Below are 115,343 nucleotides of genomic sequence, written 5' to 3' on the forward strand. Positions count from 1 at the left end.
TTCTTCACCGACCTCGCCGGCTACGCCCGCACTCATCCGGATGCTCGGTTGGGGGAGTGGTTGTCGGAGGCGGCGTGCCTGCGGTCGGGGGTGTTCACCAGGCCGGGGGATCCGGCTCTGGTGCGCGCCTACCAGCCCCGGGTCCGCCCAGACGGCTACGGCCTGTGGGTTACCGGCGGCAGGGTGGTGCCGTTCTTCGTGGAGTACGACACCGGTGGCGAGCCGCTGTCGGTGCTGGTCCACAAGCTGGTCGGCTACCGGGAGTGGTTCGCGGCGATGGGGCGGGCGTGGCCGGTGTTGTTCTGGCTGCACTCCGCCACTCGGGAGCGCAACCTACGCCGGATGTGGGCCGAGACGCCGCCGCTGGTGCCGGTGGCTACCGGTGCCCGCGACCACGCCACCTTGGCGGGCCTGTGTCCCGCTGAGGCGGTGTGGGCGGTGGCCGGTGGTGACGGGCGACGGTCGACGCTGGCTGACCTGTCGGTCTGGGTCCTCGACGACCGTGACCCGACCGGGGAGGCGGCATGACCGACCACGCTTCACCGGCCCCCTTGATCGTGCGGCCGGCGTGCGAGGCGACAGCCACGGGGTCGTTCTGTCACTGGTCTGTCAGCGTCTCACCGGAGGCTGCTGACAGACCGGTGACAGCATCGGGCAGCCCTGACAGCGAGCGGACGGAGGTATCGCCCCGGCGCCCGCGTGGCCGGTCTGCGGACCGGCCACGGACCGAGCCATCCACGCCCCTGGTCCGGCGGGACCGGCTCGCCCGTCCGCTGGACCGGTCCGCACACACGGGTGGACCGGGCGTGCTGGTGGTCCGGTCCGGGGAGGTGGTCGGCCACGAGCTCACCCCGTGACTCGGACGCTGGTCCGGGACGGAACCCGGTGGAGGGTTTCGTTCAGGTCGTGATCATGTTGGCGATTGGTGGGGCGGCGGGTGCGGCCAGCTTCACCCACGTCCACAACGTGGCTGCTGCTCACGGGCAGCCGGGGTGGTTGGCGTGGGCGGACGCGATCGTGCTGGAGCTGATGTCCATCGCCTCCGGCCTGGAACTGCGCCGCCGTAAGCGGGCACAGGTGTCGGCGGTGTTCCCGGCGGCGGTGTTGGCCTGCGCGGTGGCCTTGTCGCTCGCGGCGCAGGTCGTGGAGGCCGAGCCGTCCCCGATCGGCTGGACCGCCGCAGCCGTGCCCGCGCTCGGCTTCCTGGTCATGGTCAAGATCGCCCTCGGCTACACCAACACCCCACCCCAACCCACACCAGCCGGAACGGATCCGTCCACTGTTCGACGGGCGGACCAGTCCATCGTCACCGCGAGCCGGCTTCCGGCGGACCGCTACGAAGACCGGTCCGCCCCTACCGCCGATCGACGTCTGCCTGCGCGGACCGTCCACGACACCAGCAACGACCACTCGCACACCGGACCGGACCACCCCCGGACCGGAAGACCGGTCCGCCAGCGTCGGCCGTCGCGGCGCGGACCGCCCACCCACCCCACCGACACCGAAGCCCTACTCCTGGTCGCCAGACGCGCCCAGGAAGACCTCGCCGCCGAAGGCCGGCCGCTCACCCGCGCCGCCCTGGCCACCGCGCTGCGCGCCACCGGCCACACCGTGTCCAACACCCGCGCATCCCAGCTACTGAAGATCCTCAAAGCCGACCAACCCCCACCAGCCCCAGCCACCGGCCAGCAGACTCCCGAACCCGCCGACCACAGCACCCCGCCGACAGCACCGGAACCCGCCACGCCTACCACCTCGCGTACCTCTGCACCGCATCCACCGCAGTCAGGAGACCCCGCCCCATGAACGCCCACACCACCCCGAACCATGACACCCAACCGGCCAGCCCACCCCCGTCTACCAACGTGCCGTGGACCGTCGAGCGGATCCGCGCGCTCGGCGTTGCCACCACCTTGCCCACCGCGGCCGCGGTACTCGGGATCAGCCGGTCCCAGGCCTACCGCCTCGCCGCCACCGACACCTTCCCCACACCACTGATCCGCGCCGGCACCCGCATCATCGTCCCCGTCACCGGCCTCCTCCGACTCCTCCTCCTCGACCACCCCACCCCGAACCCCCACGTCAGCCGGCGACTTGATCCCGTGACGGTGTCGAGCGTGGATGCAACGACCCCGCCACCAGCGGACTACACCCACCACCGCTGGCGGCACCACGTCGAGCACCCAGGAGACGACCAGTGAAAGGCTCCATCTTCAAACGCTGCGGCTGCCGCGACCAGGCAACGGGCCGCCGGCTGGGACGCTCCTGCCCTGACCTGCGCCGGCCCGGCGGCGGCTGGTCCCGCAACCACGGCCAATGGCACTGGCAGATCGAAATTCCCGCCCGCGCCAACGGCACCCGCCGCACACTGCGCCACGGCCCCTACCCCACCCAAACCGACGCCGACACCATCCTCGACCGCATCCGCGCCGCCCTCGCCGTCCCCGACCCCACCGACCCCCACGCCACGACCAAGACCGGCGACCTCATCGAAACCGCCGTCAAGACCGGCGCACCCGTACCCACCCCCGACCAGGTCCGCCGCACCCTGCACCTCGACATCACCCCCACCGAACTACCAACGATGAGGGAGTACCTGACCGACTGGCTCGCCGGACGGAAGAACATCAAGAAAGGCACCCTGCGCTCCTACGAAGGACACATCCGCCTCTACCTCATCCCGCACCTCGGGCACCTGCGCATCGACCGGCTCCGCCCCGGTCACATCGACGCCATGTACGAGGCCATCGCCGAACGCAACACCACCATTACCACCCTGCGCGCCAGCCGCGACCAAGCGAAACGCGACCAGGTCAAGAATCAGCGGGTCGTCGGACCGAGGACGATGCACGTCATCCACGCCACCCTCCGCAAGGCCCTCAACGACGCGATGCGCCGCCACCGCTACCTCGACATCAACCCCGCCCTCCTGATCGAACTACCCCGCGCCCGAGCACCCAAGCCCACCATCTGGACCGACCAACGCATCCGCACCTGGCGCGACACCGGCACAACCCCCAGCCCGGTCATGATCTGGACCCCCGAACACACCGGACGATTCCTCGACCACACCCACGACGCCGGCGACCGCCTCTACGCCCTCTACCACCTCATCACCTTCACCGGCCTCCGCCGAGGCGAAGCCTGCGGCCTGCACTGGGACGACCTCGACCTCGACGCCAAAACCCTCACCGTCCGCTGGCAACTCGTCCAACAAGGCTGGGCCACCACCATCGACACCCCCAAAACCACCGACAGCGAAGCCACCATCGCCCTCGACACCGAAACCATCACCGTCCTCCGCACCCACCGCGCCCAACACAACCGCGAACGCCTCGCCGCCGGCACCACCTGGACCAAGACCGGACTCGTCTTCACCACCCCCACCGGCGAGCGGCTCCACCCCGCCGACGTCACCGACCACTTCCACCACCTCGCCACCCAAGCCGGACTCCCACCCATCCGACTTCACGACCTCCGCCACGGCGCCGCCACCATGGGACTCGCCGCCGGAGTCCAGATGAAAGTCATCTCCAACCGACTCCGCCACTCCAGCCCACACTTCACCGCCACCTTCTACGGCGCCGTCCTCCCCGAACTCTCACACGCCGCCGCCGAAGCAACCGCCGCCATCGTCCCCCGACGCGGTAGCACCGCAAGGCCGGCATAGCTCGAAGTTTCGCCTCCACCAGTCGCGTAGGGCCGGCCGACGACGCTGTCGGCCGGCCCTACGCGGTTTTCGTCAGCGCAGCGTCTGCCGGCCTGCTCTGGCTGATCCGGTTCCGCAACGTCTTGTGATGGAGACCGAGTTGTCGTGCTGACGGATCATCGACTGGCGTCCAGTCCGGCGGTCGGTCTGGGGTGAGGGCGACCTGCAGGTCGCGAGGTGTGATACCCCTGGGAAGCCAACCCGTCGAGCGCTTCGTGACCGTGTGCTTGGTCGACGCCCCTGTCAGCTCAGCAGCGTCCGGGCTCGTTGACTCGGCTTGAGGGTCGTGACTTTGAATGGACAGTTCTTGTCCGTGAGCAGGGCATACGCGTCGATGGCCCGGGTGGCGGCGTCTTGAGCCTGGTCGGCAGCCTTCACGCCGCGTCCGCGGTTGCGGAACAGTGCGCCGTAGAAGGCGGAGCTGAACACGCCGCTCTCGTGCCAGCCGATGAGGGAAGAGGTACCCACATAGGTGACCTCGCCCTGGAGGCAGTCTCGTACCGCCTTCTGCCACGCGCCGGTGCCGGTCTTGCAGCCGTCCGCGATGATGGCGCCGGTCGAGATGCCTTTGCCCCTGCCTGCCGCGACTTCCCCGAGCTGCTCGAAGGACACGGTGAACTCGCCGTCCGTGCTGGTGAACGACGGCGTGACGCTGTGGTCGCCATGGGCCATGACGTGTAGGACGTCGCATGACGAAGTGAACGCGGACAGCACGGTGTCGGGATCACGGGATCGGACGAAGTCGATGTCCACGATCGGAGCTTCACAGCCGGCGTTGATGTTCTGCAGTGTCGACTGGACGAACGTCATCGCAGCATCGAACGACGAGTCCAGTCCGATGTCGAGCAAGGTCACTCTTCTCGGCCTCATTACGACCCTCCCTGGCGCTTGCATGGTCGACATGTCCTGGAAAGGGGTATGCGGGAACGACCGTAGTGACCGTCACCCACGCTGCTTCACCGACTCGTTTCGGCCGCCCCGATCTCCCATCTGACATCGGGTGCGGCTTCCTTCCCAGGCCTCCTACTCGGCTGTCAGCTTCGTTGCACCACTATCAGCTGATCGCGTGCCCGGGTCGCCGCGACGTAGGTCAACGACCGGGCCCGAAGCTCCGCGTCCGCGCGCTCGGCAGGGTCCAGCAAGGCGAGGCGTTCCATCTCTGTCGGCGATGGTTTACCTGCGGCCAGCAGGACCTTGGAGAACTCGGTGCCCTTGGCACGGTGCATCGTGAGTACTGGTACCCGGCCTGCCGGTGGGCGGTCACGGTCCACGGCGCGGGCGTCGATGCCGGCGTCGGTGAGAGCGGTGACGACGCGGTCGCGGTGGTACCGGTCGGGGACCAGGACGGCGACGTTCTCGAGCGGATCTCCGGCGTCGAGCCAGGTGCGCACGTGCCGGACGACCGCTGCTGTCTCTTCGGCAAGGGAGTCGACGAGTTCGATGATGGGCATCGGGCCGGTGCGGGCCGATCGGTAGCCGGTGCCTTCCGGCTCGTCCTGCAGGTCGACGTACTGGCCGCCTCCAAGGATCGTCATGGCGTAGTGCAGGTTCTGCGCCGTGGTCCGGTAGTTCAGGGTGAGCCGCTGGGAACGGCCGACGATGGCGACGCCGTACCGCCCGAGCACGACGCGGGTGCCGTAGATGCGCTGGTGGGAGTCCTCGGCGATGAACAGGTCGTCGGCGTGCTCCCCGACGACGGCACGGAGCAGGAGCCAGTGGGTGGGTGAGAGGTCCTGCCCTTCGTCGACGAGCACGTGATCGGCTGGACGCGGGTCGGTGACCGTCAGGTGCGCTGCGGCGACTGCGGCGGCCTCGGCGAAGTCGAGGCCGCCGTCGGCCCGACAGCGGGCCCGGTATGCCTCGACGAGTGCCCAGACGGCTCGGCGTTTGGCCCGGTCCAGCGCGACGCCTCGACCTGGTCGGCGTACCCGTAGATAGCCGACCTCGTCGTGCACCTTGTTGGGTAGGACGACGTGCGCGTACTCCGAGGCGAGGAACGTCTCGTTGGCCAGCTCGTACGGCAGCATGGTGCCGGTCGATTCGACGACCTCCCGCCAACGATTCGGTGCAATGCGGGCCAGCGGCGTCGACCGCTCCTCGCCGAGGATCTCCCGCATCGCGGGGGCCAGGCCGCGACCAGCGGTCCGTAGCACTGCGGAGGCGAGCGCGTCCACACCCGTCACGTACACGCCGGGCTGGTCGAGGGCCTTGGCCTGTGGCACACGCGGGTCGAGCTGGCCGAGACTGTCGCCCAAGGCGTCCGCGAGGTTGGTGGTGAAGGTGGTCAGGATGATCCGGGCGTCGGGGTTGCGGCGGGCGAGTGCGCGGGCCCGATGGACGAGCACGACGGTCTTGCCGGTGCCGGCTCCGCCCGAGAGCCGGAACGGGCCACTGTACGAGCGGTCGACGTAGCGACGCTGCTCGGGGTGCAGGAAGATCCGCCAAGCACCAAAGTCGCCGCCTTCGATGACCCGCCGCAGTTCCTCCTGGTCGTCGATGAACGCGTACTGCAGCGCGGCGGCCGGATGTTTGAGTGACTGCAACACGTCGGCATCGTCGTCACCGGACGAGGAGGCCTTCTCCAACTGCATCCGTCGGACGATCGCGTCGATGTCGTCCCCTGCGGCCAGGTCGACCAGGATGGTGCCGATCCAGCCCTCGTACCGCTGTGCGAGGTCGAGGATGCCGTCCTCGTCGGAGGCTGCCACGGCCTGGGTGACGACGTCTTCAGGGAGGCCGAGCCGCTCGACGAGTTCGCTGCGTTCGTGGCCGAGTCGGACGAACAACGGCTTCGTGGACCTCGTCGTGGTTTCGTCGGGAGGTGAAGTCGGGGCTGGGGAAGGCTCGATCTCTTCGATCTGGGGCAGGCCGTTGATCGGGTTGACCCTCAGCCGTACGCGTCGAGCGATGCCGATGGCGTCGTCGTGTGGCCAGATGCCGTGGATGACGTAGTGGGTTTCATCGTCGCCGTCGAGGCGGAACATGACGGCCCGCCAGAAGTCGTCGACCCGCCCGGTGCGAACCCGTGGGTCGATGCTGTGCTGGATGGGTTCGACGTGCAGGCCTGGGGTGGCGTCGTCGACTCCGAGCTTCTGCAGGAAGGTCATCGCCTTTCCACGGACCGAGCCATCGATCTTGCTGGCGAGCTTTCCCATGATGATGGTCGGCATCAGTGTCCTTCGTCCGTCTCGACGGCAGCGTGGGCCAGGGCAGCGACGACCTCGGCGGGCGTGGGCGCCACCAACCGCCAGCCGTGGCGGGCCAGGTCGGTGCGGTCCTCCGGCGTCATGTGGGGAAAGGCCACGGCGACGCGCAGCGTAGGCCAGCAGATGTCGAGTGGGATGCCGTCGGGGCCCTCCGCGCCGATGGTCGGTGGTGTGACGTCGTGGTTGGCAAGGGAGCTGATCAGTTCTTTCTCGTCCTGGGAGAACGCGGCCGCGTACACGTCGGCCCAGGCACCCACCGGCCGTAGCGGCTCGGCCGTGTCCGGACTGCCGGCGATCGGCTCGACGAGGCTGGTCGTCGTCACGGCGGTCGGCCAGTCTCGTGGACCGAGCGCGTTCGCGAGCCGCAACCAGGCTCGCCACGATTCGGCATGTCTCTCGTCGAGCATCTCGGACCGATCGTCGAGCACGACTGCGATCTCGACGCCGGTGGTGTGCCTCATCTCGACGACAGCTGCGAGGGAACCGCTGCGATGCAGGTGGACTCTCCGCTCGCCGACGGGCGACTCCTCACCGAGCAGAACCGTCCGGCCCACCTGGGCGAGGGTGACGTCCGAGGCGACCTGGAGCGGTTGCGCCCCGGCGGACAGGAACATCGGCACGGCGCGTGCGGCAGCCCGCGCCGCAGCCGGGTTCGGGTCGAGAACCCAGCCGACCAGCCAGTCGACCATCCCTCGACTGAGTGCCTTGTACGCCTCCGGCGGTGCCTGGAAACCCGGTACGTTCATCAGGCTGCCGGCCAGGGCGGCATTCCACCACTGCGGCGCGGTGTGGGTGCCGGTTTCGGCAGCGGCGATGTCGGCGCTGGTGAGGGCGACCACCACCATGCCCAGGTCACGCAGGTGGGCACGCTTGGCGGCATCGTCCGCGAGTCGGTTCACCGTGGCGGTGGCGTGGTAGGCCCGGCCATCGGTGAAGACCGCGACGTCGGGCACGTTCGTGTCGTTGGCCTTGAGCAGGAAGTCCGGCCGCGAGTTGGCGACGTTCACCTGTGGCGTCAGGGTCCAGTGCCGGGGTGTGCCGGGCAGGGTGAACCGGGCGATGTTGCCGACCGGGGAGGGTGTTTCGGCGACCGCCGCGCCGCTACGGCGCAGCCGGCCCAGGAACACCCGGTGGAACGCACGCTCCAGATGGGACTCCGGTTCCTCGTTCGGGGCCACCTTGGTCACCGTCCAAGTTGTGTCCTCGGCTGTGTGCACGTCGGGAGCCAACCCGAGCAGGGTGTGCAGGTGTCGTTCGGCAGAGGCCCGCGAAACCCGGCGGACGACTCCCGGTGGAGGGAACGGTAGCAGGCAGCGATGGCAGGCTAACCGCTCCTCGAGGCGGCACTCGCAGTCCCGCACCCGGTTCCAGGCAAGGACCAGCAGCTTCCTGAAGTCGTCCGGATCGGCGATGCCGGCCAGATACCCTGTGCCGCCCGGAACGATGTCGTGCAGCAGGATCGCGTCGTGGTTGTCGCTTCCGTCGGACAACGTCGGATCGACGACCTGCTCGACCCGGATGTGGTCGGGGTGACCGCCCATCTGCTCCCGCAGGCCCAGCAGCAGAGCTGCGGACAGACTCGGTACGGCGAAGTCGTCGCCGAGGGTGACCGTATGGGGCAACCGGACCAGCAGACCCTGGGTGCGCAGGGTCCGGGACAGCGCGACGGTGCTGGTCACCTCGCTCACCGAAGTCCGGTGCGGGCACCAGGGGCGGTGCTCGTGCGGCCGGTTGCGGCCGGTGTCGGTGTCGCGTTTCCCGCAGCCGGAGCAGACCCGGAACAACGTTCCCTGCCGTTCGGCCCCGGCGATGGTACGGGTCGGACCGTGCCCGGCCGGGCCGAGATTGAGCCAGCGGATGTCGACCGAGCGAAGGAGGCTGCAACCCAGCCCGATGCCCTCGGCGAACCACCGGTCCACCACGTCGTCCGGGTTCACGTCTACGGTGGTCACGATCTGGAAGGCGACCCGGCCCCGCTCGTCGCGGCGGTCGGAGATGGCCACCTCGTCACGCCGCAGTTCGGCGGAGACGCGGGTGAGTTCGACCACGTCGAGGCGTTGCCCGGTGTCGTGGATTCCCCGGCTGCCGCAGCGCGGGCAGGTGACCGGGACGACTTCCCTCCCGGTCAGAGCCAGATCCGCGGCGTACCCACATTCCGGGCAGAACGCCCAGGTGCGGACCGACGCCCCGTCCAGGCCGAGATCGACAGCGTCGATCTCGATCTCCCAGCCACGGGCGTAGAAGGTGGCTCCGGGCGCGAACTCCCGCAGGGCGTGTGCCGAACCCCGCTGGAACTGCGCACTGTCGTAGCGGTACTTGGCGTCGTCCGGGTCGATCCACGACAGACCGACGTCCAGGGTGACGGTGTCGTCGAGCAGTGTGTAGTTGGGCAGTAGCCCGTACTCCTCCAGGACACCGATCCAGTAGCTGCTACGCAGATGAGCCAGCTGACCACTGGTCATCTGCCGGGTCGCCTGCGCGGACCGCAGCGCCTGCCGGTCGTCCTCGGTCACCGCAGGTGACTGCGCCCGCGCCTCGAGTTCCGGAAGCAGTTCGGTGATCTTCGCTCGGCGCTGTTCGAGCACCGCGACCGTCTGCTGCCAGCGCCCGCTCGCCTCCTGCAGGTGCCGGGCGAATCCGCTGCTGCGTGGGCCGGCCTTCGGCACCAGCCAGTCCCGCAGCCCGTCCACCACCTCGTCGGGTAGGTCGGCCAGCGTCGCGACGAAGCGGGCCAGATCCTGCTCCCACGACTGCTCGGCCCGCAGGACCAAGTCACCGAGGAAGGTGCCCGGCGCGCAGGACCCGATGGCCCCGGCCGCCCTGCTCGGATGCCGGCGGCCCTGGTCCCGAGCCGAAGCGTCGATCAGGTAGGCCGTGTACTGACGGCGCAGGATCTCCTCGGCGGCCAGGTAGGTCGCCGGTGGTCGCACCTCGCCGTCGATCACCGACAGCGGGTCGCCGAGCTTCGGCAGGTGCTCGCCGCGACCGGTGACGAACGAAAGGTCGAAAGCGTTTCCGGTGAGACGCCCAGCCCGCCCGACCCGCTGCAGATAGGAAGCCACCGTACGGGGCAGCGAGGCGAGGAACACCGCCGACAGGTCGCCGATGTCGATGCCCATCTCCAGGGTGGGCGTCGCGACCAGCACGTTCGGCGCCTGCGGGCTGGTCGCTGCACCCCGGAAACCGTCCTCGTACGCCAGACGCGTCGCGTCGTCGAGCAAGCTGGTGTGCTCCCGGGCGACGACCCGCCGCATGTCCGGCGAGGCATAGAGGCGGCGGTAGAAATTGTCGGCCGGCAGCGGCTGAGGCTGCAGGCGTCCACGGCACCGTACGTTCAGGCAAGGTGCCCCGGACAGCTGGACGACGGTGGCGACGCCGCCGGGCATGCTGCCCCGGCAGGTGTCGCAGACCAGCAGGTGTCGCCCGGAGGCCAGGTCGGCCTCGTCCGTCGGGGCCACCACCACCCCGGAGGCGGGCAAGGCGTAGACGGTGGCCCCGGACTGGCTGGTCGTCGTGGTCAGCACACCGTCACGGGCGAGCCGCTCGAACAGCATCCGGGCGAGCCGGCCACCGTCGAGGGGCGAGACGTCGAGCACCCGCGACGTCCAGCGGGCGTACCAGGACTGAGAGGCGGTCACCGGGTCCAGGTGGGAGTAGTTGGTCGGCCCCGGCGAGCCACCCACCTTCGGGAACGCCGGTCGCGGCCGGTCGCGGGGAAACGCCGGCATGCCGTCCCCGCGGGGCCGGCCACCCCAGATCGACCAGTCGCGGCCGTCCTCGGCGCGGTAACGGTCGAACCACGGATGCTCGATCGCGCCCTGTACCCGCATCCGGTCCAGCACACCGCGTACCCACTGCACCAGGACGTCGTCGCCGACGCCGGCCGATCCCAGACGCTCCTGCCAGGTGGTGCCGTCGAGAGCGGCCCGGGCCAGGCCTGCGATGCGCGCCGGAAGACCCGCCTCGACCTCGACCGCCACGGACCCGGTCAGCTCCAGCGTCCGGCCGATACGGGAGTTCAGCCCGAACTCCAGGGAGGCATCCAGGGCCAGCCGCTTGCGTACCCGCGAGTGCACCGACGTCTTGACGGCCCGTTGACGCGGCGCTTGCCAGAACGGCGTGAACGACTCCCGGTCGGCGCAGTCCGGTGCCAGGACCCGGTAGCGCCGGACCGGATCGTCACCCGCCTTCGTCAGCACCTCCTCCACCAACCGGTCGAGCGTCAGCGCCCCCTCCGCGACAGCCTCGTGCAGCACCGAACGCATGGTCAGCGTGTGCGACCGGGCCTGCACGAAGCCGGCCCGGTGCGCCGCGTCCTGCACCGAGTCGGTGAAGACCAGCGCCTTTTTCTCCTCGGATGCCAGCTTCGGCGCACCGAAGAGGGTGGACAGCGACACCGACAGCAGGGTGGCGATGGCGCTGCCCAGGAACCGGATGCCGTCCTCCTGCCCGCACGACGGGCACGTGTCCTTGCGGCTGAGCTCGTCGGCGGCGTCCCCGACGTTCGTCAGCACCGGCAGGACCCAACCGTCACGCAGATCCGGATCGTCCACGTCGACCGTGCCCAGCAACTCTCGGCTGCGCACCGCGAACCACACCAGGCCCTCGACCGGCGACTCGTCGTCGGACCGGACGGCGGCCTCGGCCGGTGCGTACAGCAGGGGCCGGAACCGGCCCTCCCGGGCGGCATGCTGCCGACGGATGCCCTCGTCGTCCGGGCCCAGGCTGTCGCCCACCGGGGCGAGCCCAACCCCCCACCCGGACCGCCCGCAGTGCCGGCAGAAGATCGCCGGGAACGACGGGCGAGCCTCCTCGGCCTCGTCGCCCGCGACCACCGGCCCGTCGTCACTCCACCGGAACCGCGCCGTGGCGGCCGCAGCCCGATCGATGCGGGTCAGCTCCCGCACCCACAGGTGCACGTCAACCGAGAGCGCACCACCACCGACGACCTTACGTACGTGCCCGAGCATCGCCAGGACCTGCGACAACGACGCCTCGGCCTGCTCCGGCTCGGCCTGCGGACCGAACACCTGCAGGGCGAGGTCGCTGAGCGCGACGGCCTGACCGGCCGACCGCGCCAGCTCGATCACGAGCGGATGCGCCCGGCACAGCGCCGACAACGTCTCCGGCGCCGCACCGGCAAGCTGGTCGCTGGTCACCCCGTACAGCAGCCCGAGTACGGCGTACGCGGCCTCCGCGCCGGAGGCGTCCAGGCTCACCTCCGGTAGCGGCCGGATCCCGGCGGCGCGCAACTCGTCGAGGCTCTTCGGTGTGAACCCCGCCGTGGCAACCGCCTCGGCCGCGCCGTCGGCCCAGTCCGCCAGGCCCAGCCGCGTCTCGGTGACCACCGACGTGGAGTCGAAGCGTTCCCCGAAGACGGTGTGGGCGAACTCCCGCATCACCGACGGGTCACCCTTGTCACCGAGCGTCGCCGAGGTCGCGACCGGCGTCATCAGGCCCAACGGCCGGGACCGGGCGGCGTCGTCAATCAGCGGATCGTCGTCACGCCAGTGACTCTTCAGCGCCAGCCCCAACCGACGCAGCAGCATCGCCACGTCGGTACCCTGCGCCCCGTCGTAGGTGTGGAACTCGTCCAACACCAGGTAGCGAAGGCTTGTCGCCGACTGCCGCCACAACTCCTGGTCCTCGGCACGCAGCAGCAACTGATCGAGCATCTTGTAGTTGGTGAGCAGCAGGTCCGGAGCGGTGTCCCGGATCGCCACCCGGTCCGTGATCAGCCCATCCGGGGTGACCGTGGTGCGGGTGGCGCCCTCCTGCCCGGTGTAGAGCGCAGCCGTCACCCCGGCCAGCGCCGAGTGCATGGTGAGCAGGCGGGTCAGTCGCGCCGCCTGGTCGTTGGCGAGCGCGTTCATCGGATACAGGATCAGGGCCTTCGTGCCGGTCACCCCGTCCCGCCGGGCCCGGATCACGTGGTCGAGGATCGGATGCAGGAACGCCTCGGTCTTGCCCGAACCCGTACCGGTGGTGACCAAAGTCGGCAACGGCCGACGTGGCTCACCGCCCACTGCCGACGCCAGCCGGGCGAACGCCGCCGCCTGATGGCCGTAAGGCGGGAAACCCTCGTACCACTCCAGGCTGTTCCGCCACCCCTCCTCGGCGGGCCGGAACGGCAGCCGCAGCCGCACGTAGGGGCCCTTGAACATGCCCGTGCCCGGGTCGGAAAGGAACCGGTCCAGGCCGTCGCGTGCGTCGCCGTCGGTCAGCCCGAACGTCGTCGTCAGGTAGTCGACCAGACCTTGCCGAATTCGGGCCGCCTGGAAGGTGGGCAGCAGTTCGGTCACGAACGCTCCCGCAGCCGCTGCTCGAACACGGCGTACGCCTGCCGCATGTCCGCCTCCCGATCGAGGGTGACGAAGGGCAGTTCATAGGTGTAGGTGTAGCCGGACTGGTTGGTCGCGGTCCGCTCCTCTGCGGTGATCCGGTCGCCCTTCCTGCGCCACACGGTGAGCACCGAATTTGGCACGAGCCGCCCGTTGACGTCGTAGAAGTAGACGTTGCGGTCGTAGCCTCGCAACACCGCGAACTGGGTCCGATAGATCGAGCACAGCTCGTCGGCGGTCAGCCCGAGCATCAACGCGACCAACGCATCGATCTCGACCATTGCCTGACGCCGGTCTGCGGCGATCCGCAAGGGCGTTTCGACGGTCCACTCCGGGCCGACCTGCTCCAGCGGCTTCCGCCGCCGATGCGCGAACCCGCCTGCCCAGGAGTCCTCGGCGAATTCTTCCTCATAACCGTCTAGCCACAGGTCCACATAAGCGTTTGTCACACAGTTAAGCCTCAGTGCGCGCAGGATCAGTGAATCACGGAATCGAGTGTCAGTGTCGATCCATGGCAACCTTGTAATGCCGGGACCGCGGATGTCGCCCTTCGGGGCAGTGCGCGTCATGAAGTCGCTAATCAAGGAGCCGAGAATGGCCTGGATCAAGACTGCATTGCCAGCCGACCCGTTTGGATCTCCAGCAGCGAAGACTCCGTCAACGTGAGCGGCTCCAGGCGGGATGATGGCCGGGATTAGGGTGCGCTCACCTTGGTTGGCGGCCATGCGGCGCCAGGCGATGCGGTAGTGGTCGCGGGCGGGGTCGGGATGGTCCTCGTCACCCCAGTCGGTGTAAGCGCAGTCGTATTCGTACCGGTCGCCGATGGGCTGGTAGGCGGTGGCCGGGATCTTGTCGGCCGGCAACTCCTCGAAGTCCGTCACCGACCAGTCCTGATTGTTGAGCATGGTCTTGTTTGGAGTCTTGTAGAGCGGCGTCGCCACGAACAGGTGTGGCCCTTGCAGAATCACGTCGTCCCAAGACGCCGGCACCGCCCACTCCGACTCGAAGTATCCCTTCGTCCGATCGTTCTTCTCGTGCCATCCGGCGGAGAATCGCAGATCCAGCTCACCGATTCGCGGTGACTGAGAGAGCTTCTTCAGTACGGCTGCGCTCGACCGGTTCACCGCATACACCATCCGGGTCTGCTGGACTGGCGCATCGCTGCTTTCCATGGTGGCGTGCCAGGCGCGCAGGGTCTCGTCGGTGACGTGGGTGATGCGCGACCCGTGTGGGCGTAAGTCCCAGTTTCCATTGTCGTCCTTGAGCCCCGGCTCCGACCCGGAACCGTCGTGGACGAGTGATCGCAGCGCAGTGTCGGGGTGGTAGAGCCAACTCGCCTGGGTGAACGCTGTTGCTTCCTGCCGAGAGCCGTGCACAGTGATGCCGTAGTGCTTGTGGTCTTCGATCTCGAAAAGCCTGAGTTCGTTCACGAAATGCCAATGGCGGCGAAGGCGTAGATAAAGCTCGGACCGGAGTGAGCCTGCCTTCTCGTCGGTGAAGTGCGAGTTGAGGTGGATCATGCCGAGCATGCCTCGCACCGAGCCGTGTCGCCACATCACCTCCATGAAGCAGCGGTAGAGGTCGGGTTGCAGGCCGGCAAGGTGCGGGTACTGCTCGGGAGCGCCGACGAAAGCCGCCGTCGACGACACGTCCGCCGTGCCGTCGATGACGAAGTCCGTCATGCCGGGCAGGGCGAGGGTGGTGGACCGTTTCGCGGCGACCTCCGCTTGGGTCGGCTTGAGGGCGAGCTGCCACCAGGGGTCACCTTCGGCGAGCAGCGCATCGACGTCAGAGCGGGGTCGGACCCACGGTGGGTTACCGACCTGGAGGTCGAAGCCGCCGCAGGCGAAGACTGTCGCGAAGTCCAGGTTCCAGTGAAAGAAGCCCTGTCGTTGGGCGATCCGCTCGCAAACCACCAGCCATGGGTGCTTCTGGAGAATCTCATCGATGGATTCCGCGCTGGCGAAACCGATTTCCAGAGACTCGGCTTCGTCCAACTCGGCCCAGCTCATGCCCGCACCGAAGCGCAGCTCGACCGGCTTGCGCTTGTGCACGTCCGGGTTGCGACCGAGTAGCGCCTGCAGGCCGGTGATCCATTGTGCGGCCGTGGGCGGCTCGATCACCTCGCCGTTCACGGTGGCGAGCGAGTCGGTGAGGGGCCAGAACCACAAGGCGGTCCAGGCGTCCATCGCTCGTCGTAGCCGGCGGTAGGCGCCATTCTGGTCGGCGAGTGCCGTCTCGATCTGCTCGCGGGTCACTGCTCCACCGGCCGGCAGCTCACCCGCTCCCCACACCGGGATCGACCGGCGGATCTGCTCCTCGGCGATGGTCAGCCGCCGGTGGGCGATCTGCCACAGGGTCTCGACCCGGTGCGCGAGTTCGGTGTACGCGTCGACCTGGGTCTTGGTGGGTTTGTTCCGTGTGCCGGTCCGCCATCTCTTGAGCTTCTTTGCGGCGTCCGGGGCGAGGGCCGCGGCCTCTTTCGCGTCGGCGGCCGAGCCCCAGCCGTCGGCGGGCAGCAGGAAGTGGTGGATGCCGTCGGTGGCAACCCGGCCGGCGTCGATGTCCTCGACCAGCGAGGTCAACGGCACCTCCTGCGGCACGGCTCCCAGCCAGGACTTGTCGGCGACCTGGCTGCGGCGGTAGACGGCGCGGCGAGCACCGATCAGCGAGTTGCCTCGACGCAGGTGCAGGCCGAACCACGGCGCGGACAGGCCCTCGACCATGGTGTCCAGCCAGAGCGAGATCTCGGCCAGCTCGACGGCGGTCTCGTTGAGGTCGACGCCGTAGACGTTGTGCAGCGCGAGGTATGCCTTGACCTCCTGCAGGCGCTTCGGGTACTCGTCCGGGTCGATGCGCTGGTCGAGTTCCTTCTGCCGGCGCTTGAGGTACTGATCGGCGAGCTGGCGGACCGCTTCGATGGCGAATGCGCCCGAGCCGAGCGCCGGCTCGCAGATCGTCATGCTCAAGATCTGCTCGGCTGGAGTCTCGTCGGTAAGCAGTTCCTCCAGGGCCTGCCCGACGGTGAAGCGGGTCAGCACCTCGGGGGTGTAGTAGGAGGCCGACTGCTGGCGTTCCCGACCGGCGAGGCGGAACACGAACGAACCCTGCTCGTGCACCACCGGGCGGGGCTCGCCGGTCACCGGGTCGATGGTCTTCACGAAGTCGGCGGCAGCGATGCCGTCGGCCCGTTCTACGGGGACGACCCACGATCCCTTCGAGCCGTCGCCGTTCTTGGCCACCTCGTACAGGTCGGTGTCGGCGAAGAAGCCGGTGTAGGACATCAGGCCTTCGTAGACCGCACCGAGCTGGTTGATGCCCAGCTCGGCGTACGAGATGAAGCCTCGGTCCTTGCCGCGCTGCTCCTTGCTGAGCAGCAGGTGGGCCAGCACCTGCTGGACGGCGACGTTGCCCAAGCCGACCTCGTCGATGTGGGCGATGGCTTCGGGACGGAACAGGTCGGCGCGCAGCGGGTTGAAGGTCAGGCCCGGGATGCTCGTCGCATCATCGTCGTCGCCGGAGGCGGCTGACGGGTGGCCCTTGTCGACGAGGCGGAACAGGACTCCCAGCGACTCGTAGAGGTGCGTGCCAGTACGAGCCCGGGGGGTGGCCAGTTCGACCTGCACGAGTTCGCGGAGCCGGTCGAGGCTGTAGCCCTGGTCGTACTCGGGGGCACCGACCGGCAGCACGCCCAGCTCGGGGGAGGCTTCGGCGTAGAGCAGGAACAGGATCCGGTAGAGAAACCGCAGCGCTTGCCGGGCCAGTGGCTGGGCCTCGGATTTCGGCAGCGGCGGCAGACCTCGGGCGCGGCGGCGGGTGACGACCTCGTTGGCGACGATCTCGATGGAGAGGCGTACGCCCTCGCGTAGGTCCTGGGAGACGCCGACGGTGTGTTTGATCGACGCCTCCAGCACGCCGTGCCACCACAGCTTGCCGTCGGTGTCGGGGGCGATCGACTCGGCGCACAGGCAGGCCAGCGCCCGGTCGACCTCGCCGCCCTTCTTGGTGTCGTTGCGTTCGTAGACCAGTTGGATGTCGACGGCGAGGTAGCGGCCTTCGGCCCAGCGTTCGCGTTCGGCGAGCAGCGCCCACCGACCGGCCAGCACCAGCGCCAGTTCCGGGGCGTCGTCGGCGACGAAGAGGGCGGACAGCAGTCGGGCGACGCTTTTGACGTCCTCGCCGTCCTCGGTCAGCCGGACCGGTTCGTCGAGCGTCACCGCGTCGCGGGCGAGCAGTTCCTCGACGGTGGTTACGGGCAAAGCCGTGAGGACGACCAGCGGCGCGGGTCCGGTCACGCCGACCGAGGAAACACGGGTGACCGGCCCGGTTTCGACGGTGACGAACCCGGGCGCGTCGAGTCCGAGGACGGTGCGCATCGTCGTGGCGACGCGGGCGGGTGCGCCGTGGGCTGTCCGACTGCCAGTTTGCTCGGTGGCGGCGGCAGGGTCGAGCAACTCGGACAGGGTTGCCAGGTCGCTTTCCAACTCCTTGCGGGCGGCGAGGAAGCGGGACCGTGGTGTCGGGCGTTTCTCCGCGTCCTCGGCGTCCCACGCGGTGCGGCGTTCCAGGACCTTGGCGCGGAACGATTCTCTCGTGGCCTCGGTGGTGAAGTAGTGCTCGGAGATCCAGCCTTCGCCGACGAGGATCGCGTCCGACCCGCTCACTCGTTTTCGCCTTCCGTGTCGGGCACGACCACCAGCAGTGGGCGTACCAGTTGTCGGGACGGTGCCATCGATTCGGCCAGCTCGCGTTCCTCGTCGATGCGGGCCCGGCTGGCTTGTACGTCGCTGCGCCGGATCAGGACGTCCGCTCCCTCGTCCCACGCGTCGAGCTTGCGGCGCCAGGTCTCGACCCGTTGCTGGGCGTCGCGGCTGGCCGCCTCGAAGACGTTCTTCTCCAGGTAGGCCGCAGCCTGGTGCACCGCAGGCGCGATCAGAGGTTCGAGACTGTCGATCGAGGGCACGGGGCCGGGGTTGGCTCGCGGTGTGGTCCAGCCCAGCTCCTGCAACGCGGTACGGACCGATTCGTGTGGCGTCACCAGGACGAACGACGGGTCCTTCGGGGCAGGGAACTGCGCGGTCAGCCACGCCGTGGAGACCACCTGTCCCCGCTTGTTCGTCAGCGTGCCGAGCAGCAGCACCGTCGGGGTCTCCACGGCGCCGCGTACGGCGAACACCTCGTTGCGGCCGAGGGCGGCCAGGGCCCGGTCGGCGGCCCAGTCGAGGACCGGGTGCAGGGGGCTCAGGTAGTGCGCGTCGGGCCAGGTCGTACCGCTGCGGTCGCGAAGGGCTGCGGCGAGCCGTTCCCGGCCTCGGGCCATGGTCGTGGCGAGCACCAGGCGTTCGGTGACCTTGCGGTCGGCGAGATAGCTCTGCGGTAGCACGTCGAGGCGTTGCACCAGGTCGGTCGGGGGGACGAGTTCCGCGGTGCCGAACGCCTCTTCGCGGCGCCAGCCGATACCGCCGCGGGTCGGCGGCGCGGTGGGATCGACGAACGCCTCCCGCAGGGCCTCCTCCAGGTATGAGATCTCGTCGTCGTAGAGGCCCGAGCCGGAGTCGCCAGCCTCCATGGTGGAGTCAGGGGCCACGGTTTCGCCGGTTGTCTGCCCGGCGGACTCGAAGATCTGGGCGAACAGCGCGGCGAGGTCGTTTCCGGCGGCGACCTCGGCGACCGGTCGGATCACGTCGTCGAGCTGCTTGGTGCGGGCGAGGACGGACCGGATCTCGTTCTCCTCGCCCTTGACGTCGTACTGCCCCATCAGCGAGGCGACGTCACCCAGAGCGGTGTGCGCCTCGTTCTCCTTCTCGATCAGCTTGGCGAGCACGCGGACGTCTCCGGCGAACCCCTCGCTGGCAGGGTCGAGCAGCAGGGCGGTGACGCGAGGCGGGTGCTTCTGGCCGTAGCGGTCGATGCGGCCGTTGCGCTGCTCGATGCGGATCAGGCTCCACGGGATGTCGTAGTGGACGAGCTGGTGGCACTGGGCGTGCAGGTTGACTCCCTCGGAGGCGACGTCGCCGGTCACCAGAACGCGTACCGCCGCCTGCTCCTGCTTGAAGCGCTCGACGACGTCCTGCTGCTCGGCGTCGGTGAGGCCACCGTGCATCAGTTCGACGGCGTTCGCCGGTAGGCCGAGGTCCTTTGGAAGGCTGCGGTGCAGCCAGCGCAGCGTCTCCAGGCGCTCGGCGAAGACCACTGCCCGGGTGGAGGAGCCGGGGCCGACACCGATCTCCTTCAGGTACGCCACCAGCCGGGTGTACTTGGCCGATGGCTCCTGCATTGTCCGCTCGTTGAGCTGTCGCAGGTGGCGCAGGGCCCGCAGTTCGACCTCCGCTCGCTGGGACGGCACCTTCTCGTCCCTGCCGACCCGGTCGATGCGGCCGTCGATCGTCTCCTGGAGTGCGGCCGGTGAGGACAGGAACGCCTTCGCGAGCGTCCAGGGGAAGAACGCCGCGCGCGGTCCCGAGTACGGGCTTCCGCCCTCGCCGGGCCACAGCCAGGTGTGCTCGAGTTCGTCGGCGACCGCGTTCTCGGCCGGGGTAGCCGGCACCAGGACGTTGTTCGGCTCCTGCCGCTCCGCCCAGTCGGCGCCGACGGCGTTCGCGACCTCGGGGCTGTGCCGGTGGCGACGGACGACGAGCCGGCGAACCTCCTCCCGGTCGAGGACCCCGCTCGGTGGCACGGCGGCCGGATCGAGCAGGCGCACCAGTTCGGCGAAGGACTCCGCTTTGCCGTTGTGCGGGGTGGCCGAAGCCAGGATCAGGGCCTCGGCGTTGCGGGCGAGCAGACGAGCGAGCCGATTGTTGAGGGTCGCGGCGTTCGACAGGTTGTGCGACTCGTCGATGACCACCGCGTCCCACCGCTGTCTACGCAGACTGGCCACGTACCGGTCGGACTTGAGCGTGTCGATCGAGATGATCGCCCGGCGGTAGTAGGTGAACGGGTTGCGGGTCGCCGGTAGTTTCTGTCGAACCCGCTGGATGCCTGCGGTGTCGAGCCGCACGAACGGCAGGGCGAACCGGGTCCACAGCTCGTGCTGCATCTGTTCGAGCACGTGGCGTGGGGTCACCACGAGGATGCGGTCGCCGCGGCCGCGACGTACCAGCTCGGAGAGGATCATGCCGATCTCGAGGGTCTTGCCGAGGCCGACGGCGTCGGCGAGCAGGATCCGGGGTCGCAGGTTCGCCGGGTCCAACGCCTTGCGTACCGCCGACTGCTGGTAGCTCAACGCGTCCGCCAGCCCTCTGGTCGCCGCCGACAGCGAGCGTTCGCCGAGGGGCACGGCTGTCTTCCGGAGCGTCGATTCCAGCCAGAGGCGCGCGGTGCGGTATCGAGGGCTGGCGTCGGCCACCACCCGTGCGTGGGCGGGGTCCGACACGACCACCCGGTCCAGCCGGGTGTAGAACGAGGCGGTGGTGTCGCGGACGAGTTCACCGAGCCCCTGGACGTGGACCAGGGTGCCGTCGGCTGTCTCCTCGGCCGCGCGGACGAGCCATTCCTCGTCGCGGACCACCACGACCGATCCTGGTGCGAACGAACCGTGGACGTCAGGCTTGGTTGCCGGCACAGGCGCATGCTCCGTCTTCGAAACCGTACGAAAACGACACCGAACAAGTCTCGGGTCGTTACCCGGCGAAAGCCTAACCGTGCACGATCATTCACGATTCCGCAGAGAGGCCGAGAGTATGGTCCGAAAGTCGACTGTGCCGATACCGCTCGACGCCGCCACGTCGGTCCGCATGCGCCGCCAGCCCCGCACCTCCACCAAGCCCGAACTGGCACTCCGTCGTGAGCTGCACCGGCGAGGGCTGAGGTTCAGGGTCAACCACTCGGACCTGCCCGGGCGGCCTGACGTGGCCTTCAGCCGTGCCAAGATCGCCGTCTTCGTCGACGGTTGCTTCTGGCACCGCTGCCCGCAGCACGGAACCGTCCCCCGCAACAACCGCGAGTGGTGGCAGGCCAAGCTCGACCGCAACGTCGCCCGCGACCGCGCCAAGGACGTCGCTCTCGCCGAGTTGGGCTGGACCGTGCTGCACGTGTGGGAGCACGAAGCCATCGGCGCCGCCGCCGACCTGGTCCAGGCCGAGTGGCGACGCCGGGTGACGACTATCGGGCGGTGACCGAGGTACGCAGGAAGCCGCCCTTCCCGAACAGCACGCCACGGTCGAGGAACCGGTTGAAGAACCGGCACGACGGCTCACCGAGGTGGACGCAGGCAGTGCAGGCGCCGCTGCCGATGCTGCAGCCCGGGTCCAGGGGGCACCGGTGCTCGGCGTCGACGAAGGCGGTCAGCAGGGCGTCGAGGTTGGACTCGAAGACCGCCTGCATTCCGCCGAGCACGAAGTCACCACGGGCTGCGGCGTACACGACGAAGCCGAGGTGCTCGGGCACCAGGTACTCGCTGAGCGCGTCGCGTTCGATGCCCGCGAACACCGCAGTCTGCCGGATGAACCTGTGCGTGTAGGTGTGGATCAACTTGAGCACGTCGGAGCCGACCGACTCCACGGTGGGATCGTCTCGCTTGGTGGGGACGACCGCCGACTCCAGGATCGCCACGCGCGCCGCGAGGGCATCGGTCGACTCGGAGGTCCAGCCGGGAAGGCGGTGACCTCGGCCGGACAACCATGTCGCCACGCGTGCCGGGTCCAGGCGGATCAGGAAGGCCTCGGTTTCCGCCAGGTTGCCGTAGAGCCGGTAGCCGCTGCGCTTGCGCCGGAACGGCACCAGTCGGCACTTCGACGGATCGTCCTCGCCACGGGTGTAGCCGTACATGGCGTTGAGTACCGGGAACTTGTCGACCAGGTCGAGGCCGTCGATGCCGGCCCGCTGCAGCGCGGGCGGATAGTCCTCCCGGTAGCGCCTTTCGAGCGGATCGTCGGACTCGGGTGCGTGGAGGGCCGTCGTCGGCATCCGACTTTCCGCCAGGGCCATCGCGATGTCGACGGCGGCCCGCTCGGCCACTTCGCGACGTTGCGGCGACAACCGGTCGACAGGGTGGGCGCCGGCCTTGGCCAACTGGCCCCCCGCCTCGGCCAGGTTTGCCATCTGCTCCGCGATGTCCGGAGCCATGCCACTGGAGATCAACTGTCCGACGAGTTCCTCGCGGGTCTGCTTCGCGGTCACGTCGGCGGGTCGAACTGCGTTCAGGCCCTCGACCACCCAGACGAGAGCCTTTCGGGGGCCGCCCGCGAGCTTCAGGTTCTCGCGGTGCTCCGGACGCGGCGGATTGATCAGCACCATGCCGCGGGGCACGTAGACCATCCGGGCCTTGTGAACGTTCCACCGCACGGTGCCGTCACCGCACGCGCACTTGCGCCCGTAGCCGAGCCCTTGCATGGTCTCCGTTCGGCAGGTCGGGCAGACGAAGCGGATGTCCGTCGCCTTGGCGCTCTTCGGGATGACCACCTGTACGTCGTCGTGTTGAGGGCAACGTCTGATCCAGGGCTCCGTGACGGCTCCGCACTCGTGCACGCCGACGAAGTGCAGCTGTCCCCACGCTCGTTTGCCGCACTTGCAGCGGGCTTCCTCGGACTTTCCGATGCGCTTGCAGGCCCGACACAACCAGACTCGCGGGTACCGCTCCACCGTGACGCCACGGCGCTCGTCGAGTTCGACCACCTCCACCGGCACCTTGTGCAGCAAGTCGGCGGCCATGCCGCTGTCCTTGTCGTGGGCGCTCCAGGCGCCGATCTCGTTCAGCAGGCTCCAGCGAACCCGCTCGGAGTCGACATCGATCGGACTCGGCGCCGACCACTCGTCGACCCGGTAGATGTCACCGCGCAAGTCGACCGTCTGAGCTGGCAGGAATGTCCGCAGGATCTGGCTGCCACTGCGGGATCCCAGGATCGTCATCTCGTCCGCCTTCAGTCGTGGATCGGGGCCTGGGCTTCGACGTCGCGCAGGCTCGTCATCGGAGACGGGCTGCCGATCTGGCCGATGAACCTGGCCTTGCTGGCAGGGTCCTCAAGGTCGGCGAACCACTCCTGAACCCATTCGACGATCTGCTGCTGGTGCAGAGAATCCTCCGGCCCGTCGAACCCGAGGACCGCTGCGACCGACGCCGCTTCGTCGGCCGGAGTGAGCCCGGCGTCGCGAGCGTACTGTCGGAGCTTCACCGGCGTGCTCAGCCGCTGCTTGCTGGCCGGCTCCACGAGCATCAGTATCCGCGCCGCCACCACACCGGGCATCGTGAGGGCCAGCACCCGCCTGCTGCGACGGGTGATCGGAATGGCGTCGACGAACCGGTCGCCCTGGCTCACGTACTTGTCGAAGTGGCGGAACGTCTGGGCGTCACGCTCACGACCGATCTTGTGAAGGACGTACACCAGACCGGGGTACCGACGACCGACGCGAGCCGTGGTCTGGATGAACTCGGCCGTGGTCAGCGGAAGACCCAGCATGACCATCGTGTTGAGCCGGTCGACGTCGACACCGTGGGACAGCATCGAGCTGGCGGCGATCACGTGGATGCGGTCCTCGAACGCGTCCTCCGGCTTCTCCAACCGCTCCAGGATGTTCCGGACCTCGTCGAAGTCGGTCTGACCGGTCAGCTGCTCGACGTTGATGCCGTCGACGGTGTTGTTGCTGCCGAGGCTCCGGCCGGCGGCCTCCACGTCGTAGAGAGTCGACCCGTAGACGACGTCGGTGCCGTAGATGCTCAGCAGCTTCTCCGCGTGCCCCGGATCGATCCCGGCTTCCGCACACACGGTCTTCGGGTCGTTCAGCAGCTCCCGGACGCATCGCTGCAGGGCGTCCAAGGTCCGGTCGCTGACGTGCTCCAGCGTGACGCCACGCGGTGCCACGGCGACGAAGCGCCGTAGTTCGGCGGTGACCGGCGCGGTCCAGAAGGACTCGCCTGCTCGGGGCCCCGGCTGCGGGAAGACTCGCCCCTTGCGCCGATACAGGATCCTGACCTGATGGTCGTACCCGGTCAGGGTCGCACTACTAGCGACGATCTTGGCGCGGGTGCCGCACAGCTTGTCCTGCAGATGGTCCAACAGACTCTCGTAGTGCGAGTCGACCGCGCCCAGGCTGTCGCGTAGCAGGTGCAGCTCGTCCTGCAGGCGAAGCGACGGACCGAACCGCTCCGCGGCCATTGGCAGCGCCTTGAGGGTGCCTTGGCAGTCGGGAACGAGGCAGCCGTTGGGGGACTTCGACCGGGTCGAGTAGGTGAACCCGTGCCACTCCTCGGAGCAGAGCTTCTGCGGCGGACCGATGAGCCCTCGCATGGCCTGCTGCAGGCCGATCGACGCCGCCTTGTCGAGCGTGCCGACGACCACCGTCGGCAGGAAGCGGAACACCTCCTGGTCGACGACGTAGACCGGTAGCGGACCCCGCTGCCAGGGGCACGCCTGGTTGGTGCAGTGGTGCTCCAGCTTCCATCGCTTCCGGTCGAACTTCATGCTCAGGCGTTCGTCCCGGCAGAACGGGCAGTGCAGCAGCACCCGGTACTTCTCCGGCATTCCCGGGCTGTCCGGTCCGATCTCGTCGTTCTCCGGCTTGGGAACGATCTTGTTCGGGGTGCCGGCCTGACCGACGAGGAAGCCGAGACTGAACGGAGCGCTACGCCGGAGATCATCCTGTTGCCGGCGGACCAGTTCCGCCCCAGCGAGCGCATCGGCGAAACGCTGGGTCTGCTGCAGGCTCAGCAGGCGTAGCGGGAAGCGCGACCACGCGGTCACACCCGTACGCTTCCCGGTCAAACGGTCGAAGAACGCCGTGGTCAGCAGGAGACCCAGATACGTCTCGGTCTTGCCACCGCCGGTCGCGAACCACACGGTGTCGACGTGATCGGCCTCCTCAGCCGGCTCGGCGAGGAACCGGATGGCGGAGAGCAGGAATCCCACCTGGAACGCGCGCCACGTACGGTAACCACGCCCCTTGGCGCTCAGCCCGATCGCCTCGTTCATGAGCTGGAACGAGCGTCGGATCTCCGGGCGCGTCCGGACCAGCTCCAGGCCGGCACGCAGCCGGGCGAGCTCGTCGAACACGTCGGCAGCCGACCGGTCCGCTTCGGCGCGCATCGCATCCGTCCAGCCATCGGCCAGGTGGCGTTCGTCCAAGGCGACCGTGGACCAGTGCGTTTGGTCGTACTCGTCGAGTGCGTCCACCAGGTCGGTGAGGACCGGGATCGGATCGGCGGCGAGACGAGCAAAGGAAAGATCGGGCTCGGGACGAGGGCTGTTCCAGTACTCCGGCCGGAAGGTCTGCACACCGACGGTGTCAGTGGTACGGAACACCCCGGGAGCCACCACCTCGACGCCCACGTTGATGCCGTATGCCGGCACCCGCCGGTCGTAGCGGAAGCTGTCCGGCAGGGCCTCCAGCTCGAACGGCACCGTGCCGAGCCCCGCCACCTCCAACTGCGTCTCGTAGAGATGGGAATCGGTCAGCCCCGGGGCCTTCTGCGGGCTGGTGTTCACCAGCTGCACCACCAGTTCGGGACTGCGGTGCCAGTCCTCGATTTCGACGCGTACCTCTGCGCACAATCCGGGTGCACCGACCGCTGCGAAAGCACCCTCCAACTGCTTGGCACCGAAGGTCCCCCCGGCCGCGTCGACGACGAGCGGGACCTTCTCCTCGACCAGACCGCTCCTCCACCACCGGCGCTCGGGATCGGGACCGTCCTTGGGATCCTTCACCCATGCCCGAGCCCGTACCGTCACCGTCGCCGACCACGGTGCCGGCCCCTCCGGACGGAACCGGACACCGATCGCGCACGGGTCCAGGCGCTCCGACCGGTCGTCGCCCACACCCTTGCGAACCTCGTCCTCGCAGGCCAATCGGCCGAGCCAGAACGTTCCGGAGGGCGCTACCTCCAACCGTTCCAGACCGTCACCCCGGCCAGCCGCCACCACCCGACCATCCAGCCAAGTGACGAATCGGTCGCACGCCTCCGCCAGCGGCTGACCCTTGCCGTAGCTCGTCACGTCTTCTCCTCGTCACCACTCCGGGAAACCACGGCCAGGGGTGCCTCGGTCACGTACGCGCGCAGCGCCGCCGCGGCCGGGTGCTCCCGAAGCGTCTTCAACGCCTTCGCCTGAATCTGTCGGATCCGCTCGCGGGTGACACCGTAGTGGGCTCCGATCTCGTCGAGGGTTTCCTGCTCGTAGGTGCCGAGGCCGAACCGTCGTCTAAGCACGCACACGGCTCGCTCCGGCAGCGCCTGCCGCAGGGTGTACTCGACGTCCGCATGGAACATCGCATGGCAGACGATCTCCGCCGGGTCCGTGCGGCCGTCACGCTCCTGCTCGGCGACGAGGAGGTCCGACCGACGTAGGTCGCCCTCGTCACCGAGTAGATCGTCGAGACTGACCTCTGGACGTGAGTGGTCCAACGTCGCCTGCACCTTGCCGGGATCCAGTCCCGTCTCGTCGGCGAGTTCCGACAGCGTGGGTGCCCGATCGAGTCGCGCCGTGAGTGTGCGGACGGCCTTGTCGACCTTCCGCATCTGCTCCATGAAATGGACGGGTATGCGGACCGTGCGGCCGTAGTTGGCGATGCCGCGTTCGATGTGCTGCCTTATCCACCAGGTCGCATAGGTCGAGAACTTGTATCCCTTGGAGCCGTCGAAGAGGTGGGCCGCGTGCATCAGTCCCAGGTTGCCCTCCTGGATCCGGTCGGCGAACTCGAGACCCCTGCCGTCGTACTGCTTGGCTTTCGCGATCGACACCACGAGCCGCAGATTCGCACACACCAGCTCGGCGTGCGCTTCACGGCCTTCCTCGATCCGGTGACGCAAGGCTCGCCGCTCCGCGCGCGACAGTTCGCCCCACCCGACTTCGAGTGTGCGTCGTGCCGACTCGCCCTGCTTCATCAGCGACCACAGTTCCACCTCACGCTCGGCACCGATCAGCCGGTACCGGCCGATGGTCCCCAAATACTGCCGGATCGTGTCCCCGTGCAGTTCGTAGCCCTTCACGGCGGATCTGGCAGGACGCGTGTCGGCGGCAGCGGGCAACTCGACGCCGGCTTCCTCCAGCAGACGCAGCAGTTCGCCGTGTTGTCCTGCGGACAGTGCCCGTCGTGTCGCGACCAAGGCGACCTCGGCGCGCGTCAGCTTCCCCCCGGTGCGAGACCAGTCACCGAGTAGATCCTCGAACGCCACCCCCACCGCCCCGTCGGATGCCGACGAGACTGGCTGCTCGGGAGCATCACCGAACAGCCAGTCCGGGCCGTCGTCAGCCGTCGCCTCGTCCGGCGACTGCCCCGGGGCCGCCCCACTTGCAGTCGAGAACTCGTGCGGTTCACCTCCAGCCACGTGGCTTCCGGCCACGTCCGCGGGTGCGAGGTCGGGCGACATGGAAGGCTGGACCACGGAACCGCTCGACGAAACCGCCTGGTAACCCGACGCTCGCTGCCTGGTCAATACCATCAGCAGGTCATCGACATCTCCGTGAGTCAGGCGATGGCGAGCGACGAACGCCGTGACCAGGGACTGCACCCGGTTCCTGTCGTGGCGATCGACGATCTCTCGCAACTCGTCGACCAGGGCTGGCGGAAAGCTGGTGGAAGACCGTGTGGCCGTAGCCATGAATCCCTCCCCCTCTACGAGGATCCGAGCGTAGAGCCGGAGTGTGACAAAGCAGGCGAATCGAACATGCGTTCTAGCTACGACGGGGTCTCGACCCTCCGATCGTGACGGTGGCGCCCTGGCATCGGTCGGGATCAGATGCGAGCATTCCTATCAGTCGACCAGCACTCCGGAGCCATCCCTGTCGTGTAGCTGTCCGTGATCCGACCATCCGCCGCCGAACCGGGGTCGAAAGTACGACCCTCGAAGCCAGTCGGTGCCGGTGCTCGTCGACCCACTACAGTCGCTGGCATGGCCCCGCGTACCGTCAAGATCTCTGCAGTCGACCTGTTCTGCGGCGTGGGGGGCCTGTCGTACGGGCTCAAGAAGGCTGGTGTCGGTATCGCTGCAGGTTTCGACATCGATCCGGCCTGCGAGTATCCCTATCAGGCCAATGTCCGCGCCCCCTTCCGCAAGAAGGACGTACGCGACCTAGACGCCGATGAACTCAGCGCGATGTGGCCGAAAGGGGCGATCCGTGTGCTGGCTGGATGTGCACCCTGCCAGCCGTTCTCCTCGTACCGCCGCGGCACCGACACGTCGCAGGAAGCACAGTGGCCATTGATCGACGAAGTCAGTCGTCTGGTCCAGGGTGCCATGCCCGAGGTCGTCACCATGGAGAACGTTCCCCGCATCGGCAGCACTCCGATCTTCCAGACATTCGTCGCCAAGCTCGAGGAACTCGGCTACCGGGTGCGGTACGAGTCTTGCTACTGCCCGGCCTACGGAGTGCCCCAACAGCGACGGCGTATGGTTCTCGTCGCCTCTCTCCTCGGCGAGATCCGCGTACCCAAGGGTGGAGTCGGGGTAGCCGACTACCCTACCGTCGAACAAGCCATCGGCGATCTTCCACCCCTTCGGCATGGTGAGACCGACCCTGCTGATCGTCTCCACAAGAGCCGTAGCCTGACTCCGATCAACCTGGAGAGAATCAAGAGTTCGAAACCAGGCGGCACCTGGGAGGACTGGCAGGAAGAGCTCCGCGCACCCTGTCATCGTAGGTCGTCAGGATCCACCTTCCGCAACGTCTATGCCCGCATGGTGTGGAACGAGCCGTCACCCACCATCACGACACTGTCCTACAACTTCGGAGCCGGTCGCTTCGGCCATCCTGAACAGGACCGGGCCGTCTCACTGCGCGAAGCCGCGATCCTTCAGAGTTTCCCGCCTGACTACGAGTTCGTCGCTCCCGGAAAGCCGGTGCAGTTCGCTCCTCTTGGGCGGCTCATCGGCAATGCGGTGCCGCCGAAGCTGGCTGAAGCAGTGGGCGCAGCGATCGTCCAGCATGTAGAAACCGTCAAAGCGTCGATCCGACCAACACGACGGGGTGCCAAATCTCGGCCTTTCTCGGCTAACGTGCCTAGTTCCGTCCCGGTGTCCACGGCCGTCGCATGAACTGTTCTGCGTAGCGTTGGCGGAGGTGAACCGGCAGGTCGTATGGTACCGCCCGGCCTGCAGAAGACCGGTGCACCTGGTGCGACGAAAGTCGTTCGAGCCAGCCACGATCGACCAATGTCGCACCCTGGCTTTGGGTGTCATGTTGCGTGCCTGCCCCATCGGGCCAGTCCGCGAGTGCGCGGAGTGGCAGTGGGGATGCCCGGTCTACCAAACCGTATTCCGAAGTATTTCGGCTCCATTGCAGGGTGGCCGGTGTTGACAGATTCATAGGGGCCGCTAGCCCTTGTGGACGCGGCTGGACTTCGCGGAGTCACAGGCGGCGACAGCAACTATCGCTGCCCGCGTCACTCGGACTTGCAAGGCCGTCGCAGACGTTCCGTCGCGGCGGTCGGCCATCTCAGGTCGATTGGCCTAGGAGCGCCGGATGAACTCGACCGTTTCAGTCTCGATCCGTACACCGCGAGCCTTGAATCCCGCCGATGCTACCGCTTTGCCCAATGAGTTTTGCGGGGAGTACCAGTAGGGGAGGTGCTTGCGGGCAGAGGGTGCGAGCGTGTCGCCGAGGATGTCTTCGATCTCACCGAAAGTCATCGATGTCGACTCGCTGTCCAGCGCCGCCAGATAGTCAGCAAGGGGTTGGTACTTGCCGGCCGCTTCTGTATCCAGCCCTGGGCTGGGCGGTGTTGAGTTCGGATCGAGGATGTCCACGACCTCCGACGGGATTCGGATGGCACTCAAGGCACCTGCGTCGATGTAAACCGGCTTCATCATCGGTGTGACGGAGGGCGGCAGGATCCTCGCGGCCTGCAGGTCGCCGGTGATCCGGGTGGTTGGGCGGGTGATCCCGCGCAGCATGCGATCCTCGCGGTAGCCGCAGAGGGTATAGATGTCTTCGCGACTGATGGTGCCGCCTGCGGACGCGGCGGCAGTGATCACGTCGGCCAGGTCGCTTCGTCCTTCGCCGCGTAGCTTCTGAAGCAGCATGTCCACCGCTTCAGCCGTCCACTTGCCAGGCTCATTGATGTCTGCACGGTTGACGTCGGCGTCTCTGGCGGACTCGGGATTGACCTCGACATCGAGAGCCTGGGATCGGTTCAGCAGGTCACTGGCCCGCATCAGGAACAGGCGGTGCCCCGTGCTGTCGAAGAACTCTTTCGTCATCTCCTGTCGCGGGCCGATCATGTCTGGTCCACGGCGCCACCACCAGTCCTCCTTCTCGTCGTTCGTGACGATGATGAGGTCCATGTCCCGCGCTTTCGCCTCGTGGCATGCCTGTCGGTAGACGAGGAAGTCGCCGGCAGCACCCTCTGGATACTGGTCGCCCTTTTCTGCGTCTAGATAGCCTGGAGGAATGAGTTCGTCGACGCGCTGATTGCCCTCGGCGATCAGGGCGTCCCAGACCTTGTCCTCGGGGCGTGGGAGGACCCTGCCGGACAAGAGCTCGGAGAGTCTGCTCAGTACCGGGTCCGCGTCGGCCGGTGTGGAGGGGTGAACGCGGTCGGGCGTGGCTCGGTCGATCGCGTCTCGCAGGCGTTGGAACACGCCGTCGATGTCAAGATGCAAACGTTGCAGTTCGGCGTCGTCGATGGCCAGGTGCTTCGACCAGGTCTCGAGAGCCCGCGCTGCCGTTGCCCGGCTCTTCTCCAAGGCGGCGCGCGCTTCTCCCGTTGCTTGTTCAGGATTGCCGATGGCCCGAAGCCGATTGCGGTGGAACTCGCGCATTGCCTGGTACGGAACGACGAGACGGTCACCGAGCTTCTCGAAGATCGTCAACAGGTCCGCCGTCGTCCGAGCGTTGTAGCGGTAGAGGTTGAGAAGTACGTTTGCGTCTACCGCGACTAGCGCGGTGGTCAACGCCTGGCGCGACTCGGCCTCGCTTACCACTCGATAGCCTTCGAACCCGTCGAACAGCCCAACCATCTATGACCTCCCCAAGACGGACCTCATTGTTATCGATCCCATGGTGCAGTCCTATGGGCCGAGCGGCCGATTGTCGGTCTCCTGGTCCGCGCTTGTGGTCAGGCGGCCGAAGCGCAGCACGTTCCGAGCCAGGGAACGCGATGCCTGGCACTCTGCTGGCGCACCTGCTCGATCCCGCCCTTCATCCTGGGTCGGATGGTGATGCGCGTGGGACGACCCGGTGGCACTGGCCGAGCCGGAGTCGATCTGTCGATGATCCGCTTGTGCAGCAACGGCGTAGATGTTCGAGGGCAGGGTGCGGACCCCGACTCCGGCGCGCCTGCCGATCATGCCCTCCGTGTCGCTGCCGCGCAGCAGCGCGGCGATCACCTTCCGCTCGTTGCGGTCGACCCGCGCGGCGAGGCGGTCACCACGTAGCCCACGCTTCTGCGCCTCCTGGTAGCACCAGGGCACGATCAACAGATACCGTGCCCGGTTCTGCAGGACCGACGTGCCGGGGAACAGCAGGTCGCTGAAAGCGTCGCGGACCTGGCCGGCGCCCAACTCGTCCCGGCTCTCCGTGTCGCTGAAGAGCTTGAGCAACTCGCGCATGCGTTGCTGGTCCTCGCGAGACGTGTCCAGCCAACTCAGCCCGAGGTCATGAGCGCCTCCCGCCGGCGCCGGTGCCGTCGACAAGGTCGCTGAGCGGCCCCGTGGGCAGGGCGATCCAGCCCTCGGTCCCTGCGACCTGCCGCTGCTCGTCGTCGGGTCGGGTCGCCCTGCCTGTCGCGGCGGCACGTGCGTTGAGGGCCGCGACGACCGCGTCGAAGGCGTCGTGGCTGCGTCGACACAGCGCATCGGAAGCGCCCAGTTCCAGCCAGGGTGCGGCCGCGCAGAGCGCGGTCACGAGGTCGGCATGCTGCGTCTTCTGGCCCCGTCCCTTGTAACCGCGGTACGTCAACCCCCAGCGGCATAGGGCCGCAACTGGGTAGACCTCGACGAGTTTGCCGTCGCCGCACCGGTCGACGTCATGGCCGGCGGCGGCCAGCATCGCCAACAGCCCGGCACCCCGGAAAGCGGCATGAGCGATCCGGTCCGCGGCGACGCTGAGCGGAATGATGCCCGTCGTCTCGCGTACCACCTCGTCGGTCAACCGGTAGGCCAGATGACGCCGCCATCGCGCGGCATCGCCGTCGGCGATGGTGACGTGGCCGGACCGGTGGGCCGTGACGAGCGCGACGAAGGGTTCCGGCCAGCCGAGCGGGCAGTCCAGCCCGACCTTGTCCGCGTCCTGGCTGGCCTTGACGATCTGGGCGTCGCCCACGTCGAGGACCACGTCTCGCACCACTGCGCGATCCGACAGCCATTCGATGGTCGCCATCGCCGTACGTTTGTCCGCCGCTGCGAGGTCGACGCCGAGGGTCAGCACCGCAACACTCTAGGTGCCGACCAAGCGTCGAGACATGGCTCGACCGACCGTCGTTGTAGGACGTTCAGGTACGCGTGGCCCCCGATCGGTGAGTGAGAGCGGGCCCAGCCAGTGTGAGTGGTTCTGCGCCAGCATGGCCCAGGGCCTACCGTGATCCGTGGCCAGCCTTTTTGTCATGATCCATGCGGTGTCTCCGTGGGTGCTCGCGCGCGATGGGACGGGGCCAGCGCGCGATGGACTGGGCTGGACGCCGTTCTGTGAAGCTGGGGCCTGACCGCGAACAGATGGACTCACGCGGCCCCGTTGGACCAGACGACTCGACCAAGATCAACCTCTTAATCCGCGGGTTCGGGGTTCGAGTCCCTGGCGGCGCACCACCAAAAAGGCTCTGACCTGGGGTTTCACCCGGGGTCGGAGCTTTTTGGTGTTGCTGTTGGTCACGTCCGCGCTGGTGGTGTAAGAGACGGTCATTGCGTGATCCGGTCTGATGTTATGCGGCGATCGGTGCCGCGTTGGTGTGGTCGGTGTCGTGTTGGCTGCTGTTGACGGTGATCAGGCGGGCTTTGGTGAGGAGTTCCAGGCCCATGTAGCGGCGTCCTTCGGTCCATTCGTCGGTCTGTTCGGCTAGGGCGCGTCTTCAAAGGTTCACAACCATTGGAGTAGCGCGGCGATGGTGACGGTGGCCTGGTAGGACGAGGCGGTCTTGTCGTAGCGGGTGGCGACGCTGCGGCACTGCTTGAGCCGGTTGAAGCAGCGTTCGACGACGTTGCGCCGTTTGTAGAGCTGCTTGTCGAACGCCGGTGGCCGGCCGCCTCGGCTGCCTCGCCGGCGGCGGTTGGTCTGCTGGTCGGCGCGTTCGGGGATGGTGTGCCCGATGCCGCGCCGGCGCAGGTCCGTCCGGATGGCTTTGGAGCTGTAGCCCTTGTCGGCGATGACATGATCCGGGCGGACGCGGGGTCGGCCGGGTCCCGGCCGCGCGACGCGGATGGCGGCCATGACGTGGGTGAAGCGGGTGCAGTCGTTGACGTTGCCGCCGGAGAGCACAAACGCCAGGGTCCGGCCCAAGCCGTCGCAGGCGAGGTGAATCTTGGTGGTCAGTCCACCTCTACTTCGACCGAGGGCGTGATCTTGTGGTTCGTCCGTTTCTCGGTGCCCCCTTGAGCGCCCGCGGCGTGCTGGTGTGCCCGCACGATGGTCGAGTCGACCGACACCAGCCAGTCGATGTCACCGGCCCTGTCCGCGTCCGCTTGGACACCGGCGAGCATCCGCTCGAACGTGCCATCCAATGCCCACCTGCGGAACCGGGTGTAGATCGACTGCCAGGACCCGTAGCGGGCGGGCACGTCCCGCCACGCCGCCCCGGCCCGGATCTTCCACACGATCCCGTTGAGCACCCGCCGGTCATCGACACGAGGCCGACCACCGGTTACCGCCGACGGCAGATACCGCGACAGGGCTTCCCACTCGACGTCCGACAACTCGTAGCGACGACCCACGCGCTACATCATCCGACACCAAGATCCTTTGAAGACACCGCCTAGCGGCTTCGATCATCGCCGTTATCTGCCGCTGCCAGGGTCGGTCTTCGGCGTGGCACTCATGGGGGGTGGGCCCTCTTCGCATCCGGGGTGGCCTGTGTCGGACCGCTCTGGCACGCTGGCGTGGCAGTGACACAGGGCGACCTTTCGGTAACGGAGGATCGCGGACGTGGAAGAGCCGGAGGACCGCCAGCGGCGGCTCGGGATGGGCGCGGTGGGACAGCTGCTGGGCGTGCCCCGGCTGACCGTGTGGTGGTGGGTTAAGACCGGGAAGCTGACCGCGACCGGTATTGACGACGGCCAGCCATGGTGGTCCGAAGACGACGCTTACGCGTGGGCGCTGAGCCGGCGCGGAGACCGGTGGTCGGGACGAGTGCCGGTGACGGCCTGGTCGCCGGTGCCGTATGGCACCGCCTTCATGCGCGCGGTGGAACTGCCTGGGGCGGTCGCCCTGGTCTGGCACACCCCGCAGGGTCCGGTCCACCTGGTGTGGCCGCTACCCACCCGTCAGCGGATGCCGCACCAGCACCGGCGGTGGGTCGAACAGCTCGCCCCGCGCGGTGAGGGTGCGGTGGTCGTGGTGTCGGGCGGGTTCTCCCTGCGGCACGGGCCGGAACTCAAGGCCCTGCTGCCCGGCCTGCCTGATCGCACCTACACCCCGACCTGGCTCGACCTGGCAGGGGTGCTGGGTCAGCCGCTGCCGTGGTGGCCGCTGACTCTGCGGGACAAGCAGTTGCTGCTGGACTGGGAGCCGTCGACGGACACGGTCACCGCGATGGCCGTTCCTGCGCTGGACACCGGGGTGCTGCTCATGATGGCTTCCACCTACCCCGAAGCCCACCCTGCTGCCCGAGTGCTGGTCAACCTCGCACGTCTCGCACACGCCCAAGCCGCTGCCTCCGCCGAGCAACTCGTCGAGATGGTCGAGAAGGCCAAACTGCCGGACGGGGTGCTGCGGATCGCGGCACGGCCGCTGCCGGTGCCCGAAGCCGGCCTGGACGACATCGAACCCACCCAGCGTCGGGCCGGCTGGCTCGACCTGCTCGCCCGTACCGACGACCTCGCCCGCCGCTGCGTTCGTGAGGTTACCGACTGGGACGCCGGTGCCGACCTGCCCTACAGCAACCCGCAGCAGATCGAGGAAGTCGAGAGCACCTGGGCGTTCAAGTGGACGCAGCGGCTCGTCCCCACCCAACGCACCGCCGCGTTCGAGCTACTCACACGGTCCGGTGAGCCGGGTGACGCCCTGGTCGATCCGGACACCGATGCCCCGGTCTGGCGCAGCGGTGGCGGCGAGTACACCGCTGCCATGCCGCAGCGGCTGCCCGCGACCGCGCCGCTGGCCGAGCTAATCCTCGACGGGCCGGTCTGGATCCGCACCGCTGACGGGAAGGTCTATCCGGCGCCCCGCGACTCCTACTACGGCATCAGCTGGGGCTACGGCGGATCCGGTCCCGGGTCGCTCGCTCTGCTCGTCAACGCGCTGCTCGACGACATCAACGCCCAAGCCCCCGCCGGCATCAACGGCGCACCCGAGGGCCTGGAGGCACTGCTGTCCCGCAAGCTGCCCGAACACACCGTGCTCACCCGCGCCCAACTGGAAGCCGCCCGCCGCGGCGAGCCGGTCATCATCGCCGTCGACGACGTCGACCAGGACGAAGACGAGGACGATGAATGAGCACCGACACCACCACCGTGCCGGCCGGGCCTGCACCGATCGAGGACACCAACGCCAACTGGCCAGCGATGCTCAACGAATGGGCCGGCGACCTCTGGCGCCGCTTCCACCGCACCCGCAACAGCGACGACTGGCCTCCCGAGTGGATTCTGCCGGCGGCCGGTGCCGCCGGGGTACTACTCGTCGCACTCCTGCTGTTCGGGCTAGTCCTTCCACTGCTGCGCTGGATTGGCCGGATCCTCGTCAACGCCGTCGACGGCGGCCTCGACTGGCTGCGTGACTGGAACCTCACCCACGTCGTCCTCGACCCGGTCCGCGACTACCTCACCGCCCACTCCGCAGGCCTGCCCATCGACGCCGAAACGCTGTGGTGGACCTGGTGCGCCGCCGGAGTCGGCCTGTTCGCGTTCGCCTTCCTCTGGCGAGCCGTCGCCGCGCGGCTCGGCTGGGTCCTCTTCGGTGCCGCCACCGTGGCCATGGTCTGGGCCACCACCACCGGCCCAGCCCGCACCACCACCGCCGGCATCGCCGCCCTGTGGTGGATCGTGCTCAGCCTCTTCGCGCTCCGCCGGCCCTGGACCCAGCAACGCATCACCGTCCACCTGCCCGAGTTGCCCTGGCTCGCCCGCATCGCGCAACGCCGCGAGTAGCACCCCCTTGCACACGACAGGGCACCCACCGATCGGTGGGTGCCCTGTCGTGTGCAAGGGGGTCAGCCGGTTGGCTGGCAGTTCCGCGAGCAGGTGCCGAACACGCGGCAGCTGCGGCCGGACATGTGCAGCGCGTCGGTGCTGAGGCATGCGTCGCCGGCCGGGCTGTGCCGTCGGTTACCGAGTCGGCTCCTCATTCTTGCCGGCCTCCGGGCTCGTCATCCGGCGACCTGTCGGTTGGTCGGCGTTGCTTGCGGAAGGTTGTCTGGGCAAGGCTTGCCGTGTGCTTGTCGGAAACGCCTTCGCTGCAGCGGTGGACGCGGATCGCTCGATGGGGCGTGGCAAGGGTTCCTGGGAGTCGATTCGTGGCTGAGAGGGGGCCTCCAACTGGCTGTTCTCCCCTGGTGCATGAGGCAGTGTGGTGATCCTGGAGCTAGGGGTGCGCCAAGCCATGGGTACGTCAGGGCTGTGGATGATCCAGTCGGTGTCGCGGAAGTGGGAGGAGAGGGTTCGGCCGAGCACGGTGGCGTCGAACGGCCCGCTGGACTCGAAGATTCCCAGGGACAGCGGTCTACCCAGCGTCTCTTCCCACCTACGCGCCCAGGTGGCCAGTGCTGGGAGGGTACCCATCGCGGCCTGTTTGTCCAGATATCCGTGGCCGTTCATGAAATCGCCGAGGTAGCGGTGGGTGTGGTGGGTCCGCCAGTACGTTCGAGCAGCCCGGACTATGGCCGTGCTGTTGATGTCGAGGTCGAAGTCGCTGGGTGCTCGTTCGAGGCCGAGGCGCCACATGGCGTCGTATGGACGACGTAGAGGGCGATCAAGGCTCTCACCGAACCAGTTCCGGAGACGCCGCGCCGCGATCGGCTTGGCAGCCAGGTCCTGCTCACGGGGCATCGTCTTGTGGCCCCCGGAGAAGAAGCCAGCGCCGGTTCCCTTCAGGCGAATGTCTACCTGAGATGGGTCTATGCCGTCGCGGTCGAGCGCCTCCAGCATCTCGGTGCCGAACCGCTGGTAGAGCTCCGGGTTCATGCCCATGGGCGCCTGACCGGTGAGCATCCACTTCACCTGGACCGGGTTGATGCCCAGGAAGTCGAGGTCGCGCTTTGTGATGGCGTAGCCGGAATCATCCCGGGGCCACCAGCTTGGTGGCTCCTCGCCGTCGAGGATCCGAATGATCTGACTGTCGATGGGGTCCGCAGGGTCCAGCTGGGTCGTAATGGCGAGGGGACGCCAACGCTCATGAGCGTCCGGCACCGACTCCTTGTCTGTGTTACTCGGAGGGGTTTCCGCGGTACCGTCCAGGGAAGGGGTGCCCAGGGCGACGCTGCTGGCTGCGGTCTGTTCAGCAGTTACTGCCGGGGTGTTGCCGGTGAAGACGCCGTCTAGCGTGACGAGGCTGTCGCCCGGCAGGGTTACCAGCTCCTTCTGTGCGAAGTAGCCTATGCCGGTCATGGGGATGGACAGGACGTCCTGCGCCGGCTTGAGGTCGACCAGGATCACTGCATGGCCGCCACGTTTCTCCAGCCAGTCGGCGACGATCTGACGGTCTGCGGCCCAGCTCGCTAGCGGTCGCTGGCGAGCCTGGAAGGTGTCTCCGACGTTCAGCCCGGCCCAGTGGGGCTGCGCCGCTCCCTCTTTCCAGGTCAGCGCCCGGTAGGCGAGGACCTCGGTGATGCCGCGGCTGGCGAGGGTCTCCTGCGTCATCTCGTACTGGCTGCGGAGGAAGTCCCGCAGTGCGTCGCGGTTGTAGTCGAGTTCCAGGGCGACAGCGTCGCGGGTCTTGGGATCCATCCGCCACTCGAGAACACCTGCCAGCCCGAACTCCTCCTTGGCGGCTTCCTGCATGGCCAGCACCCGCACGTTGTTGTTAGAGCCGTACGACCAGGAACTCATCAGCTCGCTGACCGCGATCCAGCGAACGAGGGTTTCGGCGCGCGGATCGTCCATGCGCACCGCCTTGCTCGAAGCGTGCCCGGGGTCCGCCGGATTGAGTTCGTCGAAACGGAGGACATCGGCTCCCATCGACGGGTACTGCTCGTCGTGCGGCACGAGCACGTACCGGCCGTCGCCTAGCCGGTGTCCCATATCGGTACCGACGACCAGGCCGAACGCCGCGAGAACGAGTTCGGGCGTGGAGGACCGCATCCGGTCAGCGAGGGCCTGAATGGCGATGGTCTTCGCCTGGGGTGTGTCAGTGATCCGCCCGTTGTCGGTCAGCAGCGCCTCGGCGACTTGCTGATGCCGGGTCCTTTCCTGCGAGTCGGGTGGCGGTGCCAGAGGGTAGTGCCGCTCAGGTGCCGGGTCGGGAAGTGTGACCCTCCCACCAGGGGGCCGAGGCAGCAGGGGAGCTGTGCCGACCGCGTGCTCGGCGACCTGACCGAAGCGCTCCATGACAGCGTCGTGCAAGTCGGGCCGACCGAGATCCTCGAAGAGGGGACGTAGGCCGTCGAGCTGCCGTCCCATGATCTCTATTTCGGCAGGGGGGATCGGGTTGTCCACCCAGGAGAACACGTGCGGTTCAACCTGGCGGTAGAAGACGCGGACGAAAGGGTTGTCAGCGTCGGGGAGCGCGCCAGGCGAGATGACTGCCTTGGCTGTGGTGATGAGGCTTTGCCGTTCTCCGAGGAGAACCTGGTCAACGGTGACTCCGTGGGTAGCGGTCAACGCGTAGTAGAGGCCGAGGAACACGCCGTCGCGGGTGGCCGGCATCCCTTCATCTGCCAGGTCAGCGATGCTCCCGTAGCGGGCGGACGCCGGCTCGCCGGGCATGTGATCGGTGTAGAGCCGCTGAGACCCCAGCGGGTATGAAAGCGGGACGCGGGCACCTACCGCTCGGCCGACGTACGCGTCGAGCACCGTGAGCCTGGCGTCTTCGGTCCGTAGGTACTCCTCATACAGGGCGAAGGTGCCATCGCTGAAGGTGACGAGCTCTCTGCGGGAGATGCCTACACCACCGTCAAGCACTTCTCGTGCGAGCGCTTGGGCGCCAGTCGCCGGATGAGCAGGCAGCGGAAGCTCGCCATCGAGTCGCACGGCGGTGGTGGCCGACGGCGTAGGCGACTCGACGGCCAGCACCGCGTCGAGCGCCGTCCGGACCTTCGGCCAGCTCCCCGAAAAGCCAGGATGAAGATTCAGGTCCTGGATTTCCGAGAGTGGCACCCAGGCCAGTGCCATCGATTCACCCTCGACCCCCTGCACCGGTACGGGTCGGTCGAGCGAGACGATGACCGTGTCGTACGACCAGCCGCCGTGGTCATCTCGGACCACCCGCTCGATACGGGCATGGGTGGGATCGAAGTCGCTCTCCTCCGCTGCCTCGCGGAGTGCGGCCTCGGCCGCCGACTCGTGGCTGTCTCGTGCGCCGCCAAGAAGCGCCCAGGTTTCTCCTTGGTCGGTGCTTGCGCCTCGATGGTGCATCAGGACGTGCACTTCGCCGTCGGCCGCACGGTAGACGGGCAGCAACCCGGCGGCACCGAATCGGCCCCAATGTGCGTGTCCCTGAGCACAGTTGACCCAACTGTCGCCAGCCATCGCGGGAAGGACGAGTTCCCGCCTGGCTGCCTCATTGATCGGTTGCTCGCTCACCTTGCCGCCCATCCAGAGGTGAAGCCACGTCTCGTTCTAGCGCTGCTGGATTTACTTGGCTGTGCCGCGTTCGGTGTCTTCGAGGAAGGATTCAGCCTCGTGCTGAAGATCCGCAGGAGCGGCGGACCACGCAGGGCTGCGCATCACCTCCCGAAGCTTGACTGCCTTCACCTCCTTGGGAGCGTTCTTGCGCAGGCCTACGTGTGGCCATAGCTGATCAAGGTCGGTGTAGGGGAGGTCCCACGAGTGGCCGATGGTCGGCTCTGCGGAGCCGGCCGGCTGCCAAGGGGTGACGTGTACTTCGTCGGCGGTGACGGCGGGGGTGATCTCGATGAGGGTGAGACCCAGGCGGTCTACGACGCCGCGGAGCAGTGCCCGGTGGCCTTCGAGCGCACCGGTGGAGGGCGGCTCCCCGTCAAAGAACAGGGTGAAAACCCAGCCGGACTCGCCGGTGCGCGCAAGGTCCAGGACGAGGCGCGTGCCGGTCGTATCGGTGAAGGAGCGGTGAGCGATGCTCTTCGCCGCTCCGGGCCCCTCGCGGCGAGGAGCGTTTTCGAGCTGGAGGGTGCCAATCAGTCGTTGTAGCTGGTCGGATGCCAACTCTCCCTGAGAGAGCACTCGGAGCGCGGGCCAGAGCATGAGAGCGTCCTTTCTCTCGGTTTCGACGATCACGCCGTGGAGGGGGCGCGGCCTGGTGGAAGGTAGATCGGGTTGCTCCAGGCACGCCGGCCGTGGCTGTCCTCGACCGTGACTCGGCACCACCTGCGCTTGAACATCGCGAGCGGCAGGGAGCACTCGGTCAATGCCTCGCCTTGGATAACCCTTGCGCCCGGATCGCCGCCGGTGATCAGCACTTTGCGCACGGGTGAGCAGTGCACCGTGATGAGGTCGTCGTCGAGCTGTACGTCGTGCAGTTCGGGTCCGGTGCTCGAGTAGTAGTCGCCGGATTTGAGGGCGGCGAGAAGTGCCTGCGGGTCGAGGGATTCGGCGCGTACGTGAACCCAGGCCGCGCAGCCTGGAGGGTCGTGGGGCTGGAAGTGGGCGTCGTCGGCAGCGTAAGCGCTAAGCCTGAGTCCTCGGTTGATCAGAACGTCGGTTAGGTGCCAGCTGTCGCCGCGGTCCTCACGTGCTGAGAGCGCGTTGTAGACCTCGACTGCGTGGGCCGCGTCGAGGCTTTCGGCATCGGCGGTCGTGAGCAGCGACGCCGCGGGGTGGGCCATGCCGATGAACGCGCCAGCGGCTCTGGCTCGGCGGGCCAGCTGTGGTGCGCTCTCGTCGGACTCGGGTGGAGGGAAGTCGAGGGGCAGCCCCACCGCCAGGATGTGCCACTCCGAGGAGAACTCCGTGCGTGGGGGGTGCAGTTCGGCACCCAATAGGGTGGTGAAACTGGACGTGCGCAACTGCCGGGTGTCCGTCAACGGGAAGTTGTACTTGGCTCGGAAGTGGTCGGTGATGGCCAGGAAGTCGTAGCCTGCTTCTCGGTAGCGGCGCGCGATCTCCTCGGGAGGTAGGGCTCCGTCTGAGCGGTCGGAGTGGGTGTGAAGATTGCCTCGCCAGAAGCGACCGGGCTGATTGAAGGGGCCAGTCACGTGTATCGCTCGTCGGTCACGTGTCCTCGTTCCAGGTGGGCTGCTGCGACTGTCATCGCGTGCTGTGGTTGGCCTCGTGTCGGCGGACACTGTCGGGTGCGCCTGCGTAGCCGCAGTGCCTGCACCGCATCCACGGGCAGTCGGCGTCGTCCACGGCGGCGTCAGTCACGGATCTTTGCGGACCGAAGCCATGGCGGTGGAGTAACTGGGGCACGGAGCTGTCGTACTCAAGCGCCATCAGCGCGGCTTCCGCGATCTTGTCGTGGCCGCGGATGAAGAAGGAGCCGACCGCGGTTTCCCTGCCGCATCCACACCAGCAACTCCCGGTGGGGAGCAATCGAGGGAGAGGTGGGACCGACTCACCAGACATGCCTTCAAGATACCTCATCAAGATAGGCAATCAAGGTTTTATTGATGGTCAAGAGGCCGGAGAAGCGCGGTTCGTTAGAGGTTGTCGGCATCAGGGAACTGGGCGAGCACTTCCGGCGGTGCCTGCTCTACGGGTAGAGGTCGCGGTTCGGTGTGCTTCTCTGGGCTGCACCGACTGAACGGTCCGTACTCGGCGCCGAGTGCGGCGAGGTGCGGATCCAGGTGGTCGCGCCACCAGATACTCATGCCAGTGTGGGGGTCGCTGAGCCGTAGCGTCTCCCACGCCCGCCACAGCGCGTACAGGCGGGATATCGCCTCCGGGTGTGCCCACCAACGCGGACACCAGTTCACCCCGGAGGTAGGGCCGGAGGCGAGGCGCCGCTCGACGACCTGGGCCAGGTACTCCTGAATGAACGCTTCGACGTTGCGGTAGGCCGGCTCTGGCTCTGCCGGGTCCTCGGCCTGCGGCTGGACTGAGGTTGGGGACTGGTCGCCGACGAGCTGCCCGAGCAGAGCGTTGAGGTCCGCGACTGGGTCGCTGGATGGCCCGGGCCCGGTGGCTGGTGTGGTCATGGTGTTGGCTCCGGGGCGTCGGGGGTGAGGGTCCAGTCGGTGCGGCTGTCGGGGTCCCAGCGGGCGATCGAGGCGCGGATCGCGGCGGCGTGCGGTCCGTCCTGCCAGGGGGCGGTGCGGGCGAGGGCTGGTGGGGCGCCGGAGGCGTAGACGACCATTCGGCCGCGTGGCAGGGCGTGCAGGTCGGCGACGTCGAGGATGCGTTGGCGGCGGGTGGCGTGGGACACCGACCGTTGGCCCCACCCGGACCCGCTGGTGCTCGTCGACCGGGTGGTGACGTCGTGCTCGCCGATGAGCTTGGAGAGTTCTTCGAGCCAGTCGGGGTCGGCGACGCCGCCGCCGTAGGTGCGGACGTTCGCCGCCGACCAGAGTTTGCGCATGCCCTCGCGGCCCCACACGTCGATGCCCTGGGGGTAGGACTGGAGGATCGTGATGATCGGCAGGCCGTGGGAGCCGTAGTAGGAGTAGAGGCTGGGGAGCTGCCGCAGCCGGCAGATGTTCGCGGCTTCGTCGAGGATGCTCAGCAGCGGGGGGTCGAGGCGGCGGCCGGTTGAGGCGCGGGCGCGTAGCTCTCCGGCGCGCAGGACGGTGTCGGTGAGGGCGGCGACCAGCGGGGCGGGGGAGCCGGGTCCGCCCTGAGAGAGTAGATACAGCACGTCGGTGGACGTCACGAACGCGGCCGGGTCGAATTCGCGTACCCCGCCTCGGGTGGGTGGGGTGACCCAGGCGGTGACGGCCGGTTCGGTGAGGCACATGAGCATCTTCTGGGCACCGGCGTAGATGCCGCCGCGGGTCTTGTCGGGCATGTTGACCACGCCGGCCACCGCGTCGCCGGGCAGCGCGAAGCCGTGCTCGCGCAGTAGCATCGCGGGTTCGTCGTCGCGGGGGCTGACCGCCCATCGGTATGCGGCGAGGATGTCCCGTCCGGAGCATGCGGCGGCCAGCAGCAGGTTCGCTACCAGTTCCTCGCTGGACGGGTCGAAGAAGGCGTCGCGGCTGACGCCGGGTTCGCGTTCGGCGGAGGCGAAGTGCTCGGCGAGGCGGCGGGCGTCGGTGATGGTGGCCACGGCGCGCAGCGGGTTCCACCACATGCCCTGGTCGGTGCCGAGGATGTGCTGCGGGTCGAACGCCCACACGGTGCCCCGGGCGGCGCGGACCTCGCGGGTGGCGTCGACGATGTCGCCCTTGACGCTGGTGACCAGGGTGGGTCCGGGGGCGGCGACGATGGCGGGGATGGCCCGGCAGGTGGTCTTGCCGGTGCGGGGGCCCCAGATGTCGACGGCCATGTCCTCCCAGGACTGCCGCAGTGGCATTCCGCCGGCCACGGTGTGGGCGATGAGTACGCCGAGCTGGTCGGGGTCGGGCCGGTCGACGTCGGCGAGGCTCGGCCGTAGCCGCCGGCCGCTGTCGGCGACGCCCTGGGGGCTGAGGTGGGCGAGGTCCTTGCGGGTGGCCATCTGTCGGGCGGCGGAGTCGACCCGGGTACGACGCCGGCGGGACCACCGCCAGGCCGTCACCGCCGCGGTGGTCAGCAGCGCCAGGACGGCGACCTCGGCGAGCACGACGAGCGTGCAGGCGGTGGTCCAGGTGATCTCGCCGCGCAGCACCGCCGTGGTCACCCGGATGGGGCCGCCTGCGGTGTAGCCGGGTGGCCGGGTGAGCAGGACCGGCAGCCATGCCCCGACGGCCAGGACCAGGGCCAGGGCGGCGATGCCGCCCGCGATGAGGCCGGCGTCGTCGTGGCCGCCGCGCGGCCCGGCCGGGCGGCTCACGCCATCCTCCAGCGGAAGTCGGTGTTGCCGAGCTGCTTCTCCGTCTCGGTGGGCTCCAGGTGCACCGGGATGCCCGGCCGGGAGCCGACCTTGATGAGGAAGTTTCCCCGGCCGACGGTCTCGCTGCCCTCGGTGGCCGTCCAGGACGGCGGCGCTGACCAGGACAGCACCTCCCGCCGTTCGGCATGCGACAGCGGCCGGACCCGGGAGACGGCGTCCAGCTCCTGCTCGGAGCAGGGGCCGATCATCAGCACCGCCGACCGCTCGGCGAACCCCCGGGCTTTGGCCCGGTCGTGGGCGGTGGGCAGGGCTTCCAGGTCGGCGAGGCTGTGGGTGATGAACGCGGTGCCGGTGCCCTTCTGCCGGTTGAGCCGGGTGAGGCCGTCGGCGCGGTCGACCAGGCCGTGGCCGACGCGCAGCGCCCGCCACAGCTCGTCCAGGACGGTGAAGAACGTGCGGGCGGGGGCGAGGCCGAGGTCGGCCATCAGGTGCGCGGCTTCGACCTGGGCGAAGCCGTAGGACCAGGTCGACAGGAGGGTCGCGGCGGTGCGCAGTTCGTCGGTGTCGTCGATGCTGGAGATGTCTACGCACACGGCGGGGGTGTCGAGGCGGATCGCGGTGGTGGTCTGCCCCTCGAAGGTGTCGCCGAGGGGGCCGTGCAGCAGCGCCAGCAGGGTGCGGCGTAGCCCGTTGGTCTCGTCGCGGAAGCGGTGCAGGTCCTGCTCTTCCTGCCAGAGGGTGACCGCGCGGACCTCCGGCGGGGCGTCGCGGATGACGCGCAGGACGTCGGAGAGCACCGGCGGGAGGTCGGTCTCACGGTCGGCGAGGTAGCGCAGCGCGGCGGACAGCACCGTGGTCTCGTCCGAGCTGACGGGTCCACGTCGGACCAGGGTGGCCAGGGCGACCAGCATGTTCAGCCGCCGGTCGGTGACGGCGGAGCGCACCACCGCGGCGGTGCGCTCGTCGACGCGGTCGAGGACCTGCCGCCACGGGCCGGCGTCGAGGGGGTTGATCCGGTCCAGGCCGGGCCCGACGCGCAGCACCTGCCCACCCAGGGCACGGACCAGCTCGGCGTAGTCGGGCTTGAGGTCGCCGAGAATCAGCGGCGTGACGCCCTGGGCGGTGAGGCCGAGGACCATCCGCCGCACGGCGGTGGACTTGCCCATGCCGGGCTCGCCCTCGATCCACACCGACGGATTGGTGATCAACTTCGCCCTCGTGTACCAGGAGATGGGGTCGAAGCAGACCGCCGAGCCGGTGTAGAGGTGCCGGCCGATCGGTACGCCGATCATCGGCGTCGACGCGCCGGTGCCGAAGGGGAACAGGCCGCACACCTGCACGGTGGTGCCCCGGTACTCCGTCGGTGGCTCGATGTAGGACCAGGCGCCGCCGCCGGGCCCGCTGTGGCCGAGCCGGCCGGGTCGGCGGCCGGCTGGTCGTCGACGCGGCGGGGGTGGGGTGGCGTCGCGGGTGCTGATGGTCATGCCGGCACGTCCTAGTAGTGCTTTGTTAGGTTGTTCCGGTGTGTCGCTTGTAGGGCTCTTTGGGTTGTGTTTGGCTGCCGGGCGTGGACGAGCGAGGACTCACACGGGTGCGGACGCGGTTGGAGGACTTCGCGGCCGGGCTGTTCGCGGGGTTGCCGCGGTCGGATCAGCGGGGGACCGGGTTGCGGTATCTGCGGGGGCTGATGCTGGACGGTCGGCGCAAATCGATGCAGCCGATGGCGCAGCGCCTCGGGGTGGATCACCAGCAGTTGCAGCAGTTCCTGACCTCGTCGACCTGGGATGTCAGTGATGTGCGGCGGCGGCTGGCGAGGACCGCTATTGACCTGGTGTGCCCGCAGGTGTGGGTGGTGGACGACACCGGTTTCCCCAAGGACGGCAAAGCGTCAGCGTGCGTGGCCCGGCAGTACTCCGGCACCCTCGGTAAGGTCGCGAACTGCCAGATCGCCGTGAGTGTCCACGCCGCGAGTGACACCGCGTCGGCGGTGCTCGACTGGCGGCTGTTCGTGCCTGAGTCCTGGGACGAGACCTGCGTTGCGGACACTGACGGGAAGGTGGCCAACCCGCACGCCCGCAGGCTGCGCCAGCAACCCGTGACCCGTGACCAGGCCGGAGCGAAGAAGCCACACGAGCGCCTACGGCCGCCACCCGCCGAGCAGATCGACCAGATCCTGCGGCGACGGTCAGCCTCAAAGCTGCCTGACGAGCAGCGGTATCGGCCAAAGTGGATGATGGCCCTGGAAATGCTCGACGAGCTGGCCGGGTGGGGCCTGCGTCCGCCGTTGCTGACCGCCGACGCCGGCTACGGGCAGGTCGCCGAGTTCCGCCAGGGCTTGACCGAACGCGGCATCGGCTACATCGTGGCGACCACCTCGTCGACCACCGCCCAGTCCGGCGACGCTCAACCCGTCGAGGTCCCCTACGCCGGGGTCGGTATGCACCCGAAACCGAGATACCCACAGCCCGCCCGCAGCCTCAAAGATCTCGCCCTCGCTCACGGCGCCCACCACGCCCGGCAGGTGCGCTGGCGCGACCGGATCGCCACCGCCGATCGTGCCCCCGGCCAGACCTCCCGCGACCTGGCCGGGCACTTCCTCGCCCTACGGGTCCGGCCGGCAGGCCGGGCCATCCAACGTGGACCCCACTGTGGTGACGACGGTGTTCTCCCCGAATGCTGGCTGCTCGTGCAATGGCCACCCGACCAGGACGAACCCACCGACTACTGGCTGTCCGACCTGCCCACCGACACCCTGCTGGCCGAACTGGTCCGCTTGGCCAAGAGCCGCTGGCGCATCGAGCACGACTACCGCGAACTCAAAACCGCCCTCGGCCTCGACCACTTCGAAGGCCGATCCTGGATCGGCTGGCACCGCCACGTCACCCTCACCGCAGCCGCCCAACTGTTCCTCACCCAGTTACGACTCGCAGACCCAAAAGCAACAGGGCAGACCTGAGCCTCTACGCCGTCCTCCGCGAGCTGCAATACCACCTCGCGACCTGGCTCGGATTCTGCCCACTCTGCCACCAACTGGTACCAACCTAACAAAGCACTACTAGTGCCTCGTCATGCGGCCTTGAACGGGTAATCCGGGTGGCGGATCTTGGACTCGGTCGCGTATCCCGTTTCGGACGGGCTCGCTGGTTGTGCCAGCGGATGTAGTCACCGATCGCGGCGTCCTGCTCGGCGTGGGTGCGGTGGTCGGTGCCGTTGAGGGTGAAGTACAGATCTTGAATGGTCAGGTTGTGTCGGGTTCGAGTGTCAGGCCGGTGTGAGCGAGGAAGCCGTCGAGTAGGTCGGTGCGGTACTGGATGCTCTTGAGACGGTTCTTGATGATCGCCTGGAGGTGATCGACGCCAGTGACGGCGAGGTTGCCGATGCTGCGTTTGAGGTGGGACCACACGGCCTCGGTGGGATTCAGGTCCGGGGCGTAAGCGGGTAGTCGGATGACGGTCAGCCAGTCCCGGGCGTCGATCATCTGCCGCATGGCGGCGCTGACGTGGGTGTTGAGGTTGTCCCAGATCAGCACGATCGGGCCGTCGAGTTGTTGGTGGGCGGCGTCGAGGAGGGCGATGTAGTCGCGTTCGCTGAAGCTGCGCCGCTCGTTCTTGCGGCGGCGGTGCACGATCGTGCGGTAGATGAACCGCGACCGCTGGCCGGGCCGGTAGCAGGTCAGGCCGGCGATCGAGACCCGGCCGGAGCCCTTGCCCGACACCGGGACCACGGGTGTGTGCCCGCGTGGTCCCCAGGTGCGGGCCTTCGGTGGGCGCAACGTCTGACCGGCCTCGTCCTCGAAGACCAGCCACGCCTGCCGCTGCGCCGCTACCGTTTTCCCGCCGGCCACGTCTCCCGCCGCCACGTGATGATCGCGGCCTCGTCACGCTCGACCGCACGATGCGCGGGGACCTGCACCGACCAGCCCAGCCGGTACATGATGTTCGCCGTCCCGCGCAACGTGTACCGGGTGTGGAACTTCCGGGCGATCAGGTCCGACACCCGGGCCAGGGTCCACCGCTGATCGACGCCGAACCCGTGCGCCGCCGGCCCCTCGTCCAGGGCGTCAGCCAGCCGCCGCAGCCGCCCCTCGTCCAGCCGACACCGCGACCCGCCAGGCCCTTTCGACGCCAGAGCCTGTTCACCACCGGCCCGCCACCGCTTACGCCACCCGTACACCGCGGTCCGCGACACCCGCAGCCTCCGCGCGATCTCCGGCACCGACACATCCTCGGCGAACCACCCGGCAGCCTGCCGCCGTACCGCCTCACGCTTCGCCCGCCCCCGCGCAGACAACCCACCTCCATCGGGATACCTCATCCCATCGAACTACCCCAACCCAACGTCGCCACACAGGCCACATCGGACGAACCTGACCATTCAAGATCTGTAGCGCAAAGCGGCGAATTCGGCTTCGATCCAGTTCAGCCAGGAGCTGTAGGTCGGCAGGAAGACCAGCTCAACGTTGTTGGCCTGGCACCAGGCCCGGACGGTGGGGTGCTTGTGCGGGGAGAAGTTGTCCAGGATCAGATGCAGCGTCTGCCCTGGCCAGCGGCGTCGCAGGCTCTTGAGGAAGTCGAGGAACTCGCTCGATCGTTTCCGGTCCCGGATCCGGTAGTGGATTCTTCCGGTGGCCAGGTCGAGGCTGGCGATCATGTGCCGGACACCGTGGTCACGGTGGTAAGTCGCCCGGAGTCGGACCGGTTTGCCCTGCCGTTTCCAGGCTTTGCCCGGCCGGGGCTGCAGGTTCAGCGGCCCGAACTCGTCGACGCAGATGACCCTGCCGCCGGCCGGTGGATGGTCGTAGAGGTCGAGGACCCGACGCATCTTGGCGGTGAAGTCCGGGTCGTTGCTGGCCTTCCACGTCTTCGACGTCTGCCAGGTGACGCCGCGTTCGTGCAGGATCCGCCGGACGGTCTCGATGCTGATCGTGTCCACCTGGCCGGTGGCGATCAGGTAGTCACGCAGTTTGGACAGCGACCAGGTCGACAACGGCTGGCCGAGGAAGCGGGGGTCACACCTGGCGATCACGCAGATCCAGTCGCGGGTCCGCTCATTGATCTTGTTCGGTGTGCCCCCTCTCCATTTTGGGTCCAGCGCGTCGAACCCCCGCTCGTTGAACGCGTGGATCACGTCGCGGACGTAGTCCTCGGTGGCCTTGAGCAGGTACGCGATGTCGGGCACCGGCTGGCCCTGGCCAGACATCAGAACGACGATCGCCCGGCGCAGCTTGACCGGGTTCTTCGCGGCCCGCGTGATCTTCTGCAGCCGCTGGCCTTCGGCCATCGACAGCACCCGCACGAACACTTCCGGGCGTCGTCCCACCCGGCACCACCTCCCACACCAACAGCGAGAGAGACAGCCTGCCCGAAACGGCCTCCGAACCGACGGATTACACGGCCAACGTCCAAAGATGAGGCACTAGTTCGGCCTCACCGGTGCTCCAGATCGTTATCGCAGCGAGCCACGACGGGGACTCGAACTCACTGGTGACGATCGGTTTGCCGTGGTTCGGCTCGATCGGTCGGGTGTGCCATGTCATGCCTAGCCGTGCCCACGTCTGGGCCCGGGCCAGCACGGCGTGCGACAGCGTTTCCAGCGGAAAGATCACGCCCCCGACTGTCACACGCTCTGCGCGGGAGGGCTGGCGCCGATCCCGGACGTGCTCAGGTCGAACCGGTTAGGCGGCATGCCGGGCTGCGATCTCGAATGCCATGGTCCAGGGGAAGGCGAGCCGGCGGTCGTTGCCGGTGCCGGGTGGGTGTGGTTCCCAGTTGTTTTCGGGGCCGAGGAGGATGTGTACGCCTTCGTCGCGGAGGTTGGTGACGGCGCGGCGGTAGGGGTGTCGGGTGGCGAGGGCGGTGTTGACGAAGGGGACGATGACGGTGGGTACGTGTCGTCCGATGAGTTCGGCGATGGTGGTCATGGCGTAGTTGTCGGCGAGGCCGAGGGCGATCTTGTTGATCGAGTTGTAGGTCGCGGGTGCGATGACCAGTGCGTCGGCGGTGGGTAGCGGGCGGCGGACGCCCGGGGACGTCCGGTAGTCGGATCGCACGGGTGCGCCGGTCAGCTTTTCGATGGCTGGGATGTCGATGAAGTCCATCGCGTGGGGTGTGGCGGTGACCGCCGTGGTCCAGGACCGTTGGTGTGCGGTGTTGATCAGGGTGGTGACGTCGGGTGCGGGGCCGGCGGCGCAGACGACGATCTGGAGGTGCCCTGCGGTCACCGGGAGATCCCGGCGGTTTGGGTGAAGTCGACGGCTGCGGCGCGTACCGGGCCGGTGGTGAGGTGGGCGAGGTCGTTGGCGAGGCGGTGGACCGCTGGGCGGCAGCGGATCTCTTCGGGTGCGATCTCGTATGCGGTGCGGAGGGCGTTGAGACCCTGTTCGTGGCGTCCCCACTGGGTGTAGGCGCGGGCCACGTCGACGTAGAGCGTGGCTTTGCGTTCGGCGAGGGTCACCTTGCCGAGGGGGATGGTGCGGGCGATGGTGATGGCGGTGCCGGCGTCGCCGAGGGTGAGGGCGATGTTGACCCGGTGCAGCAGGACGTTGGTGGCACCGAAGCCGGTCCACCGGTCGTTGCCGTCGTAGCCGAGTCGGGTCGCGGTGCGGGTCGCTTCGTTGAGCATGGTGTGTGCGGTGGCCCGGTCGTCGCGGCGGGCTGCGGCGACGGCACCGCGTAGGACGAGGGCGCCGTACACGGCGACCGCGTCGGTCGACGCGAGGCCCGTATCCCGGTCGAGTACGCCGGCGGCGTCTGCGGCGAGGGTCACCGCCTGGTCGTCGTGGTTGTTGCTCATCAGGGCGTGGGTCATGATCCGTGCGCTCGCGGCGACGGCGACCGGGTCCTGGCTCGTCGCGGCGGTGCGGGTGCTCCGCTCTGCGGCGACGAGGGCCATCCCACGGTCGCCCAGCTTGAGCAGGACGCTACCGACGACGTGGTACAGCTCGGCGGCCAGGACGTCGACCTGCCGTTGCTGCGTGCCCTCCGCGTCCGCCCTGGCGGGTTCGAGAGCGGGTAACAGCGTGCCGAGCCGGTCGAGGACCCGTTCGTATCGGCATGCCTGGTAGTCGCGTTTGACGGCGGCCACCTTGCCGGAGAGCTGCTGCACGGACAACACCGTGGCGGGCTGTTGCCGGGGCGAGACGAGCGCGTCGAGCACCGGCCCGACGCCGGGGGCAGCAGCGACGCTGACCGCAGCGCTGCGCAGGAAGTCTCGCCGTTGCACGTCACCATCCGAGTCCGGGCTGTGGTGGCTGTCCTCACCAGTATCGGCATCTGAGCCGGGGCGTGGTGGCGTGGTGCCCGTCGCCCGCAGGGCTGCGAAGCGTTCGCGGACCTCCGGTGTGGCACGGGTCAGCACGGTGTCCAGCGCGGCTTGCATGTCGGCGCGGGGGAGGACGTTGTCGCCCTGGCTGCTCCACTTGGCCACCGTCCGGCGGGCCGCGCCCAGGTGCTCGGCGAAGGCGGTGACGCTCATCCGCGCTGCTTGGCGTAGGGCGGTGGCGTCCCGGCCGGTCCAGGTCGTGATCGGAGTCATCGCACGTCCTCCCGACAGGGACCGTCTCCTGCCTGGTGATCGTAGCGGCACATGGGGTTACCGCAGGTGCACCGGCGGTGCACCGACAGGACATTCCGCGCATGCCCTGCCCCGGGTGAGGGTGGGTGTACCGGGCCGCCTTTCCAGGGCACGCCGGTAGGTCAGCGGCAGTATCAGAGCAGGGAGCTTCGGATGGATATGCCGAGCGGTGACAGGCCGGAACGCGACCCGACGCCTCCGCAACTGCTGTCACCGGCAAATCCGCCGGCAGCACTGTTGACTCCTCGTTCGCGTACCGCCAGCAGGGCTGCGTGGGCGGGCGGCGGTCACCTCGCTCCCGAGCCGCCGGCCGGCAGCGGTGGGTCCACCGGGCCTTGGTGGACCCACCGCTGCGAAGGATGCGTCGTGACGGGGGAGCGGGCATGACCGTGTACGTCTCCCGCTACGCGAGGGGCCAGCAGGAGCGGCCCGGCCCACCGGAGTCGACAGGACCCGTGCCGGCGGGAACGGCGGATCCGCCGCTGTTGACCCACGTGTGGCGTCGGTTCTTCGCGCAGCGGGCCCGAGGGGAGATCCGCCGGTGAGCGTCGACCGAAGCCCTCCGGCGACTGCGGCGGGTTGTCGCAGCCCGATGGGCCATGTGCATGTGCCGTCGCGTCCGCACTGGGGCTGCCGCGCCTGCGGCCGTTCATGGCCCTGCGACGGGGCCAGGAGCATGCTCCTGACGGAGTAGGCGGGCAATCGGATCGGCCTGTTCCTCTATCTGGCCGGATGTCTGCACGAGGCCATCGACGACCTGAGCCAGCCGGACGCCAGCGGGACGAGTGACTGTGGGGACCTGTTCGGCCGCTTCGTCGACTGGGCCAGGCGACGCGCCGGCTCTGCCGGGGCGACGACCGGCGCACCAGTGTCTTCGAGGGAGGCGTGATGGTGAGCGGCGTCGGTGTGATCACCGCTGTAGAGCAGACCGCCGGGCCGGACGTCTCCAGACCCATGCCAGGGCGGGGCCCGTCACCCGCCTCACCTCCCCGTGAACCCCCTGACCTTGGGCGAACCACGCTGGAGAGCGGTGACACGGTGCCTTACCGGCAGGGGGTTCCGTTGAGGGAGAAGTCCGCGGGGGACGCGTTGCTGCCGATCCAGGTGCCCTGGAAGCCGAACGAGACGCTCGCGCCGGCCGTGATCGTGCCGTTCCAACCGGCGTTGCGGATCGTGACGGCGGAGCCGGACTGGGCGTAGGTGGCGCTCCAGAGCGTGCTGATCCGCTGGTCGCCGGGAAAGGTGAAGGCCAGGGTCCAGCCGTCGACAGTGGTCGTGGCGGTGTTCCCGATCGTGACGTTGGTGACGAAACCACCGGACCATTCCGACTGCTTCTGGTAGGTCACGGCGCAGCTCGGGCCGGGCGGCGAGGTGGTGGGGCCGGTCGGCGGGTCGACCCGGACCTCGTTGGTCGCGATCGACACGTTGCCCGCCGCGTCCCGGGCCTTCACGTAGTAGCGGTTGGGCACGGACGGCGCGAGTGACAGCGTGTGGCTGGTGCCCGGCACGGTGGCCACCAGCGTCGAGTTGAAGGACCCGTCCCAGCGGTAGACCTGGTACCCGGTCACCCCGACGTTGTCCGTCGCGGGCGTCCAGTTCAGCGTGGCGGACGCGGTGGTCACGTTGCTGACGGTCAACGTCCCCGGGGCACCGGGCGGCACGGTGTCGGGGCCGGTGTCGGTTGCCGGGGTGACGATGGTGAGGGGGTCCGACGACGGTGAACTGTGCCCGCCCGAGTCGCTGGCCTGCACGGTGACGCGGTACTGGGTGGCCGGCTTGAGGGAGATCGTGGCCGTGGTGACGTTGCCGACCCGGGCGGTTTCCCCGAGGTCGTGGAACGCCGGGAAGTACCCGATCGTGTATCCGGCGATGTCACAGCAGCCGGGCTCGGCGGCCGTCCAGGTCAGGGTGGCCGAGGTCGAGGTGATCCGGCTGACCGACAGGTCCCTCGGCGCGGTCGGCGGCAGGTCGGCCGGGGGCGTCGAGCTGGTCGCGTCGACCGTGTTGGACGCGGCCGACAGGTTGCCCGCGGCGTCCCTGGCGCGCACGTAGAACTGGATGCGCGGGCCGGGTCCGGTCGTGGCCGAGGGCGGCAGTTGGTACGTCGTCGAGGTGGCGGTGCCGAGCAGCGTGGAGGTGTACCAGCCGTCGTACCTGTAGACCTGGTAACCGGTCACGCCGACGTTGTCCGACGCGGCGGACCAGTACAGCGTGCCGTTCCGGTTGGTCAGGCTCGTCGGTGAGCCCGGCGGCACGGTGCCCGGGCCGCTGTCGGTGGCCGGAGCCACCACGATGATCTGGTTCGACCAGGGGGAGGTGTGTCCCACCGAGTCCCTGGCCGCCACCCTGATCTGGTACTGGCGGGTCGGCGAGATGGTGATCGTGGCGGTGGTGACGTTGCCGACCGTCGTGGTCGGGATCACGTCGCTGAACGCCTCGGGGTACATGATGGTGTAGTTGGTGATGGCGCAGCAGCCGGGGACGGCGGCGGTCCAGGTCAGGGTGACCGACGTCGAGGTCACCGTGGAGGCCCTGAGCAGGGTGGGCGGGGCCGGCGGCGCCGGTGTGCTGGACGGGGGCGATGGCGGGGCGGTGCTCGCCAGCATCGACACGGTGTCGGCGCCGGCCGCGGGTGTGGTGACCAGACCGAAACCCAGGACCGAGGCCGGCAGCGTGGCCACGGCGACGACGGCCGGCCACATGCGACGGAACAGGGATCCGGGACCATTGCCCATCATGCCTGGACGATGTCGCAAAGCATAGACGGACGTCAAGAGAATAATCGCCAGTTGAGACACGTGAAAGTTCCGGGTGGGATGTGTCGGACCGTGTCGCCGGGTCGGCTGCGGTGATCCGACCGCACCGTCAGGTGAATCACGGACTCCGATTGACTTAATATAGGCGGTTGATAATGTAAATATGGTTTCGGCCCGTCCCGGGCCGATCGGCGGCAGGAGACGACGATGGGCGGGCGACGACGGCGCGGGCCACGATCGGCGACGGCGATCGGGATGGCCGGATCGATGGTGGTGGGGCTGTTGGCGACCCAGGCGGGCATCGGCCCGGCCGCCGCCGCCGACGGGCTCACCCTGGCCGTGGACGTCTCCGCCGCCCGGCACCGGATCAGCCCCGACATCTACGGCATGAACGGCGGCGATCCCGCGCTCGTGGCGGAACTCGGCACACCGGTGGCCCGGTGGGGCGGTAACGCGAGCAGCCGCTACAACTTCAAGAACCACACCTACAACACGGGCAGCGACTGGTATTTCGAGAACATCGTGGCCGGGCCGGAGAACACGGTCGAGGCGTTCGTCCAGCGAAACCGGGACCAGGGGACGAAACAGGTGGTCGCCGTGCCGCTGATCGGCTGGGTGGCGAAGGACTCGCCCTCGTCGCATCCGTTCGCCTGTGGCTTTCCCGCCACCCGCTTTCCCGAGCAGGACTCGTTCGACCAGTGGGATCCGAACTGTGGCAACGGCCGGCACGCCGACGCGAACCTGACCGGCGCGGTCCCCACGGACACCTCGATCCCGGCCGGCGCGTCGTTCGCGGGAGAGATGGTGTCCCACCTCGTCGACCAGTTCGGCCCGGCGGCACGCGGCGGTGTGTCCATCTACGAACTCGACAACGAACCGGTGCTGTGGAACTCCACCCACCGCGACGTCCACCCCGAACCGGTGAGCTACGACGAGTTGGGTGGCAAGGGTACGGCGACCGCGGCGGCGATCAAGGCCGCCGACCCGCGCGCGGCGGTGCTCGGCCCGTCCGGCTGGGGCTACTGCGAGTGGGTGGCCTCCGGCCTCGACGGATGCGCGCCGGGGGCGGACGCGGCGGCGCACGGCGGGCTCAACCTCTCCCAGTGGTACCTGAAGAACATGAAGGACTTCGGCGACGCCCACGGCGGGAAACGCTTCCTCGACTACTTCGATCAGCACTACTACCCGCAGATCAGCGGCGGCAAGGACCCGGACGCCAACGCGCTGCGACTGCGTTCCACCCGGTCGCTGTGGGATCCGACGTACGTGGACGAGTCGTGGATCGGCCCAGGCGGGGTGAACGCGCCGCCGTTGCAGTTCATCCGTCAGATGAAGGCCTGGGTCGCGCAGTACTACCCGGGCACGAAGGTCGCCATCACCGAATACAACTGGGGCGCGCTGGATGACATCAACGGCGCGCTCGCGCAGGCCGACGTGCTCGGCATCTTCGGGCGCGAGGGGCTGGACCTGGCCACCATCTGGGGCGAGCCGAAGCCGACCGATCCCGGCGCGTACGCCTTCCGGATGTACCGCAACTACGACGGCGCCAAGGGCAGGTTCGGCGACGTGAGCGTGTCGGCGGTCAGTAGTGACCAGGGGCAGCTCGCCGTCTACGCCGCGCAACGCTCCTCCGACCGGGCGCTCACCGTGATGGTGGTCAACAAGACCGGTGGCGACCTGACGTCCCGGTTGGCGCTCGCCGGGTTCCCCGGTGGGGACCGGGCGCAGCGGTTCACCTACGGTCCGGCCGACCTCACCTCGATCGTCCGGGGTGGGGACCTTCGGGTGGCCCGGGGCGGCATCAGCGCGACGTACCCGGCGAACTCCGTGACGCTGCTCGTCCTGCCGCAGCGCCGGCACTGAGCGGCCCCCCGCCCCGCGCGGGTCGGCGCGGGGCGGGGCGTCTCCCCGTCGTCGGCGTGGCGGACGGTGCCGGTGCCGGGGGCGCGGGTGGGCTCGTTGCCGGACACCAGCGCATCGGACCGCCCGTGACCAGGGCCGCAGGTCCGCCCGCTATGATCAACTGCGTCGGTGGAGCTGTCACACCCGAACGAAGGACGCCCCCATGGCCCGTCGCTACCGTCCCGGACCGAAGCAGTTCGTCTTCACCGTCGGCGACGGCGACGACCGTGAGGTCTCGGCGGCCGATGCGCAGGAGGCCTACTGGGCTTTCGCCGCGTTCTTCCGGGAGCGGGAGTCGGACACCTACACCATCGAGGACACATCGGCGAGGCAGCGGCTGGTGCTCATGCCCCGGCTGGAGGTGATCTCCCGGATCCAGGACGGGGACCAGCCCCGGTCGGAGCACCTCCGGGTCGACGCGGTCAACCGTTACATCCCGGCCGCCGGGCTGTTCTTCGAGAACGGATACGCCGGCCTCGACCGCTTCGGCCAGTGGTTCGCCGAGCTGTCCGACCTCGACGTGGCGCCGGAGACCCGTGGTGCCGCCCGCGCGGCCACGTTCACCACGGAAGCGGCGGCGCTCGAAGAGACCGGCCGGATCTGGGCGGATTCCGGCGTCGTCGACCCGAGCGGCCGGTACCACGTCTTCTTCGACTCGCACGGTGTCGACGACGACCGGGCCGAACGCGCCGAACTGCTCCACTTGATCGGGTTCCTGGGCCTCGAACGCGCCGAGCCCCCGGCCGGCGCTGCCGGGGGCGAAGTCTGGGTGCGCAGCGACCCGCGACTCGACGCCGAGTGTGCCCGGTGGGCGTGAACGGCGGCTGCGGAGCACCCGGCGACCTGCCACGCCGCCCGCCGTGGACCCGGGGCGGCAGGGTCCAGCCGGTGCCGGTGCGGGGAAGGTCCGGGCGGTGACGGACATCGTTTTCACGCGTGGCGGCGGCTGGTACCCGGGGGTGGTCCGCGAGGACGGTGAGCTGCGGCTGACCCTCGGCGCCGGGGCCGACGCCAACCACGAGCCACGCACGTTCACCTTCCCGATCGGCGAGGCCCATCTCCGGGTGATCCGGGAGGACCTGGCCAGGCACCTGCTGCTCTGGAGCGCGGTCATCCCGCTCTGCGAGGCCGCCGGAACGCGGGGTGACCTCGACGAAGACGCCGCCGTCGCGCTCCTGGACCCGATCCTGCTCTCCGCACCCGCCGAGGTCGACGCGCTCTTCCGGGGTATCCGGTGGGACCGGAACCGGCTCGTCGCCCACGGCGCCGACACCGGGCTCCTGGAGCGCGGTCAGGTCTGCGAGGCGATGCGTACGGCGACGGAACGGTCGGACGAGAAACGGGCTCAGGAGTACCAGGCGGACCGCCGTCGGGCGGAGCGCGGCATGGTCCTCGGTCCCCTCGACGCGCAGATCCTGCGGTACACGGGCCAGTACCTGCACGGCGCGACGATTCCCCGGCGGACACCGGATGCCGTCGACCCCGCGCTGCTGCCCCGGGTCCTGGCGGTGATCGCCGCTGCCGAGCGGGCGAGCGCCGGGATGCGGATCGGCCCCGACCCGCGCCGGGGGCGGCGGGCCACGGACAAACGCGACTGGGACCGGATGGCGGCGACGGTCGGGGCGGCCGTGCGGCGCGCGTACCCCGAACTGGTCGATGACGCGGTGCGGACGGTGAGCTTCCTGGTCTGCTCCGAGGCGGCGGACCGCTCCCGCGACGCCCCGGCGGACGACGACGGGGAGGCTGCCGACGACCACCGCGACGTCGGCCTGTCGTTCACCGACGACAGGGGTGACGAGAAGAAGTGGTCACCGGGCGGTCCCCGCACCGCTTCCGCCGAGTTCTGGGAGTTCGTCGCCGACCGCTCCGCCGCGGACAACGAGGTGTTCACCATCGAGGACGAGGAGCGGGGCGAAGGGATCCAGCTGCACTTCTACGCGGACTCGGTCGCCCGGATCACCACGGTGCGCCGCGGGACGGCCGGATCGGATCCGCAGTACCGGGTGGAGTACAGCCTGGTCGACGGAATCGCCGGGTACCGGGACCTGGTGCGCGCCTTCGTCCGCGGCGGCTGTGCCGCACTCGACCAGCACGGTCGATGGATCGCGGACGTCGATGAGTTCGAGCGCACGCGTCGCGAGCGCGACACCCGTCCCTGACCGGGGCCCCGGTCAGGAGGAGCGTCCTCCGCGTCGCTGGCGGTGTCCGCGCTGGGTGGTCGAGAATCACGGTCATGCGCCTGCCGCAACCCGACTGCTGCGCCGGTTCATCGGTACGGTGACCGGTGGGCCGACGCTGCGGCGGCGCGCGGTCACGACGGGTGTGAACCGGGGCCGTCCCCGCGCCCCGGGGCGGAGGGCCGCTCGGCGGCGTCGAACGCGGGTGCGAGCGGTGCGAGCGCCGCGCGGAGCCGGTCGGGCAGCGGGCCGGCGGGCACGACCAGCCCCGCGGTGTCGACACCACCACCGGCGGCCGGTCGGAGCCAGCCTTCCAGGGCGATGCGCACGGCGGCGGCCACGCTCGCCGCGAGAACGCGGGCCGTGGGTGCGTCGGCGTCCGCGAGGCGGGCGGCGAGCACCGCCGTGAGCGGGGGCTCGATGTCGGCGGTGGCGTCGAGGAACGCGTCCCGCAGCGCCCCCCTGGCGGTGATCATCAGCAGTGCCTCGCGGGCCTGCGGACCGGTGTCCGTGTACTGCTCGACCACCGCTTCGGTGACGGCGTCGGCGAGGCGCACCCCGGCGGGACGGGCGGCGACCGTTGCCGCGATCCGCTCCTCGCGGTCCGCGGCGACGGCGGAGGCGATGGCCTGCTCCCGGCTGGCGAAGTAGTTGTGGTAGGTGCGGGGCGAGACGCCGGCCGCCTCCGCGATGTCCTCGACCCGCACCTGGTCCGTTCCGCGTTCCACGGCCAGGCGTAACGCCGCCTCGCGCAGTGCCTGGCGGGTGGCCTGTTTCTTCCGCTCGCGCAGGCCCGGTGGTGGTGTGGTCACCGGATCAGCGTTCCACACCGAGCTGCGCGAACGCAAAGTTGCATTCTAGAAAATTTGCGCAAGTGCAAGATTTTTGTCAGGCTCGACCTCTCCGACAGCGACCGAGGGGACGGCACCATGCGAGCCAGGGGAATGACGTACGACACCGGATTCGTCGTGCGCGGCCAGACGTCCCGGGAGTGCTTCGACCCGGCGGTGGTCCGGCGTGAACTCGCCATCATTCGCGACGACCTGCACTGCAACGCGGTCCAGATCATCGGCGGCGACCCGGAACGGTTGGAACTGGCCGCCGGTGCCGCCGCCGCGCTCGGCCTGGAGGTCTGGTTCTCGCCCTATCCGCTGGAGCTGTATCCGGAGCGGATCCTCGCCCTCTTCCGCGACTGCGCGGAGCGCGCGGAACGGCTCCGACGACAGGGGACCGCGGTCGTGTTCGTCGCCGGCGTCGAGCTGAGCGTGATGAACCGCGGGTTCCTGACCGGCGAGAGTCCCGAGGAGCGGGTCGAGCAGCTGATGGCGGGTCGACCCGATCAGCGGGCCGCGGCGGTGCGGGACCTCGGTACGCGGATCAACGGGTTCCTCCGCGACGCCGTGACCACGGTCCGCGAGCGCTTCCTGGGTGCGGTCACCTACGCGTCCATCCAGTTCGAACAGGTCGACTGGACCCCGTTCGACATCGTGACGTACGAGCTGATCCGCTCCGCCGAGGTGGCCGACCGGTTCCGGGAAGCCGTCCGCGTCCTGGCCCGGGATCCGAAGCCGCTCGCCGTCACCGGCTTCGGCACGGCGGCCTACCGTGGCGCGGGCGACCGTGGCGGCCGGGTGCTGGAGGTGGTCGAGTACGACCCGGAGACCAGGCTCCCGGTCCGGCTGAACGACGTGTACGAGCGCGACGAGGCCGGTCAGGCCGCCTATCTGAGCGAGCTGCTGGAGATCTTCGAGACCGAGGGGGTGGACAGCGCGTTCGTGTTCCTGTTCGCCCTGCCCGGCTTTCCGCACCGCCCGGACGGCGACCCTCGGGACGACCTGGACCGGGCCAGCATGGGCATCGTGAGCATCCTCGATGGGCGCCGGGGGCGGACCTACCCCGACATGGAGTGGGAGCCCAAGGCCGCCTTCGCGGCGGTGGCCCGGCGGTATCACCGGTGAGCGTCCGGGCGTCCCGCCGGCACGGTCACGATTACGCATAGGTGATTGACAATTGGTAGTTGCGTGCACCGGAACCGCCGCCTACGCTTCAGGGCAGCATTCCGTGACTACGGGCAAGAGCGTCTGAGCGGACGGTGGGAGTTCCCGGTGGCAGGGGACCTCCGCTGGTCGGCGCGGGTCGCTCCAACGTGGATCCCACCCCGGTGGTCACGGCGTCTCGTCAAGGAACCCGCCAACGGTCGAACCCCTCGGGAGCGCACCCCGCCTCCCAGCGCGTCGACCCGTGTTCGCGCGGCGGTTCATTGTCGCACTGCCAGGACGACTGTCCAGCGGACACGTAGTCGGCGGCATGCGAAAGGAATGGTACGTGAAATCAGCCCTCTCCGCCGTGCGCAGATCGCTGTCGGCAGGCGTGTTGCTCGTCGCCGCCACACTGCCGGCCGTGCTCGGGAACCCGCTGCCCGCCTCGGCCGCCGTCCAGGAAACCTACTATGTCGCGCCGGACGGTAACGATGCCAACGCGGGCACCGTCCAATCGCCGTTCAAGACCCTGCAACGCGCCCGGGACGCCGTCCGCACCGTGAATGCGAACATGACCGGCGACATCCAGGTGTACCTGCGGGGCGGCCGTTATCCGGTGAGCAGCACCGTCGAGTTCGGGGCGGCCGACTCCGGCACCAACGGATACCGGGTCCTGTATTCCGCCTATCCCGGCGAGACACCGGTGCTCGACGGCGGTGTGCCGGTGACCGGCTGGACCCAGCACAGTGGAAACATCTGGAAGGCGCCACTCGACCGGGCCACCAAACTGCGGGCGCTCTACGTCAACGACAAGCGGGCGTTCATGGCGTCGAAGACGATCGGCTCGGCGGGCTGCTACGGGACGTACAACATCACGGCCGGGCAGGCGGCGTGGGCCTGGGAGTCGGGGTCGCAGTGTGACGGCGCGAAGTACAGCCTGAACGATTTTCCCGCCATCGCCCGCAACGCCGACGACATCGAGATCGAGACGGCCACCACCTGGACCACCGCCATCGTGGGGGTCCGTCAGGTGACCACGAGTTCCGACGGGGCGAACCGGGTGGCGCTGTTCCAGCAGCCGGGTGCCGCCATCGCCCAGGGGGCCTTCAACGGCAACGCCCAGACCGGCGGTTCGCACAAGGTGATGAACGCCTACGAGTTCCTCGACGCGCCGGGTGAGTTCCATTTCGACAAGAGCAGCCGGACGCTCTACTACTACAAGTCCAGCGCGGAGAACATGGCGACCGCATCGGTCTTCGCGCCGAACAACGTGACCACCCTGCTGCGGGTCGCCGGCACCTCGACGAGCAACCACGCCCGCAACATCACGTTCTCCGGGCTCACCGTGCAGCATTCCGACTGGAACCTGTTCAACGTCGCCGGCGCGTCGTTCAAGCAGGCGCAGCAGGGAAACCTCGGGGCGCAGGCGTACGCGAAGCGGAACTTCCACGACTACTACTACCGCAACGTCGACACCACCCCCGGCATGCTCCAGGTGGAGAACGCCGACGGGATCCGGTTGGAACGCAACCGGTTCCAGCACACCGGCGCCGACGGCGTCAACATGGTCAACGACGTGCAGAACAGCCAGTTGATCGGGAACGTCACCAACGACGTCGCCGGATCCGCGGTCACCGTCGGCCACCCGCAGCACGTCTACATCGGCGACGGGACGTCGACCAACCGGGAGAAGTGGTCGCCGCAGGTCGAGGGGCTGCCCAGGAACATCGACATCAGGAACAACTACCTGTACGACAGCGCGGTGCTGTTCAACGGGCACAGCCCGATCTCGGCGTACTTCGTCGACACCCTGACGATCCAGCGCAACCGGATCGAGAAGTCGCCGTGGTCGGGCATCACGCTCGGCTGGGGCTGGTGGAACTTCGACGGCTCGTCGGGCTCGATCGCGCCCAACCGGCCCACCACGACGGCCCGGAACAACACGATCAGCTACAACCACATCATCGACACGGTGCAGCGCCTGAGTGACACCGCGCCGATCTACACCCTGGGCAGCCAGCCAGGCACCACGATCACCAACAACTATCTCCAGGGTGTGCCGTCCGGTCACAAGTACGGCCTGCACCCGGACGAGGGCTCGGCGTACATGACCTTCCGCGACAACGTCCTGAGCGTGGACAAGAATGTCACCTGGCTCATCAACTCCGACGATTTCGGCCGGAAGCACGATCTGAGCATCACCCAGATCTACGGCCCGATCAACAAGGTGTCGAACAAGAACCTGCCCAACAGCACGGTCAACGACATCATCGTCTCCTCGGACTACGTCTGGCCCGCTGCGGCGTACGGCATCGCGGCGAACTCGGGCCTGGAGGACGCGTTCCGGGACATCATCCCGGCGGCCAACCTGTCGCTGCCGAACTACGTGCTCCCGGCCAGTACGTTCGTCACGACCACGACGGCGTCGATCCCGATCCGGAGCACCGGTGACGCGGCCAGGACGGTCTGGTTGGCTCCGGCCGGCACGACCACCTTCACCGCCGGCCCGACGATGACCAGGGCCGCCGGCACCGCCACGTCGATCGCCGTGCCGGCGACCCGGGGTGAGTACCGGCTGTTCGTGGTCGACGCGCAGGGCAACCGGTCCGCCGAGTCGACCTCGATCGTCCGCCAGCAGGGCGGCGGCAGCAGCCAGCAGGGCGGCCGGCTGGTGGGCGGCCAGTCCGGGCGCTGCGTGGAGGTGCCCAACTCCGCCACCACCAACGGCACGCAGGTGCAGCTGTGGGACTGCGGCAGCGGCGCCAACCAGCAGTGGACCTACGGCACCAACAAGCAACTGACCGTGTACGGCAACAAGTGCCTGGACGCCAACGGTGGGGGTACCACCAACGGCACCACGGTGATCATCTGGGACTGCCACGGCGGCACCAACCAGCAGTGGAACCTCAACGCCAACGGCACCCTGACCAACGCCCAGTCCGGGCTCTGCCTCGACGCCAACGGCGCGGCCACGGCCAACGGCACGAAGATCATCCTCTGGTCCTGCAACGGTGGCACCAACCAGCAGTGGAGCCTGCGCAACTGACCGCACTCTCCGGGGCCGGGCCACTGCACCCGGCCCCGGGTCGGGTGCAGTGGCCCTGGGTCGTCGGCCGCGGTGGGCCGGAGCAGCCGCGCGGCATTGATGTCGCACGTCCGTCGCGTCGTGCGACATCGATGTCGCGCGCTGTGGTGCCGTACGGCGTCGATGTCGCGTGGTCGTGGCGTCGTGCGGCGTCGATGTCGCGCGTCCGTGGCGCGGTGCGGCGTCGATGTCGCGGGGCTGTCGTGCGGTGCGGTGTCGACGTCGCGCGTCCGTGGTGCCGTACGGCGGTGACGCCGTGTGTCCGTCGGACCGCACGTCGGGCGGGTGGCCTGCGGATTCTGGGCCGCTCCGGCGGGTCGGCCGGCGGTGGACCCGGGTCGCAACCTGCCGGACACAGCATTGACATGTTTCACTTTCCGGCCTAGGGTCTGGCCGAATCGATTCGACGTCGGGTGTCGGTGCTCCGGTGGCGGTACCCGACGGGGTGGTGTTCGGGCGTGCGTGGTGGACCACCGATCGGTTCGACGGCCAGCCGGTTCCGCCCGGGCAGCGGGACCAGCGGTTGGCATCTGCGGCGACGGGCCGGCCGGCGTCGCGGGCGCATCGAGGGTCTCCCGGTGTTCCGTCCTTGGCGGGTGCGGTCAGCGGGGGGCGGTCGGGCGCGCGTCGGGATCGCCGTGGCACCCCGTACCTGACATCAGTCCATGCCGAGTGGCAGGAGCCCATCATCATGACAAGGCGTAGACCCATCCTCGGATCTCTCGCTGCGGCGGCGGTCCTCGTCCTGACCGTGGGCGCGACGGCCCTGGCCGGTGGCGTGACCGGTACGGCGGCTGCTGCCGGCGTCGCGGCGGCCGCGGCGACCCCGGGGTGCGGCAAGGCACCCACGTTGACCAGCGGCCAGCGGTCCATCCAGAGCAGCGGCCAGAGCCGCAGCTTCATCCTCCGGATTCCCGACAACTACGACCGGAACCACCAGTACCGGTTGATCTTCGGGTTCCACTGGAACGGCGGCACCGCCAACGACGTCGACGGGGGTGGGGCGGACGGGGCGGCCTGGTCCTACTACGGACTGCGTCAGCAGGCGAACAACAGCACGATCTTCGTGGCCCCCCAGGGCAACGGCAACGGCTGGGCCAACCCGAGCGGCCGGGACGTCACCTTCGTCGACGACATGGTCCGGCTGATCGAGAACGACCTGTGCGTCGACACGACGCAGCTGTTCGCCCTGGGCTTCAGCTACGGCGGCGGCATGAGCTACTCGCTGGCCTGCTCCCGGGCGAACGTCTTCCGCGCCGTGGCGGTCTACTCCGGCGGGCAGCTCAGCGGGTGCAGCGGCGGTGGTCAGCCGATCGCGTACATGGGCATCCACGGCATCGGTGACCCGGTGCTCAACGTCTCCGCCGGACGGTCGCTGCGCGACACCTTCGTCCGCAACAACGGGTGTACGGCGCAGAACCCGCCGGAGCCGCGCGCGGGCAGCCTGACCCACATCACCACCACCTACTCCGGCTGCCGATCCGGCTACCCCGTGGTGTGGGCCGCGTTCGACGGCGGGCACACCCCCGGCCCGGTGGACGGCGGCGGTGACAGCGGTGCCCGTACCTGGACCAAGGGCGAGGTCTGGCGGTTCTTCACCCAGTTCGGCAGCACCAGCCCGACGCCGACGCCGACCCCGACGACCTCGCCGACCGGCGAGCCGACGACCCCGCCGCCGTCCGGCACGGGCGCGGTCCGGCACACGTCCTCCGGTCGGTGCCTGGACGTCAACGGTGGCGCGCAGACCAACGGCGCGGCGGCGATCATCTGGGACTGCCACGGCCAGAGCAATCAGAGCTGGACCTCGACGGCCGCCCAGGAGCTGCGGGTCTTCGGCGGCAAGTGCCTGGACGTCAACGGCGGTGCCACCGCCAACGGCAGTTCCGTGATCATCTGGGACTGCAACGGTCAGGCCAACCAGCGGTGGCGGCTCAACGCCGACGGCACGATCACCGCGGTCGGCTCCGGCCGGTGTCTGGAGGTGGTCGGCAACGGTACGGCCAACGGCGCGCGTACCCAGATCTGGGACTGCAACGGCGGCGCGGGCCAGCGTTGGAGCCGGAGCTGACCCCGGCGGACGTCCACCGGCGGCACCGGTAGGCGCGGCATCGTCCCGGCGGGATCTCGCATTGATTGCATTCAATGCATAGGGTCACTGCTGTACGCGGTGGGTCGACGGAGACCCGCCGGGGCGATGCCGCCTCCACCGTGCAGGATTCGACGTTTGTCTGGGGAGAACAGAGCATGAACGAACAGCAGAACAGTCGGCTGTGGGCCCGATGGCGGCGGGCGGCCCGCGCCGCCGTCACCACAGCCGCGGTTACCCTCGGGGTCGCCGCGCTCGCCGTGGGATTCTCGGCGGGCGCGGCCGTGGCTGGTGCCGGCGTCGCGGAACGGGGCGCGTCGAGCGCCGCGTTCGCCGCCGAGGTGTCCCGGGTCACCGCCGGTGACCTGCACACCTGTGCGATCCGCACCGACGGGACGCTCTGGTGCTGGGGTGACAACTACGGTGGCAAGCTCGGTGACGGCACCACCACCAACCGGACCAGTCCGGTGCAGGTCGGCACCGCCACCACCTGGTCGCGGGTCGACGCGGGCACCAGCCACAACTGCGCGATCCGCACCGACGGCACCCTGTGGTGCTGGGGCGGCAACTACAGCGGGCAGCTCGGTGACGGGACCACCACGAGCCGGAGCACCCCGGTGCAGGTCGGCACCGCCACCACCTGGGCCGGCGTCAGCGCCGGCGCCAACCACACCTGCGCCGTCCAGACCACCGGCACGCTGTGGTGCTGGGGCCTGAACCGCAACGCGCAGCTCGGCGTCGGCACCTCCCCGTCCCGGGCGACCAGCCCGGTGCAGGTGGGTACGGGCACCACCTGGGCGAGCGTCACCACCGGGTACGCGCACAGCTGCGCCGTGCAGACCACCGGCACCCTGTGGTGCTGGGGCGACAGCACGGACGGGCAGCTCGGCGTCGGCATCCTCGGTTACCGGGCGACCCCGGCGCAGGTGGGCACCGCGACCACGTGGGCCGGCGTGACGGCCGGGCACGCGCACACCTGTGCGGTCCGCACCGACGGCACCCTGTGGTGCTGGGGTGAGAACGGGTACGGCCAGGTCGGCGGCGGCACCGGAGTCCAGACCAGCCCGGTCCAGGTCGGCACCGCCACCACCTGGACCAGGGTCGACGCGAGCGTCGACTCGTCGTGTGCGCTGCGTACCGACGGTGGCCTGTGGTGCTGGGGCAACAACGGCTTCGGGCAGTTGGGGGACGGCACCACCACCCACCGGTCCGCCCCGGTCCGGGTCGGCACCGCGACCACCTGGACGCAGAACCTGGCCGTCAGCTACCACAGCTGTGGCGTGCGTACCGACGGTGGCCTGTGGTGCTGGGGCAACAACATGTCCGGGCAGCTGGGCGACGGCACCACCACCCACCGGTCCGCCCCGGCGCAGGTGGTCCTGCCGGGCTGACCGACGCCGACGGCTGAGGCCGCGTGCCGTCGACCCGACCGCCGCCCGTCGGTGGTGGTCGGGTCGACGGCACGACCGCGCGGGCCGTCCCCCGCGCGCATCCGGCGTGGTGGGCCGGGCCGGGGTGGCCGTGGCCGGCGGTGGGCGTTGCCGGCGGACGGCCCGAGTCGTCCACCGTACGTATTCGTCTGATCTTTTCTGACCCTGTGTCGTCGACTGTTCGAGGAACTGTCTCGCGGCTACTGCGGGGAAGTGCTGGCGGCCGTTGACCGGTGCGCGGAACGGTGCCTAACATATGATGTCTAATCATTGACGGTCGCCGATTTCTATCCTGCGCGGAGTACGGCTGTCCGACGTGTGCCGTACCGCTCCGGGCCGGAAACCGGCTGGGAGGCGAGTCAGATGTTCGGAGCAGAGAGTCGTCCGCACGGCACCGGCAGCGGTGGGTCACGCCGCCGACGGTGGCGCGGTGGACGGCGTCCACGTCGGTTGGCGGCGTCGATGGCGGCAGCGGTGGTGGCGGCAGCCGTGCTGACCGGATTCGCCTCCCCGGCCCAGGCGGCGACCGCCATCACGATCAACGGCGGGTCCGGTGGACGGGTGCTGGACGGGATCGGCGCGGTCAGCGGCGGCGGCGGCAACAGCCGGCTGCTGATCGACTACCCGGAACCGCAGCGCAGCGACATCCTGGACTACCTGTTCAAGCCGGGCTACGGCGCGGCGATGCAACTGATGAAGGTGGAGATCGGCGGCGACACCAACTCCACCTCCGGCGCGGAGCCCAGCCACCAGCACACCCGGGGCAGCGTCAACTGCAACCGGGGCTACGAGTGGTGGATGATGGAGCAGGCCCGCGCCCGTAACCCCAACATCGCCCTGGTGGGCCTGGCCTGGGGAGCGCCGGGCTGGATCGGCAGCGGCAACTTCTGGTCCACCGACTCGATCGAGTACCTGGTGTCCTGGCTGGACTGCGCGGGCACCCACGGGTTGACCATCAACTACCTCGGCGGGTGGAACGAGAAGGGCTACAACACCGGCTGGTACAAGAACCTGCGTTCCACCCTCAACGCCCGGGGCTACAGCAACGTCAAGATCGTCGCCTCGGACGACTTCGGCTGGGGCGCGGCCGACGACTCGCTGCGCGACCCGGCGTTCGCCAACGCCGTGCAGGTCTTCGGCAGCCACTACGTCTGCGGCTACCGCAGCGCCCAGACCAGCTGCCCCAGTTCCAACAACGCGGTGTCCACCGGCAAGTCGCTGTGGGCCAGCGAGAACGGCTCCGACGACTACAACGCGGGCGCGCAGGCGCTCGCCCGGGGCATCAACCGGGGCTACCTCGACGGCAAGATGACCGCGTACATCAACTGGCCGGTCATCGCCGCCATCACCCCGAACATCCCGTGGGCGACCACCGGCGTGGCGGTGGCCCAGCAGCCGTGGTCCGGGGCGTACTCGATCGGCAAGAACGCCTGGGTGATGGGGCACACCACCCAGTTCACCGCACCGGGCTGGCGCTACCTCGACGCGTCGAGCGGGTACCTCGGCGGCAACCGCAACAACGGCAGCTACGTCTCGCTGAAGTCCACCAACAACAGCGACTACAGCACCGTCATCGAGACGATGGACGCCGGCTCGGCGCAGACCCTCGACTTCACCGTCACCGGCGGCCTGTCCACCGGCACGGTACGGGTCTGGTCGACCAACGTGCGGTCGAACAACGCCGCCGACCACTTCGTCCGGGGCGGCGACATCACCCCGAACGGCGGGCGCTTCTCGCTCACCGTCCAGCCCGGCTACGTCTACAGCATCACCACCACCAGCGGGCAGGGCAAGGGCACGGCGGTCAGCCCGGCGCAGGGCAACCTGAAGCTGCCCTACACCGACACCTTCGACTCGTACGCCACCGGGCGTGAGGCGCGGTACCTGATGGACCAGCAGGGCTCCTTCGAGATCGCCGGCTGTGCCGCCGGCCGTACCGGGCAGTGCGTGCGGCAGATGTCCGAGCAGGCGCCGATCTACTGGACCTCCGGCCAGGCCGAGCCGTACACCCTGCTGGGCGACCTGACCTGGCGCAACTACACGGTCTCCTCGGACGTGCTGCTGGAGAAGTCCGGCTATGCGCAGCTGATCGGGCGCGGCAACACGTACAACCACCAGGGCCCGCAGAACATGAACGGGTACTACTTCCGGGTCACCGACGGCGGGGCCTGGTCGATCCGCAGCAACAACACCAGCGGCAACTGGCGCACCCTGGCCAGCGGCAACACCGCGGCGCTGGGCACCGGGCGGTGGCACAACCTGTCGTTCACGCTCAACGGCAGCACCCTGACCGCCGCCGTCGACGGCACCACCGTCGGCACGGCCACCGACTCCACCTGGGTCGCCGGCCAGATCGGGTACGGCACCGGCCAGGGCGTCACCGCCCAGTTCGACAACCTCTCGGTGACCGCCGTCGGTTCCCCGGGCACCCCGACCGGTGAGATCCGGGGCGCGGGCTCGAACCGGTGCCTGGACGTCAACGGGGCCAGCCAGACCGACGGCGCGGTGGTGCAGATCTGGGACTGCAACGGCGGCGTCAACCAGCGCTGGTCGCTCAGCTCGACCAACCAGCTCACCGTCTACGGCAACAAGTGCCTGGACGTGCCGAGCGCCGCGTCGGGCACCCGTGCCCGGATCTGGAGCTGCACCGGCGGCACCAACCAGCAGTGGCGGCTCAACGCCGACGGCACGATCGTCGGGGTGGGCTCGGGGCTGTGCCTGGACATCAACGGCGGGGCCACCGCCAACGGTTCCGCCGTCCAGCTCTGGACCTGCAACGGCGGCAGCAACCAGCAGTGGATACGCGGCTGACCGCAGGCAACGCCACGGCGGGCGGTCCCGGTGTCACCGGGGCCGCCCGCCGCTGTACCGCGATCAGGAACTGGTGGAGGTCAGGCCGTTCGACAACTGACCGTCGGCCAGGTCCAGTTGCCGTTCGCCATGATCGTGATGCCGAAGTTGTTGCCGTTGCCGTTCGGCCTGGCGGTCACGGTGCCGCTCGTGCCGCTGACCGAGGCGTTCCAGCTGTTCTGGATGCTCTGGCCACCGCCCAGGCCGAGGCTGACCACCCAGTTGCTGGTGCCGCTGACCGCGACGTTCAGGTTGAACCGGTCACCCCACTGCTCGGCGGCCGAGAGCACCGCGGTGCAGTTGCCGCCGGCGGGCGGGGTGGTCGGGTTGCCGGTCGGCCCGCTGGTCGGGTTGTTGGTGCCACCCTCGCGGACGGTGATGTCGGAGCTGCCCTGGCTCTGGTAGCCCTCGGTCGCCATGATCTGGTAGCTGTGGTTGGTGCCGAGGTTCAGGCCGGCGCGGGCCCAGGCGTCGAAGTGGTTGGCGGTGGTGATGGTGCCGCTGCTGCGCTTCTGCTGCCGGACGCTCCAGTACTGGTAGAACGTCTGGATGCCGTCGATCGACGGGGCGTTGGTCCGCAGGCTGCGCAGGATGTCGTAGGTGCCGCCGTCGGTGGTCACCGTGCCCAGCCGGGTGGCGCCGCTGCTCGGGTTGTAGTTGCCGAAGTTCTCGACCACGTAGTACTCGATGAGCGGGTTGCGGGTCCAGCCGTACAGGGCGAGGTAGGTGTTGTTGTTGCCCGGGTTGTAGCTGCCCGAGTAGCTGACCGTCCGCCGGTTGCCGGTGGCCCAGCCCTTGCCGCCGACCCAGTTGTTGGTGCTGCGGTCCCAGCTGCTGCTGTACCGGCCGTCGGCGCGCAGCGTCATGCTGGCGTTGCCGCTGTCCTTCCAGAACGAGAAGAAGTAGCCGTTGTGCGTGCCGGTGAGGTTCGAGGTGAGGGTGCGGTCGTTCTCGGCGTACGCGTTGGGCGAGGCGATGAACGTGCCGGTGACGGCGAGCGCGGCGGCGCACGCGGCGCTGAGGAGCAGCCGGACGCGGCTCCTTCGCGGTCTGGTCGAGGTGTCCTTCATGTGCGTGTTCCTCCTCGTGACAGCTGGCCGGAGCCAGCGACGCGGCGCGACCTGGCGGCCTGTCGGTCGTCAGGTGCGGCAGCCGGTCATTCGGTGTGTGTCACCACGCGGAGTCGTCCAGCGGAACCGGGGACGGGTCGCGGTGGGGTGGTGGGCGACAGCATCGAGTGCCGTCGATGGCGACGGTAGGGTGTCGATCCTCCACCTGTCAACGACTTTCCGAAAGATTCCCGAAACTATATCGTAATAGGAGTTCCCGTTCATGCCGGATAGCCGCTGGCCGGCAGCCGTTTCGACGGCACCGATCCGGCCTGGTCGACCGCTGTGGTGTCGCGGCCCGGGGGAGCGGACGGGGTGGGTCGCTCGAAACTTCCGAGACCGATCCGTGATCCGTGCGCTCCCGGGCCGCCCCCTGGTGCCGCCGGGGTCCACCCGCCCCGGTCCACCCGCCCCGGTCGGTCCCGGCCGTCCCGTTGTCTCCGGCGGTACCGGGCCGGGCACGCCGGACGGCGGCCGGGCCGACGCGGATCGCGCCTCGGCCCGGCCGCCGGATCTGATCGGCGGACGTCGGGGTGGTCAGCCGAGAATCACACCCGAGGCGCCGACGCCGGCCATCCCGGAGATGATGTCCTCGTAGTACATCCGCCAGGCGCACTTGCGGTTGGCGGTGACGTAGCCGGTGCACGCCGTCAGCGTGTTGAAGTCGTCGATGGCGGTGTTGGTGCCGGTGGCCCAGACCTGGAGGGTGTTCGCCCCGTTGACGATCTGCACCGGGCCGCCGCTGTCGCCCTGGCCGACCGCGTTGGTGCGGGTGGTGCTCTCGGCCTGCACCTGGCCGCAGACCGTGGCGAAGTCCCGCACGTTGATGCACAGGTCACGGGCCTTGACCTGGATCGAGCACCGGGTTCCGGAGTACGCCCCGGAGGTGCAGACGAAGTTGCCGACCTGGCTGGCCAGCGCGCCGATCACCTGGTTGTTGAACTCACTGACCACGGCGCCGGCCGCGTCGGTGCTGTTGTTGAAGACCCGCCCGCCCGCGCTGGCCGTCAGCAGCAGGGTGTCGGTGCCGGTGTTGCGGACGCCGACAGCGCCGATCGTCTGCCCGGTCGGGTCGGCGGCCACGACGTTGATGTTGGCGCAGTGCGCGGCGGAGAGCACCCGCGCCGCCCCGTTCCGGAAGACCCCGAAGCCGGTCGAGCAGCCACCACCGGTGCTGGTGTTGCGCCACGCGGCACCGCCCCACCACGGGGCGGTGTCGTCCCACCGGGTGGCGGGCGCGGCGGCCACACCGGTCTGCACGGTCACCGGGACGCCGGCCAGGCTCGCCGCGCCGGGCAGTCCGTTCTGGGTACCGACGAGCAGGCCGGCTCCGTCGGCGCGCGGCCCGACCGTGGTGAGCCGGTCACCGGCGGAACGGCGCAGCTTCGCCGCCGCGGCCACCAGTTCCCGCCGGGTGTACGCGGCGGGCAGCACCCGGGTCGGCACGGTGGTCCGGCTCACCGCCACCATGTCGGCCGGCGGCTCGCCCTTCCAGTAGACCTGCAACTGCCGGGTGGTGGGGTCGGCGACCACACCGGCGAAACCGGACTTCGGGTTGCGCTCCGCCAGGCTGGTGATCCGGGCGGCGGCGGTGTTCATCCGCTGCTGCAACGTCAGCAGTTCCTTCCAGGAGGCGAAGCCCCCGGGCACCGGCGTGCTGTCGACGAACGAACCGGCGGTGGCCGCCTTGCCGTGCGGCGCCGTGGGAGCGGGCGCGGCGGTGGCCGGTGCGGCGGCCACCCCCGCGACGAGCATCGTGACTCCGAACGCGGTGGTGGCGACGCGACGCAGCACTCCCGCCGACCGCGGTGCGGTCGGGTGTGGACGAGTCATCAGGTATCCCTTCCCCAGTGATCTGCGGTGCGGGTGTCGGCCCGCCCTGGGGACATTGACAGGTCGCCAGGGTGTCCGGCGGTGCATCCTGGACACGGCTGGACACTCCCGGACGGCGCAGGACGGGCGGCCGTCGGACAGCTGGGGCAGACGTGCCCTGACGGGCATCGACCTGCGATCGGTGAAACAGGTCCGACGTGGAACTGTCATACATCGGCAATGACCTACCGGCGTCGCCCGGCCGGTCCTACCCTCCCGGTGTCGCATCCGGGGCGACGGGGATGCCCGGGGGGTGGAGGCCGAATGTCCGACCAAGGGATTCCCGCGGGCACCCGGCCGCCGGCCGCCGGGGCGGTCCGAGGCGTGCCCGAGGCGCACCGGCTGGACACCGACGCGCAGACGGTGCCGGACCTCGCCGGACTGCTGCGCCAGCTCCGTCGCCGGGAAGCCCGGCAGCAGGGCGAGACGCCGCTGACGTACCGGCAGCTGGCGGCGAAGACCGGCTGGTCGCGGGGGGTGATCGGGGAGTACTTCGCCGGCAACATCCTGCCCCCGCCGGAGCGGTTCGACACCCTGATCCGGTTGCTCGGGGCCACCCCGGCCGAGCAGGGGGCGCTGGCCACCGCGCGGGACCGGGTCGAGGAGCGTCGCCGGCACGCGGACGCGGACCACCCCGCCCCGGGCCGACCCGCCCGGGTCACCGTGCGAACCAGGGGCGGCACACGGGTCGGCACACCGGTGGCCCGGGTGCCGGTGCCACGTCAACTGCCCCCCGCCCTGCCCGGTTTCGTCGGCCGGGCCGCGCAGCTCGCCCAGCTCGACGGCGGCTGCACCGGTCACGACGCGCCGCAGCGGGCGGGGCCGTCCAGCACGATGGTCCTGTCGGGGACGGCCGGCGTCGGCAAGACCACCCTGGCGGTGCACTGGGCGCACCGGGTCGCCGACCGCTTCCCGGACGGTCAGCTCTACGTGGACCTGCGCGGATTCGACTCCACCGGTGCGGTGGTCACGCCCACCGAGGCGGTCCGGGGCTTCCTCGAAGCGCTGGGGGTGCCGCCCGACCGGGTGCCCACCCACCTGTCCGCCCAGGTCGGTCTCTACCGCAGCCTGCTGGCCGACCGGCGGATGCTGGTGTTGCTGGACAACGCCCGCGAGGTCGACCAGGTACGCCCCCTGCTGGCCGGTGGCCCGAACTGCCTCTGCCTGGTCACCAGTCGTCACCGGCTGGCCGGCCTGATCACCGCCGAAGGCGCCCGCCAGGTCACCGTCGACCTGCTCAGCACCGACGAGGCGTGGGAGCTGCTCGCCCGGCGGCTGGGCGCGGACCGGTTGACTGTGGAACCCGCCGCGGTCGACGAGATGATCGAACGGTGCGTACGGCTGCCACTGGCACTGGCGGTGCTCGCCGCGCGCGGAGCGGCGCATCCCGCCTTCCCGCTGGCCACCATCGTCGCCGAGCTGCGCGAGGCGCCGCGGCTGCTGGACTCGTTCGACGCCGGGGACACCGGCACCGACGTGCAGGCGGTCTTCTCCTGGTCGTACCGGAACCTGACCCCACCGGCGGCGCGACTGTTCCGGCTGCTCGGCTGCCACCCGGGACCGGACACCGGGGTCGCCGCGGCGGCCAGCCTCGCCGGCCTGCCCCGGGACCGGACGGCCCGGCTGCTGGCCGAGCTGGCCCACGCGCACCTGCTCACCGAGCACGCGCCCGGCCGGTTCGCCGCGCACGACCTGCTCCGGGCGTACGCGGCCGAGCTGGCCGAGCGCGGCGAGCCGGTCGAGGAGCGGCAGGCGGCCGTCCGGCGTGGACTGGACCACTACCTGCACACCGCGCACGCGGCGGCCCTGCTGCTGCAACCCGGCCGGGATCCGGTGGTCCCGGTCGCCGCCCTGCCCGGGGTGGCCCCCGAGGAACCGGCGGACCACGGTCGGGCGCTCGCCTGGTTCACCGCCGAGTACCCGGTGCTGCTGGCGGCGGTCGCGCACGCCGGGCGTACCGGGTTCGACGGCCACGCCTGGCAGCTGGCCTGGGCGCTGGTGGACTTCCTCCAGCGGCGGGGGAACTGGCCGGAGCTGGTCGTCGCCCAGCAGAGCGCCCTGGCCGGGGCGCGTCGGGCGGCGGACCTTCCCGGACAGGCGAACGCCCACCGCGACCTGGCCCGGGCGCTGAACCGGTTGGGTCGGGTGGACGAGGCGGTCGAGCACTACCGACAGGCGCTGGCCCTGTTCGGCGGGCTGGGCGACCACACCGGACAGGCCCGCACCCATCGCGCGTTCGGTGCGATGCTCGACGGGCTCGGCCGGCACAGCGAGGCGCTGGAACACGGGCAGCGGGCCCTGGCGCTGTACCGGGACGCCGGCCACCTGGCCGGGGAGGCCAGCGCCCGCAACGCGGTCGGCTGGGCGTTCGCCCAGCTCGGCCGGTACGGGCCGGCACTCGACCACTGCTCGCGGGCGCTGACCCTGCTGTGCTCGACCGGTGACCGGCACGGCGAGGCGAACACCTGGGACAGCCTCGGCTTCATCCACGACCGGCTGGGCCACCACCGGCAGGCGATCCGCTGTTACGGCCGGGCGCTGGTGCTGTACCGACGGATCGGCGACCGGTACGACGAGGCGGACACCCTGACCCGGCTCGGTGACACCCGGCACGCGCTCGGGGACGTCCACGGCGCACGCCGGACCTGGCGGCGGGCGCTGTCCATCTTCGAGGACCTCGACCACCCGGACGCGGCCCGGGTCCGTGACCTGTTGACCCGGCCGTGGCCCGGGTCGGTGACCTGTTGACCCGGTCGTGGCCCGGGTCGGTGACCTGTTGACCCGGTCGTGGCCCGGGTCGGTGACCTGTTGACCCGGTCGTGGCCCGGGTCGGTGACCTGTTGACCCGGTCGTGGCCCGGGTCGGTGACCTGTTGACCCGGGCCGCAGCGGGGAGCCCGGCGGCGGGCTGACGATCCCTCGCCGCCCCGGCGTCCGGCCGGGGCGGCGAGGGCGGGTGGTCAGTTCGTCGTGCAGCTCGGTGTGGGGTTGCCGGGGTTGCCGGTGGACGAGCCGAGGAACCCGAACGTGGTGCTGGTGCCGGGGGCGAGCGCCCCGTTGTAGGAGACGTTGCGGGCGGTGACCGTCGCGCCCTGGCCGGTGACGGTGGCGTTCCAGGCCTGGGTGACCCGCTCGCCGTTGGCGTACGTCCAGGTCACGGACCAGTTGCTGAGTGCGGCCGGGCCGGCGGTGACCCGTACCTCGCCCTGGAATCCGCCGGTCCAGCGGCTGGTGACCGTGTACGTCGCGGTGCAGCGGGGGGTGGCCGGCGGCGGGGTCGTGGTGGCCGGTGGCGTGGTGGCCGGTGGCGTTGTGGTGGCCGGCGGGGTGCTGGGCGGCGGCGTGGTCGGGGTCGGTGGCGCGGTCGTCGGTGACGGGGGCGGGGTGGTGACCGGGCCGCCCCAGCCGGCGGTGGAGTCCAGCCAGGCCGCGCGGCGTAGCATCCAGTCCCGCATGGCCTGGACCTGGCCCTGCCAGGTCGGCGCGGTCGGGGTGTAGAAGGGGCCGACCATCGGTGCCGTCAGGTTGGGCCACCGTTGGAAGTTGCGCTGGGCGCCGTTGGTCAGCGGTGCCGCCAGGGCGTCGATCCGCGCCTGGAGGGCGCTGTCGGCGAGCAGGCCCCGGCGCAGGCTCTGCCAGCGGGACCGGAGCTGGTTGACGAAGGCCGGATCGCGTACCAGCTGCGGGAACCAGTCGTTGGCGACCGGTTGCCGGGTCTGCTGGTACTGCCAGCCGGCGGTCTGGTCGTTGCCGAAGTAGCCGCCGACGCCGAAGGTGAGGTCGTAGTCCCACAGCGGGCCGGCGAAGATCTTGGTGTCGCGGTCCTTGTAGAAGTACGCGCTGCGGATGTAGGAGTCCATCTCCCGGCTGAGTTCGTTGAGGACCATCTGGTCCACGAACGAGTCGACGTCGATGTACTTCCGGTAGCCGGTGACCGGGTCGGCGGAGTTCGCCGCCCGCAGCACGTCGTGGAACTCCTGGACGTGGCCCCGCAGCCAGTCCCGCTGGGGTGCCTGCAAGGGGGACGGATCCCGCACCTCCAGGTAGTTCCAGCAGGTCGCCGCCGGCCCGGTGCAGGTCAGCGTCGGCTCCTCGGCGGCCAGCCACTCGAAGCTCCAGATGTACCCGCCCTGGATCTTGGGCAGGGTCAGGTCGTCCTCGTCGAGTTGCTTGAGGTTCAGCCGGTTCTTGGTGTTCTTGATCGTCTCCACCAGCATGTAGACGCCCATGTAGTCACCGGCGGCCACCGGGGCGGCGTCGGTGTTGAGGTAGAACTCGACGAACCGGTACCTCGGTGCCGGCATGCCCATCTCGCGCCCGAGATCGTAGACCAGCGCCTCCCGGATCAACGCCTTGTCGCTGAACGGCCCGCGCAGCACCCAGTCGGAGTCTGCCGGCATGCCCAGCATCGGATAGTCGGCATCGTCGTTGTCGTTGCCCCGCAGTTCGACGCGGTACGGCGTCTTCTCGAACGACGCCGACGACTGGCCGCGCAGGTGGAACCCGGCGCGGGTGGCGACGGTCGGGGTCGCCGCCAGCGAGGTGGTGCCGCCGCCCGGCTCGAAGACCATGGCGGTGGCGTCGAGGTACTCGCGGCCGGGCTTGCCCGCCCCGTACGAGTCGAGCAGGACCACCGGCAGGTCGTGGGCGGTGGCGACGTTCTGGGCGACGTACATGGCGGTACCGGGCGCACCGGAGGCGGTCTGGCCGACGAAGGCCTGGACCCGCAACTGGGTGGTCCGGGTGAACCGCAACGGTGTGCCCGCGTACAGCGCTGACTGCGCGGTGGGCGGTCGGCCGTCGGTGGTGTAGCGCAACTGCGCGCCGCTGACCGTGGTGCTCAGCGACACCGTCACCTCCCCCTGGAAGGTGCCGCTGGGCCGCGAGAAGACGATGTCGCCGACGAGGTCGTCCGCTGCCCCGGCGGCGGCCACGGCGTCGGCGGCGGAGGTGTCCAGGCCCGTGGTGACGCCGGCGCGGGCGGGGGGCCGGGGGGACGACGGCCCGGCGTCCGCCTGTGCCGCGTACGGCATGAGGAGCCCGGTGACGAGCACGGCCACGATTCCGGCGCTGCGCCGGGAGGGGATGCGAACGGTCAGACGCACGAGGTCTCCTGTCCGGTTCGGATGACGCGGGTGGGCGGCCCTGCCGGGACCGGTGGCGGGGTCGGCCGGAAGTGCCGGCGCAGGGTCCGTCGCCACGGCGCGTCCGGCAGCTCCGGTCGCAGGGCGGCCAGCCCGGTGGCGTACTTCGAGATGCGGGCGGGTCTGGTGCCGCCCTGCCACAGCAGCCGGTCGACCGGGGACGCCGCCGATCGGGTCTTGGTCTCGACCACGGCGACAGCGGGCAGGTGCAGGGTGTGGTGGTCGTCCTGCCAGCACAGGTCGGTGTCGATGGTGACCCGGCTCTCGGTCGTCGGCAGCAGCAGCGTGGTACGTCGGTAGCGGGTGACCAGCACCGGTTCCAGGTGACCGCCGACGGGGGCGGACCGGACCGACCCGTGGCCGAGCGCCCGGTCGACGAACTCCCGCCCCGACCCGACGGTGCGACGGTCCTCCGGCCGGTACGGTAGCCGGTGCTTGGTGACCAGCCCGCGGGAGCCGCTGAGCTTGACCTCCAGCCAGCACTCGGCCGAGTCGAGGTAGGTCCGGGTCCGCACCTTGAAGCGCCGCCGCCGCCGGTACGCCGCACCGTGGTAGCTGGCCAGGCCCGGGGTGTCGAAGTACACCGACTCGTAGCGGAAGGACCGTGCGCCGTCGATGTCCAGCACCCGGGCGTGTGGGACGAGCCGGTCGAGCAGGCCCGGCAGCTCGTCCAGCGCGACGAGGTACTTGCGGTCCACCCGGCTCTGCAGCGCGGCCCGCTCGATCAGCTCGGCCAGCCCGACGCCGGGCAGCTCCGCCAGCGCCGGCGCGAACGGCGGCGGGATCGTCGGGGCGCTCCCACCGGGAGCCGGCTGGCCGGTGTCGGTCGCCGGGCCGGGACCGCCCCGGGCGGTCGCCGGATCCGGGTGGCCCCCGGCGGTCGCCGGATCCGGGTGGCCCCCGGCGGTCGCCGGATCCGGGTGGCCGGTGCCGGCCGGGCCGGTTACGACCTGCGACATCTCTCGGATCCCTCCTGGCGCGTCGGCGGTCGGCTCCGACGTCGCCGGCGTCAGCTCGGGGGAAGAGTCCCGGCGGGACGGCCGGAGCCGATCATGTTTTCGGTAAAGTTTCGGTGACTATTTCGGTACTGTAGGTCTAACATTGGGCAACGTCAATATGTCTGTCCGGCTCCGATGGCTGACCAGTCCGCCTGTCGACGTCCCCCGACATGGTCGGGTGGGGTGTGGTGGAGGCGGCGGTGGGCGACTCTTCCGACAGTGAATCCCGGGTCGGCTCTCGAAAGTTTCGATCTTCGTGTCGGTTGAGAGTCAGAACAGGGTGAGCGGACCGACCGGGATCGGCTCGGGCAGGGCGGCCAGCTGCGGTAGCCGGACCCTTACCTCGTCGTGGAAGCGGCGGGCGAGCAGCGGCGCGTCGGCGTTGTCCGGGGTGTGCACGAACATGGTCGGCGAGCGGCCCTCCCGCAGCCAGCCGGCGATGGTCTCGACCCAGTGCCGCCAGCCCTCGACGGTCTCCGCCTCGGCGTCCCGGCCGAGGTACCGGACGATGGGCCGGTCGGTCAGCGCGACCGACCGCAACGGCATCCGGGGCTTCCTGCCCCACGCCTCCCGTTCCGCCTCGCTGGTCGGCGGGGTGCGGAAGAACGCGGTGGTGTCGAAGGGGATCCATTCGGTGGCCGAGGGGGCCAACGCCTCCTCCAGCAGCCGGATGGCGCGTGGGTCGGTGAAGAAGGCGGGATGCCGGACCTCCACGGCGTACCGGTGGGCCTCGGGGAGCCGGCGCAGGAAGTCGGCGAGTGCGGGGACGTCCGAGGGGGTGAACGACCCCGGCAACTGGAGCCACAGGGCGTGCACGCGGCTGCCGAGCGGCTCGATCGCGTCGAGGAAGACCCGCAGCGGTTCCCCGGCATCGACGAGTCGCCGCTCGTGGGTGACGACCTTCGGAAGTTTGACGACGAAGCGGAAGTCCGGCCCGGTCTGCCGAGCCCACGTCGCCACGGTGTCCCGGGCCGGTGTCGCGTAGAACGTGGTGTTCCCCTCGACCGCGTCGCACCAGCCGGCATAGTGCCGCAGCCGCTCGTGGGCCGGCAGGGGGTGGGCGATCAGCCGACCCTGCCACGACCGGTGGGTCCACATCGCGCAGCCGACGTGTAGCCGCATGATCCCGATCCTCCCGCAGCACCGACCCGATCTGTCGCCGCACGGTATCGGAGCGGCACCGCTCCGCGTCGGGCGGTCGGCGCGACGGTGGAGGTAGGGGATCGACGGTGGGTGGGCGGACGGTCGGTGGGCCTGGAGGATCGGTGGGCCTGGAGGATCGGTGGGCCTGGGCTGGCGGTGGAACCGGACAGTCCGGCGGGTCTGGACGGGTGGCGTGCCCGCAGGAGCGGCGGGCCGGACGGGCCGGGCGCGGCGGCCCGCTCCGGGATCGGGACGGGCCGCCGCGACGGCGGATCAGGTGATGGAGCCGAGCAGGAAGGTGGCGGAGCAGGTGACCGGGCCGACGTTGGTGTAGTAGGCCAGGTACTGGCGCTGCACGGTGCCGTCGGAGTTCACCACCTGCTGGTAGTAGCTGCTGGTGACGCCGAACTGGCAGGTGCCGGCGGCGACCGCCGGGTTGAGGCCGGGCAGGTAGACCAGCGTCGTGGGGTTGGCGTTGTTCCACACCGATCCGCTGGTGGCCGACGGCGCGAGCGTCCCGGCGGACCAGGTGGTCGAGGTCGAGGTGCTGCCCAGCAGGGCGTTGCCGGCGCAGGTGATGGTGCCGACGTTCTTGACGGTGAAGTAGAACCGCCGTTCCCCGTTGGGCTGCCGGGAGTACCAGGAACTGGTCACCTCGAGCTGGCAGCCGGTGGAACTGGTGGCGCCGCTGGGCGCGATGCCGGGCAGGTACGCCACGTTTGCCGGGTTGTTGTTCCAGACCGAGGTGACCGAGCCGCCCGGGGCGATGCCGCCGAGCGCCCAGGTGGCTCCGGAGTTCAGCGAGCTGAGCATGACCTGGGTGCCGCAGGCGATGGCCCCGGTGTTACGGATGGTCCAGTTGAACCGGCGCTCGCCGCTGTAGAGCTGGGTGTACCAGCTCCGGGTCACCTGGAACTGGCACGGCTGGCTGGTGCTCGCCCCGGTCGGCGAGAGCCCCACCTGGTAGACGGCGCCGGCGGGGTTGTTGTTCCACTGCCAGTTCTGGGTGGCCCCCGCGGCGAGGGTGCCCGAGTACCAGGAGGCGACCAGGGTGGCCTTGGCGGCCCGGTCGGCGGTCTGCCCGCCGGCCTCGGGGGCGGCCGACGCGGCGGTGGCGGCGAGGGCGGTGGTGACGAGCACTGCGGCGGTGGTGAGGGCGGCGAGGCGTTTCATCGCTCTGCGCATGGGGGACGGGACCTCCTCCGGTCGCAACGACCGATTTCGATAAGTGGCCCCATTGATGTTGCGGTACGGGATCGATAGATCACCGTGAGTGTCGGGATTTACTCACTGCGGAGTTGCCGTCAACTTCTGGTTGACGAAAAGCCCGCGTCAACCTATGGTTGACGCATGACGGAACCCACCAGAATCCCGCACCCCGTCCGCCTCGACGAGCTGATCCAGGCCATCAAGAAGGCCCGGCCCGACGCTCTCGACCAGCTCAGCGACGCGGTACTCGTCGCCGATCACCTCGGCGACCTCGCCGACCACCTGATCGGCCACTTCGTTGACCAGGCCCGGCGTTCCGGCGCCTCCTGGACGCAGATCGGCGACAGCATGGGGGTGAGCAAGCAGGCGGCGCAGAAGCGCTCGGCCACAAAGGCCGAGGCGGCGGCCACCCTGGATCCCAATGCCGGGTTCAGCCGCTTCACCCCCCGGGCGCGCAACGTGGTGATCGCCTCGCAGGAGGAGGCCCGCGCCGCCGGCAACCGGGAGATCCGGCCGGAACACGTGGTGCTCGGTCTGCTCGCCGAGCCGGACGGCCTCGCCGCCAAGGCCCTGGTCGCCGAGGGGCTGAGCCCGGCGGCCGTCCGCGAGGCGGCCACCGCGCCGCTGCCCGCGCGGGTCGACGACGTGCCCGCCCTGATCCCGTACGAGGCGCAGGCCAAGAAGGTCCTCGAACTCACCTTCCGGGAGGCGCTACGGCTCGGGCACAACTACGTCGGCACCGAGCACATCCTGCTGGCCCTGCTGGAATGGGAGGACGGCGCGGGCGTGCTGTCCGGGCTGGGGATGACCAAGGACGCGGCCGAGGCCCAGATGGCCGCCGCCCTCGCCGGGTTCACCGGCGGGCAGTGACGTCCGTCGGGCCTACGGTGCCGGTGGCCGTGGTCGGACGCGGCACCGGGGCGCGTCCGGCCACGGCCGGGGTCGATCAGTCGACCGCGGGGAATCCGTAGCGCAGGGCGTGCTCCGGGTCGGCGGGGTCGATCTGGCGGAGGCCGGCATCGGCGAGGCGCTTGTTCACCTCGTCGAGCTGCTCGCGTACCAGCCGGGCCTCCTCCTCGGTGACCCGCCCCCGGTGCGGCCTGCCGGCGTGGTCGAGGGTGCCGTAGTCGATCTTCTCGGCGCTCTTGCGGGCCTTCGGCGGGCGGACCCGCTCGGCCGTCTTCAACAACTGTGCCATCGGCGTGTCGGTCGCCATGGCGTCGAACTCACTGGCGGTCAGCACCACCCGGCGGGGCTCCCCACCGGCGTGTCCGTCGTGGATCTCGACCACCGCCACGTCGAGCGCGGCGTCGTCGATGCTCTCCACCTCGGTCACCGTGGCGTCCAGCTGCACGGGCCCGGCCACCAGATCGGGATGCTCCAGCACGACGACCCGGACCACCTCGTCGTCGGGACGCAGCACGGTGCCGCTGAAGTCGGAGACGTGGATCGTCTTCTTGCCCATGCGCTGCGCTTCTCCTGTCGCTGGCCGGAATCGACCACAAGACGCTACCCGACAGGTGTGCGAACGCCCCGGCCGGACACCCCGGCACGACTGTCGGTGGGTGGTGGACAGCGCGGCGGCGGCCCTACCGGGTCGCCCGTGGGAGGTGGCGGTGCCGGCCCGCCCGTGACGGGTCGGCGGACGGTGCGGAGTCGGATCCGACGTGGTGGATCCGGCGACTCAGTGGGCGGTGAGGCCGCGCCGGGACGAGCATCCATTCGGCAGCCTGTCCAGCTCGGCCCAGGAGAGCAGGGGGGCGGCGCCGTGTCGGCACCGGACCTCCCGGTAGCGCGGTTGGGCCGGAAACCGGCCCGCGGTCTCCGCCGTGCCCCAGATCGGTGGGCTGTCCTGGTGGTACCGGTCATTCGTTTGTCGTGGCATGACCATTACCGTCCCAAAGAAAGGTGTACATGTATGGAAATAGATATGACGCACGGTCGATGGACCGGGTTCCGGGCAGGCTGGGGTCACGATCCGCCTCGTTCCTACCCGTGACGCGGCACCGGTAATCCGACGCGCGACGGGGCCGTCCGGCGTACCGTGGATCATGGAAGTGTCGACCACCGGGGAGGGGCGGGCGGTGCTGGACCGGCGGCTGCACCTGCACCTGGTGACCTGGCTCGGGCAGTGGCCGGCCGGGCCCGGCCTGCACGTGGTCGGCTCGCGGCGGCGGATCCGCCCGGCCTGGGACGGCCGCCCGCGTCCGGCCGTCGCGGTGCGGGCCGGTGACAGCACCGTGCTCTCGGTGCCGCCGCACCGGGTCGAGGCCGTCCGGGAACTGGCCGGGAGGCCACGGTCCGCACTGCACGAGGCCCTGCCGGCGATGGTCGGGCAACCGGGCTGGGTGGTCCACGACGACGTGTTCCGGTGGTGCGTCGCGCCGGCGGCCCTGCCCGACGTCGGTACCTGGACCGCCCCCACCGATCCGACCCTCCCGGCCTGGCTGCGCCTGTTTCGCGACGACGTGCTCGTGGTCCGTGACGCCGACGGCGGTTACCTGGCCGGCGCCGGGATCAAGCGGCACGACGCGCACGGGCAGGAGTTGGCGGTCGGCACGGCGCCCGCGGGACGTGGCCGGGGTCTGGCCCGTCGGCTCGTCGCCCAGGCCGCCCGCCGGGTGCTCGACGAGGGGGCGGTCCCGACCTACCGGCACGACCCCGCGAACGTCGGCTCCGCCCGGGTCGCCGAGGCGGCCGGCTTCCCGGACCGGGGCTGGTCCTCGTACGGCGTCTACCCGCCCTGACCGGGCCGTCGGTTCCGACCGGGCCATCCGTCCCGGCCGGGGCTGCGGGCGGCCGGGTGCGGGCGCGGACCGTGGATCCCGGGCCGGATCCACGGTCCGCGGCCTGTCCCAGGCCCCACCGAGACCGGCGCGGGTGCCGGTCGCCCTCAACGGCGGTCACGCTACGTGCTCGTACGCTCTCGATGCAAGGGTCATGCGGCGGGTTGCCTCTGTCCGGTAATGGACTTGACCTGCGGTGACAGGAAAAAGCTGCCCCCGAGACCGGTGACTCAGGGTGTGTGGTCCGGGTGTCCAGGGGTAGGGGCGGTGCTCGTCGCGGACCCTGTCAGGGGCCAGCGGTAGGGTCGGGCGTCGCGGCGAGGGTCGACGCGGGCGGCCGGCTAACCAGGAGTGGACGGGCATGCAGCTACCGACACCCAACGGGGGGCAGGGCCGGGTGGTGCTGAACCCGGTGGGTGACCTCGACGTCGCCACCGTCCCCGGGCTGGAGCGCGCTCTCGACGAGGCGCTCGACCGGCCCGGCCTGCTGGAGATCGTCGTCGACCTCGCCGCCGTCACCTTCCTCGACTCCACGGCGGTGGCCGCGCTGCTGCGCGGAGCGGCCGAGGCGGTCGGTCGGGGCGCCACCCTGCGGCTCACCGGGCCGCAACCGGTGGTGGCGCGGGTGCTGCGGATCACCGCGGTCGGTCCACTGCTCGGCCTGCCCGACGACCACGGCGACCCGGCCCCCTGGCGTCGCTGAGCCGACCCGCCGACGGCCGGCACGACCTCGTCGCCCCGCAACCCGTCGCCGGGTTTCCCGCGCCCCGTCGCAGGCTGTCCCGCAGGCCCTTTTCGTGGCCCGTCCCCGCATTCAGAGCCCAGGCCCCCGCAGCCTGCCGCGGGCCGTCCCCTCAGCCGGTCAGACCGAGCACCTCGGCTGCCGCGCGACCGTTGGCGTGGCTCGCGCCGTAGGTGGTGACGAACGCCCGTACCCCGGCCGGCCGCCACCGCCCCGGCCAGCCCATCTCCACCACCGTCACGGGGTGCGTCGCGGCCAGCGCCGCGACCAGGGCCGGACCGCCGGGCAGGCGGTGGAGGTGCCGGCCGACCAGCACGATCGGCCGGTCGGCGGCGCGTCGTCGTACCGCCGCCGGATCGGCCCCGGTGCTGACCACCTGGATCTGCTCGACGGCGGCCAGGTGCGGACCCAGCCCCCAGGGCACCCGGCCCTCGGCGATGGTGGCGGCGGCGTACACCTGCACGACCAGGGGACGGTCGAGCCCGGTCAGGTCCCCCTCCACCCGGACCGCCCGGCGCGCGGCCTGGTACCCGATGCCGGACGGGACGGGGACGGACGGATCAGGGCCGGACGGGACGGTGCCGGATCGGGCAGGGCCGGACGGGCCGGCGCGGCGGGTCCAGGCGGCGAGCGCGGCCGTCCGGGCGGCGGCCTGCTCCACCCGTCCCCGATCCAGCCGGCCGTCCCCGATCGCCCCGACGATCTCGGCCACCACCCGCTCGACCAGCGCGGCGTCGACCCTCGCGCCCAGGCAGAGCAGGTCCGCTCCGGCGGCCAGGGCGCGGACGGCGGCCGGGCCGACCCCACCCGCGGCGACGGCCGCCCCCTTCATCTCCAACGCGTCGGTGACCACGACGCCGGTGAAGCCGTACTCGCCGCGCAGCAGGTCGACCAGGACGGCCCGGCTGAAGGTGGCCGGCCCGTCCCCGGTCAGCGCCGGTACCCGGATGTGCGCCGTCATGACCGCCCGCACGCCCGCGTCGACGGCTGCCGCGAACGGCGGCAGGTCGCGCTCCCGTAGCAGCGCCGGCCCGGCGTCCACGGTGGGCAGCTCGTGGTGCGAGTCGGCGACGGTGGCGCCGTGGCCGGGGAAGTGCTTGGCGCAGGCCGCCACGCCGACCGACTGGAGACCCGTCACGGCGGCGGCCGAGTGGGCCGCCACCCGGGCCGGGTCGGCGCCGAACGCGCGGGTGCCGATCACCGGGTTGTCGTCGGCGGTGTTGACGTCGACCGTGGGGGCCAGGTCGACGGTGACACCGACGGCGGCCAGTTCGGCACCGATCGCCGCGTAGATCCGGCGGGTCAGCGCGGTGTCGTCGACCACGCCGAGCGCCGCGTTACCCGGGTACGGGCTGCCGGTGGCGTGGGCCAGCCGGGTGACGTCGCCGCCCTCCTCGTCGATCGCGACCAGCACGTCGGGCCGGGCGGCGCGCAGCGCGGCGGTGCTCGCCGCCAGCCGGGCCGGGTCGAGCACGTTGGTGCCGAACAGGGTGTGCCCGGCCAGCCCGTCGGCGACCAGTTCGACCGCCCAGTCCGGCGGCAACGGCCCCGGGTACGCGGCCAGCAACGTGCCCAGCACCAACCGGCGCAGTCCGGCGTCCCGCCCCACCTGAACCTCCTCTTTCCCCGTCGTCCGACCCGCTCCGCCCCACCCGCCCGATCCGTCCGTCCTGCCCCATCCGACCCGACCGGCAGGCGGCCCGGTGGCCTCCGGTCCCTCGCCCGGTCGTCCCCGGTCCACCGCCCGGCGGCCGGCAGCGCCGGACGGCACGAGTGGCGTCGCGGGCGGCCGGGTCGTCGGAGTTTCCCGTTACGAGGTGGCCGATACGCTACGGACAGCCCTGATCAGCGCGCTTCGGTTAGCAGAGTTTACGGAAAACCAGAGGACATGGCATGAGTGCGACCCGGCTGCCCGGCACCCCCCGACTGTTGCGGGCGCTCAACGACCGTGCGGCGCTGGAGCTGCTGCTCGAACGCGGCCCGCTCACCCGGGCCCGACTGGGCGAGCTGACCGGCCTGTCCAAGGTCACCGCATCGCAACTGGTCGAGCGGCTGGAGGAGCGGGGTCTGGTGGCCCGGGTCGGCGAGCAGGCCGGCGGGCGGGGGCCGAACGCGCAGCTCTACGCCGTCCGGCCGGGCAGCGCGTACGTGGTCGGGGTGGACGTCGGCGCGGAACGGGTGGTGGCCGCCTGCGCGGACATCACCGGTGCGGTGGTCAGTCAGGTCGAGCAGTCCACCCGGGACACCGACGACCCGGTCGGCGTGGTGCACACCGCGGTGGTCCAGGCGGCCAGCCGGGCCGGCGCGCAGCTCGACAGCGTACGGCGGGTGGTGCTCGGCACCCCCGGTCTGGTCGACCCGACGTCCGGGGACATCACCTTCGCCTTCAACCTGCCCCGTTGGCACCGGGGACTGCTCGCCGCGCTGCGCGAGGACCTGCACATCCCGGTCGTCTTCGAGAACGACGTGAACCTGGCCGCTGTCGCCGAGGCGCAGTCCGGCGCGGCCCAGGGGTTGGCGGACTTCGTCCTGGTCTGGGTGGGCGCCGGCGTCGGTCTGGCGATCATGCTGGGGGGCCGGCTGCACCACGGCAGCAGCGGAGCGGCGGGCGAGATCGGCTACCTGCCGGTGCCGGGAGTGCCGATCCCCCGGGACGTCTCGCGCCGGGCCAAGCCGGCGTTCCAGCAGCTCGCCGGGGCGGACGCGGTCCAGGCGGTGGCCCGCGAGCACGGTGTCGACGCACCCGACGCGGCCGACGCGGTACGGGCCGCCATCGCCGCCGGCACCGCCGGTGGCCCGCTCCTCGACGAGCTGGCCCGCCGGCTCGCCCTCGGAGTGGCCAGCACCTGCGTGGTGCTGGACCCGCCGTTGGTGGTGCTCGCCGGTGAGGTGGGGCAGGCCGGTGGCGTGGCGCTGGCCGAGCGGGTGCAGCAAGAGGTGGCCGCGATCACCCTGGTCCGGCCCCGGGTGGTGCCCACCGGGCTGACCGAGGAGCCGATCCTGCGGGGGGCGCTGCGCACCGCGCTGGACGCCGTCCGGGACGAGGTGTTCGGGTCGACGGTCGGCTGACCATCGACCCCGCCGCCGGAGCGGCGACCGCGCCGACCCGGTCACGTCGTCCCACCGGAGCAGGTCGCGGTACGCCTACAGCAGGTCGCGGCGGCGGAACGCGGCGAACGCGGCCCCGGTGAACGCACCGGTCAGCGCCAACAGCACCAGCAGCGCCGGCCCCCAGGTGATCACGTAGGTGCCGCCGTCGCAGATGCCGCTCCCCGGCGGGCAACCCGAGTCGTCCCAGAACTCCAACCGGCCGGACAGCCACGCGCCCAGGTAGTTGGAGAGCATCAGCAGGTCCGGCCGGGCCACGCCGACGATCTGGAGCACCAGCCGGCAGCCCACCTCCCACACCACCGCGTACGCGGCGACCGCGCCGAGCGCCGCCGAGGTGTGCCGGCCCAGCGTGGCGATCCCGAAGCCGAGCATGGTCGCCAGCAGCACCAGCACCAGCCCCCGCCCGTAGATGGTGCCGAGCCCGCGCCAGAACTCCCCGTCCAGTGGACCCGGCACGCCGGCCGTCTGCCCGATCGTCCAGAAGGTGCCCAGGTAGAGCGCCGACGCCAGCACCGACAGCGCGGCCACCACCCCGACCAGGGTGCCCAGCTTGGTGCCGAGCACGGTGAGCCGGCTCGGCCGCCAGAGCAGCAGGTTGACCACCCCACCGGAGTTCAGGTCGGCACCGATGTACGACGCGCCCACCAGGAACCCGAACAGCACCAGGAACGCGATCAGGAAGTAGAGCAGCCCGCGTGCCTCCTGGGCGAAGACGAAGACCGACGACAGGTAGTCGGTGGCCAGCGGCAGCCGCTCCATCCGCGCCGGATCCAGCTCACCGCAGTCGGCCGGCACGTAGCCGGCGTCCTCGCTGATCGGGATCTCGCCCGCCCGGATCCGCAGGCAACGGGTGTGGTCCGCCTCCATCGCGGCCACCGCCTGCGCGGCCTGCGCCTGCGCGGCGGACAGCTCCGCCGGTGTCGGCCGGTGCGACCCGATCAGGGTCGTCGCGGTGGTCACCGTGAAGGCGACCGCGAGCAGCAGCACCATCAGTTGGACGAAGCGTCGGGCGGCCAGCCGCTCCACCTCGGCACGGACCAGGTTCACGCGTCCACCCTCCGACCGTCGGTCCGGTCCAGTTCGATCAGCCGCCCACCGGCCTCGGTGCCGGTGCCGTCCGGCCCGGTGCCCCCGGCGTCGGCCGGGGTGGTGCCGTCCGCCTGCCGGGGCGGGGCCGGCGTGGCGGTCAGGTCGAGGAAGACACTCTCCAGGTCCGGCCGGATCGGGGTCAGCTCACGTACCCACAGCTCCTGCCCGCCGAGGGTGCTGCTGATCAGCTCCGGCTCCCGGGTGCCGCCGACCACCAGCAGGTCGTCGGGATGGACGGTGACGGTCAGCCCGGCCGCCCGCAGCAGTTCCGCCCCCCGCCCGGGGTCGCCCAGCCGTACCTGCCACTCGTGCTGGTCGTGCCCGGCCAGTACGTCGTCCACCCGACCGGCGGCCACCCGGCGACCCCGCGAGATGATCGTGACGTGGTCGCAGATCAGCTGGATCTCGCCCAGGATGTGGCTGGACACCAGCACGGTCACCCCGGACTCGGCGAGCGTGCGCATCAGGTCCCGCATCTCCCGGATACCGGCCGGGTCCAGCCCGTTGGCCGGCTCGTCCAGGATCAGCAGCTCCGGGTTCTTCAGCAGCGCCGACGCGACGGCCAGCCGCTGCCGCATCCCCAGCGAGTAGCCCCTCACCCGGTCCTGGCCACGGTCCCGGAGGCCGACCTGCTCCAACACCTCGTCCACCCGGGACGTCGGCACGCCACCGGCCACCGCCAGCAGGCGCAGCGTCCGGTGCCCGGTGAAGTTGCCGAAGAACTGCGGGCTCTCCACGATCGCGCCGACCCGGCCGGCGACCCGGGCCAACCGCTCCGGGGCCGGCTCGCCCAGCACCCGCAGCTCACCGGCGTCGGCGTTGACCAGCCCCAGCAGGGCGCGCAGCGTGGTGGTCTTGCCGGAGCCGTTCGGGCCGAGGAAACCGTGCACCTGACCCGCCTCGACGACCATGTCGAAGTCGTCCACCGCCACCCGGCTGCCGTGCCGCAGCGTGCGGAACGTCTTGCGCAGGCCGGTGATCTCGATGACCGCGCTCATCCGCACCACCTCTCGTATCGGGCAGGCGTCGGTCACCCTCCCGGTGTGGTGACCAACGACACGGTGCCCCACCCTATGGCCGCAGGACCGCCCGTGGGGGACCACCCGGGGACTGCGTGGTTGGATGGAGCGGTGACTGGTGACCCGCTCCCCGCCGCAGCCGCTCCCTCGACCGTGGACGCGGATCTGGTGGTCAGCCTGGCCGGCGTCGCCGTCCGGCGATCCGGCACCGCCCTGCTGCACGACGTCGACTGGCAGGTCGAGCTGGACGAGCGCTGGGTGGTGCTCGGCCCCAACGGCGCCGGCAAGACCACCCTGCTCGGCCTCGCCTCCGGTCGGCTGCACCCGAGCACCGGCGTCGCGCACGTGCTCGGCGACCGGATCGGCCGTACCGACCTCACCGAGCTGCGGACCCGGATCGGCCTGACCACCGCGGCGGTGGCCGAACGGATCCCCGCCGAGGAACGGGTCAGCGACGTGGTGGTCACCGCCGCCTGGTCGGTCGTCGGCCGCTGGCGGGAGAACTACGACCCGGCCGACGAGACCCGCGCCCGCGCCCTGCTCGGGCAGCTCGGTGTCGGCCACCTGGCGGACCGGACGTACGGCACCCTCTCCGAGGGTGAGCGCAAGCGGGTGCAGATCGCCCGCGCCCTGATGACCGATCCGGAGCTGCTCCTGCTCGACGAACCGGCCGCCGGGCTCGACCTGGGTGGGCGCGAGGACCTGGTCGGCCGGCTCGCCGAGCTGGCGTACGACCCGGACGCCCCGGCCATGGTGCTGGTCACCCACCACGTCGAGGAGATCCCGCCCGGCTTCACCCACGCCATGCTGCTGCGCGACGGCGGGGTGGTCGCCCAGGGGTTGCTCGCCGAGACGCTCACCGGTGACAACCTGAGCAAGACCTTCGGCCTGCCGCTGGTGGTCGAGCGCCGCGGCGACCGCTGGACCGCCCGCGCCGCCTGACGCCCACGTCGGGCGGGCGGCCGAGGCCCTAGACTCGCCGCGGAAACTGCGGTCGGCGGGAGGTCGTGGTGCGGCAGAGCCGGATCGTCGTGGTGGGCAGCGCGAACATGGACCTGGTCGGGGCCGCCACGCAGCTGCCCCGGCCGGGGGAGACGGTGCTCGGCAGCGACTTCATGATGGTGCCCGGCGGCAAGGGCGCCAACCAGGCGATCGCCGCCGTCCGGGCCGGGGCCGCCTGCACCTTCCTCGGCGCGCTCGGCTCCGACTCGTTCGGGGTCACCCTGCGGGCGCGGATCACCGCCGCCCAGGTGGACACCACCCACCTGCGGGTGGTCTACGGCGCGTCCGGGGTGGCCCTGGTCATGGTCAACGCCGTCGGTGAGAACGCCATCCTGGTCACCCCGGGCGCGAACGCCGCCTTCACCGGCCTCACAGCAGCCGAGCTGGACGCCGTACGCGGGGCGGACGTGCTGGTCGCCCAGCTGGAGATCCCGGTCGAGACGGTGACCGAGGCGGCGTCGGCCGCCCGTGCCGCCGGTACCCGGGTGATCCTCAACGCCGCACCGGCCCGGCAGGTGCCCGCCGAGCTGCTCGCGGCGGTGGACCTGCTGGTGGTCAACGAGACCGAGGCGCAGCTGCTCGCCGGCAGCGGGCGCGACGATCCGCAGGCGCTGCTGGCGCTGGTGCCCCGGGCGGTGCTCACCCTCGGTGGCGACGGAGCCTGGTACGTCGAGCGGGACGGCCCGGTCGTGCACGTGCCGGCCGTCGCGGTGGACGTGGTCGACTCGACCGCCGCCGGGGACGCGTTCACCGCCGCCCTGGCGGTGGCCTGGGGCGAGGGCCGCGAGGTGGTCGACGCGGTCCGCTGGGCGGCGGCGGCCGGCGCGGCCTGCGTACGGCGGTTCGGCGCGTCCGTGGCCCTGCCCGATCGCGCCGAGATCGACGCCCTCTTCACCCCCTGAGCCTCCCGGGGCGGTCCCCACTTTCTGAGGCTCCGGGCGGTGTCCCCCTGAGCGCCCGGTCAGGGCCGGCGATCCGCCGGCCGGGTGCAGGGCCGGCGGATCGCCCGGCCGGGTGCTCAGCCTGCCGGATCGTCGGCGAGTCGTTCACCCCGGCGGCGCAGCATCCCCAGGCCGGGGATGCCGGCGACGGCGAGCTTGAGGTCGCGGGTGACGTCGAGCAGGTCGTGCAGATCCGGGCCGACCCGGTCCAGAGTGGCCAGGATCGGCAGCACGTCCGAGGTCAGATGCTCCTTCAGCTTCGGCAGCTCGTCGACGAGCCGGATCGCCGCGGCCACCTCCTCGTGACTCAGCTCGGCCACGAACCGGTTCGCCATCGGCGCACCCCGCCGCAGCGCGGGCTCGTACGCGGCCAGCAGCTCGGCCGCGACGGCCGCGGCACCCTCGGCGGTGGCCACCGTGGCGGCGGCCCGTCCGGCGACCGCCTCCGCCCCGGCGACCACCACACCGGCGGCCCGGGACACCTGCCCCGCCTCGGCGACCACCCCGGCCGCCGCCCCCGACACCTGCTCGGCCTCCGCCACCACCACGGCCGCCGCGGCGGCGACCTCGGTGGCCCGGTCGATGGCCGTGGTCGCCGCCGTGCTGATCACGGCGACCTCGGCGACCGCCCTCTCGGCGTCGGTGAGCACCCGGTCGGTGCGGTCCAGGGTCTCCTCGATCCGGTCCACCACCCCGTTGATCCGGGCCAGGAGCGCCTCCACCCCGTCGAGCACGGCGAAGGCGCGGGCCGGTACGGCGGCGAACGAGGCGGCCGACCCGAGGGCCTGGTCGAGGGCGGAACGGGTGAGGCCGACGACGGCGGTCGGTCGGGGCAGTGGGATGGCCATGTCACCCAGTGTGCGTCGCGCCGGCCAGTGGTGCCCGGTGACGATGGGGCCGACCGGCACCGGCAGCGGTGTTCACCGGTGTTCTCCCTGCTGTTCGACCGCGCGCTGGACAGCCCGGTAGATCTGCCCGAACCGCAACGCGTCGGGGGTGCGCAGCAGCAGCACCTCCTGGCCTAAATGCTGCACCCACAGCTCGTTGACCCGGTTGCCGCGTTCGTACGAGCGGTCCAGCCAGCCCAGCGGCAGCTCCAGGAAGGGCAGCAGGGCGAGCGCCCCGACGGCGCAGGCCGCCAGGACCAGCAGGGCCGGCTTCCACTCGCCCCGGTCCTGTGCCGACCAGAGCAGCGAGACGACGCAGACCAGCGCGATCAACGGGGGCAGCGAGAGCAGCAGCACCAGCACGCCGCGGCCGAGGATCCGGGACCGGACGGCCATGGTGGTGGCCCCCCGCGCGTGCCAGACGTACGCCACGTCGGCGATCCGGACGATCTGCCCGCCGGCCTGGATCGACTCGGAGGTCACCTGCACCGTGTCGTCCCGGTAATAGAGGGTCATCACTAAGCATAACCGCTCGGCAGCGGTGCGTGCCGGCTCCGGTGACGCCCTGGGGCGTTCACGGCGCGACGGGGAGCGCTCAGCGGCCGGTTCCGGGGACCACGGCGCGGCGGCGGCCCGGCCGGCGGTCCGTCACCGGCGGAGCAGGCCACCGTCGACCGGGAACTGGGCACCCGTGACGTAGGAGGCGTCGTCGGACAGGAGGAACAGGGCCACCGCGGCCACTTCGTCGGGGGTGCCGATCCGACCCAGGGGCACCCGGTCGAGGAGGCTCGACTCGAATCCGGAGCGTTGTTCCTCGCTCATGAAGTGCCGGAAGTTGGTGTCGGTGGCCCCGGGCACGAGGACGTTCGCGCGGATCCCGCGGGGGGCCAGTTCGGCCGCCCAGACCCGGGCCGCGGCGACCTGCGCCGCCTTGGTCGCCGCGTACACGCTGGTCATCGGGGCGCCCTCGTAGGCCGAGGTGGACGACGTCACGACCACCGAGGCACCGTCACTGAGGTGGGGGGACAGCTGGGCCAGTTGGATCGCGGCGGCGCGTACGTTGACCGCCATCATGGCGTCGAAGAACCCGGCGTCCGTCTGCTCCGCCGGGGCCACCGACGCGTATCCGGCGTTGAGCCACAGACCGTGCAACGGGTCTGCGGCCGCCACGTCGACCAGCTCGTCGACCGATCGCGGGTCCGCAGCGTCGTTGCGGAGCACCCGGGCGGTCGGCAACTCCCGGGCGACCAGGGCCAGGCGCTGCTCGTCGGTGCCGGTCAGCGTGACCCGGCCGCCTTCGGCGACGATCCGGCGTGCGCCGGCCAGACCGATCCCGCTGCTGCCGCCCGTGACGAGCACGTGCTTACCCTCGAACCTTGCCATCGGCACTCTCCCGTCGGTAGCGGTGGACGAGCCACCACGCTACCGACGGGAGAGACGCGGGTAATGCAACTTTTATCGCAGTTCAACCGTGTCGTGAGGAACGTACGGCTTCTCCAGCCGCTCGATCTCGTCGTCGTCGAGTTCGAGCGAGACCGCCGCCACCGCGTCGCTCAGATGCCGGGGATCGGTGACCCCGACCACCGCACCCGACACGGCGGGTCGGGACAGCAACCAGGCGAGGGCGACCTGTGCCATCGGGACGCCACGATCGGTGGCGATCTGTGCGACCACGTCCACCACCTGGCGGTCGGCTGCCGCTGTCGGGGCGTACAGCCGGTGCTGGACGAGGTCCTTCGTGGTGCGTCCGGTCTCGGTGCCCCACGGACGGGTCAGCAGGCCCCGGGCCAGCGGTGACCACGGTGTCACGCCGACACCGGAGTCCGCGCAGAACGGCAGCATCTCCCGTTCCTCCTCCCGGTTGAGGAGGTTGTAGTGGTTCTGCATGCTGACGAACCTCGTCCAACCGTGCTGCGCGGCCACGTGCTGGGCCTTGGCGAACTGCCAGGCCCGCATCGACGACGCCCCGAGGTAGCGCACCTTTCCGGCCCGCACCACGTCGTCGAGCGCCTGCATGGTCTCCTCGATCGGGGTGTGCGGATCCCAGCGGTGCACGATGTACAGGTCCACGTAGTCCGTGCCGAGTCGCCGCAGGCTCTGGTCGATCTCCGTCATGATCGCCTGCCGGGACAGCCCGCCGGCCAGTGGACCGTCGTGCATGGGCTCGAAGACCTTCGTCGCGATCACCACCTCCTCGCGACGGGCGAAGTCCCGCAGCGCGCGGCCCAGGTACTCCTCGCTGGTGCCGAGGGAGTAGATGTTCGCGGTGTCGAAGAAGGTGACCCCGGCCTCCAGGGCGGCCCGGATCAGCCCTCGGCTGCGCTCCTCGGGCAGGGTCCACGGGTGGGCGCCACGACCCGGATCGCCGTAGCTCATGCACCCCAGGGCCAGTGGCGACACCCGCAGGCCCGAGTTTCCCAGTCTCACCTGACGCATCGTTTCCTCCTGCTGGCTGCGACCCCTGCCCCGTCGGGCGGCGTCAGCGCGGGGCTCCCTGCACCTCGGCCAGTCTGTCCCAGGACGTCAGGTGCTCGTCCAGGGGAATGTCGAGACTGGCCAGGTACATCGCGGTCATCGCGGCGTGACCGGCCAGGTGCGTCACCTCGGCGATCTCGTGCTGCGAATAGAACTCCCGCAGCGCCGCGAAGGCCGACGCGCTGGCCCTGTGCTCGACGATGCACTCGGTGACGTACCGCACCAGGGCCGCCCGGCCGGCGGGCATCCGGTCGAGGTCGCCCCGCTCGACGGCCTCGATGTCGGCATCGGTGAGACCGGCCTTGTAGGCCAGGTGCAGGTGCAGCAGGCGCTCGAAGGCGCTGTCCCGCAACGCCGCCACCCGCAGCACGATCACCTCGCGGTCGAGGTCGCTGAGCAGACCCTTGGTGAACGAGGCGCCCAGCGCCAGGTGCGGTGCGGCCGAGCCGCGGGTCAGCAACAGGGCGCGGGTCAGGTTCGACGGGAACTTGTCGTAGACGTCGCGCTGCTCGGGGGACATGTCCTCGACGGGGGTGAGGGTCACTCGCTGGGTCATCGGAACTACGCTCCTATGCTGCTCGTGTGGTGACCGGACGGCACTGTCCGGGATGGGCTCGGAAGGTCGGGGCGAGGTGCCTGCGGACGGACGACGGTGCGGACGGCCGCCCGGACGGTGTCGACCGCCGCTTCGTACGCTGCCTCGCCGATCGGTACGACGGTGAGCAGATGTCCGTCCGGGCGGACGACGAGGGCCGCAGCCGACCGGCCCAGCCGGGGCAGCAGCGGCCCGGGCGGGCGGCCCGCCAGATTCCGTACCGCCACCTCGGGAACGGCCTGCCGCACCCGGTCGGCGAACGCCGCCCACGGCTCGTAGCGATAACTGGTCCCGGGCCAGAGCAGGACCGTGAACCGGTCGACGGCCAGTGTCGCGGCGGTGTGACTGGGCAGCCAACCCAGCGGTACGCGCCCGCCGGGGCGTAGCCGGCGTCCGAGACCGGGTCCGGGGCCGTAGTGGGTGTCGACCTGCGCGAGCCGTGGTGACATGCCGCGTTCGAGGAGGCCGGTGACCGAGCCGATGCGGTACGCGGTGTCGCGGACGGCGATCTGCCAACGTTTCGAGTACAACCCGATCGTCGCGAGCCGGGTGGAGAAGTCCGACACGGCCCGGACGGCGGAACGCCGCTCTGGATCATAGGTGTCCAGCAGTTCGGGCCGGTACCGGTCGCGCAGCACCCCGGCCAGCTTCCAGCCCAGGTTCACGGCGTCCTGTAGGCCGGTGTTGAGTCCCTGGGCACCGGAGGGACTCATCGCGTGGGCGGCGTCACCGCACAGGAAGACCCGACCCTCGCGGTACCGCGACGAGGCCCGGACATGGGCGGTGAAGATGCCGCTGAACGCCATCCGTCCGAGCCGCTGGTTGCCCGGAACCCGCTCGTCCAGCAGCTTCTGGAAGAACTCCCGCGGCACGTCGTCGCGGTCGTAGCCGTCCGGGACGCTGGCCCCGACCCGGAACAGGCCCGCACCCAGTGGCGCCACCACCATGTTGCCCGTACGGGTCAGGTAGTAGGCGGCCTCGCTGCTGCTGCGCTCACCGACGAGTTCGGCGTCGGTGATGGCCAACCGGGTCCGCAGGGTCCGACCGTCGAAGTCGAAGCCGAGGCGCTCACGTACGGTGCTGGCGTGTCCGTCGGCGCCGACCACGTAGGCGAAGGACCGGTGGTACTCGTGACCGGCCGGGTCGACCAGCCGGCAGTGGACCTGCCGGCCGTCCTGGTGGGCGTCGACGAAACGGTGCTCGTAATCGATGGTCCCGCCCAGCGCGGTGAGGTGCTTCTCCAGGATCTGTTCGGTGCGCCACTGGGGGATCGTGATGGCGAACGGGTAGGTGACGCCGGTCAGCCGGTCGAACCGCACCAGGCCGATCCGCCGCTTGTCCGAGTAGTAGTTCATCTGGTCGAAGTAGTGTCCGGCCGCCACCAGTTCGGCACCGACGCCGGTACGGTCCAGCAGCTCCAGCACCCGGGGCCAGAGGATCGTCGCCCGTGAGTGCGGGCTGATCCGGCGGGTCCGCGAGATCACCACGGGGCGGACGCCGTGAGCGAGAAGCTCGGCGGCGAGCGCCATGCCGACCGGGCCGGCGCCGACGATGAGCACGTCACCGTGGACGGGTCCTGTGTGCATGTCGGCCCTCCTCTCCGGGCTCGGTCAGGCGCTGACGGGGTCCAGGTGGAGGACCACCTGCGGGGTGGCGAAGGCGTCCCGGACCTGGTCGAGAAACCGGGCGGTGTGCGGCTCCTTCATGTGGGTGTCGATGGCCGCCTGGTCGGCCCATTCCTCGACCAGGACGACGGTGCACGGCTCCTCCTGGGCGCGGAAGACGTCGAAGACCGTGGCTCCCGGCTCCCGTCGGGTCTGGTCGGCGAGTTCCGCGAAGGCCGCCAGGGTCGATGCGAGGCGCTCGGGCTTGACGTCGAAGCGGACGACGATGTGGATGCTCATGCGGTGCTCCTTCGCTGAAGGGGTTGGTGGAGGGGCAGGTCACCCGGATCGACGTCCCAGGCGGCGAGGCTCAGCCGCGGTCGCCGGTCGTCGGGGCCGGGATCCAGGTCGACGACGGCGGCCCGCCCGGTCCCGACCATGCCCGGGGGCTCCTGACCGGCCAGCAGGTGGCGGCGTACGACGTTGAGCACGCCGCCGTGGGTCACCACCAGGACGTCGCCGGGCGGTGGTGGGGCGGACAGCAGCCGGCCGGTGAATCCGGTGAACCGGCGGCGGACGCCGGCTGCGGTCTCACCGCCGGGCGGCCGGTAGTCCAGCTGGGCGACGAGGCGTCGCATCCGGTCGGGGTGCTCGGCGGCGAAGACACTGCGGGAGAGCCCGTCGAGCTCGCCCAGGTGCCGCTCCCGTAGGTTCTCGTCGGGCAGCGGACCCAGGCCGAGGGCCGCGCCGAGGACCGCCGCCGTCTGCACGGCGCGCTGTTGCGGCGAGCAGTACACACCGGTCCAGCGGCCGGTCAGCCCGGCGAGCGCGAGGGCGACCTGCCGGATCCGGGCTTCGCCGGCGGCGCTCAGCGGCGGATCGCACTGTCCCTGGAAACGGTCCTCGCCGTTGAGGGCCGTCTCGCCGTGACGGAACAGGACCAGTCGCACGGGTCAGGCCAGGCGGGGCAGCGACTCGAGGATCTCGGCCGCCTCGGCGATCCGGTGCTCCGGCTGGAGGGTGCCCTCGTCGATCTTGACCTTGAGACGCTTCTCCAGGGCGAGGGACATCTCCAGCAACGTGAGCGAGTCGGCGGCGAGCTCCTCGAAGGTGGCGCTCTCCGGGATCTCGGAGCTGGGCATCTCCAGCTTGCCGGCCAGCACCTCTACCAGGACTGCGGTGGTGGTCATCGACGTTCCTTCCTCTGGGGGGTTGCAGCGGGTTGACGGGGTGGGTGGTTCACGGTGCGGTGGTGGGGTTTTCCACCGGCGGCAGGTCGGGCCAGACGAGAGTGGCCGAGCCCCACGTGGCGCCGCCGCCGAAGGCGGTGAGAACCACCCGGTCACCGGCCTTCAGCCGGCCCCGGAGGCAGCCGTCGGCCAGGGCGAGCGGAATGGAGGCGGCGGAGGTGTTCCCGACGCGGTCCAGGTGGATCAGGGCCTTCTCGGGTGGGAGGTCGAGCTGCTCCGCCACCGCTGTCAGGATCCGTACGTTCGCCTGGTGGCCGACCAGCCAGTCGACCTGCTCGACGGACCAGCCACTGGCACCGAGAGCGGCGCGGGTGGAGTCACTCATCCGGCGTACGGCGGCGGAGAAGACGGCCCGGCCGTCCATCTGGAAGTACTGCGCGTCCGGCTCGGGTTCCCGGGCCGAGGTGCGCTGCTCGGCGCCGCCGCCCGGCACGGTGATCAGGTCGGCCAGGGTGCCGTCGCTGCCCAGGTCGAAGTGCAGGATGCCGGCCTGCTGCGGGTCGGCCGCGTCCGGGCGGGCGCTGAGGACCACGGCGCCGGCTCCGTCGCCGAAGATGGCGGCTGTCGTCCGGTCCCGCGGATTGAGCAGCGTGGTGAAGGACTCCGCGCCGACGACCAGGGCGGTCCTGGCCTGCCCGGCGACCAGGGCGGCGGTCGCGGTGTAGAGGGCGTAGACGAAGCCGGAGCAGACCGCGGCCACGTCGAAGGCCGGCACGGTGCCCAGGCCGAGCCGGGCCGCCACCGTCGGTGCGGTGGCGGGGCAGGGCCGGTCGGGTGTCGTGGTGGCCAGGACCACCAGGTCCGCGTCGCTGGTGCCGGCGTTCTTCAGGGCCCGGGCACCGGCCTCCACGGCCAGGTCGCTGGTGGTGGTGCCCGGTTGCACCACGTGGCGTCGGCTGATGCCGGTGCGGGTGCGGATCCACTCGTCGGTGGTGTCGAGCTGGCGGGCGAGATCGTCGTTGGTCACCACGCTGGGTGGCAGGCTGGCGCCGATGCCCGTGATGACTGGGGTGGGAGCCACGGCGTTTCCTTTCCGGTGCGTCGTCGGTCAGGAGCGATTGCTGTCAGGCAGTTGGTGGGTGACCGAGCAGCTGACCTGGATGCCCGCGAGTTCGCCCACCACGTCCGCGACGCGCCAGCGGTGACCGCCCTTGCCGAGCAGGTCCACGTTCGTCAACCGGGTGCTGGCCCAGACGGGTGCGTGGCCCTGGGCCGTCGGGCGGTTCCGGACGATCCGGGTCTGCCGCATCCAGAGGTTGTTGGTGACGTCCCGACTGACCCGGTCGTGTGCGTAGAGCAGCACCTGCCCCAGCTGCAGGGCGGTGACGAACGCGTCGAACAGGGTGACGGCGGGCAGGTACCCGCCTTCGAGGCCGGTGCGGGACGGGGGCCGGGTGGCGCCCAGCCGTACGTCGCCCGAGATGGCCAGGGCGTCCAGGTCGGCGTGGATCCCGTCGATGGACAGTCGACGCTCGGCGAAGCCGGCCACGTACAATCCGTCGGCGGGCGGCTCGGCGGGCGCGGTGCGGTGGCGGCCGACCCGAGCGGCGGGATGCTCGACCTCGATGTCCGTGCGCATGGTCCCGATGGCGACCTCGAAGACCGACCGCACGGCTGCGGACCGGGCGGGCTCCTCGACCGGCCGGGGTGTCCCGCGGCGGGTGCACCGCACGTCGATCCGGCCGAGCTGCTCGACCGGCCGGGCTCCCGCCCGGATCCGCACCGACCGGACGAACGCGGCCGGTAGGTCGCTCGCCGGCACGCCGGAGGCGACGAGTGCCTGTTCCGTGGTGCGCGCGGCGACCACGAGCGCGTCGATGGTGCTCAGGTGCGGCGCCCGGCGCCGTCCGTCCTTGCGGGACCAGTCGACCGGATAGTCGACCATCAGTGCGGCCCGACCGGTGAGGGTGCCGTCGGCGTGGCGGAACGCGGCGTCGTCCAGGGCGTAGCGGACTCGTTGGTAGCCCGTGCCGAAGAACCGGCCGGCGGCGGGACCGAGGGCGTCGTCGATGGTGTCGAGGCGCAGGATCCCGGGTCGGGTCGTGGTGGCGACGTGCGTGGTCATGGCTGCCTCCAGTGGGTGTGTGCGGCGGCGGCCCGCCGGATACTGCACGTCAGCAGGGCGGTGCAGACCCGGCGTTCCCGTTCGTCTTCGATGGCGATCTCGTACGTCCCGACGGCCCGGTGCTCGTGCAGGGCGCGGGCGGTGCCGGTGAGCAGCCCGTGGGAGACCCAGCGGTGGTGGCTGCAGGAGAGGTCCAGACCGACGGCGTTGCCGCCCGGACCGGCGGCCATGTAGGCGGCCAGCGAGCCGAGGGTCTCGGCGAACACGGCGTTGGCGCCGCCGTGCAGGACACCGAACGGCTGACGGTTACCCATCACCGGCATGGTCCCGATCACCAGTCCCCGTTCGGCCCGCACGATCTGGATGCCGAGCCGGTCGACGAGTTGCTCACCGCGGTAGTCGTCGTGCACCGCGATCGGCCCGAGGCTGGTCGTCGCCCCGCTCATCGGACCGGGGTGAAGCGCTCGGCGGCACGGTCGGCGTAGGCGTCCGTGATCGTCTCCGGGCGTGCCGGCGCGGGGGCGGCCGGGACGGGCTCGACGTCCGCGACGGGCCTGTGCCGGGCGGCGATGCGCCGACTGAGTGCGAGGTAGGCCCAGAGCAGGACGGCTGAGAGGACCGCGGCACCGAGGAGCGCGACGGAGAGGCTGGCCGTGTAGTCGGCCGCGTGTCCCGGTTCGCCGGCCGCGACGCGCTCGGCCACGGCCGGGTCGGGCAGGCGTCGTGCGACGAGCGTGCTGATGGTCGCGCCGAAAGCGGCGACGAACAGGGCCTCGGCGCCGATGCGCAGCAGGTTGAACAGGCCCGCGGCGGTTCCGGCGCGCTCCGCCGGCACCGCCGCCAGTGCCTCGCCGTCGACGAAACCCAGCGGCAGACCGAAGCCGAGTCCGCACAGCAGCATCGGCACCACGGCGAGCCACGGCGAGGCCTCCGGCCGGACCGTGAGCAGGCCGAGGGGGCCGAGCACGAGGCACACCAGCGCGATCGCAGCCGTCCTGCCCGGGGTGATCCGGGGGAAGCGGGTGGTCACGTGGTGCACGATCAGCGGGGAGAGGAAGACCGGTCCGGTCATGACCATCATGAGCGCTCCGGAGGAGGCGGTGCTCCAGCCGTGCACCGCCTCGAAGGCGCTGGGCAGGTACGTGATCAGGGCGACGAACCCGATGGCTCCGGCGACCGGCACGAGCGCCATCCGCATGAACGGTTCGTTGCGCAGGATGGACAGGTCCAGGAGCGGCCCGGATCCGGTGTTCTCGTGCCGTCCGGGCGGCAGGGCGGGGGAGCCGGCCAGGGCCAGCAGCATCAGTGCGGCGTGCAGCACGAACACGCCCCGCCAGCCCACCAGGCCGACCGTCGCGCCCGCGATCATGGGGCCGGCGGCCAGGCCGAAGCCGGACACCGCACCGAAGGCGGTGAACGCCCTGGTACGTGCCGTCCCGCTGTAGGTGTGCGAGATGATGGTGGCGGAGCCGGTCAGCACGGATGCGGCCCCGATCCCGGCGATGACCCGGGCGATGTCGAGCATCAGCAGACTGTCGGCGATGCTGCTCAGCACCGAACCGGTGAACATCAGCGCCATGCCGGCCTGCAGGGCGCGGCGGTAGCCCACCCGGTCGGACAGGCGTCCCCACACGATGGTGAAGAGCGCGAAGCAGACGTTGAACCCGTTCACCACGAACTGCAGGCTCTCCGGCTGCGAGCCCAGGTCGCGGGCGATGGCAGGCAGGGCGACGGCGGTTCCGGCGAGGGACAACGGCAGCACGAACTGGGCGCCGATGGTCACCGGGAGGACCAGGGGACTGGGGCGCCTGGTGGGTGTCGACGTGTCGACTGGCATTACCCCCCCTTTCGAGGATCGTCGGTTCAGCGGGCAGGTGTCTCGGGCTGGGCCGGGCGCGGGTCGTCGCGTGGCCACGGTCCGACGAGGACGTGCGGCTGTGTGCGGCGGAGGCCGTTGTCCATATCCGGATGTGGTGGCCCAGATCGGCGGTGGCGGGGTCAGGCCGGGTAGAGCGGTAGTGCGGTGCGAGGTGGCCCCACGCTCGGGCCGGGGCTTCACGTCCTGACGAATCTGACCCTAGCGAGATCCGGCGCAGAAAAAAACCTTTGGGAAGGTTTTTTTTTGAAGGCGTGGTTCGCTGGTGTGCACAAAGGACAGTGGTGATTTCGGGTTTGCCCTGTTCAGTGCGGGGTTCGGCCGGGTGGGAACGCGCCGGCAGGCCAGGGGAGACCGTCGTGTCGCGTCATGCTCGGAGTTGTCCACAGTGGTGCGGACAGGCTCGACGGCCCGCAGCCCGGTGGCCTGCCGTGCTCGGCGGGCCACCGGGTCCGGATTCCACCACCCGGGTCGGATCGACCACCGGACGCCACGCGGTACCGGTGACCGGGCCGGCCCGGGCGAATCGGGTGCTAGCGGCTTCGGTGCCGGGTGGCGTGCGCCCGTACCCACGCCGCCGCCCCGGCCTCCGGGTCGAGCATGGGATGGCGTACGGCGGTCAGCACGTCCCGCCACCGCCGCTGTAGCGCCCCGCCCGCGACACCACGCGTCCCGGCTGCGGCCCACAGCCCGTCGACCGCCTCCCGGCAGAGTTGGGCCGCGAACGGGACGGTCAGGCGGTTCAACCCGGTCTCCGGGGGGCCGGCCCCACTGTCGTCGGCCCGGGCCGACGCCTGCCGCATCAGCAGTCCGGCCGTCTCCACCCGGGTGGCGGCGGCACCGAGCGCACGTTCCTGGGCCGAGCCCGGGGCGGGCGGATCGCCGGCCGCGGCCTCGTGCACCGCGGATCGGGCGGACCCCCACACCGGTGCGGCGAACAACAGGGAGGCGACCAGCGGGTACGGCACCGAGTGGCAGCGGGCCGCGGACGGGGAGGACGGGCGGGTCAGGTCGTCGAGGGTGAAGGTGCGGTGTGCGGGCACGGAGACGCCGTGCACGACAACCGAGTGACTGCCGGTGCCGCGCAGGCCGAGCGCGTCCCAGGTGGACTCTACGCTGACCTCGGCGGCGGGGACGGCGAACAACCGGTGTTCGCTCTCCCCCGTCCACGCGGCGAGCAGCACCCACCCGGCCCACTCGACGCCACTGGCGTACCGCCAGGTCCCGTCCAGCCGCCAGCCGCCCGGCGCGGGCGTGGCCACGCCCTGGGGTGGCACCACCGAAGCGGCGATCAGGACGTCCGGCGACGACCCCCAGACGTCCTGACGGCCAGCCGCCGGCAGGTAGGCGGCCAGACGGCCGTGCGCGGCGAACAGCGTCGCGCACCACGCGGCCGACGTGCAGGAGGCCGCCAGCGTGGCCGAGGCGTCCACCAGCTCGCCGAATCCCCCTGCGGTGCCGCCCCACTCGGCCGGCACGAAGTGACGGGCGAAGCGCGCGACGCGTACGCCCTCCACCACGTCCTCGTGGAGTCGGCCGGTGGCGTCCGCCCCGGCGGCCGTGGCGGCGGCGCGCGCCAGCAGGTCGTCCGGGACGGTCAGCACGGACCCGGTCCGTCGACAGTGGCCTCCAGCAGGACCCTCCCGCCCTGCTCGGCGGTGAACCCCTGCTGTCGACGCCGGATCAGGACGGGAGCGTCCAACTCGGCGAACCGTCGGAACCGGGCCTCCACGATGGTGGCGGCCCGTCCCGGATCGTCGTCCTGGGACGCGGCGAAAGCCTGGCGTACGCCCTCCAGCAGCACCATGCCGGGAACGTGGTCGCTCGGGTGGTCGAACAGGACGGGATGGGCGGGATCCGGATGCAGCAGCCAGGGCCCGGACTCCGTCCCGGCCAGCACGACGTCCCGGGGTCGCCGTCGGCCGACCCTGCTGGCCGGGAGCCGGCCGGCCGGCACGGCCCACGGGGCGGGGTCGTCCCGGCCGGTCACCGCACTACCGGCAGGCCACCGTACGTCCTGGTAGCGGGCCGCGTCCATGGTGTGCCAGGCGACCCGGGCCTGGGCGAGGGCCTGTCCGGCGACCTGGAACCGCGCCGTCATGACCGTCCGCGTCCGCCCCGGATCCCGCCCGTCGTGCCGGCATTCGGCAACGACCTCCACCGGCAGGCGGCCACCCGTGGTGCGTGCGTCGTGCCGCACCTTGACCCGGAGTGATCCGAGCACGAACATGTGATCATGAGGAACGCCGAGGCGCTCGTGGGCGATGAGGATGCCCGTCTGCCGGACCGTCTCGGCGACCAGCAACGGATCGATCTGGCCGTACCGGTCCGGGTGGTACAGGGGATGGTCGGCCGGCCACGAAGCGGGCACCAGGTACTGGTCCGGTCCGAGTGGTCGGGACCGTCCCCTCAGGAGCACGGCCTCGGCGCGGCGCTTGTGGACCGCGGTGGAGGGAAGGCCGGATAGCCGGTGCCGCCGCCGGAGGGTGGCCAGCGCGGCGGGACGCGAGCGGGACATGGATGCATCTCGGAGCATCGGAGATTCCCCCCGGTCGTAGCGCCTGGCGACAGGCATCCGCGGCGTGCCGCTTCGGCGCTGGGCTACTGGGTGCTCTGATAAAAATACCTACGCAACGGTATGTTGCAAGCGGAGCCGACGATCCGCGAGGAGGACCTGAACCACAGCGGCGCGGCCCATCAGTGAGGAGAGGTGTTCGATGAACGATCCGTGGAGGTCGTCGCGGCGGCCCGCCAAGAAACCGCGTCAGATGCATGCGCCACGCCAGGACCGGGCGGTGCGAACCCACGGGCTGCTGCTCGGTGCGGCAGCCGGCCTGTTCGCCGAGCGGGGATTCCGCAACACCTCGCTCCAGGACGTCGCCGAAGCGATCGACATGACCAAGGGGGCGGTGTACTTCTACTTCCCCAACAAGGAGTCCCTGGCGCGGGCGGTCGTCGAGGAGCACTACGCCCGCTGGCCGAAGATGCTGGAGGAGGTCTCCAGCCAGGGTCTCGATCCGTTCGCGACCCTGATCGCCATGCTCGACCGGGCCGCGCTCGCCTTCCGTGACGACGTCATCATCCGGGCGGGCGCGCGGCTGCAGATCGAACGCGACCTCATCGACGTGGAACTGCCGACCCCTTATCTCGGCTGGACGGCACTTCTCACCGACCTGCTCGAGGCCGCCGCACGCGAGGGTCAACTGGCCGCCGGGGTCGACCCGGCACAGGCGGCCCGGGTGCTGGTGGCGACGTTCTTCGGTATCCAGCACATCTCCGAGCAACTCCACCACCGCAAGGACCTGCTCGAGCGTTGGGGCGAGGCGGCCCAGCTCCTGGTGTCGTCGATCGCGGCCACACCCGGGCAGAACAGCGTCCCGTCATGACGTGACGGCTGGTGCGGTCCCGGGGTCGCCCCATGCTGCTCCGGCAGGTCTACGGCCGGCCCCGCCGGCCCGGGCCGCCACCGGTCGGGCCGGGCACACCGGGGGCGGGACGGTCCTGGGGGCGGGTGGACCGCCGCAGGGAAGGGCCGGTGTGTTCCATCGCCCGCTGCACCGCCCGGTAGATCTGCCCGAAGCGCTGCGCGTCGCCGGTGCGCAGCAGCAGCACGGGCTGATCCCGCCAGCGGATCCACAGCTCACGCTGCCGGCTGCCCCGGTCGTACGACCGGTCCAGGTGGTTGAAGAGGAAGTCGGCGACCGGCCCGACGGCCAGCCCGACCAGGACCGACGCCCCCACGATGGCGATCGTGACGGTGGGGGAGCGGTGCAGCCACACGGCCACCGCGATGCCGACCACCGCGGCCACCAGCGGGCCGGCCAGGGCCGCGCCGATCGCGCCCCGCCCGGCCAGCACCCGCCAGGAGCGGCTGCCCCGGCGGTGCCACACCAGGCCGATCTCGGCCAACGGGAAGGCCCGGCCGTCGACCCGGACGGCGGTGGAGGTGACCTGCACCGACCGGTCGTCGTAGTACGTGATCATCGCTGGACTCCCGACCCGGGGTGACGAACACCAGACTACGTACCCCAACGACCGGGGTCGTAAGGTTGGCACGCGACTTCGACGAGGAAGTGAGGGCGGCGTGAGCGAGTTCGTGCGGCTGGAGACCAGTGACGGCATCGGCACCATCCGGCTGGAGCGGCCACCGATGAACGCCCTCAACAAGCAGGTCCAGGAGGAGCTGCGGGCCGCCGCCGTGGCCGCCGCCGCCGACCCGGCCGTCCGGGCCGTCATCGTGTACGGCGGGGAAAAGGTCTTCGCCGCCGGTGCGGACATCAAGGAGATGGCCGAGATGTCCTACGTGGACATGGCGGAGCGGGCCGCCGACCTCTCCAGCGCCATCGGCGCGTTCGCCCGGATCCCCAAGCCGGTGGTCGCCGCGATCACCGGGTACGCCCTCGGCGGCGGCTGCGAGCTGGCCCTGGCCTGCGACTGGCGGGTGGTGGCCGAGGACGCCAAGCTCGGCCAGCCGGAGATCAAGCTCGGTGTCATCCCGGGTGCCGGCGGCACCCAGCGGCTGGCCCGGCTGGTCGGTCCGGCCCGCGCCAAGGATCTGATCATGTCAGGCCGGATGGTGGACGCGGCGGAGGCGCTGCGGATCGGGCTGGCCGACCGGGTCGCCCCGGCGGCCGAGGTCTACGACACCGCGGTCGCGCTGGTCCGGCCGTACCTGACCGGCCCGGTGCAGGCGCTGCGGGCGGCCAAGCTGGCGGTCGACGCCGGCCTGGACATGGATCTCGGCTCCGGGCTCGCCTGGGAGAGCCAGCTCTTCGCCGGGCTGTTCGCCACCGACGACCGGCGGGAGGGGATGGCCGCCTTCGTCGAGAAGCGCAGGCCCGACTTCACCGGCCGCTGATCCGGCCGACGGTCCGGCTCGGCCCGGCTCGGCTCAATCCAGCCCGGCTCGGCTCAATCCGGCCCTGCTCGGCTCAATCCGGCCCTGCTCGGCTCAATCCGGCCCGGCTCGGCCCGGTGAGGAGTGTTCACATCTTTCGTACCGGCCAGTAGCGTGTGACTCCGGTCAGCGGACGAGGGAGCGGCGATGACGGAACGGGTCGAGGGCCACGGCGGAGCGCTGGCGCTGGCGGCACTGCGGGCGCACGGCGTACGGGAGATGTTCACCCTCTCCGGCGGGCACGTCTTCCCGCTCTACGACGCCGCCCACACCACCGGCTTCCCGCTCTACGACGTCCGGCACGAGCAGTCCGCCGTCTTCGCCGCCGAGGCGGTGGCCAAGCTCCAGCGCCGCCCCGGCGTCGCCGTGCTCACCGCCGGCCCCGGTGTCACCAACGGCATCTCCGGCCTGACCAGCGCCCACTTCAACGCCTCGCCGGTGCTGGTGCTGGGCGGGCGGGCACCCCAGTTCCGCTGGGGTTCCGGCAGCCTCCAGGAGATGGACCACCTCCCGCTGGTCGCCCCGGTCACCAAGCACGCCGAGACGGTGTTCAGTGCCGACGACATCCCCGGCGCGGTATCGGCCGCGCTGACCACCGCGCTCACCCCGCACCGGGGGCCGGTCTTCCTCGACTTCCCGCTGGAGGCGGTCTTCTCGGTCGGTGACGCCGACCTGCCCGCCCCGGCCACGGTCGCGCCGATCGAACCCGACCCGGACGAGGTGGCGAAGGCGGCCCGGCTGATCGCCGCCGCCACCCGTCCGGTGATCATCGCCGGCTCCGACGTGTACGCCGGCGACGCCGTCGCCGCGCTCCGTGCGGCCGCCGAGGCGTTGCAGGTCCCGGTCTTCACCAACGGCATGGGGCGCGGGGCGCTCCCGCCCGAGCACCCGCTCGCCTTCGCCAAGGCCCGCCGGGTGGCGCTGGGCGACGCCGACGTGGTGGTCGTCGTCGGCACCCCACTGGACTTCCGGCTCAGCTTCGGCGACTTCGGCGACGCGGCGGTGGTGCACGTCGTGGACGCCCCGACCCAGCGGGCCGGGCACGTCCAGCCGGCCGCCAGCCCCGCCGGTGACCTGCGGCTGATCCTGTCCGCCTTCGCCGACCACCCCGGCGACCGGGCCGACCACGCCGACTGGATCGCCCGGCTGCGCACCGCCGAGGACGCCGCGAAGGCCCGCGACGCCGCCGAGATGGCCGCCGAGACCGACCCGATCCGCCCGGCCCGGGTCTACGGCGAGCTGCGCCGGGTGCTCGCCCCGGACGCGGTCACCATCGGCGACGGCGGCGACTTCGTCTCGTACGCCGGGCGCTACCTGGAGCCGTCGCAGCCCGGCACCTGGCTCGACCCCGGCCCGTACGGCTGCCTCGGCACCGGGCTGGGCTATGCGATGGGCGCCCGGGTCAGCCACCCCGACCGGCAGATCTGCGTGCTGATGGGCGACGGCGCGGCCGGCTTCTCGCTGATGGACGCGGAGTCGCTGGTCCGGCAGCGGCTGCCGGTGGTGATCGTGGTCGGCAACAACGGCATCTGGGGGCTGGAGAAGCACCCGATGCGGGCCATGTACGGCTACGACGTCGCCGCCGACCTGCAGCCCGAGCTGCGCTACGACAAGGTGGTCGAGGCGCTCGGCGGTGCCGGGGAGACCGTGGCGAAGGCCGCCGACCTCGGGCCGGCCCTGGGCCGGGCGTTCGACGCCGGGGTGCCGTACCTGGTCAACGTGCTCACCGACCCGGCCGACGCGTACCCCCGCTCGTCGAACCTGGCCTGACTGTGAGGCTGGCCGGGTTGGCCACGCGGCCGGCGACCGCCGTGGCACCCGGCGGCGGTCGTGTCTGCCGTGCGGATAAATCGGCGGAATGTCAGCGGCGACACACGTAACGTCAGACCCCTCGCCCATCGTTGGACGATCCAGCGATAACGACGGGAGTTCTGATGACACACGCCATCCGCGCCGAGGGACTGGTGCGCCGCTTCGGCGACACCACCGCCCTGGCCGGGGTCGACCTACAGGTGCCCACCGGGACGGTCTTCGGCCTGCTCGGCCCCAACGGCGCCGGCAAGACCACCGCGGTACGGGTGCTCGCCACCCTGCTCACCGCCGACGCGGGCCATGCCACCGTCGGCGGGTACGACGTCCACCGGGACGCCCACCGGGTCCGCCAGCTGATCGGCCTCACCGGCCAGTACGCCTCGGTCGACGAGAACCTGACCGGCACCGAGAACCTGCTGCTCATCGGCCGGCTGCTGGGGCTGTCCCGGCGTGACGCCCGGAGCCGGGCCGCCGAGCTGCTGGCCGGGTTCCAGCTGACCGACGCCGCCGGTCGGGCCGCGAAGACCTATTCCGGTGGCATGCGCCGCCGGCTCGACCTGGCGGCCAGCCTGGTGGGTCGGCCGCAGGTGCTCTTCCTCGACGAGCCGACCACGGGCCTCGACCCGCGCAGCCGCAACGACCTGTGGGACATCGTCCGGGGTCTGGTGGCCGAGGGGGTGACCGTGCTGCTGACCACGCAGTACCTGGAGGAGGCCGACCAGTTGGCCGACGAGATCGCCGTGGTCGACCAGGGCCGGGTGATCGCCCAGGGCACCCCCGAGGAGCTGAAGGCCAAGACCGGCGGCCAGGTGCTGACCGTCCGGCCGGTCGAGGCGGCCGACCTGTCGACCGTGCTCGCCGTCGTCGGCGAGGTTACCGGGGTCGTGCCGGAGGTCAACCAGAGCACGGTCACCGCGCCGGTCAGCGGGCCGGGCGCGCTGCCGGCCGTGGTCCGTCGGCTCGACGACGCCGAGGTGCACGTGGCCGAGCTGGCGCTGCGCGGGTCGAGCCTCGACGAGGTGTTCCTCTCGCTGACCGGCCACCGGGCCGAGGACGACACCGCCACCGCCGACACCGCCGACATCCTGGAAGGGAGCCCGGCATGACCGCCGCGACCGTCGCCACCCCGTCGGCCCGCCCCGCACCGGCCCGCCGGCTCGGCCCGACCGCGGGCCTGCGGCACACCGGCACGCTGGCCTGGCGCAGCCTGGTGCAGATCAAACACAATCCGATGGAACTGCTCGACCTGAGCATCCAGCCGGTGATGTTCGTGCTGCTCTTCACGTACGTCTTCGGTGGGGCGATCTCGGGCAGCCCGGGGGAGTACCTGACGTTCGCGTTGCCCGGCATCATCGTGCAGAACGCCTTCTTCGCCACGATGACCACCGGCTTCGGGCTCAACCAGGATCTCACCAAGGGCGTCTTCGACCGGCTGCGGTCGCTGCCCGTCGCCCGTTGGTCGCCGCTCGCCGGCCGGATCGTCGCCGACACGGTCAAGCAGGCCTGGTCGTTGACCCTGCTGCTCGGGGTCGGGATGATCCTCGGCTTCCGCCTCGGCAACGGCCTGTTCGGGCTGCTCGGCGCGTTCGCCCTGCTGCTGGTCTTCTCGCTCGCCGCCGCCTGGATGTCGGTGCTGGTCGGGGTGCTGGTCAGCGAACCGGACAAGGTGCAGATCTTCGGCTTCACGGTGATCTTCCCGCTCAGCTTCACCAGCAACGCGTTCGTGCCGACCGAGACCATGCCGTCCTGGCTCCAGCACTGGGTCGAGGTCAATCCGGTGACCATCCTGGCGAACGCGCTGCGCGGCCTGCTGGTCGGCGGGCCGGTCGCCGGGCCGGTCCTCCAGTCGCTGCTGTGGGCGGTCGCCATCGCCGCCGTCTTCGCTCCGCTCGCGGTGCGGGGCCTGCGCCGTCGGGTCTGACCCCGGCCGGGGTCAGAGTTCGGGCCGCTCGCCGTCGCGGGGCCGCTCGCCCTCACGCGGCGCGGTGTCCTTGTGCGGCGCGGCGTCCTGTGGTGGCGCGGTGTCCCCACGGGACGCGACGTCCCCACGGGGTGCGACGTCCCTACGGGACGACGGGGGAGTGCGGTCACCGGGTGCTGCGCCGTCGGGACGGCCACCGCCGTCCCGACGGCGCAGATCGTCCTCCCGGTGACGCAGGTCCTCCTCCCACCGCTGGAAGAGGGCGTGGTCGTCGCGGTTCGCCCGTTCGTCGATCGACTTCAGGAACTCCGGGTCGTCGTCCGGCGCGACGGGCCGCCGGGAGCCGGCGCCGGACGACCAGCCCCGCCGCCGGCCGCCCTCGGGCACGGGACGTCCGGCGAGGAACCAGGCGGTCGCGCCGACCAGTGGGAAGACCAGGATGATCAACACCCAGGCGAACCGGGGCAGCCCGCGGACCGTACCGTCGTCGGCGGACAGACAACTGATCAGCGCGCAGGCGGCGAGCACCACCTGGATCAGGAACAACAGCACGTAGAGCCGAGCCATGCCCCCATCATGACGCAGCGTCGCGCGTCACCACACCTCGCGGAGCACCAGCGACACGCAGAGCAGCGCGAGACCGGCCGCGGCGAGCGCCACCAGCGGCACCGCCCGGGCGTCGATCCCGGCCCGGCGGTGACCGGTGGCCCGTCCCCAGGTGGCCACCAGGGTCACCGACCAGAGCAGCACGGTCGCCCCGGCGAGCAGCGCCCCGGCGGCGTCCCCGGTGAGCGCCAGCCGCACCGCCAGCACGGCCACCACGGTGAACGCCAGCGCGGTGCGCCGCCAGGCCAGCCGGGTGCGTTCCGGTTGCAGACCGGGATCGCCGCCACCGGCGTCGCCCGGGTGCGTCGGAACGCCGGTCACCGGCCGTCCACCCCGCGCACCAGGACCGCCCCCACCAGCAGCAGCGCACCGACCGCCACGATCAGCGCGAGCACGGCCGGGAAGCGCGAGGCCGGCAGGCGGTCGCCGAGCCGGATGGCCCGTTCGGTCCGCGACCAGTGGTCCACGGCGCGGACCGCGACCGTGCCACCGAGCAGCAGCAACGCCACGGCGATCACCTCGCGCAGGTGGCGCAGCGGCAGCGGCGGCAGGAACTGGGCGGCGGCCAGGCCGCCGGCGATCAGCGCCAGCCCGGTGCGCAGCCAGGCCAGGAAGGTCCGTTCGTTGGCCAGCGAGAAGCGGTAGTCGGGGGTGGTGCCCACCGAGTCGAGGTCCGACGGGTCGAACCACCGTCTGATCGCCTGCCACACGACGCCGATTATCCGCTTTACGACCGGCATAGCCTGGGACGATGACTGATCTTGATGCCGCAACCCTGCGTGACACCTACGACCGGCAGCTCCGGCCGGAGATCCCCGACCCGGTCCCGGCCGGCGTGACCATCGAACGGGACGGGCCGCTGGTGCGGGTGCTGGGCCTGGACCACGGCGGTTTCCTCACCTACCGCACCCTGGACGGGCTGGCCGGGGAGGAGCTGGATGCGTTGATCGCCCGTCAGGTCGAGCTGTTCCGGCAGCGCGGTGAGTCGGTGGAGTGGAAGCACAACAGCCACGACGAGCCCGCCGACCTGCCGGACCGGCTGCGCGCTGCCGGCTTCGTGCCGGAGGACCGGGAGACCGTCCTGGTCGGCACGGTCGCGTCGCTGGCCGCCGCCGTGCCGGTGCTCCCCGAGGGGGTACGACTGCGCGAGGTCACCGGTCGGGACGACCTGGTGCGGATCGCCGCGATGGAGGAACAGGTCTGGGGCAGCGACCGTTCGCACCTGGTCACCGGCCTGCTCCGGGAGATCGAGGCGGACCCGCAGTCGATCACCGTGCTGGTGGCCGAGGCGGAGGGCGCCGTGGTCAGCGCCGCCTGGGTGCGCTATCTCAACGGCACCGGCTTCGCCACCCTGTGGGGCGGGTCGACGCTCGTGTCGTGGCGACGCCGGGGCATCTACCGGGCGCTGGTGGCCTACCGGGCCCGGCTGGCCGATCAGCGGGGCAAGACGTTCCTGCAGGTGGACGCCTCGGAGGACAGCCGGCCCATCCTGGAACGACTCGGCTTCGTCCCGGTCACCACGACCACCCCGTACGTCTACACTCCGTGATGATGGAGCAGCGGCTGACGGACGACGAGCAGCAGGTCCTCAAGACGGGCGCCTTCGGGGCGGTCTTCCTGGTGTCGAACGCGGATCCGGGGGTGTTCGCGATGATCCGGGAGAGCTTCGCCGCGTCCGGGGCCTTCGCCGGTGCGAGTGGACTGGTGAAGGAGGCGCTCACCGGGGGCCCGCTGCCCCGGCTGCCCCGGGACTCGGCCCTGGAGGTCGAGTCGGTGGTGCTCCCGGCGCTGGGCCGCGCGGTGGACATCCTGCGCGCCAAGTCCCCGGCCGACGTGTCCACGTACCGTGAGCTGGTGTTGACCGCGGCGGAGCAGGTGGCCCGCGCGCACCGCGGGGTGACGCCGGCCGAGGCGGACGCCGTCGACCGGATCCGGACCGCGCTGGCCGAGCCGGCCTAGCCCGGTCCGCCCCCGCCGTGGTTCGTTCCGGCCGGGGACCGGGACTGGCGGCACGTGGTGAGCCGTGTCACTGTGGGTGCCCGGGAACAGTAACCTACTGGCAGGTAACATAACGTTCGTGGGCAACTGCACAGCACCTCGCGGTTGACCGGGTGTCAACGGACGCGCGAAGCTCCGCCCTTGACCGGCGAGCAGATCGCACACCACCAACAGGAGGGTCGTCGAATCGCGATGAACATCGTCGTACTCGTCAAGCAGGTGCCTGATTCGGGCGCGGACCGCAACCTGCGTGCTGACGACAACACCGTCGACCGCGGTTCGGCGAACAACGTCATCAACGAGATGGACGAGTACGCCATCGAGGAGGCGCTGAAGATCAAGGAGGCGCACGGCGGCGAGGTCACCGTCCTGACCATGGGACCGGACCGGGCCACCGAGTCGATCCGCAAGGCGCTCTCCATGGGTCCGGACTCCGCCGTGCACGTCCTCGACGACGCCCTGCACGGGTCCTGCGCGGTGGCCACCTCGAAGGTGCTCGCCGCCGCCCTCGGCCAGCTCGGTGCCGACCTGGTGATCTGCGGCGCCGAGTCGACCGACGGTCGGGTCCAGGTCATGCCGCACATGCTCGCCGAGCGGCTGGGGATCGCCGCGCTGACCGGTGCCCGCAAGCTCACCGTGGACGGCGGCACGCTGACCGTGGAGCGGCAGACCGAGGAGGGCTACGAGGTGGTCACCGCCTCCACCCCGGCTGTCGTCTCGGTCTGGGACACCATCAACGAGCCGCGCTACCCCTCCTTCAAGGGCATCATGGCGGCCAAGAAGAAGCCGGTGAAGACGCTTTCCCTGGCCGATCTGGGCGTCGCGCCCACCGAGGTGGGCTTCGAGGGCGCGACCAGCGCCGTCGTCGAGCACACCCGGCGTCCACCGCGCTCCGGCGGCGCGAAGATCACTGACGAGGGCTCCGGCGGCGTCCAGCTGGTCGAGTTCCTCGCCACCGAAAAGTTCGTGTGAGGGGTCTGAACATGGCTGAGGTTCTCGTCGTCGTCGAAGCCACCAGGGAATTCGGCGTCAAGAAGGTCACCCTGGA

Annotated in this window: 86 protein-coding genes and 3 pseudogenes (2 of these 89 only partly in view); 34 read left to right on the forward strand and 55 right to left on the reverse strand. The window is 70.5% G+C overall.

Annotated features, from left to right (window positions below; all coding sequences use genetic code 11):
- The 4 genes from O7612_RS07165 to O7612_RS07180 all read left to right on the forward strand — a co-directional run.
- Positions 1–528: the 3' portion of a replication-relaxation family protein gene (locus tag O7612_RS07165; RefSeq protein WP_282271542.1), read on the forward strand. The gene continues 360 nt to the left of window position 1, outside the view; only the last 528 of its 888 coding nucleotides appear in the window; its start codon lies off the left edge, out of view; the stop codon is at positions 526–528.
- Positions 529–912: 384 nt separating this feature from the next.
- A complete protein-coding gene (locus tag O7612_RS07170) occupies positions 913–1,806 on the forward strand; it encodes a DUF2637 domain-containing protein (RefSeq protein WP_282271543.1) in 894 nt (297 codons plus the stop codon).
- Entirely contained in the window at positions 1,803–2,201 is a 399-nt protein-coding gene (locus tag O7612_RS07175) for a hypothetical protein (protein WP_282271545.1), read from the forward strand. Before O7612_RS07170 ends, O7612_RS07175 begins: the two co-directional genes overlap by 4 nt.
- Positions 2,198–3,670 carry a site-specific integrase gene (locus tag O7612_RS07180; protein WP_282271547.1) on the forward strand — a complete coding sequence of 491 codons (1,473 nt, stop codon included), beginning with the start codon at positions 2,198–2,200 and terminating at the stop codon, positions 3,668–3,670. The genes O7612_RS07175 and O7612_RS07180 overlap by 4 nt, the downstream gene beginning before the upstream one ends.
- 282 nt (positions 3,671–3,952) lie before the next feature.
- Here the strand turns inward: O7612_RS07180 and O7612_RS07185 are convergent, their stop codons facing one another.
- The 5 genes from O7612_RS07185 to O7612_RS07205 form a co-directional block, all read right to left on the reverse strand.
- Complete coding sequence (locus O7612_RS07185; RefSeq protein WP_282271549.1) at positions 3,953–4,564, reverse strand: hypothetical protein; 612 nt, start codon at positions 4,562–4,564, stop codon at positions 3,953–3,955.
- Between the two features lie 179 nt (positions 4,565–4,743).
- Positions 4,744–6,879: a UvrD-helicase domain-containing protein gene (locus O7612_RS07190; RefSeq protein ID WP_282271551.1), complete on the reverse strand. Its 2,136-nt coding sequence runs from the start codon at positions 6,877–6,879 to the stop codon at positions 4,744–4,746.
- Positions 6,879–13,217 (reverse strand): DEAD/DEAH box helicase, encoded by a 6,339-nt coding sequence (locus tag O7612_RS07195; protein ID WP_282271552.1) that lies wholly within the window; start codon positions 13,215–13,217, stop codon positions 6,879–6,881. Before O7612_RS07195 ends, O7612_RS07190 begins: the two co-directional genes overlap by 1 nt.
- Complete coding sequence (locus tag O7612_RS07200; protein ID WP_282271553.1) at positions 13,214–17,920, reverse strand: DNA methyltransferase; 4,707 nt, start codon at positions 17,918–17,920, stop codon at positions 13,214–13,216. The genes O7612_RS07195 and O7612_RS07200 overlap by 4 nt, the downstream gene beginning before the upstream one ends.
- Positions 17,917–20,820 carry a helicase-related protein gene (locus O7612_RS07205; protein WP_067303768.1) on the reverse strand — a complete coding sequence of 968 codons (2,904 nt, stop codon included), beginning with the start codon at positions 20,818–20,820 and terminating at the stop codon, positions 17,917–17,919. Before O7612_RS07205 ends, O7612_RS07200 begins: the two co-directional genes overlap by 4 nt.
- 136 nt (positions 20,821–20,956) lie before the next feature.
- Between O7612_RS07205 and O7612_RS07210 the strand changes: the two genes are divergently transcribed.
- Positions 20,957–21,373 (forward strand): very short patch repair endonuclease, encoded by a 417-nt coding sequence (locus O7612_RS07210; RefSeq protein WP_282271554.1) that lies wholly within the window; start codon positions 20,957–20,959, stop codon positions 21,371–21,373.
- On the opposite strand, the gene O7612_RS07215 is transcribed toward O7612_RS07210, so the two are convergent.
- Genes O7612_RS07215 through O7612_RS07225 form a run of 3 tightly spaced genes read right to left on the reverse strand, consistent with a single transcriptional unit; the run spans position 21,360 to position 27,786 of the window.
- Positions 21,360–23,105, reverse strand: a complete 1,746-nt coding sequence (locus O7612_RS07215; RefSeq protein WP_282271556.1) for a hypothetical protein — start codon at positions 23,103–23,105, stop codon at positions 21,360–21,362. The two genes, O7612_RS07210 and O7612_RS07215, sit on opposite strands and share 14 nt — an antisense overlap.
- A gap of 11 nt (positions 23,106–23,116) precedes the next feature.
- Positions 23,117–26,182, reverse strand: a complete 3,066-nt coding sequence (locus O7612_RS07220; protein WP_282271558.1) for a helicase-related protein — start codon at positions 26,180–26,182, stop codon at positions 23,117–23,119.
- The gene (locus O7612_RS07225; protein ID WP_282271560.1) at positions 26,179–27,786 is read right to left on the reverse strand and encodes a sigma-70 family RNA polymerase sigma factor; all 1,608 of its coding nucleotides are present in this window, start codon (positions 27,784–27,786) and stop codon (positions 26,179–26,181) included. The genes O7612_RS07220 and O7612_RS07225 overlap by 4 nt, the downstream gene beginning before the upstream one ends.
- A gap of 291 nt (positions 27,787–28,077) precedes the next feature.
- On the opposite strand from O7612_RS07225, the gene O7612_RS07230 reads away from it, so the two are divergent.
- Positions 28,078–29,220 (forward strand): DNA cytosine methyltransferase, encoded by a 1,143-nt coding sequence (locus O7612_RS07230; RefSeq protein WP_282271562.1) that lies wholly within the window; start codon positions 28,078–28,080, stop codon positions 29,218–29,220.
- 414 nt (positions 29,221–29,634) lie between these two features.
- On the opposite strand, the gene O7612_RS07235 is transcribed toward O7612_RS07230, so the two are convergent.
- The 5 genes and pseudogenes from O7612_RS07235 to O7612_RS07255 form a co-directional block, all read right to left on the reverse strand.
- On the reverse strand, positions 29,635–31,143 hold the full coding sequence (locus tag O7612_RS07235; protein ID WP_282271564.1) for a PIN-like domain-containing protein: 1,509 nt from the start codon (positions 31,141–31,143) through the stop codon (positions 29,635–29,637).
- A 51-nt stretch (positions 31,144–31,194) separates the two neighbouring features.
- Complete coding sequence (locus O7612_RS07240; RefSeq protein WP_269749284.1) at positions 31,195–31,818, reverse strand: DUF6361 family protein; 624 nt, start codon at positions 31,816–31,818, stop codon at positions 31,195–31,197.
- Positions 31,781–32,551 (reverse strand): DUF429 domain-containing protein, encoded by a 771-nt coding sequence (locus tag O7612_RS07245; RefSeq protein WP_067303746.1) that lies wholly within the window; start codon positions 32,549–32,551, stop codon positions 31,781–31,783. The genes O7612_RS07240 and O7612_RS07245 overlap by 38 nt, the downstream gene beginning before the upstream one ends.
- A 490-nt stretch (positions 32,552–33,041) precedes the next feature.
- Positions 33,042–33,179, reverse strand: a pseudogene (locus tag O7612_RS07250) (IS256 family transposase); the annotation flags it as partial.
- A gap of 17 nt (positions 33,180–33,196) precedes the next feature.
- Positions 33,197–34,047 (reverse strand): annotated as a pseudogene (locus tag O7612_RS07255) (IS5 family transposase).
- Between the two features lie 421 nt (positions 34,048–34,468).
- On the opposite strand from O7612_RS07255, the gene O7612_RS07260 reads away from it, so the two are divergent.
- Positions 34,469–35,767, forward strand: a complete 1,299-nt coding sequence (locus tag O7612_RS07260) for a hypothetical protein (RefSeq protein ID WP_282271570.1) — start codon at positions 34,469–34,471, stop codon at positions 35,765–35,767.
- On the forward strand, positions 35,764–36,417 hold the full coding sequence (locus O7612_RS07265; RefSeq protein ID WP_282271572.1) for a hypothetical protein: 654 nt from the start codon (positions 35,764–35,766) through the stop codon (positions 36,415–36,417). Before O7612_RS07260 ends, O7612_RS07265 begins: the two co-directional genes overlap by 4 nt.
- 177 nt (positions 36,418–36,594) lie before the next feature.
- Here the strand turns inward: O7612_RS07265 and O7612_RS07270 are convergent, their stop codons facing one another.
- From O7612_RS07270 to O7612_RS07295, 6 genes are all read right to left on the reverse strand, one after another.
- Positions 36,595–40,017 (reverse strand): NUDIX domain-containing protein, encoded by a 3,423-nt coding sequence (locus O7612_RS07270; RefSeq protein WP_282271574.1) that lies wholly within the window; start codon positions 40,015–40,017, stop codon positions 36,595–36,597.
- Positions 40,018–40,056: 39 nt separating this feature from the next.
- A complete protein-coding gene (locus tag O7612_RS07275; protein ID WP_282271578.1) occupies positions 40,057–40,677 on the reverse strand; it encodes a hypothetical protein in 621 nt (206 codons plus the stop codon).
- Positions 40,674–41,594: a CehA/McbA family metallohydrolase gene (locus O7612_RS07280; protein ID WP_282271580.1), complete on the reverse strand. Its 921-nt coding sequence runs from the start codon at positions 41,592–41,594 to the stop codon at positions 40,674–40,676. The genes O7612_RS07275 and O7612_RS07280 overlap by 4 nt, the downstream gene beginning before the upstream one ends.
- A gap of 444 nt (positions 41,595–42,038) precedes the next feature.
- Complete coding sequence (locus tag O7612_RS07285) at positions 42,039–42,536, reverse strand: DUF4913 domain-containing protein (RefSeq protein WP_282271582.1); 498 nt, start codon at positions 42,534–42,536, stop codon at positions 42,039–42,041.
- Complete coding sequence (locus O7612_RS07290; protein ID WP_282271584.1) at positions 42,533–44,308, reverse strand: type IV secretory system conjugative DNA transfer family protein; 1,776 nt, start codon at positions 44,306–44,308, stop codon at positions 42,533–42,535. Before O7612_RS07290 ends, O7612_RS07285 begins: the two co-directional genes overlap by 4 nt.
- Positions 44,305–45,792 (reverse strand): ATP/GTP-binding protein, encoded by a 1,488-nt coding sequence (locus tag O7612_RS07295; protein WP_282271586.1) that lies wholly within the window; start codon positions 45,790–45,792, stop codon positions 44,305–44,307. Before O7612_RS07295 ends, O7612_RS07290 begins: the two co-directional genes overlap by 4 nt.
- 83 nt (positions 45,793–45,875) lie before the next feature.
- Between O7612_RS07295 and O7612_RS07300 the strand changes: the two genes are divergently transcribed.
- On the forward strand, positions 45,876–47,264 hold the full coding sequence (locus O7612_RS07300) for a transposase (protein WP_282271588.1): 1,389 nt from the start codon (positions 45,876–45,878) through the stop codon (positions 47,262–47,264).
- A 282-nt stretch (positions 47,265–47,546) separates the two neighbouring features.
- Here the strand turns inward: O7612_RS07300 and O7612_RS07305 are convergent, their stop codons facing one another.
- The 5 genes from O7612_RS07305 to O7612_RS07325 all read right to left on the reverse strand — a co-directional run bounded on the left by O7612_RS07305 (position 47,547) and on the right by O7612_RS07325 (position 51,841).
- Entirely contained in the window at positions 47,547–48,152 is a 606-nt protein-coding gene (locus O7612_RS07305; protein ID WP_282265593.1) for an IS630 family transposase, read from the reverse strand.
- On the reverse strand, positions 48,131–48,598 hold the full coding sequence (locus O7612_RS07310; protein WP_231932599.1) for a winged helix-turn-helix domain-containing protein: 468 nt from the start codon (positions 48,596–48,598) through the stop codon (positions 48,131–48,133). Before O7612_RS07310 ends, O7612_RS07305 begins: the two co-directional genes overlap by 22 nt.
- 84 nt (positions 48,599–48,682) lie before the next feature.
- Entirely contained in the window at positions 48,683–49,627 is a 945-nt protein-coding gene (locus O7612_RS07315) for an IS630 family transposase (RefSeq protein ID WP_282271590.1), read from the reverse strand.
- Positions 49,628–49,982: 355 nt separating this feature from the next.
- The gene (locus O7612_RS07320) at positions 49,983–50,528 is read right to left on the reverse strand and encodes a flavoprotein (protein WP_282271592.1); all 546 of its coding nucleotides are present in this window, start codon (positions 50,526–50,528) and stop codon (positions 49,983–49,985) included.
- Positions 50,525–51,841 (reverse strand): hypothetical protein, encoded by a 1,317-nt coding sequence (locus tag O7612_RS07325; protein ID WP_282271594.1) that lies wholly within the window; start codon positions 51,839–51,841, stop codon positions 50,525–50,527. Before O7612_RS07325 ends, O7612_RS07320 begins: the two co-directional genes overlap by 4 nt.
- A 422-nt stretch (positions 51,842–52,263) precedes the next feature.
- On the opposite strand from O7612_RS07325, the gene amcA reads away from it, so the two are divergent.
- Positions 52,264–52,425 carry a multiple cyclophane-containing RiPP AmcA gene (gene amcA / locus O7612_RS07330; RefSeq protein ID WP_282271596.1) on the forward strand — a complete coding sequence of 54 codons (162 nt, stop codon included), beginning with the start codon at positions 52,264–52,266 and terminating at the stop codon, positions 52,423–52,425.
- A 498-nt stretch (positions 52,426–52,923) separates the two neighbouring features.
- Here amcA and O7612_RS07335 read toward each other — a convergent pair whose 3' ends face one another.
- Positions 52,924–54,618 carry a cellulose binding domain-containing protein gene (locus O7612_RS07335; protein WP_282271597.1) on the reverse strand — a complete coding sequence of 565 codons (1,695 nt, stop codon included), beginning with the start codon at positions 54,616–54,618 and terminating at the stop codon, positions 52,924–52,926.
- Positions 54,619–54,843: 225 nt separating this feature from the next.
- On the opposite strand from O7612_RS07335, the gene O7612_RS07340 reads away from it, so the two are divergent.
- The 3 genes from O7612_RS07340 (at position 54,844) to O7612_RS07350 (ending at position 58,697) form a co-directional block, all read left to right on the forward strand.
- The gene (locus O7612_RS07340; protein ID WP_282271599.1) at positions 54,844–56,499 is read left to right on the forward strand and encodes a glycoside hydrolase family 44 protein; all 1,656 of its coding nucleotides are present in this window, start codon (positions 54,844–54,846) and stop codon (positions 56,497–56,499) included.
- Positions 56,500–56,701: 202 nt separating this feature from the next.
- Entirely contained in the window at positions 56,702–57,355 is a 654-nt protein-coding gene (locus O7612_RS07345; protein ID WP_282271601.1) for a DUF6357 family protein, read from the forward strand.
- A 97-nt stretch (positions 57,356–57,452) separates the two neighbouring features.
- Positions 57,453–58,697, forward strand: a complete 1,245-nt coding sequence (locus O7612_RS07350) for a DUF6357 family protein (RefSeq protein WP_282271603.1) — start codon at positions 57,453–57,455, stop codon at positions 58,695–58,697.
- 152 nt (positions 58,698–58,849) lie between these two features.
- Here O7612_RS07350 and O7612_RS07355 read toward each other — a convergent pair whose 3' ends face one another.
- Entirely contained in the window at positions 58,850–59,563 is a 714-nt protein-coding gene (locus O7612_RS07355; protein ID WP_282271605.1) for a TetR/AcrR family transcriptional regulator, read from the reverse strand.
- 81 nt (positions 59,564–59,644) lie between these two features.
- Here O7612_RS07355 and O7612_RS07360 point away from each other — a divergent pair, with 81 nt between their 5' ends.
- The 5 genes from O7612_RS07360 to O7612_RS07380 all read left to right on the forward strand — a co-directional run bounded on the left by O7612_RS07360 (position 59,645) and on the right by O7612_RS07380 (position 70,106).
- A complete protein-coding gene (locus O7612_RS07360; protein ID WP_282271606.1) occupies positions 59,645–60,673 on the forward strand; it encodes a hypothetical protein in 1,029 nt (342 codons plus the stop codon).
- A 367-nt stretch (positions 60,674–61,040) separates the two neighbouring features.
- Entirely contained in the window at positions 61,041–63,740 is a 2,700-nt protein-coding gene (locus tag O7612_RS07365) for a ricin-type beta-trefoil lectin domain protein (protein WP_282271607.1), read from the forward strand.
- Between the two features lie 730 nt (positions 63,741–64,470).
- A complete protein-coding gene (locus O7612_RS07370) occupies positions 64,471–65,847 on the forward strand; it encodes a ricin-type beta-trefoil lectin domain protein (RefSeq protein WP_282271608.1) in 1,377 nt (458 codons plus the stop codon).
- Positions 65,848–66,023: 176 nt separating this feature from the next.
- Positions 66,024–67,256 (forward strand): hypothetical protein, encoded by a 1,233-nt coding sequence (locus O7612_RS07375; RefSeq protein ID WP_282271609.1) that lies wholly within the window; start codon positions 66,024–66,026, stop codon positions 67,254–67,256.
- Between the two features lie 501 nt (positions 67,257–67,757).
- Positions 67,758–70,106, forward strand: a complete 2,349-nt coding sequence (locus tag O7612_RS07380; protein WP_282271610.1) for a ricin-type beta-trefoil lectin domain protein — start codon at positions 67,758–67,760, stop codon at positions 70,104–70,106.
- An 80-nt stretch (positions 70,107–70,186) separates the two neighbouring features.
- Here O7612_RS07380 and O7612_RS07385 read toward each other — a convergent pair whose 3' ends face one another.
- Both O7612_RS07385 and O7612_RS07390 read right to left on the reverse strand, forming a co-directional pair.
- The gene (locus O7612_RS07385; RefSeq protein WP_282271618.1) at positions 70,187–71,215 is read right to left on the reverse strand and encodes a glycoside hydrolase family 11 protein; all 1,029 of its coding nucleotides are present in this window, start codon (positions 71,213–71,215) and stop codon (positions 70,187–70,189) included.
- 576 nt (positions 71,216–71,791) lie between these two features.
- The gene (locus O7612_RS07390; protein WP_282271620.1) at positions 71,792–73,087 is read right to left on the reverse strand and encodes a hypothetical protein; all 1,296 of its coding nucleotides are present in this window, start codon (positions 73,085–73,087) and stop codon (positions 71,792–71,794) included.
- A 303-nt stretch (positions 73,088–73,390) separates the two neighbouring features.
- Here O7612_RS07390 and O7612_RS07395 point away from each other — a divergent pair, with 303 nt between their 5' ends.
- Positions 73,391–75,874 carry a helix-turn-helix domain-containing protein gene (locus O7612_RS07395; protein ID WP_282271622.1) on the forward strand — a complete coding sequence of 828 codons (2,484 nt, stop codon included), beginning with the start codon at positions 73,391–73,393 and terminating at the stop codon, positions 75,872–75,874.
- Positions 75,875–76,085: 211 nt separating this feature from the next.
- On the opposite strand, the gene O7612_RS07400 is transcribed toward O7612_RS07395, so the two are convergent.
- The 4 genes from O7612_RS07400 to O7612_RS07415 all read right to left on the reverse strand — a co-directional run bounded on the left by O7612_RS07400 (position 76,086) and on the right by O7612_RS07415 (position 81,595).
- Positions 76,086–78,230, reverse strand: a complete 2,145-nt coding sequence (locus O7612_RS07400; RefSeq protein WP_282271623.1) for a CotH kinase family protein — start codon at positions 78,228–78,230, stop codon at positions 76,086–76,088.
- Entirely contained in the window at positions 78,221–79,228 is a 1,008-nt protein-coding gene (locus O7612_RS07405; RefSeq protein ID WP_282271625.1) for a VTC domain-containing protein, read from the reverse strand. The genes O7612_RS07400 and O7612_RS07405 overlap by 10 nt, the downstream gene beginning before the upstream one ends.
- A 309-nt stretch (positions 79,229–79,537) precedes the next feature.
- Positions 79,538–80,365, reverse strand: a complete 828-nt coding sequence (locus O7612_RS07410; RefSeq protein ID WP_282273831.1) for a DUF72 domain-containing protein — start codon at positions 80,363–80,365, stop codon at positions 79,538–79,540.
- A gap of 318 nt (positions 80,366–80,683) precedes the next feature.
- The gene (locus tag O7612_RS07415) at positions 80,684–81,595 is read right to left on the reverse strand and encodes a hypothetical protein (RefSeq protein ID WP_282271627.1); all 912 of its coding nucleotides are present in this window, start codon (positions 81,593–81,595) and stop codon (positions 80,684–80,686) included.
- 165 nt (positions 81,596–81,760) lie between these two features.
- Here O7612_RS07415 and O7612_RS07420 point away from each other — a divergent pair, with 165 nt between their 5' ends.
- Entirely contained in the window at positions 81,761–82,489 is a 729-nt protein-coding gene (locus tag O7612_RS07420; protein WP_282271629.1) for a Clp protease N-terminal domain-containing protein, read from the forward strand.
- A 76-nt stretch (positions 82,490–82,565) separates the two neighbouring features.
- On the opposite strand, the gene O7612_RS07425 is transcribed toward O7612_RS07420, so the two are convergent.
- Positions 82,566–83,084, reverse strand: coding sequence for a hypothetical protein (locus O7612_RS07425; RefSeq protein WP_282271631.1), 519 nt, complete (start codon positions 83,082–83,084; stop codon positions 82,566–82,568).
- A gap of 619 nt (positions 83,085–83,703) precedes the next feature.
- Here O7612_RS07425 and O7612_RS07430 point away from each other — a divergent pair.
- Both O7612_RS07430 and O7612_RS07435 read left to right on the forward strand, forming a co-directional pair.
- Complete coding sequence (locus O7612_RS07430) at positions 83,704–84,366, forward strand: GNAT family N-acetyltransferase (RefSeq protein ID WP_348774296.1); 663 nt, start codon at positions 83,704–83,706, stop codon at positions 84,364–84,366.
- Positions 84,367–84,766: 400 nt separating this feature from the next.
- Entirely contained in the window at positions 84,767–85,108 is a 342-nt protein-coding gene (locus tag O7612_RS07435) for an STAS domain-containing protein (RefSeq protein WP_282271634.1), read from the forward strand.
- 151 nt (positions 85,109–85,259) lie between these two features.
- On the opposite strand, the gene O7612_RS07440 is transcribed toward O7612_RS07435, so the two are convergent.
- Positions 85,260–86,756, reverse strand: coding sequence for a glycoside hydrolase family 3 N-terminal domain-containing protein (locus O7612_RS07440; RefSeq protein ID WP_282271636.1), 1,497 nt, complete (start codon positions 86,754–86,756; stop codon positions 85,260–85,262).
- Positions 86,757–87,040: 284 nt separating this feature from the next.
- Between O7612_RS07440 and O7612_RS07445 the strand changes: the two genes are divergently transcribed.
- The gene (locus O7612_RS07445) at positions 87,041–88,216 is read left to right on the forward strand and encodes an ROK family transcriptional regulator (RefSeq protein ID WP_282271638.1); all 1,176 of its coding nucleotides are present in this window, start codon (positions 87,041–87,043) and stop codon (positions 88,214–88,216) included.
- Between the two features lie 75 nt (positions 88,217–88,291).
- Here O7612_RS07445 and O7612_RS07450 read toward each other — a convergent pair whose 3' ends face one another.
- Both O7612_RS07450 and O7612_RS07455 read right to left on the reverse strand, forming a co-directional pair.
- Positions 88,292–89,305: an ABC transporter permease subunit gene (locus O7612_RS07450; RefSeq protein WP_282271640.1), complete on the reverse strand. Its 1,014-nt coding sequence runs from the start codon at positions 89,303–89,305 to the stop codon at positions 88,292–88,294.
- Positions 89,302–90,345, reverse strand: a complete 1,044-nt coding sequence (locus O7612_RS07455) for an ATP-binding cassette domain-containing protein (RefSeq protein ID WP_282271642.1) — start codon at positions 90,343–90,345, stop codon at positions 89,302–89,304. The genes O7612_RS07450 and O7612_RS07455 overlap by 4 nt, the downstream gene beginning before the upstream one ends.
- Before the next feature lie 75 nt (positions 90,346–90,420).
- Between O7612_RS07455 and O7612_RS07460 the strand changes: the two genes are divergently transcribed.
- Together O7612_RS07460 and O7612_RS07465 are read left to right on the forward strand one after the other, a co-directional pair.
- Positions 90,421–91,308 carry an ABC transporter ATP-binding protein gene (locus O7612_RS07460; RefSeq protein WP_282271644.1) on the forward strand — a complete coding sequence of 296 codons (888 nt, stop codon included), beginning with the start codon at positions 90,421–90,423 and terminating at the stop codon, positions 91,306–91,308.
- A 68-nt stretch (positions 91,309–91,376) separates the two neighbouring features.
- Positions 91,377–92,270, forward strand: coding sequence for a ribokinase (locus O7612_RS07465; RefSeq protein WP_282271646.1), 894 nt, complete (start codon positions 91,377–91,379; stop codon positions 92,268–92,270).
- Positions 92,271–92,386: 116 nt separating this feature from the next.
- Here the strand turns inward: O7612_RS07465 and O7612_RS07470 are convergent, their stop codons facing one another.
- The 15 genes from O7612_RS07470 to O7612_RS07540 form a co-directional block, all read right to left on the reverse strand.
- Entirely contained in the window at positions 92,387–93,157 is a 771-nt protein-coding gene (locus O7612_RS07470) for a hypothetical protein (protein ID WP_282271648.1), read from the reverse strand.
- Positions 93,158–93,229: 72 nt separating this feature from the next.
- Positions 93,230–93,712: a DUF6232 family protein gene (locus tag O7612_RS07475; protein ID WP_282271650.1), complete on the reverse strand. Its 483-nt coding sequence runs from the start codon at positions 93,710–93,712 to the stop codon at positions 93,230–93,232.
- Positions 93,713–93,844: 132 nt separating this feature from the next.
- Complete coding sequence (locus O7612_RS07480) at positions 93,845–94,579, reverse strand: SDR family oxidoreductase (protein WP_282271652.1); 735 nt, start codon at positions 94,577–94,579, stop codon at positions 93,845–93,847.
- Between the two features lie 72 nt (positions 94,580–94,651).
- Positions 94,652–95,632 carry an aldo/keto reductase gene (locus O7612_RS07485; RefSeq protein ID WP_282271654.1) on the reverse strand — a complete coding sequence of 327 codons (981 nt, stop codon included), beginning with the start codon at positions 95,630–95,632 and terminating at the stop codon, positions 94,652–94,654.
- Between the two features lie 43 nt (positions 95,633–95,675).
- Complete coding sequence (locus tag O7612_RS07490; RefSeq protein WP_282271656.1) at positions 95,676–96,227, reverse strand: carboxymuconolactone decarboxylase family protein; 552 nt, start codon at positions 96,225–96,227, stop codon at positions 95,676–95,678.
- Between the two features lie 5 nt (positions 96,228–96,232).
- The gene (locus tag O7612_RS07495) at positions 96,233–97,852 is read right to left on the reverse strand and encodes an FAD-dependent monooxygenase (protein WP_282271658.1); all 1,620 of its coding nucleotides are present in this window, start codon (positions 97,850–97,852) and stop codon (positions 96,233–96,235) included.
- A 24-nt stretch (positions 97,853–97,876) separates the two neighbouring features.
- Complete coding sequence (locus O7612_RS07500) at positions 97,877–98,170, reverse strand: putative quinol monooxygenase (protein WP_282271660.1); 294 nt, start codon at positions 98,168–98,170, stop codon at positions 97,877–97,879.
- Entirely contained in the window at positions 98,167–98,820 is a 654-nt protein-coding gene (locus O7612_RS07505) for a histidine phosphatase family protein (RefSeq protein ID WP_282271662.1), read from the reverse strand. Before O7612_RS07505 ends, O7612_RS07500 begins: the two co-directional genes overlap by 4 nt.
- A gap of 3 nt (positions 98,821–98,823) precedes the next feature.
- Positions 98,824–99,060, reverse strand: coding sequence for an acyl carrier protein (locus O7612_RS07510; RefSeq protein WP_282271663.1), 237 nt, complete (start codon positions 99,058–99,060; stop codon positions 98,824–98,826).
- Positions 99,061–99,109: 49 nt separating this feature from the next.
- Positions 99,110–100,141 carry a beta-ketoacyl-ACP synthase III gene (locus O7612_RS07515; RefSeq protein ID WP_282271665.1) on the reverse strand — a complete coding sequence of 344 codons (1,032 nt, stop codon included), beginning with the start codon at positions 100,139–100,141 and terminating at the stop codon, positions 99,110–99,112.
- A gap of 27 nt (positions 100,142–100,168) precedes the next feature.
- Positions 100,169–101,185, reverse strand: coding sequence for an AvrD family protein (locus O7612_RS07520; RefSeq protein ID WP_282271667.1), 1,017 nt, complete (start codon positions 101,183–101,185; stop codon positions 100,169–100,171).
- A complete protein-coding gene (locus O7612_RS07525; protein ID WP_282271669.1) occupies positions 101,182–101,631 on the reverse strand; it encodes a hotdog fold thioesterase in 450 nt (149 codons plus the stop codon). The genes O7612_RS07520 and O7612_RS07525 overlap by 4 nt, the downstream gene beginning before the upstream one ends.
- The gene (locus O7612_RS07530; RefSeq protein ID WP_282271670.1) at positions 101,628–102,968 is read right to left on the reverse strand and encodes an MFS transporter; all 1,341 of its coding nucleotides are present in this window, start codon (positions 102,966–102,968) and stop codon (positions 101,628–101,630) included. The genes O7612_RS07525 and O7612_RS07530 overlap by 4 nt, the downstream gene beginning before the upstream one ends.
- A gap of 626 nt (positions 102,969–103,594) precedes the next feature.
- A complete protein-coding gene (locus tag O7612_RS07535) occupies positions 103,595–104,665 on the reverse strand; it encodes a hydrolase (RefSeq protein ID WP_282271672.1) in 1,071 nt (356 codons plus the stop codon).
- Complete coding sequence (locus tag O7612_RS07540) at positions 104,659–105,579, reverse strand: ScbA/BarX family gamma-butyrolactone biosynthesis protein (RefSeq protein ID WP_282271674.1); 921 nt, start codon at positions 105,577–105,579, stop codon at positions 104,659–104,661. Before O7612_RS07540 ends, O7612_RS07535 begins: the two co-directional genes overlap by 7 nt.
- A 277-nt stretch (positions 105,580–105,856) precedes the next feature.
- Here O7612_RS07540 and O7612_RS07545 point away from each other — a divergent pair, with 277 nt between their 5' ends.
- A complete protein-coding gene (locus tag O7612_RS07545) occupies positions 105,857–106,447 on the forward strand; it encodes a ScbR family autoregulator-binding transcription factor (protein ID WP_282271675.1) in 591 nt (196 codons plus the stop codon).
- A gap of 49 nt (positions 106,448–106,496) precedes the next feature.
- On the opposite strand, the gene O7612_RS07550 is transcribed toward O7612_RS07545, so the two are convergent.
- The gene (locus O7612_RS07550; protein ID WP_282271676.1) at positions 106,497–107,045 is read right to left on the reverse strand and encodes a DUF6232 family protein; all 549 of its coding nucleotides are present in this window, start codon (positions 107,043–107,045) and stop codon (positions 106,497–106,499) included.
- A 100-nt stretch (positions 107,046–107,145) separates the two neighbouring features.
- Between O7612_RS07550 and O7612_RS07555 the strand changes: the two genes are divergently transcribed.
- The 4 genes from O7612_RS07555 to O7612_RS07570 all read left to right on the forward strand — a co-directional run bounded on the left by O7612_RS07555 (position 107,146) and on the right by O7612_RS07570 (position 111,691).
- The gene (locus O7612_RS07555) at positions 107,146–107,919 is read left to right on the forward strand and encodes an enoyl-CoA hydratase-related protein (RefSeq protein WP_282271677.1); all 774 of its coding nucleotides are present in this window, start codon (positions 107,146–107,148) and stop codon (positions 107,917–107,919) included.
- 186 nt (positions 107,920–108,105) lie between these two features.
- Positions 108,106–109,728, forward strand: coding sequence for an acetolactate synthase (locus O7612_RS07560; RefSeq protein WP_282271679.1), 1,623 nt, complete (start codon positions 108,106–108,108; stop codon positions 109,726–109,728).
- 164 nt (positions 109,729–109,892) lie between these two features.
- Positions 109,893–110,876: an ATP-binding cassette domain-containing protein gene (locus tag O7612_RS07565; protein ID WP_282271682.1), complete on the forward strand. Its 984-nt coding sequence runs from the start codon at positions 109,893–109,895 to the stop codon at positions 110,874–110,876.
- The gene (locus O7612_RS07570) at positions 110,873–111,691 is read left to right on the forward strand and encodes an ABC transporter permease (RefSeq protein ID WP_282271683.1); all 819 of its coding nucleotides are present in this window, start codon (positions 110,873–110,875) and stop codon (positions 111,689–111,691) included. The genes O7612_RS07565 and O7612_RS07570 overlap by 4 nt, the downstream gene beginning before the upstream one ends.
- A gap of 198 nt (positions 111,692–111,889) precedes the next feature.
- Here O7612_RS07570 and O7612_RS07575 read toward each other — a convergent pair.
- The 3 genes and pseudogenes from O7612_RS07575 to O7612_RS07585 all read right to left on the reverse strand — a co-directional run.
- A pseudogene (locus tag O7612_RS07575) lies at positions 111,890–112,258 on the reverse strand (PLD nuclease N-terminal domain-containing protein); the annotation flags it as partial.
- A gap of 27 nt (positions 112,259–112,285) precedes the next feature.
- Complete coding sequence (locus O7612_RS07580; RefSeq protein WP_282271685.1) at positions 112,286–112,618, reverse strand: DUF202 domain-containing protein; 333 nt, start codon at positions 112,616–112,618, stop codon at positions 112,286–112,288.
- Positions 112,615–113,007 (reverse strand): DUF202 domain-containing protein, encoded by a 393-nt coding sequence (locus O7612_RS07585; protein WP_282271687.1) that lies wholly within the window; start codon positions 113,005–113,007, stop codon positions 112,615–112,617. Before O7612_RS07585 ends, O7612_RS07580 begins: the two co-directional genes overlap by 4 nt.
- Before the next feature lie 41 nt (positions 113,008–113,048).
- On the opposite strand from O7612_RS07585, the gene O7612_RS07590 reads away from it, so the two are divergent.
- The 4 genes from O7612_RS07590 to O7612_RS07605 form a co-directional block, all read left to right on the forward strand.
- Positions 113,049–113,846 (forward strand): GNAT family N-acetyltransferase, encoded by a 798-nt coding sequence (locus tag O7612_RS07590; RefSeq protein WP_282271689.1) that lies wholly within the window; start codon positions 113,049–113,051, stop codon positions 113,844–113,846.
- Positions 113,847–113,848: 2 nt separating this feature from the next.
- Positions 113,849–114,256, forward strand: a complete 408-nt coding sequence (locus tag O7612_RS07595) for a hypothetical protein (RefSeq protein WP_282271690.1) — start codon at positions 113,849–113,851, stop codon at positions 114,254–114,256.
- 231 nt (positions 114,257–114,487) lie between these two features.
- On the forward strand, positions 114,488–115,267 hold the full coding sequence (locus O7612_RS07600; RefSeq protein ID WP_282271693.1) for an electron transfer flavoprotein subunit beta/FixA family protein: 780 nt from the start codon (positions 114,488–114,490) through the stop codon (positions 115,265–115,267).
- 11 nt (positions 115,268–115,278) lie between these two features.
- Positions 115,279–115,343: the 5' end (the start) of an electron transfer flavoprotein subunit alpha/FixB family protein gene (locus O7612_RS07605; RefSeq protein ID WP_282271695.1), read on the forward strand. 895 nt of this gene lie beyond the right edge of the window; the window shows 65 of its 960 coding nt (coding positions 1–65); the start codon lies at positions 115,279–115,281; the stop codon falls past the right edge of the window.

The organism is Micromonospora sp. WMMD987 (genome assembly GCF_029581435.1).
GTDB lineage: Bacteria > Actinomycetota > Actinomycetes > Mycobacteriales > Micromonosporaceae > Micromonospora > Micromonospora rifamycinica.

Coding starts and splice junctions, on each gene's coding strand:
- O7612_RS07455 (WP_282271642.1), bottom strand. CDS start 90,345: ATGAGCGCGGTCATCGAGATCACCGGCCTGCGCAAGACGTTCCGCACG.
- O7612_RS07510 (WP_282271663.1), bottom strand. CDS start 99,060: ATGACCACCACCGCAGTCCTGGTAGAGGTGCTGGCCGGCAAGCTGGAG.
- O7612_RS07495 (WP_282271658.1), bottom strand. CDS start 97,852: ATGCACACAGGACCCGTCCACGGTGACGTGCTCATCGTCGGCGCCGGC.
- O7612_RS07420 (WP_282271629.1), top strand. CDS start 81,761: ATGACGGAACCCACCAGAATCCCGCACCCCGTCCGCCTCGACGAGCTG.
- O7612_RS07235 (WP_282271564.1), bottom strand. CDS start 31,143: ATGGTTGGGCTGTTCGACGGGTTCGAAGGCTATCGAGTGGTAAGCGAG.
- amcA (WP_282271596.1), top strand. CDS start 52,264: ATGACCGTGTACGTCTCCCGCTACGCGAGGGGCCAGCAGGAGCGGCCC.
- O7612_RS07295 (WP_282271586.1), bottom strand. CDS start 45,792: ATGACCATCAGCACCCGCGACGCCACCCCACCCCCGCCGCGTCGACGA.
- O7612_RS07590 (WP_282271689.1), top strand. CDS start 113,049: ATGACTGATCTTGATGCCGCAACCCTGCGTGACACCTACGACCGGCAG.
- O7612_RS07170 (WP_282271543.1), top strand. CDS start 913: ATGTTGGCGATTGGTGGGGCGGCGGGTGCGGCCAGCTTCACCCACGTC.
- O7612_RS07560 (WP_282271679.1), top strand. CDS start 108,106: ATGACGGAACGGGTCGAGGGCCACGGCGGAGCGCTGGCGCTGGCGGCA.
- O7612_RS07370 (WP_282271608.1), top strand. CDS start 64,471: ATGACAAGGCGTAGACCCATCCTCGGATCTCTCGCTGCGGCGGCGGTC.
- O7612_RS07470 (WP_282271648.1), bottom strand. CDS start 93,157: ATGGCCATCCCACTGCCCCGACCGACCGCCGTCGTCGGCCTCACCCGT.
- O7612_RS07490 (WP_282271656.1), bottom strand. CDS start 96,227: ATGACCCAGCGAGTGACCCTCACCCCCGTCGAGGACATGTCCCCCGAG.
- O7612_RS07230 (WP_282271562.1), top strand. CDS start 28,078: ATGGCCCCGCGTACCGTCAAGATCTCTGCAGTCGACCTGTTCTGCGGC.
- O7612_RS07340 (WP_282271599.1), top strand. CDS start 54,844: ATGGGCGGGCGACGACGGCGCGGGCCACGATCGGCGACGGCGATCGGG.
- O7612_RS07215 (WP_282271556.1), bottom strand. CDS start 23,105: ATGACGATCCTGGGATCCCGCAGTGGCAGCCAGATCCTGCGGACATTC.
- O7612_RS07360 (WP_282271606.1), top strand. CDS start 59,645: ATGCGAGCCAGGGGAATGACGTACGACACCGGATTCGTCGTGCGCGGC.
- O7612_RS07405 (WP_282271625.1), bottom strand. CDS start 79,228: ATGTCGCAGGTCGTAACCGGCCCGGCCGGCACCGGCCACCCGGATCCG.
- O7612_RS07475 (WP_282271650.1), bottom strand. CDS start 93,712: ATGACCCTCTATTACCGGGACGACACGGTGCAGGTGACCTCCGAGTCG.
- O7612_RS07190 (WP_282271551.1), bottom strand. CDS start 6,879: ATGCCGACCATCATCATGGGAAAGCTCGCCAGCAAGATCGATGGCTCG.
- O7612_RS07460 (WP_282271644.1), top strand. CDS start 90,421: ATGGCCGCAGGACCGCCCGTGGGGGACCACCCGGGGACTGCGTGGTTG.
- O7612_RS07335 (WP_282271597.1), bottom strand. CDS start 54,618: ATGATGGGCAATGGTCCCGGATCCCTGTTCCGTCGCATGTGGCCGGCC.
- O7612_RS07570 (WP_282271683.1), top strand. CDS start 110,873: ATGACCGCCGCGACCGTCGCCACCCCGTCGGCCCGCCCCGCACCGGCC.
- O7612_RS07225 (WP_282271560.1), bottom strand. CDS start 27,786: ATGGCTACGGCCACACGGTCTTCCACCAGCTTTCCGCCAGCCCTGGTC.
- O7612_RS07395 (WP_282271622.1), top strand. CDS start 73,391: ATGTCCGACCAAGGGATTCCCGCGGGCACCCGGCCGCCGGCCGCCGGG.
- O7612_RS07345 (WP_282271601.1), top strand. CDS start 56,702: ATGGCCCGTCGCTACCGTCCCGGACCGAAGCAGTTCGTCTTCACCGTC.
- O7612_RS07600 (WP_282271693.1), top strand. CDS start 114,488: ATGAACATCGTCGTACTCGTCAAGCAGGTGCCTGATTCGGGCGCGGAC.
- O7612_RS07540 (WP_282271674.1), bottom strand. CDS start 105,579: ATGTCCCGCTCGCGTCCCGCCGCGCTGGCCACCCTCCGGCGGCGGCAC.
- O7612_RS07445 (WP_282271638.1), top strand. CDS start 87,041: ATGAGTGCGACCCGGCTGCCCGGCACCCCCCGACTGTTGCGGGCGCTC.
- O7612_RS07380 (WP_282271610.1), top strand. CDS start 67,758: ATGGCGGCAGCGGTGGTGGCGGCAGCCGTGCTGACCGGATTCGCCTCC.
- O7612_RS07415 (WP_282271627.1), bottom strand. CDS start 81,595: ATGCGCAGAGCGATGAAACGCCTCGCCGCCCTCACCACCGCCGCAGTG.
- O7612_RS07385 (WP_282271618.1), bottom strand. CDS start 71,215: ATGAAGGACACCTCGACCAGACCGCGAAGGAGCCGCGTCCGGCTGCTC.
- O7612_RS07265 (WP_282271572.1), top strand. CDS start 35,764: ATGAGCACCGACACCACCACCGTGCCGGCCGGGCCTGCACCGATCGAG.
- O7612_RS07485 (WP_282271654.1), bottom strand. CDS start 95,632: ATGCGTCAGGTGAGACTGGGAAACTCGGGCCTGCGGGTGTCGCCACTG.
- O7612_RS07390 (WP_282271620.1), bottom strand. CDS start 73,087: ATGACTCGTCCACACCCGACCGCACCGCGGTCGGCGGGAGTGCTGCGT.
- O7612_RS07285 (WP_282271582.1), bottom strand. CDS start 42,536: ATGACCACACCAGCCACCGGGCCCGGGCCATCCAGCGACCCAGTCGCG.
- O7612_RS07175 (WP_282271545.1), top strand. CDS start 1,803: ATGAACGCCCACACCACCCCGAACCATGACACCCAACCGGCCAGCCCA.
- O7612_RS07435 (WP_282271634.1), top strand. CDS start 84,767: ATGCAGCTACCGACACCCAACGGGGGGCAGGGCCGGGTGGTGCTGAAC.
- O7612_RS07595 (WP_282271690.1), top strand. CDS start 113,849: ATGGAGCAGCGGCTGACGGACGACGAGCAGCAGGTCCTCAAGACGGGC.
- O7612_RS07565 (WP_282271682.1), top strand. CDS start 109,893: ATGACACACGCCATCCGCGCCGAGGGACTGGTGCGCCGCTTCGGCGAC.
- O7612_RS07375 (WP_282271609.1), top strand. CDS start 66,024: ATGAACGAACAGCAGAACAGTCGGCTGTGGGCCCGATGGCGGCGGGCG.
- O7612_RS07425 (WP_282271631.1), bottom strand. CDS start 83,084: ATGGGCAAGAAGACGATCCACGTCTCCGACTTCAGCGGCACCGTGCTG.
- O7612_RS07270 (WP_282271574.1), bottom strand. CDS start 40,017: ATGGGCGGCAAGGTGAGCGAGCAACCGATCAATGAGGCAGCCAGGCGG.
- O7612_RS07500 (WP_282271660.1), bottom strand. CDS start 98,170: ATGAGCATCCACATCGTCGTCCGCTTCGACGTCAAGCCCGAGCGCCTC.
- O7612_RS07520 (WP_282271667.1), bottom strand. CDS start 101,185: ATGACCACGCACGTCGCCACCACGACCCGACCCGGGATCCTGCGCCTC.
- O7612_RS07325 (WP_282271594.1), bottom strand. CDS start 51,841: ATGACTCCGATCACGACCTGGACCGGCCGGGACGCCACCGCCCTACGC.
- O7612_RS07410 (WP_282273831.1), bottom strand. CDS start 80,365: ATGTGGACCCACCGGTCGTGGCAGGGTCGGCTGATCGCCCACCCCCTG.
- O7612_RS07480 (WP_282271652.1), bottom strand. CDS start 94,579: ATGGCAAGGTTCGAGGGTAAGCACGTGCTCGTCACGGGCGGCAGCAGC.
- O7612_RS07550 (WP_282271676.1), bottom strand. CDS start 107,045: ATGATCACGTACTACGACGACCGGTCGGTGCAGGTCACCTCCACCGCC.
- O7612_RS07525 (WP_282271669.1), bottom strand. CDS start 101,631: ATGAGCGGGGCGACGACCAGCCTCGGGCCGATCGCGGTGCACGACGAC.